84 protein-coding genes, 1 tRNA gene and 1 pseudogene (2 of these 86 only partly in view) are annotated in these 115343 nt (G+C 60.5%); 47 read left to right on the top strand and 39 right to left on the bottom strand.

What is annotated here, in order from left to right; translation table 11 throughout:
* Positions 1–1350, top strand: the 3' portion of a protein-coding gene (gene hrpB / locus J3R75_RS05360) for an ATP-dependent helicase HrpB (protein ID WP_307260341.1). Its footprint begins 1206 nt before the window's first position; 1350 of the gene's 2556 nt are visible here — the last part of the coding sequence; the start codon falls outside the window, past its left edge; its stop codon occupies positions 1348–1350.
* Positions 1351–1630: 280 nt separating this feature from the next.
* Here hrpB and J3R75_RS05365 read toward each other — a convergent pair whose 3' ends face one another.
* Positions 1631–3025, bottom strand: coding sequence for an SGNH/GDSL hydrolase family protein (locus J3R75_RS05365; protein WP_307260342.1), 1395 nt, complete (start codon positions 3023–3025; stop codon positions 1631–1633).
* A gap of 60 nt (positions 3026–3085) precedes the next feature.
* Positions 3086–4438: a Gfo/Idh/MocA family protein gene (locus J3R75_RS05370; RefSeq protein WP_307260343.1), complete on the bottom strand. Its 1353-nt coding sequence runs from the start codon at positions 4436–4438 to the stop codon at positions 3086–3088.
* A gap of 1382 nt (positions 4439–5820) precedes the next feature.
* On the opposite strand from J3R75_RS05370, the gene J3R75_RS05375 reads away from it, so the two are divergent.
* The gene (locus tag J3R75_RS05375) at positions 5821–8331 is read left to right on the top strand and encodes an HlyD family secretion protein (RefSeq protein ID WP_307260344.1); all 2511 of its coding nucleotides are present in this window, start codon (positions 5821–5823) and stop codon (positions 8329–8331) included.
* Positions 8332–8433: 102 nt separating this feature from the next.
* Here the strand turns inward: J3R75_RS05375 and J3R75_RS19975 are convergent, their stop codons facing one another.
* Positions 8434–8802, bottom strand: a complete 369-nt coding sequence (locus J3R75_RS19975; protein WP_464543952.1) for a hypothetical protein — start codon at positions 8800–8802, stop codon at positions 8434–8436.
* A gap of 579 nt (positions 8803–9381) precedes the next feature.
* Between J3R75_RS19975 and J3R75_RS19825 the strand changes: the two genes are divergently transcribed.
* Both J3R75_RS19825 and J3R75_RS05385 read left to right on the top strand, forming a co-directional pair.
* On the top strand, positions 9382–9879 hold the full coding sequence (locus tag J3R75_RS19825; protein WP_503167934.1) for an efflux RND transporter periplasmic adaptor subunit: 498 nt from the start codon (positions 9382–9384) through the stop codon (positions 9877–9879).
* Positions 9880–9889: 10 nt separating this feature from the next.
* Positions 9890–11923, top strand: a complete 2034-nt coding sequence (locus J3R75_RS05385) for an ABC transporter permease (protein ID WP_307260346.1) — start codon at positions 9890–9892, stop codon at positions 11921–11923.
* Positions 11924–12069: 146 nt separating this feature from the next.
* On the opposite strand, the gene J3R75_RS05390 is transcribed toward J3R75_RS05385, so the two are convergent.
* The 3 genes from J3R75_RS05390 to J3R75_RS05400 form a co-directional block, all read right to left on the bottom strand.
* Entirely contained in the window at positions 12070–13026 is a 957-nt protein-coding gene (locus tag J3R75_RS05390; protein ID WP_307265497.1) for a D-2-hydroxyacid dehydrogenase, read from the bottom strand.
* Positions 13027–13074: 48 nt separating this feature from the next.
* Complete coding sequence (locus J3R75_RS05395) at positions 13075–13350, bottom strand: DUF493 family protein (protein ID WP_307260347.1); 276 nt, start codon at positions 13348–13350, stop codon at positions 13075–13077.
* A gap of 107 nt (positions 13351–13457) precedes the next feature.
* Complete coding sequence (locus J3R75_RS05400; RefSeq protein WP_307260348.1) at positions 13458–14228, bottom strand: hypothetical protein; 771 nt, start codon at positions 14226–14228, stop codon at positions 13458–13460.
* Between the two features lie 347 nt (positions 14229–14575).
* Here J3R75_RS05400 and gcvH point away from each other — a divergent pair, with 347 nt between their 5' ends.
* The 11 genes from gcvH to J3R75_RS05455 all read left to right on the top strand — a co-directional run bounded on the left by gcvH (position 14576) and on the right by J3R75_RS05455 (position 28011).
* Positions 14576–14938 carry a glycine cleavage system protein GcvH gene (gene gcvH / locus J3R75_RS05405; RefSeq protein WP_307260349.1) on the top strand — a complete coding sequence of 121 codons (363 nt, stop codon included), beginning with the start codon at positions 14576–14578 and terminating at the stop codon, positions 14936–14938.
* Positions 14939–15064: 126 nt separating this feature from the next.
* Positions 15065–16432 (top strand): TolC family protein, encoded by a 1368-nt coding sequence (locus J3R75_RS05410; RefSeq protein ID WP_307260350.1) that lies wholly within the window; start codon positions 15065–15067, stop codon positions 16430–16432.
* Positions 16433–16516: 84 nt separating this feature from the next.
* On the top strand, positions 16517–17656 hold the full coding sequence (locus J3R75_RS05415; protein WP_307260351.1) for a DUF6807 domain-containing protein: 1140 nt from the start codon (positions 16517–16519) through the stop codon (positions 17654–17656).
* 105 nt (positions 17657–17761) lie between these two features.
* Positions 17762–18514, top strand: a complete 753-nt coding sequence (locus J3R75_RS05420; protein WP_307260353.1) for a sugar phosphate isomerase/epimerase family protein — start codon at positions 17762–17764, stop codon at positions 18512–18514.
* A 185-nt stretch (positions 18515–18699) separates the two neighbouring features.
* Positions 18700–20505 (top strand): glycosyltransferase family protein, encoded by a 1806-nt coding sequence (locus tag J3R75_RS05425; protein WP_307260355.1) that lies wholly within the window; start codon positions 18700–18702, stop codon positions 20503–20505.
* Between the two features lie 33 nt (positions 20506–20538).
* Positions 20539–21624 (top strand): dual-specificity RNA methyltransferase RlmN, encoded by a 1086-nt coding sequence (gene rlmN, locus J3R75_RS05430; protein WP_307260356.1) that lies wholly within the window; start codon positions 20539–20541, stop codon positions 21622–21624.
* Between the two features lie 24 nt (positions 21625–21648).
* Positions 21649–22752 (top strand): DUF362 domain-containing protein, encoded by a 1104-nt coding sequence (locus tag J3R75_RS05435; protein WP_307260357.1) that lies wholly within the window; start codon positions 21649–21651, stop codon positions 22750–22752.
* Between the two features lie 174 nt (positions 22753–22926).
* Positions 22927–23736, top strand: coding sequence for a hypothetical protein (locus J3R75_RS05440; RefSeq protein ID WP_307260358.1), 810 nt, complete (start codon positions 22927–22929; stop codon positions 23734–23736).
* Between the two features lie 230 nt (positions 23737–23966).
* Positions 23967–25382, top strand: coding sequence for a CDP-alcohol phosphatidyltransferase family protein (locus tag J3R75_RS05445; RefSeq protein ID WP_307260359.1), 1416 nt, complete (start codon positions 23967–23969; stop codon positions 25380–25382).
* Positions 25379–26623 carry a two-component system sensor histidine kinase NtrB gene (locus tag J3R75_RS05450; RefSeq protein WP_307260360.1) on the top strand — a complete coding sequence of 415 codons (1245 nt, stop codon included), beginning with the start codon at positions 25379–25381 and terminating at the stop codon, positions 26621–26623. The genes J3R75_RS05445 and J3R75_RS05450 overlap by 4 nt, the downstream gene beginning before the upstream one ends.
* Positions 26620–28011 carry a sigma-54-dependent transcriptional regulator gene (locus J3R75_RS05455; protein WP_307260361.1) on the top strand — a complete coding sequence of 464 codons (1392 nt, stop codon included), beginning with the start codon at positions 26620–26622 and terminating at the stop codon, positions 28009–28011. Before J3R75_RS05450 ends, J3R75_RS05455 begins: the two co-directional genes overlap by 4 nt.
* Positions 28012–28164: 153 nt before the next feature.
* Here J3R75_RS05455 and J3R75_RS05460 read toward each other — a convergent pair whose 3' ends face one another.
* Both J3R75_RS05460 and J3R75_RS05465 read right to left on the bottom strand, forming a co-directional pair.
* The gene (locus tag J3R75_RS05460) at positions 28165–28902 is read right to left on the bottom strand and encodes an SDR family NAD(P)-dependent oxidoreductase (RefSeq protein WP_307260362.1); all 738 of its coding nucleotides are present in this window, start codon (positions 28900–28902) and stop codon (positions 28165–28167) included.
* 1414 nt (positions 28903–30316) lie between these two features.
* Complete coding sequence (locus J3R75_RS05465) at positions 30317–31267, bottom strand: class II fructose-bisphosphate aldolase (protein ID WP_307260363.1); 951 nt, start codon at positions 31265–31267, stop codon at positions 30317–30319.
* A gap of 224 nt (positions 31268–31491) precedes the next feature.
* Here J3R75_RS05465 and J3R75_RS05470 point away from each other — a divergent pair, with 224 nt between their 5' ends.
* From J3R75_RS05470 to mutL, 5 genes are all read left to right on the top strand, one after another.
* Positions 31492–33873 carry a serine/threonine protein kinase gene (locus tag J3R75_RS05470; RefSeq protein ID WP_307260364.1) on the top strand — a complete coding sequence of 794 codons (2382 nt, stop codon included), beginning with the start codon at positions 31492–31494 and terminating at the stop codon, positions 33871–33873.
* Positions 33874–33926: 53 nt separating this feature from the next.
* The gene (locus tag J3R75_RS05475) at positions 33927–34748 is read left to right on the top strand and encodes a metallophosphoesterase family protein (protein WP_307260365.1); all 822 of its coding nucleotides are present in this window, start codon (positions 33927–33929) and stop codon (positions 34746–34748) included.
* A gap of 44 nt (positions 34749–34792) precedes the next feature.
* Positions 34793–36265 (top strand): rhamnulokinase, encoded by a 1473-nt coding sequence (locus J3R75_RS05480; protein ID WP_307260366.1) that lies wholly within the window; start codon positions 34793–34795, stop codon positions 36263–36265.
* 219 nt (positions 36266–36484) lie between these two features.
* Complete coding sequence (gene mnmG, locus J3R75_RS05485; RefSeq protein ID WP_307260367.1) at positions 36485–38356, top strand: tRNA uridine-5-carboxymethylaminomethyl(34) synthesis enzyme MnmG; 1872 nt, start codon at positions 36485–36487, stop codon at positions 38354–38356.
* The gene (gene mutL / locus J3R75_RS05490; protein WP_307260368.1) at positions 38353–40608 is read left to right on the top strand and encodes a DNA mismatch repair endonuclease MutL; all 2256 of its coding nucleotides are present in this window, start codon (positions 38353–38355) and stop codon (positions 40606–40608) included. Before mnmG ends, mutL begins: the two co-directional genes overlap by 4 nt.
* A 634-nt stretch (positions 40609–41242) precedes the next feature.
* Here mutL and J3R75_RS05495 read toward each other — a convergent pair.
* The 3 genes from J3R75_RS05495 to J3R75_RS05505 all read right to left on the bottom strand — a co-directional run bounded on the left by J3R75_RS05495 (position 41243) and on the right by J3R75_RS05505 (position 44026).
* Positions 41243–41914: an ABC transporter ATP-binding protein gene (locus J3R75_RS05495; RefSeq protein WP_307260369.1), complete on the bottom strand. Its 672-nt coding sequence runs from the start codon at positions 41912–41914 to the stop codon at positions 41243–41245.
* A gap of 18 nt (positions 41915–41932) precedes the next feature.
* Entirely contained in the window at positions 41933–43204 is a 1272-nt protein-coding gene (locus J3R75_RS05500) for an ABC transporter permease (protein WP_307260370.1), read from the bottom strand.
* A 75-nt stretch (positions 43205–43279) separates the two neighbouring features.
* The gene (locus J3R75_RS05505) at positions 43280–44026 is read right to left on the bottom strand and encodes a prepilin-type N-terminal cleavage/methylation domain-containing protein (RefSeq protein ID WP_307260371.1); all 747 of its coding nucleotides are present in this window, start codon (positions 44024–44026) and stop codon (positions 43280–43282) included.
* 518 nt (positions 44027–44544) lie between these two features.
* On the opposite strand from J3R75_RS05505, the gene J3R75_RS05510 reads away from it, so the two are divergent.
* Together J3R75_RS05510 and J3R75_RS05515 are read left to right on the top strand one after the other, a co-directional pair.
* Positions 44545–46203 (top strand): IS1634 family transposase, encoded by a 1659-nt coding sequence (locus J3R75_RS05510; RefSeq protein ID WP_307260373.1) that lies wholly within the window; start codon positions 44545–44547, stop codon positions 46201–46203.
* 161 nt (positions 46204–46364) lie between these two features.
* Positions 46365–46604: a hypothetical protein gene (locus tag J3R75_RS05515; protein ID WP_307260374.1), complete on the top strand. Its 240-nt coding sequence runs from the start codon at positions 46365–46367 to the stop codon at positions 46602–46604.
* Positions 46605–46819: 215 nt separating this feature from the next.
* Here J3R75_RS05515 and J3R75_RS05520 read toward each other — a convergent pair whose 3' ends face one another.
* Both J3R75_RS05520 and J3R75_RS05525 read right to left on the bottom strand, forming a co-directional pair.
* On the bottom strand, positions 46820–49369 hold the full coding sequence (locus J3R75_RS05520) for a hypothetical protein (protein WP_307260375.1): 2550 nt from the start codon (positions 49367–49369) through the stop codon (positions 46820–46822).
* A gap of 258 nt (positions 49370–49627) precedes the next feature.
* Positions 49628–49704, bottom strand: a tRNA-Arg gene (locus tag J3R75_RS05525).
* 634 nt (positions 49705–50338) lie between these two features.
* On the opposite strand from J3R75_RS05525, the gene J3R75_RS05530 reads away from it, so the two are divergent.
* The 3 genes from J3R75_RS05530 to J3R75_RS05540 are packed head-to-tail and all read left to right on the top strand — an operon-like array spanning position 50339 to position 53972.
* Positions 50339–50887, top strand: a complete 549-nt coding sequence (locus J3R75_RS05530; RefSeq protein ID WP_307260376.1) for a D-glycero-alpha-D-manno-heptose-1,7-bisphosphate 7-phosphatase — start codon at positions 50339–50341, stop codon at positions 50885–50887.
* Positions 50884–52224: a glycosyltransferase gene (locus J3R75_RS05535; protein WP_307260377.1), complete on the top strand. Its 1341-nt coding sequence runs from the start codon at positions 50884–50886 to the stop codon at positions 52222–52224. The genes J3R75_RS05530 and J3R75_RS05535 overlap by 4 nt, the downstream gene beginning before the upstream one ends.
* Positions 52221–53972: a hypothetical protein gene (locus tag J3R75_RS05540; RefSeq protein ID WP_307260378.1), complete on the top strand. Its 1752-nt coding sequence runs from the start codon at positions 52221–52223 to the stop codon at positions 53970–53972. The genes J3R75_RS05535 and J3R75_RS05540 overlap by 4 nt, the downstream gene beginning before the upstream one ends.
* 303 nt (positions 53973–54275) lie before the next feature.
* Here the strand turns inward: J3R75_RS05540 and J3R75_RS05545 are convergent, their stop codons facing one another.
* The 5 genes from J3R75_RS05545 to J3R75_RS05565 form a co-directional block, all read right to left on the bottom strand.
* The gene (locus tag J3R75_RS05545; RefSeq protein ID WP_307260379.1) at positions 54276–56894 is read right to left on the bottom strand and encodes a carbohydrate binding domain-containing protein; all 2619 of its coding nucleotides are present in this window, start codon (positions 56892–56894) and stop codon (positions 54276–54278) included.
* A gap of 233 nt (positions 56895–57127) precedes the next feature.
* Positions 57128–57406, bottom strand: coding sequence for a hypothetical protein (locus tag J3R75_RS05550; RefSeq protein ID WP_307260380.1), 279 nt, complete (start codon positions 57404–57406; stop codon positions 57128–57130).
* Positions 57407–57433: 27 nt separating this feature from the next.
* The gene (locus tag J3R75_RS05555; protein ID WP_307260381.1) at positions 57434–57559 is read right to left on the bottom strand and encodes a hypothetical protein; all 126 of its coding nucleotides are present in this window, start codon (positions 57557–57559) and stop codon (positions 57434–57436) included.
* A 290-nt stretch (positions 57560–57849) separates the two neighbouring features.
* Positions 57850–58032, bottom strand: a complete 183-nt coding sequence (locus J3R75_RS05560; RefSeq protein WP_307260382.1) for a hypothetical protein — start codon at positions 58030–58032, stop codon at positions 57850–57852.
* The gene (locus tag J3R75_RS05565; RefSeq protein ID WP_307260384.1) at positions 58029–58154 is read right to left on the bottom strand and encodes a hypothetical protein; all 126 of its coding nucleotides are present in this window, start codon (positions 58152–58154) and stop codon (positions 58029–58031) included. The genes J3R75_RS05560 and J3R75_RS05565 overlap by 4 nt, the downstream gene beginning before the upstream one ends.
* A gap of 604 nt (positions 58155–58758) precedes the next feature.
* Between J3R75_RS05565 and J3R75_RS05570 the strand changes: the two genes are divergently transcribed.
* The 4 genes from J3R75_RS05570 (at position 58759) to J3R75_RS05585 (ending at position 62485) form a co-directional block, all read left to right on the top strand.
* Complete coding sequence (locus tag J3R75_RS05570; RefSeq protein WP_307259701.1) at positions 58759–59895, top strand: IS110 family RNA-guided transposase; 1137 nt, start codon at positions 58759–58761, stop codon at positions 59893–59895.
* A gap of 138 nt (positions 59896–60033) precedes the next feature.
* Complete coding sequence (locus J3R75_RS05575) at positions 60034–60303, top strand: hypothetical protein (protein ID WP_307260385.1); 270 nt, start codon at positions 60034–60036, stop codon at positions 60301–60303.
* 35 nt (positions 60304–60338) lie between these two features.
* Positions 60339–61220: an amidohydrolase family protein gene (locus J3R75_RS05580; RefSeq protein ID WP_307260386.1), complete on the top strand. Its 882-nt coding sequence runs from the start codon at positions 60339–60341 to the stop codon at positions 61218–61220.
* A gap of 20 nt (positions 61221–61240) precedes the next feature.
* Positions 61241–62485: a DegT/DnrJ/EryC1/StrS family aminotransferase gene (locus tag J3R75_RS05585; protein ID WP_307260387.1), complete on the top strand. Its 1245-nt coding sequence runs from the start codon at positions 61241–61243 to the stop codon at positions 62483–62485.
* On the opposite strand, the gene J3R75_RS05590 is transcribed toward J3R75_RS05585, so the two are convergent.
* The 3 genes and pseudogenes from J3R75_RS05590 to J3R75_RS19830 form a co-directional block, all read right to left on the bottom strand.
* Positions 62466–63272 carry a hypothetical protein gene (locus tag J3R75_RS05590; protein ID WP_307260389.1) on the bottom strand — a complete coding sequence of 269 codons (807 nt, stop codon included), beginning with the start codon at positions 63270–63272 and terminating at the stop codon, positions 62466–62468. The two genes, J3R75_RS05585 and J3R75_RS05590, sit on opposite strands and share 20 nt — an antisense overlap.
* 341 nt (positions 63273–63613) lie before the next feature.
* Entirely contained in the window at positions 63614–63865 is a 252-nt protein-coding gene (locus J3R75_RS05595) for a hypothetical protein (protein WP_307259863.1), read from the bottom strand.
* A gap of 109 nt (positions 63866–63974) precedes the next feature.
* Positions 63975–64166, bottom strand: a pseudogene (locus J3R75_RS19830) (DUF6788 family protein); the annotation flags it as partial.
* 169 nt (positions 64167–64335) lie between these two features.
* Here J3R75_RS19830 and J3R75_RS05600 point away from each other — a divergent pair.
* The 3 genes from J3R75_RS05600 to J3R75_RS05610 are packed head-to-tail and all read left to right on the top strand — an operon-like array spanning position 64336 to position 67438.
* Positions 64336–65217 carry an amidohydrolase family protein gene (locus tag J3R75_RS05600; RefSeq protein ID WP_307260390.1) on the top strand — a complete coding sequence of 294 codons (882 nt, stop codon included), beginning with the start codon at positions 64336–64338 and terminating at the stop codon, positions 65215–65217.
* An 18-nt stretch (positions 65218–65235) separates the two neighbouring features.
* Positions 65236–66084 carry a M55 family metallopeptidase gene (locus J3R75_RS05605; RefSeq protein WP_307260391.1) on the top strand — a complete coding sequence of 283 codons (849 nt, stop codon included), beginning with the start codon at positions 65236–65238 and terminating at the stop codon, positions 66082–66084.
* Between the two features lie 28 nt (positions 66085–66112).
* Complete coding sequence (locus J3R75_RS05610; protein ID WP_307260393.1) at positions 66113–67438, top strand: DegT/DnrJ/EryC1/StrS family aminotransferase; 1326 nt, start codon at positions 66113–66115, stop codon at positions 67436–67438.
* On the opposite strand, the gene J3R75_RS05615 is transcribed toward J3R75_RS05610, so the two are convergent.
* Entirely contained in the window at positions 67435–68793 is a 1359-nt protein-coding gene (locus J3R75_RS05615) for a glycoside hydrolase family 140 protein (protein ID WP_307260395.1), read from the bottom strand. The genes J3R75_RS05610 and J3R75_RS05615 overlap by 4 nt on opposite strands.
* A gap of 521 nt (positions 68794–69314) precedes the next feature.
* Here J3R75_RS05615 and J3R75_RS05620 point away from each other — a divergent pair.
* The gene (locus J3R75_RS05620; protein WP_307260396.1) at positions 69315–70034 is read left to right on the top strand and encodes a DUF1559 family PulG-like putative transporter; all 720 of its coding nucleotides are present in this window, start codon (positions 69315–69317) and stop codon (positions 70032–70034) included.
* A gap of 277 nt (positions 70035–70311) precedes the next feature.
* On the opposite strand, the gene J3R75_RS05625 is transcribed toward J3R75_RS05620, so the two are convergent.
* The 3 genes from J3R75_RS05625 to J3R75_RS05635 all read right to left on the bottom strand — a co-directional run bounded on the left by J3R75_RS05625 (position 70312) and on the right by J3R75_RS05635 (position 74437).
* Positions 70312–71355, bottom strand: a complete 1044-nt coding sequence (locus tag J3R75_RS05625; RefSeq protein WP_307260397.1) for a Gfo/Idh/MocA family protein — start codon at positions 71353–71355, stop codon at positions 70312–70314.
* 57 nt (positions 71356–71412) lie between these two features.
* A complete protein-coding gene (locus tag J3R75_RS05630) occupies positions 71413–72684 on the bottom strand; it encodes a DegT/DnrJ/EryC1/StrS family aminotransferase (RefSeq protein WP_307260398.1) in 1272 nt (423 codons plus the stop codon).
* 217 nt (positions 72685–72901) lie between these two features.
* A complete protein-coding gene (locus J3R75_RS05635; protein WP_307260400.1) occupies positions 72902–74437 on the bottom strand; it encodes a glycoside hydrolase family 5 protein in 1536 nt (511 codons plus the stop codon).
* Positions 74438–75418: 981 nt separating this feature from the next.
* On the opposite strand from J3R75_RS05635, the gene J3R75_RS05640 reads away from it, so the two are divergent.
* The 10 genes from J3R75_RS05640 to J3R75_RS05685 all read left to right on the top strand — a co-directional run bounded on the left by J3R75_RS05640 (position 75419) and on the right by J3R75_RS05685 (position 89293).
* Complete coding sequence (locus tag J3R75_RS05640; RefSeq protein ID WP_307260401.1) at positions 75419–78556, top strand: FG-GAP repeat domain-containing protein; 3138 nt, start codon at positions 75419–75421, stop codon at positions 78554–78556.
* Between the two features lie 578 nt (positions 78557–79134).
* Positions 79135–79845 (top strand): DUF1559 family PulG-like putative transporter, encoded by a 711-nt coding sequence (locus tag J3R75_RS05645; protein ID WP_307260402.1) that lies wholly within the window; start codon positions 79135–79137, stop codon positions 79843–79845.
* A 193-nt stretch (positions 79846–80038) separates the two neighbouring features.
* Entirely contained in the window at positions 80039–80284 is a 246-nt protein-coding gene (locus J3R75_RS05650) for a type II toxin-antitoxin system Phd/YefM family antitoxin (protein WP_307260403.1), read from the top strand.
* Positions 80284–80673, top strand: coding sequence for a type II toxin-antitoxin system VapC family toxin (locus tag J3R75_RS05655; RefSeq protein WP_307260404.1), 390 nt, complete (start codon positions 80284–80286; stop codon positions 80671–80673). The genes J3R75_RS05650 and J3R75_RS05655 overlap by 1 nt, the downstream gene beginning before the upstream one ends.
* Before the next feature lie 234 nt (positions 80674–80907).
* Positions 80908–81321 carry a hypothetical protein gene (locus tag J3R75_RS05660; protein WP_307260405.1) on the top strand — a complete coding sequence of 138 codons (414 nt, stop codon included), beginning with the start codon at positions 80908–80910 and terminating at the stop codon, positions 81319–81321.
* An 8-nt stretch (positions 81322–81329) separates the two neighbouring features.
* Positions 81330–82457 (top strand): Gfo/Idh/MocA family protein, encoded by a 1128-nt coding sequence (locus J3R75_RS05665; RefSeq protein ID WP_307260406.1) that lies wholly within the window; start codon positions 81330–81332, stop codon positions 82455–82457.
* Between the two features lie 373 nt (positions 82458–82830).
* On the top strand, positions 82831–87063 hold the full coding sequence (locus J3R75_RS05670; protein WP_307260407.1) for a glycoside hydrolase: 4233 nt from the start codon (positions 82831–82833) through the stop codon (positions 87061–87063).
* Positions 87064–87076: 13 nt separating this feature from the next.
* On the top strand, positions 87077–87454 hold the full coding sequence (locus J3R75_RS05675) for a hypothetical protein (protein WP_307260408.1): 378 nt from the start codon (positions 87077–87079) through the stop codon (positions 87452–87454).
* A gap of 672 nt (positions 87455–88126) precedes the next feature.
* A complete protein-coding gene (locus J3R75_RS05680; RefSeq protein ID WP_307260409.1) occupies positions 88127–88810 on the top strand; it encodes a hypothetical protein in 684 nt (227 codons plus the stop codon).
* Positions 88811–88855: 45 nt separating this feature from the next.
* Positions 88856–89293, top strand: coding sequence for a DOMON domain-containing protein (locus J3R75_RS05685; protein ID WP_307260410.1), 438 nt, complete (start codon positions 88856–88858; stop codon positions 89291–89293).
* Between the two features lie 36 nt (positions 89294–89329).
* Here J3R75_RS05685 and J3R75_RS05690 read toward each other — a convergent pair whose 3' ends face one another.
* On the bottom strand, positions 89330–91771 hold the full coding sequence (locus J3R75_RS05690) for a hypothetical protein (RefSeq protein ID WP_307260411.1): 2442 nt from the start codon (positions 91769–91771) through the stop codon (positions 89330–89332).
* 398 nt (positions 91772–92169) lie between these two features.
* Here J3R75_RS05690 and J3R75_RS05695 point away from each other — a divergent pair, with 398 nt between their 5' ends.
* Together J3R75_RS05695 and J3R75_RS05700 are read left to right on the top strand one after the other, a co-directional pair.
* Positions 92170–93087, top strand: a complete 918-nt coding sequence (locus J3R75_RS05695; protein WP_307260412.1) for a transposase — start codon at positions 92170–92172, stop codon at positions 93085–93087.
* A gap of 60 nt (positions 93088–93147) precedes the next feature.
* Complete coding sequence (locus J3R75_RS05700) at positions 93148–93594, top strand: UPF0158 family protein (protein WP_307260413.1); 447 nt, start codon at positions 93148–93150, stop codon at positions 93592–93594.
* A gap of 394 nt (positions 93595–93988) precedes the next feature.
* Here the strand turns inward: J3R75_RS05700 and J3R75_RS05705 are convergent, their stop codons facing one another.
* The 6 genes from J3R75_RS05705 to J3R75_RS05730 form a co-directional block, all read right to left on the bottom strand.
* Positions 93989–94237: a hypothetical protein gene (locus J3R75_RS05705; RefSeq protein WP_307260414.1), complete on the bottom strand. Its 249-nt coding sequence runs from the start codon at positions 94235–94237 to the stop codon at positions 93989–93991.
* A 140-nt stretch (positions 94238–94377) separates the two neighbouring features.
* Positions 94378–95604, bottom strand: coding sequence for a hypothetical protein (locus J3R75_RS05710; protein ID WP_307260415.1), 1227 nt, complete (start codon positions 95602–95604; stop codon positions 94378–94380).
* A gap of 469 nt (positions 95605–96073) precedes the next feature.
* The gene (locus tag J3R75_RS05715; RefSeq protein WP_307260416.1) at positions 96074–97597 is read right to left on the bottom strand and encodes a vWA domain-containing protein; all 1524 of its coding nucleotides are present in this window, start codon (positions 97595–97597) and stop codon (positions 96074–96076) included.
* Positions 97598–97616: 19 nt separating this feature from the next.
* Positions 97617–98789 (bottom strand): P-loop NTPase family protein, encoded by a 1173-nt coding sequence (locus J3R75_RS05720; protein ID WP_307260418.1) that lies wholly within the window; start codon positions 98787–98789, stop codon positions 97617–97619.
* A gap of 127 nt (positions 98790–98916) precedes the next feature.
* Entirely contained in the window at positions 98917–101286 is a 2370-nt protein-coding gene (locus tag J3R75_RS05725; RefSeq protein ID WP_307260419.1) for an AAA family ATPase, read from the bottom strand.
* A 16-nt stretch (positions 101287–101302) separates the two neighbouring features.
* Entirely contained in the window at positions 101303–101887 is a 585-nt protein-coding gene (locus J3R75_RS05730; protein ID WP_307260420.1) for an ATP-dependent Clp protease proteolytic subunit, read from the bottom strand.
* Positions 101888–102569: 682 nt separating this feature from the next.
* On the opposite strand from J3R75_RS05730, the gene J3R75_RS05735 reads away from it, so the two are divergent.
* Positions 102570–103571, top strand: a complete 1002-nt coding sequence (locus J3R75_RS05735; RefSeq protein WP_307260421.1) for a helix-turn-helix transcriptional regulator — start codon at positions 102570–102572, stop codon at positions 103569–103571.
* A gap of 24 nt (positions 103572–103595) precedes the next feature.
* Here J3R75_RS05735 and J3R75_RS05740 read toward each other — a convergent pair whose 3' ends face one another.
* The 7 genes from J3R75_RS05740 to J3R75_RS05775 form a co-directional block, all read right to left on the bottom strand.
* Positions 103596–104864 (bottom strand): hypothetical protein, encoded by a 1269-nt coding sequence (locus J3R75_RS05740; RefSeq protein ID WP_307260422.1) that lies wholly within the window; start codon positions 104862–104864, stop codon positions 103596–103598.
* A 934-nt stretch (positions 104865–105798) separates the two neighbouring features.
* Positions 105799–107118: an RNA/DNA-binding domain-containing protein gene (locus J3R75_RS05745; protein ID WP_307260423.1), complete on the bottom strand. Its 1320-nt coding sequence runs from the start codon at positions 107116–107118 to the stop codon at positions 105799–105801.
* Positions 107119–108501: 1383 nt separating this feature from the next.
* Positions 108502–110367, bottom strand: a complete 1866-nt coding sequence (locus J3R75_RS05750; RefSeq protein WP_442418872.1) for an IS1634 family transposase — start codon at positions 110365–110367, stop codon at positions 108502–108504.
* Positions 110368–110584: 217 nt separating this feature from the next.
* Positions 110585–110707 carry a hypothetical protein gene (locus tag J3R75_RS05760; RefSeq protein WP_307260425.1) on the bottom strand — a complete coding sequence of 41 codons (123 nt, stop codon included), beginning with the start codon at positions 110705–110707 and terminating at the stop codon, positions 110585–110587.
* Positions 110708–110821: 114 nt separating this feature from the next.
* Complete coding sequence (locus tag J3R75_RS05765; protein ID WP_307260426.1) at positions 110822–111589, bottom strand: formylglycine-generating enzyme family protein; 768 nt, start codon at positions 111587–111589, stop codon at positions 110822–110824.
* Between the two features lie 212 nt (positions 111590–111801).
* The gene (locus J3R75_RS05770) at positions 111802–111975 is read right to left on the bottom strand and encodes a hypothetical protein (RefSeq protein WP_307260427.1); all 174 of its coding nucleotides are present in this window, start codon (positions 111973–111975) and stop codon (positions 111802–111804) included.
* A gap of 230 nt (positions 111976–112205) precedes the next feature.
* Positions 112206–114287, bottom strand: a complete 2082-nt coding sequence (locus J3R75_RS05775; protein WP_307260428.1) for a hypothetical protein — start codon at positions 114285–114287, stop codon at positions 112206–112208.
* A 637-nt stretch (positions 114288–114924) separates the two neighbouring features.
* On the opposite strand from J3R75_RS05775, the gene J3R75_RS05780 reads away from it, so the two are divergent.
* Positions 114925–115343 carry the 5' portion of a PD-(D/E)XK nuclease-like domain-containing protein gene (locus tag J3R75_RS05780; RefSeq protein WP_307265502.1) on the top strand. The gene runs 265 nt beyond the window's last position, so 419 of the gene's 684 nt are visible here — the first part of the coding sequence; the start codon lies at positions 114925–114927; its stop codon lies beyond the right edge, outside the window.

A 115343-nucleotide genomic window follows, 5' to 3' on the forward strand; every position in this document is an offset into this window, starting at 1 on the left:
CACGGCGGCCTCAGCGATCTCGGTCGCCAGCTGCTGCCCTTCCCCGCCCACCCGCGATTGTCCATGCTGATGTGGCTGGGCGCACAGGCCGGCTGCTTCGGCCACTGCGCCCTGGCGGCGGCCATCATCGCCGGCCGACCACTGATCACCGGCCGCAGCGGCGGCGGCGAGCAACGCCGCCAGCGCCGGCAGGACGCTCGCCAACTCAGCCGCGCCGAGGCCCTGCCACAATCCGATTTCTTCACCCTCTTTGGACTCCTTGACGCCGCGCGCGACGGCCGCTTCGACCTGGAGACCTGCCAGTCACTGGGCATCCATGCCGGCGCCGCCCGCGATGTCTGGCGCGATGCCGGCGAGTACAGCCGCCTGGCGCAGCGGGCATCGTGGCCGACTCGCGACGAAGAAGGCCGCGAAATCGCCTTCCTGCAGTGTCTCCTCCGCGCTTTCCCAGACCGCATCGCCAAACGCCGCGACGCTGGCACCCTGCTCTGCCTCCTTGCCGATGGCCGCTACGCCGAGCTCAGCAAGGACAGCGTCGCCAGGGACGAGCCGTTACTCATCGTCGCCGAAATCCGCGAAGGCATCGCCAGCAGCGGCCTGCAAAGCAGCAAGCTCAGCATCGGCCTGGCCTCAGGCTGCCGTGAAGAGTGGCTGTGGGAATTCTTCCCCGACGAGTGGGTGGACAGCGATGACATCAGCTGGGACGAAAAGCTCCAGCAGGTTGTCAGCCGCCGCACACTGTCCTGCCTGGGGCTGCTCATGGAGGAAAGCATCCGCCAGCAGCCCGACGTCACCGTCGCCGCCGAGGTCATCGCCCAGCGCCTGGACGAAGGCAAACTCGCCCTCCCCGGCTGGGACGACGACGTCGAAGCCTGGATTGCCCGCGTCCGCTGGCTGGCCGAAATCTTCCCGGAACGCCAACTGCCAACCTACAGTGAGCAGGACCGCCAGGCCATCCACCGCCGCCTCTGCGCAGGCGAATACTCCTTCCGCGCCGTCAAAGCCAAGAGCTGCCTGGAAGCCGCCCGCCAGCAACTCAGCCCGCAGGACCGGCAATTCGTAGACCAAATGGCGCCCGCCCAGATCATGCTCCCCAAGGGGCGCCGCATGCGTATCGAATATCGCCCCGGACTGCCCGCAAAAGGCCGCGCCCGCATCCAGGACCTCTACGACCTCAAAAGCGAGGCGCTGAACATCGCCGGCGGTCGCGCCAAACTCCTGCTGGATATCCTCGCGCCAAATATGCGTACCGTGCAGATCACTGACGACTTGCCGCGCTTCTGGGAAGTGCACTACCCGCGTCTGCGCTCAGAACTCTCACGGCGCTACCCCAAACACGAATGGCGATGACGTGGCCGATTGCGGTCGATTGCGGTCGATTGCGGTCGAATGCCCTCGATTGCGGTCGATTGCGGGCGGTTGCGGTCGATTGCGGTCGATTGCGGTCGAATGCCCTCGATTGCGGTCGATTGCTGCCGAGTGCGGTCGATTGCTGCCGAGTGCTGTCGATTGCGGTCGATTGCCGTCGATTGCGGTCGATTGCCGTCGATTGCGGTCGATTGCGGTCGAGTGCGGTCGAATGCCTCCGGGGCCGTCAAATCCTTTTCGGCCCCTGTCGCCTACCTCGTCGTCACTTCTTGTCGTCGGCTTGCGCGGGACGCAGGAGCATGCGTCGGGGCAATGGTTTGGCTTTCGCCCACATCTCGTCGGTCAGCTCCTGCGACTGCTTGATGTATTCGGCCTCGCGGGGCTTGTGTTCGGCATAGACTTTGGCCATGGCATTGTGATAGCCCTGGTTGCTGGTGCGGGCGGCATTCTTGGCGGTGATGCGTTCCAGCATGGCGTCGTAGTCGTTGAAATCGAGGTCTTTTTCCCGGCTGAGGCCGTGGCGCCACATCGCGAAATTCCGCAGGTAGCGGCTGCTGATAGAATGGCGTTTATCATTGAGCTTCATGACTTCGCCGGCTTGTTGCAGCATGGGCGACTTTTCCAGCTGGCCGAGATTGACGCCGGCGGCCCAGGCCGCGTGATCCGCCGTCACCACGACGGCGTCGTCAATCAGCAGGGTGAATTCGCCTACCGGCAGTCCCTTGATGACCAGCAGTTCTTCGCACAGATCATTCCAGAGCTCCGGCAGCCAGGCCAATGCCTGCTGGGTGCCCGGGGGCATCGGGAAAGGCAGCGACTTGGCCAAGTAATTGAATTTCATTTCGCCGCCGATGTAACTCAGGCCATCCGCCTGGCAGTTCAGCGTGCTGCGCACGGCACTGGCCGCGGCGTCAATCTCCACGCGCGTCACCGCCTTGGGCGCGCCGCAATCCTTGAGGAAATAATAGGCCATGACCAGATGGCCGGCCGCACCGGGATGCACGCGATCGCCGCCGACAATCGTCGCCGCAGGATCGCCTTGCTGGACTTTGGCATTAAGGGCGCTCATGGCGCCATGGAAATCCACCACGCGACCGTCGTGCTTGGCGGCCAGCTCGCGAGCCTTCTGTCCACAGATACCCAGGGCGTCATTGACCCCGAAGTTATTGGGCTTGTCCATGGTCGACGTCTGGTCGAAAATGGACGGCGTGATGAAAATCAGCCGGCACTGGTCGTCGCGCAGTTTTTGTGCCAGCGTGGCCATGGACGCCGCGTGCCGGTCGATGGCGCCTTTTTTGCGCTCGGCCATTTCCGGCGTATCGGGCTTGTCGCTGTACTGGCCGCGACCGACGTCATTCATGCCAAGCATAATGCTAGCCACGGTCGGCGCGAAGGGTTTGATGTCCCAATCATAGCGACCGACCGCACCAGCGGCGGAATCACCGGAAATGCCGGCGTTGGTCATGGTGAATTTCTGCTCTGGATAGCGGGTGACATAGTAGAGATAGACGTAGGAATGATAGCCACCGCCATGCGTGATGCTGTCGCCAACAGCCGCCCAGCGATCGCCCGCACGAAAAATCGGCTCCGGCAAGGTCTGCGCAAACAACCAGGACGTGGCAAGTAACGACAATAAGCAAAGTCGGCGAAATATCATTGTTGTTCTCCCGATGAAAGTTAAACATTCTATCACGACAAACGATCGAATCATGCGTTGTTAAACGCGGGGAATTTTTTCCAGTTCCCAGCCTGCACGATAGGGCTCGCCGTTGATGATGGCGTCGGCTTCTGGCAGGCCCTTGGCGCACATGCTCTTGGCGTCCCAGTGGATTTTCTTGCCGCTGCGGATAGCCAGTACGCCGAGCAGGGCGAGCTCCGTCAAACGGGCCGCGTAGCCGAATTCGGTACCGCTGGGCGCGCCGCCTTTGCAAGCGTCTATCCACTCGCGGTGATGCCCCGGCGAGCGCGGCAGGGTTGGCGCCGGTTGCTTGTAGCTCTTGGCGAGCTTGTCCGGCAGCAGGAACGGCGTCTGCCCCAGACCCGGACATACCAACATGCCCTTTGGACCGACAAAATAACAGCCACGCCGCGGCCATTCCATGCCGGCCGGCCAGCTGGCCGGTGTCGGCGGCCGCATGCCGCCGTCATACCAGGTCACCTTCACCGGCGGCTTGCGACCACGCCGACCAAACTCGTAGTGGCAGATTTCGCTGTGCGGCGTGAGCTCGGGCGACGTAAAACCGCCCTGGAATGCCTCGACCGTGGTCGGCGCGACGAGGTCCAGCGCCCAGCATATCACGTCCATGTCGTGACAGACAAAATCGCCGATGGCGCCCAGCCCGAAGGTCCAGAAATCCCGCCAGCGCACCGGCGTGTACACCGGGTGATACGGTCGTGGCTGCCGGGGACCAATCCAGAGGTCCCAGTTGACGCCGTCAGGCATGGCCGGCTCGTCCTGCGGTGGCGTGACCATCCACTTGTGCCAGCGAGCGGCGGGCACCCACGCATGCGCCTCGGACACCGGGCCAATGGCGCCGTCCCAAAGCCACTCGCAGGCTTGACGCATGCCCTCGCGAGCATGCCCGAGATTGCCCATCTGCGTGGCCACGCCCATCTCCGCAGCCACCTGCGCCATCAGCCGCGCCTCGCGAATGTTGTGCGTCAGCGGCTTCTCACAATAGACGTGCTTGCCCTGACGCATGGCATAAATCGATACATACGCGTGGGAAAAATCCGGCGTGGCACACACGACCGCGTCAATTTCCGGATGCTCAGCCAGCATGACGCGAAAATCCTCGTAGTCCGCACAGCTGTAGCCCGGGTCTTTCTCGCGATAGAACTTCTCTACCGCCGCTTTGACATTGAGCCGGCCTAGCGGCTTTTTGTAGAAAAAGTCGTCCTGATACTGCGCAATGGGATCGGCGATGGCGACGACCTTCACGTCCGCAAAAGGCATGAGGTTGTTGAGCACGCCCATGCCCATGCCGCCGGCGCCTACCAACGCCACATTGACGACACCGCGAGTCACTGGCCGACTGGTCTTTTTGGAAGCTGATTTCCTGGGGCTCATGTCCGCATTCACTCCTTCACTGATAGGATCACCGCATATCCACGCCCGTTTGCACCCGGCAATGCTGCCGCCCGCAGAGCCACTGCCTGCTCGGACTCATAAGAAATTGCCGCCATCAACCCGCATACCGAATACCAAGTCGAGTGGGCAATCATTCTTGTCGGCCGAAAAACTACCCCGACTCGCGAGCGTTTGCAACCGCCGGGGTGAAAATGCCTAAGGGAACATGTAATCGGTCAGCTAGTGATAATAGATGCCAGACATGCCGCCAATGTCAATCCCAGGTAAGCAAGTGAGTTCCATTGCCCCTTTGGCCCCAGTCAGCTTCGCCGACTGGGGCCAAAGGGGCCGAGGAACACGAACATAGTCGCCGTTGTACCCAGGGCTGCGCACGCCTTCAGAGTGCTTGCCCTGGGCTGGAATGTTTCGCGCTTTCAGCGCTTCTGCCGCTTCGCGGCCAGAAAAACGGGCACGTTTGGCTTAGCCAGAAGCTCTATGGCTCAATTATCAATGGCTCCTATGTTACATGACCGGATAACCTCGGACAAATCACGTCGTCAGGTCGGCCAAGTTCGGCCCGGAGGGCCGCACCATGCATAACCCCAGGTGAGGCGCCCGGAGGGCGCCGCAACCCGGGGTGTGACAGCAACTTGGAATTGCGCCCGGAGGGCGCCACATTGGCCTAGCGCGTCGCGTCCCACGCGCCAGAAAGAGGAATTACTGGCATCCAATATCAATGACTCCTATGTTACATGACCGGATAACCGGGGAATGGGGAGCAGGCTAAAGCCTGAACTACATACGCCGCCGCCTACCCAAGGAGCATGTAACCTGCAAATTGTCCCCGGTGTTTTCCCCACCGGGGTGGTTACTTACCGATTACGTCTCGCGGCCGTGGAGTGGGCGTCTCGCCCACTCCGACAAGACGGCTCATTAAACCGTCCTCGTCATCCACGCCGACCGTACCCGGCCCGTCTCCCCCGCCACACGAGCCGTGCGCACAGCGGCTGAAAGCCGCTACTACTCTGGGCCCGCTATGACTCCGCTGCCGCAAAGGTCGGCGGAAATCAAGGTCGGATGGTTGGGCGGCGGCGGGCCGTGGGTTTCCTGCAAATTGTCTCCGGTGTTTTCCCCGCTGGGGTGATGGCTGACCGATTACGTGAACGTAGCGGTCGCAAAAAGACTATAGACAGGCTTATTCGCCAATAAAGGGCGCAAACCTTTCGTTAGTCATAGTCATGCTTGCCAGTTGCTCCCGAGCTGTCGTCATCATTATCTTGATTGTTGTTCCACCATTTCTCATGCGCTCTCGTCTTCATCACTTTACTTTTCTCGCCTTGCTTGCCTGTTTGGCCACCGTCTGGGCGGCCGACGACGCGCCGTTGGCAGACAGCATAGTGGTCTCTGAGCAAAGTCTGCCCTTCACCTACAGCATCCGCATTCGGGCGTTCACGGAGAAATCCGAGAAGATCAACAACCCTGTGCGCTGGTTGCCGCTGGAGACGGTGATCGCCGACGGCACCTACGTGCAGGCCGGTGATGTCGTGGCAACCTTCAGCAGCGAAGAGACCGCGAACGACCTTATCGCTCTGAAACTGCAGCAGGCGGTGATTGACGCCAATGTGGATCGGCGACTGGCCGAGATCGACAACAACGCCGTCGATCTGACGGACCAGATGGGCACCCTCCAGGACAAGCTGTCCGCGCTTGAAGCCAAACTCGAACGCCTGCGCAGCGAGCCCAATCCGGACGACGTGCGCATTGCCGAGGGGCGCTTGCGGGTGGCGACCCTCAACGTCAATGCCAGCCAAAAAGACTTCACCAAAGCCGAAGACCGCTTCAAACGCGCCATGATCTCACGCGCCGAATTGGACAGCTACGAGAAAGACCTGCGCGAAAAAGAGGCACGGGCCCGCTTCGCCACCCAGGAACTCGAAGTCACCAAAAATCCACCGACGGTGCCCAACGACATCAAACGCACCGAAATCGACATTGAAAACACCAAACTGGAAGTCGAGAAGCTGGCCTTTGAGATGTCCGAACAGGAAAAAATTTCCGTCATCCAGAAGGACGCCGCCAGGATTCACCAGCGCCGCAATCAGAAAGAGATCGCCGACAAGGAGAAGGACCTGCAGCACACCAGCGTGAAGGCGCCGATTGCCGGCTTTGTCAGCCACAACCGCGTCTTCAACAGCGAGCTCATTCCCGGCCTGAAGATGTGGGACAACTACGCCTTCATGGAGATACCGGAGATAGCGACGATCGGTTTTCGCGGCGTGCTGCACGAGTCGGTGCGCAAACATTTCAAAGAAGGGGACGAGGTACGCATCCGCGTGAATGGCCGCTATGCCGATGCCATCTCGGGCCGCCTCAAATCCATCAGCACGCTATCGCATGACCTGGCCGAGAAGGAGGAGTCCGGCGGCGGCGATGTCAAGACCTTCGGCGTAAAAGTGTTTGACGTGGTTATCACGACGACCGAACCGCTGTCCTGGCTGCGCCCCGGCATGCGCGGCGAGGCTGATCTCCTGGCGAGCACGCCGATTGTCGGCCCGGCCCTGCCTCTGCAATATGTGCTGCAGCAGGACGGCAAGTCATTCGTCGCCGAAAACGGCTTGTACCGCGAAGTGAGCGGCACGGTCGTGGGCAGCTTTTTCATCCTCGACAACCCGTCCTGGCTGGACAAACGGGTCACCGCCCGTGGCACTTTTCCCGTGCGCAAAGACGACGACGGCAAGGAGGAAAAACGCCTGAGCGCCTCCGGCGAACTCCTGCCTGTACGGTCGACAGACATTCTGGTGCCAGACATCGGCCGCTGGCCCTGGCCCAAAATCACCTGGCTCATCCCGGAAGAGAGCATGGTCAAAGCCGGCGACGTCGTCGCCAAGCTCGATCCCGAAGAGCGCGAAAAGCGCATCAGCAACATCAGCGCCAACTACACCGAAGTCGAAAGCCGCTGCAACGAGCTGGAAAAAAAGATAGAAATCACCCGCCGCAACGGCGAATTCCGCCAGACCAACGCCAGCAACAACCTGGCGACGGTGCGCATCAGCAGCGGCGAAACGCTGAATTATGTCTCGCCATTGCCAGTCTTTCGCGGTGAAATGACGCTCAAACTAGCCAAAATCCAGCTGGCGGCCACGCAGCGGCGGCTGGACCGCGAGTTAGGCAAAAAGAATCCAACGATGTCCCCGGTGGAGCTGGCGAAACTCAAACGGACCTTGCGGCGGCACACGCTGAAAGTAGAACAGGCCGAGCTCAATTTAAGCAAGGACCGCGAGGGCGCCACCCGCATCGCCAAGAGCCGCGCGGCGCTGAATTTGGCTGACGCCGAGGCGAATCTGGAGAGCACCGCCAAGTCGGTGCATTTTGACAACTTGAGCATCCGTCGCGAATATGATCGCAACAAACAACAGCTTGGGAATATCGACCGGCGCCTGCAGCGGGAGATCCGGCGACGGGACAACCACGTGATCACGTCGCCAGCGGACGGCTTGATCTGTTACAACAAAGTCTTCAATGGCAACAATATGGCGAAGGTTTCGCTGGGCAACACCGTCGGTCCGCGCTTCAACATTCTATCCATTCCTGATGTCAGCGAGATGGAAATCAAGGTCGAGGTACCGGAGAAGTATTACGGCGACGTCCATTCGGGCCTGGAGGTGGAGGTGCGCATACCCTCTTTAGGCGAGGCGCGCCTGGCCGGCACCGTCAGCAAAGTGGACCTGCTGTTTTCCAATCGCGGCAAGAAGGACAGCCAGCTTGGGCTGTACTCGTCGCACGAGCCTTTGGGCGAAGTAACCTTCGCAGTGCGCATTACCGTCAAGACTGACCACGATCGCCTCAAACCCGGACTGATCAGCGAGGTCTTCTTCCCCTTCCAGAAACGCTAGCCAGAAAGAACCGCCAACGCCGACAGACGCCGGCAATGCCATCCAGACAGCATGAAACGCCGCTCCCTCATCATCCTATTCCTCCTTGTTACCCTGCCACCGCTAATACTGGCCGGGTGGTTTTTCTGGCGCAGCATGATCAAGCCACCGGAAAAGCAGTTGCAGCGCTACACCGTCGTACCCGTCAGCGCGGAACGCCTGGTGCTCTGTCGCGGCGTCCTCCAGAGTGCCATCGAAGTGCCAGTGACGATTCGCACCCGCGGCCGCATTACGCAGATGCTCAGCCAGGGCAGCGCCGTCAAAAAAGGCGAGCTGATCCTGCAAGTCGATGACAGCTCCGCCCGCGAAGAAATCGAGAATCAGGAAACCGACCTCCAGAACACCGAATTGAACGTGGAACGCCTCAACGCCCAATACGAACTGGTGGACTTCCAGGAAAGCAAGAATGTCAGCCTCCGCCAAGCCCAGCATGAACACGCCCTGTTGGAGGAAGCCGAAGAGCTCGCCATCCCCGATGAACGCGCCAGGCGCCTAATGGCTATCGAGGAAGAACTTGCCGAGCTGGACGTCGCTGACGCCCAGGACACCTACAACCGCGAAAAACGCCTCTTCGACAAAGAGTACATCAGCTTTTCGGCCCTCGAACCCTATGCCCGTACCCTCGAAAACGCCAAGGCGGCACTGGAAGAAGTCCGCATCAAAAATGAACTGGAACGCAAAGGCATTACGGACGAACGCCGCGTCGAGCTGCGCAAAGGCCTTGAGCGTGCCAAAGCCAACCTCGACCGCGTCAGCATGAAACGCCAGCGGCGCCTCGCGGATATTAGCGGCCAGATTGAGGCCGAAAAACGCCGCTTGGAGGAAATCCGCCACCGCATTGCCCGTGCGCAGAGCGAAATCGACCGCGCCAATGTCTATGCGGATAACGACGGCGTTTTTAAGATTCGCACCTACCGCGACTGGCGCAGCGGCGGCCAGACCCGCGAGTACAGCGTTGGCGAAGAACGCCACCCGGGCGACGTCGTCGCCGACGTGATCGACCCGTCACGCATGAAAGTCAAGCTGGTGGTGCATGAGGCGGACTACCACGAGCTGCAGGACGGCATGACGGTCGAGATCAGCCTGCCGGCCTACCCCGGACACGTCTTCACCGGCAAGCTGCGCCAGCTCGGCGCCATTGGCCGCGACCGCAACCGCGTGGATCCGACCAGCGAAGGCGGCCGCGATTCCGAAATCGCCATGTTCAACGCAGAAATCGACATGGACAGCGATGGGCGCAATTTCCACCCCGGCATGTCGGCAATCATCAAGATCCGAGTGCACAGCCCCCGCGAGCGCCTGCTCATCCCACGCTCGGCCATCGTGCGGCTGGACGACGGCCGCAACGCGGTGCGCCTGGTCGGCGAAGCAGAGCCAAAGGTCGTCAACAGCCAGTATTTCAACGACCTCTACGTGGAAATCCCAGCCGGCCTGCAGGCCGGTGACGAGATACTTCTGAGCTACCCGCTGCCAGTGGACGACGATGGCGGCGCGGTGGCCAAACCCTGAACGGCGTCTTATGCCCAACAACACCATTATTCATATCACCGGCCTGAAACGCCACTACCAGATGGGCGACAGCATTGTCGCCGCCCTGGATGGGGTGCAGCTCGACGTCCATCAGGGCGATTTTCTGATGGTCGTCGGCAGTTCTGGTTCCGGCAAATCGACGCTGATGCACCTGCTGGGCCTGCTGGACGTCGCCAGTGACGGCGTGATGGAGATCAACGGCCGCAGCATGCTCAACGGTGACGACGCGCAGCTATCCGGCCTGCGCAATGAGCACATCGGCTTTGTCTTCCAGCAATTCAATCTGCTGCAGGATCTCAACGTGGTTGAGAACATCGCCCTGCCCCTGGTCTACCGCGGCGTTCCCCGGGCGCAGCGCCAGGCGCGCGCCATTGAGATGGCGGAGAAGCTTGGCTTGGGCCATCGCCTGGATCACAAGCCCAGGGAGCTTTCAGGCGGCCAGCTGCAGCGCATCGCCATCGCCCGCGCTCTGGTCAGCGAGCCGGACATTCTGCTGGCGGACGAGCCCACCGGTAACCTCGACAGCAGCACCAGCGCCGAAATCATGAACATTCTCTACTCCCTGAATGCCCAGGGGCACACCATCATCATGGTCACCCACGATCCCGAGTTGGCGCTTCAGGGCACCCGCAAGATCACTCTGCGCGACGGCAAGATCATTGAGGACTGCCCCGGCAAACGCCAGCCAGCGGCGCCGGTGCAACGTCCCGTAGACCCCCGAGCGCTGCAGCACAAGCGCCGCCTGAGTGTCCTCGACCTGCTGCACATCGGTGTGCAGGAAGGCCTGCTGGCACACCAGATGCGCACGTTCCTGACCATGCTCGGCATTATCATCGGCGTGTCGTCAGTCATCGCCATGTCGTCCTTTTCATTGGGCAGCAAGAAAAAACAGGCCGACCAAATCCGGGCGCTGGGCGCGAACCTCGTGCGCGTGGTCGACAAGCAGTTTGAGAATGAACGCCTGGTGGAGGCGCGGGTGAAGGGCTCGCTGGGATTGACCCGGCGCGACCTGGCGGCCATGCGCCAAGGCATCCCTGAGATCAGTCGCTCGGCAGCCCTGCGCGAAGTCAAGATCAACGTCCTGCACGATCACGGGACACTCAATCCACGCGTGCTGGGCGTGCATGGCGATTACTTGACCGTCAACAACCTCAGCATCCTCGGCGGCCGTTTTTTCGACCATTTTGACGAAGACCGCAGCGCGCGGGTGGTCGTCCTGGGCAGTGGCGTGGCGCGGGCCATGCTGGTCGCCAGGAATGAAAGCCAGGGCAGCAAAGAACCGGTGAGCGACCTCACCAAGTTACTCAACCAAACCCTTTTTCTCGGTGGCACGCCCTATAGCATTGTCGGTATTCTGGCTGACAAAGACATCGATCTGGCGGAGCTGGAAGCGACGAGCGTCAGCGACCCCAATCACGACCTGCTCATGCCGCTGCAGACCCTGCTGACGCGCACGGCCTACCACGATCTGCGCAGCGAAATTGATGAACTGCAGCTGCAGCTGCGCACAGAAGACGACCTCAGCACCGTCGGCCGCGCAGTCAAGGCCATTCTTGGCATCACCCACGCCGGCGTCAGCGACTTCGACCTGGTCATTCCCATGGACCTCCTCAAGCAGAAGCAGCAGTCGCAGCGCCTGCTCGACATCCTGACCATCTGCATTTCGTCCATCTCCATCATCGTCGGCGGCATCGGCATCATGAACATCATGCTGGCGTCGGTGACGGAACGCGTACGGGAAATCGGCATCCGCCGCGCCGTCGGTGCAACCCGGCAGGACATCCTGCGGCAGTTCCTCTCGGAAGCCATGATCATCTCGGTGACCGGCGGCATCTTCGGCGTCATCCTGGCGGCCGTGGTGGTGATCATCACCTGCCAATTCCTCCACCTGCCTATCGTCTTCAGCCTCACCCTGCTGCTGACCGCCGTCGTCGCTTCCACCGCCACCGGACTGATCTTCGGCATCTACCCCGCATACCAGGCCGCTAACAAAAACCCCGTCGACGCCCTCCGCAGCGAGTAGGGACAGGGCCGCACTGATCGCCTGTCTTTTTCGCAGACTGCTCTTCTGTCTTCTGATCGGACTGATCGGACCGATCGGACTGATCAAGTCACCGGATCCGTCGGATCCGTCGGATCCGTCGGATCCGTCCGCGAAAAACACCTCGCCTACGACACCACGTTTTGAGGCTTGCCCTCAAGGAAAGCCCTGATATTGCCGACGGCGACGCGATAGAGCCGTCCCCGTGCCTCGTGGGTCGCCCACGCGTAATGGGGGGTCACGAGGCAATTCGGCGCCGTCAGCAGTGGGCAGTCGGCCGCTGGCGGTTCCTGGGTCAGCACGTCCAGACCGGCCCCGGCCAGACGGCCGGCGTGAAGCGCCGTGGCGAGAGCGTCTTCGTCAATCACGCCGCCGCGGCTGGTATTGACCAGAAATGCCGTCGGGCGCAGCAACGCCAGCGTCTTGGCGTTGATCAGCTTGGCGGTGTCGTCAGTCAGGGGGCAGTGCAGACTGATGAAGTCCGAACTGCTCAGCAGAGTGTTCAGATCGCACTGTTTCAGCCATGCCGGTGCGTCGGCTTTGGGCGAACGCGAGCGGGCCAGGACATTCATGCCGAAGGCGTGTCCCACCTCCGCCACGGCCATGCCGATGCGCCCCATGCCAACGATGCCCAGGGTCTTGCCGGCCAGTTCCGTCAATGGCGCCAGCCAGAAGGCAAAGTCGCGCGACCGACACCATTGCCCCGCCCGCACCGCAGCGGCATGACGCGCGAGCTGCTGACAATGCTCAAGAATGAAGGCAAAAACCGTCTGCACCACCGATGGCGTGCTGTAAGCCGGCACGTTGGTGACGATAATGCCGCGCTCACGCGCCGCATCGAGATCGACAACGTTATAGCCCGTGGCCAACACGCCGATATAGCGCAGACACGGCAGCTGGCTGATCTCACCCCGCTTCAGCGCGGCCTTGTTGGTGAGGACGATCTCTGCGTCGGCGGCCCGCAGCGGCACATCCGCCTGCGAACTACGCTCGTAGATCTCGCAATCCACCCCGAGCGCACGCAGCTCCTGCCAATCCAGATCACCAGGATTCATGGTGTAGCCATCAAGCACGACTATTTTCATCTTCACTACCCTCTTTCATGCGTTGACCGCCGAATGCCGCACACGGCTTCACAGCAGCATCTTGACGCCGGGAATAGCCTCCAAAGCCGTGAACAACGCCAGCATGGTGGCGCGATCCGGCAGCTGGGCCTGCAATTCCCACGACTGGTATTTACCGCTGCTGGACAGCTGCCCGCGTTTGACCACGCCGGCGCCGAGTTGCATGCCGGCGTAGATTTGCTCCACGGCCATGGGGACGCCATCGCCGGGCGCCACGGTTAGCAGCCGTCCATGCCATAACAGGGGAAACTGCAGTTGTTGCTCAGTATGCAGCTGATGCACCACCGGGAACCTCCATAACCATGCCGGGCCCGGCCCGGCTATAATAAAAAATGGCCCACCGGCACGTTTGCCGATGGGCCAAGAATCAACAGAAGCCGCTTAATTTCAGCTTAGTTCTGTTTGAAGAGCTCGGCGTACTTGCTAGCGACTTCCTTGATGTTGTCAGTGGAGATCAGCACGTAGCGCTTGTCAAAGGCTTCCTGCAGATTGCTCGGGACGGGCTTGTCGTCGTAGATGGCGTCGGGCTTGTAGGTGACAGCGGCGACGACCAGGCCACCAGCGATGGCTGCGGCGTACTCGTAGGGGCTGCCGCCGGCGAAGACGACCTTCTTGCCTTTGAGATGAAGCAGACCGCCAGCGGGCAGGCCGATGCAGGTGATGACCATGTCGTAATCGGCATTGGCGTTCTTCAGAATGTCCTGCATGACTTTGGCGGTGTACCAGGTCTCCATCGGAGCCATCATTTCGCCTTCGCCGCCTTCATTGTAACCGGCGGGCAGGGGCGGGAAAACTTCAGCAACGATCTGAATCGCTGAGCCCATGCCTTCTTTCAAGCCATCAAGCAGGGGATTGGGGCGGGTCGCGTCGGTGTTGAAGGGGTCTTTGATGACAATGGCCTTGGCGCCGGAGTACTTCTCAGCCAAGTGCGCGCCAAGAACGCGGGTCTGCACCTTCTGGAATTCAATTTCGCGTTCGCCGGCCTGTTTGCCAGGAGCGCCAGACATCGTGCCAATCGCGCTCCACAAAGCGGCGACGATAGCAACTATAGCGCAAACAATGGCCAAAGGCTGTCCCCAAGTCTTGCCTTCCTTCTGTTTGCTCATGCCAATGAAGGCACCGATACCGGCAATGATCATAACGACGATTTGTGCAATGCTCATTTCTTACTCCCGTTGTTGTGTTGTTTACCCTCGGCCAAGTACTAAAAAACTACTCAACCAAAATCACTAGAAAACTTATCCTTTTCTCTCGAGTCAAAAGCTAACCCGTAACTACTCCTGTATCTTGGTCAGATTGTTTATAGTCCCTCCGCATTTTTACATCATACCGGTTGGCAGAGCACTTGTCAAGCGCCCTAAACTTAAAAAACACCACCGAGTTTCTGGCGTTTTGAACTATTTTCCTGCTGTCAGTTTGCAAATATGACCACGTTCGGTGAATTTACAAGGTCGCCACAGCTCGGGGTGACAGCCTGCTCACACTAGCCATGGACCAGCGGAGAAATAGGATGAAACGCTACAGCAATGAACACCAGTGGGTCGAATGCCAGGGCCGTGAGGCCACTGTGGGCATTACGGCCTTTGCTGCCGAAGAGCTCGGCGAGCTCAATTACGTCGAACTGCCGGCCATTGGCGCGGTCATTGCCGCCAACGCGCCACTCTGCGTGGTCGAGTCGGTCAAAGCCGCGTCGGACGTCTTCCTCCCCGTGACCGGACGGGTCATCGCGGTTAACAGCCGCCTGGAAAAAGAGCCTGGGCTGATCAACAGCAGCCCTGAGGGCGATGGCTGGATCTGCCGCATCGACCAGTTTTCGCCAAGCGAAGTCGAGGCGCTCATGGACGCAGCAGCCTATAAAGCCTTCACGGCCTGATACTCGCTTGAGCCGCCACCGGGTGTGGCAACAAGCTGCCCCACCACGACCACAACTGCATCAGGCCCATGACCGCACCAGCGTACGCACGGCGTGTCGGGGCCGCCACTTTTTGAGATTGAGGACATGACAGCTAAGCTTTCCCGCTTCCCACTTGCCTTCGCGCCGCTACTCCGCAGCCTCTGCCTGGCACAGCTTTTGTTCACGCCATTTCTGCTCACGGCGGCTGATGCGCCGCAGCGTTTTTCGCTGCAGGACTGCATTGACTATGCGCTAGCGCATTCGCCGGTGTTAGCCAAGCAGGACGTAACCGTGAAGAACCAGAAACTCCAGACCGTCATTGAAGAGGCCCGTTTCGCCTTCAACCTCAGCGCTCGTGACAGCCAGGCCTTTCAGGCCGGCGTCAACAGCAGCGAGATCAGCCTGGACAAGGAGTTCCAATCCGGCGTCTCCCTGCGCAGCTGGCTGACGGCGGAACGGGAAAATGGCCGTGGCTTCAGTGACTCGACCTTCGCCGTGCAAGTATCCAAACAACTCCTGGGCGGTCGCACGGCACTGGAAACCAGCTACGACTTAAAGGCAAGCATGGTCGATGAGCTCAGCACCCTGAACAACCTCAATCAGACTCGCCGGCGCCTGGCGCTGGACGTGAAGCTGGCATACTACAACATCATTCAGGCCCAGCAGTCCCTGATGGTCAAGCAGCGGGCGCTGGAGAACGCCCGCCGCAACCTCATGCTGACCCGCGAGCGGGAAAATCCGCTGGACATCCTCACCGCCGAAATCCGCGTGCCAGAAAATGAGCAGGCCGTCAACTCCGCCCAGCGCACCATTGACAACGGACTGGACAGCCTTAAGGAGCGCATGGGCTTCCCAGTTCAGGACGAGCTGGCGATCACCGGCGATTTCAGCTTCGAGCTGCACAGCGTCAACTTGGCCGACGACCTCCACTACGCCTTCGAAAACATCGAGTCAATGCTCAACAACCGCCTGGAAAACCGCAAGCTGTACTGGCTGCTCGACATCCGTGACAGCCAGCGGCTGCCGGACCTCAGCGTCGCGGCAACGCACCGTCAACAGGGCAATGGCGACGGCTTCAATTTCAATGGGCCGGACGAACAGACCGTCACCCTCAATCTCAATTGGGAAATTGGCCGCCGCGCCGACGCCGCCCGCTGGCAGCAGGCCCAGAACCGCATCGCCAACAACCAGCACGACTACTTTATCATCTCCCAGGAAATCACCACCAGCCTCAGCAATTACCTGCGCCGGCTGGATGAAAGCGCCCGGGCCGTGGCTCTGCAGGAAAACCTCTGCAAGCTCCTTCAGCGCAAGGAAGAACTCTACCGCGACCGCTGGGAAAATGGCGAAATCGACATCCTCGAGCTGGTCCGAACCCAGACCGACTTGGAAAACAGCTTTGTCGATCTGATCAACCGCAAGATTGAATATCTGCAACTCGTGGGATATTATGAATTTACCGCCGGCCGTTAAACCCGGTCCTGCCAAAGCCGAATCTCCGACCGTCATTGCGACGGCCGGCACCAGCCCCCCCCATAGCCAGAGGAATTATCCAGCATGACCACGAAGATCACCGTCAAGACCGGTCTGCACGCCCGTGCGCATTGTCCTGTCAGCGTCGCCTGCCCCCTGCCCGTGGGCCAGGCCGTATCGCTCAAAGCCGCCGATGGCACGGTGCTGCCGGCGCAGGTTTTCGAGCAGAATGGCGCCAGCGCCCTGGCCTTCGTCATCGACTCATTACCGGCGAAAACCGAAGTGAGCTACGAGCTTTGTGATGGTGCCGCACCAGTGGCTGGCGTGACGCTCAAGCAGCACGACGAGCAGATTGATGTCCTCTGCGGCGGCGCGCTATTCACCACCCTGCACTACGGCAGCAAATGGGCCAAGCCCTTTCTCTTTCCCGTGATCGGCCCCTATGGCAGCACCATGACCCGTTCCTACCCGATGATTCCTGACGTCGCGGGCGAGCCCAAAGACCACCCGCACCAGAAGAGTTTCTGGACAGCTTGGGGCGACGTCAATGGCACCAACAGCTGGGAAGAGAAGACAGCCTTCGGCACCATCGTCTGCAAAGATGCCCGCATCCTTGAGAACGGCCCGGTGCGGGCGCGCATTGCCCTCAGCTGCGACTGGTTGTCTGAAAACGGCAGTAAGCTCATGGAAGAAGAGCGCGAGTACGTCTTCTACATGCTTCCTGCCAGCGCCCGCGCGGTCGACATGAGCGTGCGTTTCATGGCCACCAATTGCCCGGTGACCTTCGGTGACACCAAGGAAGGCGGCATCTGCTCCATCCGCGTCGCCAGCTCCATGGACGCGTCCGGCGCCGGCACCATCGTCAATTCCTATGGCGCCGTCGGCGAAAGCGAAACCTGGGGCAAGCGCGCCGAATGGTGCGACTACTACGGGCCCGTCCCCGGCGGCACCGTCGGCATCTGCATCATGGACAACCCGACGAACTACTGCTACCCCACCTACTGGCACGTGCGCAATTACGGCCTAATGACCGCCAATCCCTTCGGACTGTCCTACTTCCTGAACGACAAAAAAGCCAACGGCAGCCTCAGCATCGCCCAAGGCACCGGCGTGGACTTCCGCTACCGCGTCCTTTTCCATGCCGGCTGCTGCCAACATGCCGGCGTCGCCACCAAGTACCACGACTACGTCAATCCGCCAAAAGTCACCATCGCCGAAGCTTGATCCCCACAACCGGCCGGCTAGCCGCCGACCGGCAGTACCACCACCGGGCACCAAAACCCCCACCAGCCCGGTGCCCAGCCACCAATCATCAGCAAAGGACCACACATGGCTTACATTCCCATCGCGCTTGAGATGTACTCCGTCCGCAAAGAATTCACCGAGAACCCGCTGGCGACCATGAAAGCCGTCAAAGCCATGGGCTACGAGGGCGTCGAATTCGCCGGCGACCCCCAGTTCACGCCGGAATTCTACGCTGGGCTGCTCAAAGAAACCGGCCTCGTCTGCTGCGGCTGGCACACCCCCTGGGCGCGCGTGCAGCCGGATAAACTGGCCGACACCATCCGTCTCAACCAGGCCGTCGGCAACAAGTACATCATCATTCCCTGGCTCAAGGCCGAGAGCCACCAGGACTGGCTTACCAAAGCCGCCGAAATGAACGCCCTGGCGGACAAACTCGCCCCCTACGGCTTCCGTTGCGGCTATCACAACCACGCCCATGAATTCCAGCTCCTTGACGGCAAGGCGCCGTGGGACAGCTACATGGGCAATACCTACAAACGTGTCGTCATGCAGCTCGACACCGGCAACGCCCTCTCCGGCGGCGCCGACATCATGGGCACCCTCAATAAATACCCGGGACGCTGCCAGACCATTCACCTCAAGCCCTTCAGCAAAGACCCCGACAAACGCTTCAAGCCCATCATCGGCGACGATGACTGCCCCTGGCAAGACATTTTCGCCTTCTGTCAAGACAAGGGCGACACCGAATGGTATATTATCGAATACGAATGCCCGGAGATTCCTGCGCTGGAAGCGGTTGAGAAATGCCTCAAGGCCGCTCAGGCCCTACGTGGCTGAACCGCTGCCGAACTTCCTTGATTCCACCGTTCTGCGCCGGTGCCGGTCTCCCAACCGCACCGGCGCAGTGCATTGATGGCCTCACTTTCTTGCCTCGCCTCACTTTCTTGCCTCGCCTCACTTTCTTGCCTTGCCTCACTGTACCGGCCTCTGCCAGCGGCAGCCGCCCCAACCGACCATGCTCTATGCTCTATATTGAACGCCAGCCATCAACCCGCAGCGTGGTGCTACTCATCGTCCTGACGCTGGTGATGTACCTCGGCTGTCTGACCATCCACGAGCTGCGGGCCAGCGACGAGGCTCTCCACGCCGCCTTCGCTCAGGACATGGTCGCCAGCGGGCGCTTTCTGCAGACCCACCTGCAAGGCCGCCCCGTCCGGGCATTTCCGCTGTATTCCTGGCTGGTCGTGCTCTGTTCCGGATTTCAGACGCCGACCACGCTGAGCGTCCGCCTGCCGGCGGTACTGGCGCTGTTGGGCCTGTCGCTGCTCTGCGGGCTGATTGCGCGGCGCCTCCAAAGCGCCTTTGCCGGCGCCGTAGCTGCCGCAGTGGTATTGACCTCCCTCGCCAGTTTCCGTATTGGCTGCCGTGCCCAGAGCGAAATTTTACACGCGCTGCTGCTCACCGCGGCCTGGGCGGCCTGGTATTACTACGGCCAGCAAGGGAAAAAATGGTACAGGGCTTGGGGCATCGCCCTCGGGCTGGTCTTCGTCGCTGTGCTGGCTGTAGGCGCCAAGGCGCTCTTTTTCTTTTATTTTCCCCTGCTGTTTCTTCATCGTCCCTTCAACATCTTCCATCGTCTGCAGGGGCCGGCGCACGTTTTTACCTTCACTCTCCTGCTGTTGCTGCTTGGCACCTGGCTCTACGTCATCCCAGGCCAGCCCTTCCTGAGCTGGAACACCATCATGGCTGGCGCCAGCGAAAGTGAAAGCGGCACCCGCTTTTTCAGCCATCTGGTCAGTTTCCCCATCAAGAGCATCGTTTATCTACTGCCCTGGGCCTTCTTTTTCTGGTCACCCTTCTGCCTGGCCCTGCGGCAGTTTGAGAATGACAGCAACGCCTGCAACTACATGCGTACGATCATTTTCTGCAACGTCTTCGCACTGTGGCTATTGCCCGGCGCTTCGCCACTGCTGCTGTTGCCGGTGTTCGGGGCCATGGCCATCCTCATCGGAGTGCATTTCGAGATCGTCATCCGCCGTTATCAGCATGTTCTCATCGGCATCCTCCACGCTGGTGCCTGGCTGGCCTTCGCGCTGGCTGCCGCCGGCACCGCCTTCTGGTGCCTGGTCACCACCGGTTTGATCAGCATTGACGATTTTTCGCGACGCTGGCCCGTCTTCTTCGCGGTGGCGCTGCTAATTACCATGTTGCTACTTTGGACTCAGATCCTGGCTCCCGGCAGCAAGCGGACTTTTCGTAGCAGCATTCTCTGGTGTGTCTTCGCCTTCCGACTCGTCGTCATGTTCCTGTATTATCCCCTGGACAACTGGCTCCACGACAGCCGTCGCGCCACCGGCCTGGCACTTGCCGGGCTAGGTCAGCCCCTGCTGGAGCCGGTAACCGGCGTCGATCCCGATACAGCCCTGCCGCCCGAGCCGCCGCCGGCAACGACCTTCCATCAGCTGCGACGGGACATTCCGCGCATTTATCTGCACTCCAACGACTTTTATCAGGTCGAGACCTTCTATCTGCACAAGCCTATCGTCAATATCAGCAATCCCGTGCACGAGCTTCCCACGGATGAAGCGACACTCTACGTGCTAAGTGCCCGCAGTCCGGCCGTGCCCACGCACAACTGGGAGCCCATCAGCCCGGCAGTTGACCCGAAGTTGCGTTATCGCCTGCAGCTGTGCTTCCGGCCGGGCTCCACCCACACACAACAGCCATCGGGGCGTCAGTCCCTCCTGGCCATCCAGCGCGTTCCGGAACGACGCCATCCCGACGCCCCCCCCGCCCGCCTGCAGCTGTTTCGCGGCAGCCGACGATAAGCCCCCTCCCCGCCCCGAGCCAAGGATCATCCCATGCTTCCCTCCATCAAAGACCTCAGCTACGCCGATCTCCGCCAGTGGCTCGCCGAACGGCAACAGCCCGCTTTCCGCGCCAAGCAAATCCAGGACTGGCTGTTCAAAAAACATGCCGTGGACTTCAACGACATGGCCAATCTGCCGCTGGCGCTCCGCCAGTCCCTCGCCGAGCATTTCCGGGCCTTCACGCTAACGCCGCTCAAGACCCAGGAAGCGACGGACGAGACCATCAAGTGGCTGTCGCAACTCGGCGATGGCGAAACCATTGAGACGGTGCTGATTCGTGCTCCCGAACGCGACACGGTATGCATCAGCTCCCAGGTCGGCTGCGCCGTCCGCTGCATCTTCTGCGCCAGCGGCAAACAGGGCCTGGTGCGCAATCTCAGCTCCGCCGAGATTCTTGACCAAGTCATCCTGGCCAGCCGCGCCGTCGGCCGCCTGGTCAACAACGTGGTCGTAATGGGCATGGGCGAGCCCCTGCACAACGTCGACCAGCTGGTCGCAGCCCTGAAGCTGCTGTGTTCAGCTGACGGCCTGGGCCTCGGCGCCCGGCACGTCACTATCTCCACCAGCGGCGTGCCCGCCGCCATCCGGCGCCTGGCCGAGCTGCAGACACCCTGGAATCTCGCACTGTCCCTGCATGCCGTCAACGACGAGGCCCGCGCCAAAATCATCCCGCCGGCTAAGCGCAACCCGCTGGAAGACATATTCGCCGCCTGCGAGTACTACATGCAGAAGACCAACCGCATGATGACCCTCGAGTACATCCTCCTCGATGGCCGCAACTGCCAGCCCGAAGACGCTTCGCGCCTGGTGGACATCGCCCACCGCCTCCACGCCAAAGTCAACCTCATTCCCTGCAACAACGACAGCGGGCCATGCCGCGCGCCCGACGACGAGCTCTGCGAGCGCTTCCTCCGGCTGCTGCTCAGCCGCAAGGTCCACGCCACCCTCCGCCGCCGCAAAGGCAAGGACATCCAGGCCGCCTGCGGCCAGCTGCGCTCACAAGCGCCGGCCGCCGGCAAGGGCTCTGCAGACACTGCCAGCGCAGCGCCGCCCTCACCCGCTAGCAACCGCGAGTAAGCCCCGTTCACCCTTGGAGAATACATGAAAAAGACCGCCGATATTTTCTTTACCGCCTACGGCAGCCAGAATCTCGAACCCCAGAACAGCATCGGCGCCAAGTGGGAACGCCTGCTGGCAGCACTGCCATTGGCCAATATCGCCACTCAGCGCCGCGTCGCTGTCAAGATGCACCTCGGTGGCGGCTACGGCTTTTCCACTGTCCATCCCTACCTGGTGCGCAAGCTCGTCCAGGCGTTGTACGGCGCCGGCGCCGGCGAGGTCTTTGTCTGCGACAGCCCCAGCGCCGTGCGCCATGCCGCCGAACGGGGTTACACCACCGAAACCATCGGCTGCCAGATCGTCCCCGTCGCCGGCACCGCTGACAAATACTTCTACAGCCGGAAAATAACGCCGCCCTACCTGAGCCTGGAAGAGATCGAACTGGCCGGCGAAATCGTCGACGCCGATGCCATGGTGGACTTCGCGCACATCAAAGGCCATGGCTGCTGCGGCTTCGGCGGCGCCTCCAAGAACCTCTCCATGGGCGCCGTCGTCGGCTCCACCCGCCGCAAGCTCCACGCGCTGGAAGGCGGCCTGGACTGGGACGCGGCCCTCTGCAGCCACTGCGGCAAATGCGCCAAGCACTGCCCCAACCACGCCCTGACCTTCGCTGACGACGGCAATTTCTGCGTCGATTACCACGCCTGCAAATTCTGCCAACACTGTATCCTCATCTGCCCGCAGAAGGCCATCACCATGTCTGGCAACGGCTACCAGGCATTCCAGGAGGGCATGGCCCGCGCCAGCGCGGAAATACTCAAGACCTTCGCTGCCGGACGCACGCTCTTCATCAGCCTGCTGCAGAATATCACCGTCTTCTGCGACTGCTGGGGTATGACCACGCCCAGCCTCGTCCCCGACATCGGCATCATCGCCGGCACCGACATCGTCGCCATCGAAAAGGCCGCACTCGATCTTATCCGCAGCGAACATTTCATCCCCGGCAGCCTGCCGCCAGGCATGTCGCTCAACGGCGAGGGCCATCTTTTCGAGCAGATCCACGGCAAAAATCCCTACGTCATCGTCGACGCCCTGGAAGCACTCGGCTGCGGCACCCAAAAATACCGCCTGAAGGAAATTTCCTGACCGGCCAGGTACGCCGCGCCCCACCGCGCCCGCTCGCAGACCACTCGTCGTGGCCCGCGAGGGTCGCAAAAACAATTTTTGCGCGTTTCGCCGTTATATGACTGCGCCCCTCTTTCGACCCGTCGCCACCCTGGCGAAGCCCCTGCGTACAACCGCAACGACGAGGTACATGTCATGGACAAGCAGAAAATCGTTATTGCCCTTATCGCCCTGAATCTATGTTTTGCCGCCTCGGCGCTGTTCTTTTATCTGGACAACAGCAGCTTGCAAGACCAGCTCGCCACCCTCAGCCAAGAACGCGACGACGCCCTCGCCAAGATAACTGCCGCAGACGAGGACCGAAAACTCCTCCAGGCCCGCCTCAACGCCATCGCCAACAACGGCGATACGGAAAACGACGAGAGCAACGAAAAGCTCATGAAACTCCTGGAACAGAAGGACAAGGACATCGTTGCCCTCAAAGACGCCCTCGCCAGCGCCGACCAGCAACGCCCAGATCAACCCGAACGCCGCCGCCCCGACCGCGGCAACGACCGCCGCGGCAACATGCAGGAACGCATGGAACGATTGCGCGAAGAAGACCCCGAACGCTATGAACAAATCATGGCCTGGCGAGACAATGCCCGCAAACAAGCCGAAGAGCAACAACGCAAACGCGAAGACTACCTCGACAAAATTAACACCGCCCGCCTCAACGACGCCCAGCGCGAAGCCGTCAATGACTACCGCGCCCTTCTCCAAACCAACCACGAACTGGCACTCAATGCCATGAATGGCGATATGGAAAGCGGCCGCGAAATCTGGGAAAACCAGCGCGCCATCACCGAGCTCTCCCAATCCGTCCGCGACATCCTCATCGAACAGGCCGCCGGCAGTAAAGCAGCCGATGAAATCAAGGCCATCCTCGACATCACCAACACCGCCCCCGCCGGCTTCGGCGGCCGCGGCGGCTTCGGTGGCGGGCCCGGCGGCGGGCGCCGCTGAACTACCCGAACCGCGCCGCGCCACCCAGCCCCGATCCGCGCCGCGGGCGATCGTCCTCCTCCCCTCCGGCAGCCCGGCATCACCGCCCCCCCCGCGACGCCGGGCCTTGTCTTGCCCGCCGGCAGTACTGTCATCCCTGCCTCTCAGCTGGAAAATTGGCCCTCCGGGTATTATATAAATGCTTTTGACGCCGCGCCTAATTCAGCTCCAGCCCGAAAGCATTTTCCGTTATGACGACATTCTGGCTCATTACCGCTATTGTCCTCCTCATGCTCGCTCTGGAGCGAATAACCGTCATTGGCGTCACGCGCAATCCCCGCGGCCGCGCCTGGGTGCGGCGTTTTCCCCTCCTGCACCCGAACGCCATTTCACTCATGCGCATTCCCATGGGGCTGATCAGCATCTGGCTGGCCTACCGCGGCAACTGGCCCGGCGCCATCCTCTGGTTCGCCTTCTGGATGATCACCGACCTCAGCGACGGCACCATCGCCCGCAACTGCAGCCTCATGACCGAATCCGGTAAGTGGCTCGACCCCCTGAGCGACAAGTGCATGTACTTCCCGCCGCTTATCTACTTCTCCGTCGGCAGCACCATTTCCACGCCCATCAATCCCTGGCTGGTCGGCACTTTCCTGATCATCGACACCCTCGGCCAGGCATCGCGCCTCATCTCGCAGAAAAAAGCCGCCAATTCCTTCGGCAAGGCCAAGACCGCGCTGACAACCATCCTGCTCTCTGCCATCGCGCTTAATCAGATCGACCCCTTCTGGCTCATCACCCCGCCATTCGTCAACGCCCTCGCCTGCGCCTGCGTGATCCTGGCCTTTCTGTCCTGCTACTGCAAGGTCATCCCGGACATCTGGTACGCCAATTCATTCACCTTGGCCAATTTCCTCTGCGGCATCGCCGCCATCATCCTGGCCTGGCAGCACAAATTCATCCTCAGCCTGGTCTTGATCTTCCTCGGCCAGTTCTTCGATCTCTTTGATGGCCGCATGGCCCGCAAATACGGCTCGACCAAACGCGGACCGGTCTTTGACGACCTCGCCGACGCCACCAGCTTCGGCCTCGCCGTCGGCTGCATCATCTTCTTCTGCCTGGCCAACTACGAAGAACTGGTGCCGCCATGGGCCGCCCTCACCCTCGCTGTCTTCTTCGTCGCCTGCCTCATCTACCGCCTCTACCGCTTTCTCCATCCCACCAAAGATATGCCTGGCGGCATCTTCCAGGGCCTGCCCTCGCCCGCCGGCGCCATGCTGGCCGGATCGGCCGTGCTCATCGCCCGTAACCTCGAACACCCCTATTTCGGCCTGGGTGCCGCTGCCGTCGTCCTCCTCACCAGCGTGCTCATGATCTCAAGCGTCCCCTACCGCCATTTCGCCCGCAGCATCTGGCCATGCATCCCCCGCGGCGCCAAGCTGCTGCTCTGCATCCTCATGCTGGTCTTGACCCTTATCGCCATCACCCACAAAATCTATCGCAGCTCATTCATCTGGCTCTGCCTCGTCTCAACTGTCATCTACACCGTCGCCGGCGTCGACCGCCGAAAACCCGAGGATATCGCCGCTCAAGATCAACTCGCCAACTGCTGCGACGACGGCAGCGGCAGCGACAGCACCGCCAACGCCGGCAATCAGCGCCCATGAGCAACCCGCAACCGGCCTTCGCCATGGACCACAAAAGCAAAAATTTCTACGACCGCCTCGTGGAGCGCATGGACCGCCTGGACCCGTCCAGTCTCCAGACCTACCTGCTGCGCCTGATCAACGAAAAGGGCTTTTTCGAAGGCATTTTCAACACGATCCGCGAGGGCATCATTGTCATTGACAACAAGCTCAAGATCCGCTTCGTCAACAGCGCCTGCGAGACGCTCTTGGGCATCGGTCCCAGCGATGTCGATCAGTACATCGGCCGCTTCATCAAACATCTCGACTGGGATGAAATGCTCAGCGCCGACCCCAATGCCTGGGGCAACTTCTCCCGCCGGGAAATGGAAGTGTTCTACCCCGAACACCGCTTCTTGACCTTTTACATCATGCCGGTCGCCGAACGGCCCGACATGGCTAAAAGCGGCCTGCCACTGGCCACGCTCATCTTCCACGATGTCACCGACGTCTGCCTGGCCAACGAGAAGCACGTCGAAACCCAGAAGGTCAAGGCCATCACCCAACTGGCAGCCGGCGTCGCCCACGAGCTGGGAAATCCCCTCAATAGCCTCGGCATACACCTCCAACTCCTTCAGCGCGCCCTCAGCAAAAACTCCTCAACCGCACCTGAGTTAGCCAGCGCCGCCGAACACCTCGCTATCGCCAGCCAGGAAGTCCGCCGCCTCGACGGCATCGTCAAGAACTTCCTCAACGCGGTGCGCCCCGTCCCCCCCCAGCTACGGCCACTGGACCTCCACCAACTCCTGGCCACCGCCATCGGCTTCATGCGCCAGGAAATCGAAGACAAGAACATCCAAGTCGATATCAGTTTTCCCGATAGCATTCCCAGCCTGCTTGGCGATCGCGACCAGCTCACCCAGGCGTTCTTCAATATCGTCAAAAACGCCATCCAGGCCATGCCCGACGGCGGCCAGCTGCATATCGCCTGCAGCGTCAATGACCTCTACGTCAACCTCAAATTCGTGGACAGCGGCCGCGGCATCAGCGAACAGGAACTCAGCCGCATTCTCGAGCCCTACTACAGCACCAAGAACAGCGGTACCGGCCTCGGCCTGATCATCGTCGACCGCATCGTCCGCGCCCACGGCGGCGAACTGGCCATCGAAAGCCAATCGGGCCGCGGCGCGGCCTTCACCATCAGCCTGCCACGGCAGGCCCGCGTCACCCGCCAGCTCCAACAAAGCCCGCCCCCTCAGCCCGAAGACAATCCGCAGCCATGAGCCTCGAAAAACCCCTTATCCTCATCATTGACGACGAACGCAATACCCGCGAAGGCCTGCGTGGCGCCCTCGCCGACCAATACGAGGTGCTCCTCGCCGAAGATGGCCTCCGCGGTCTCGCACTGCTCAAAGAACACGCCGTCGACATCGTCCTCACCGACCTCCGCATGCCCGGCCTCGACGGCATGGACTTCACCCGCAAGGCCGCCAGCATGGAAAACCCGCCCCTCATCATCATGCTGACGGCGTATGGCTCCGTGCAGACCGCCGTCGAAGCCATGAAAATCGGCGCCTACGACTACCTCACCAAGCCCGTCAATCTCGACAATCTCGAAATGATGATCGCCCGCGGCCTGGACACGCTCCGCCAACGCGCCAATGCCAGCGATGAACGCAACAGCCTCGGCAACCGCGATGGCCTCGACGCCATCATCGGCAGCTCCAAACGCATCACCACGGTGTTCGCCGCCGTCCGCCAAGTTGCCGATTCACGCTCCACCGTGCTGCTCTCCGGCGAAAGCGGCACCGGCAAGGAACTCTTCGCCCAGGCTATTCACCGGCTCAGCTCCCGCGCCGACAAACCGTTCATCGCCATCCACTGCGCCGCCCTCAATGAAAACCTCCTGGAAAGCGAGCTCTTCGGACACGAAAAAGGGGCCTTCACCGGCGCCAATGAACGCGTCATCGGCCGCTTCGAAAAAGCCGACGGCGGCACGCTGTTCCTGGACGAAATCGGCGAAATCACCCCGGCAACACAGGTGAAACTCCTGCGCGTACTCGAAAGCCGCAACTTCGAACGCGTCGGCGGCGGCAGCACGATCACGGTAGACGTGCGACTCATCGCCGCCACCAACCGCGACCTGAAAGCCATGGTCGACGCCGGCACCTTCCGCGAAGATCTGTTCTACCGTCTGAATGTGGTGAATATCGCTCTGCCCCCCCTGCGCGAACGGCACGAAGACATCCCGCTCCTACTGGATTTCTACCTCAAACGAACTGCCCGTGAAAACAACAAGGCCATCGACGGCTTCAGCCCCGAAGCCGTCAAAGTCCTCGACACCTACGACTGGCCCGGCAATGTCCGCGAACTACGCAACTGCGTCGAACGCATGGTCGTTTTCGCCCGCGGCAGCACCCTCACCCTCAACGATGTCCCCGAAGACATCCGCCAGGCCGTTGGCGAACAGCTTTCTGGCACCAACGACCATCACGGCGATGCGCCCGCAACAACCACGACCGCCGATCCGCTGGACATCAAGGCCAATGAAAAAAACCTGATCATCCAGGCCCTCGCCGAATGCGGCGGCAACCGCTCACAGGCGGCCATCAAACTCAATATTAGCCGCCGCACCCTACACCGGAAACTCAACGAATACGGCATCCAGTGAGCCGATAACCGACAACTACATAATGTCGATCGGACCGATCGGACCGATCGGACCGATCGGACCGATCAAGTCGACGATCCGTCCGATCCGTCCGATCCGTCCGATCCGTCTGATCCGTCCGCGAAAAAAGACCGTCCGTCCGCTCGTTCTTCCTCAGCGCATGCGTGGGCCGATGACCCGCCCACCGTCAATGAGGTAGTCCACGCCGGTGATATAGGACGCATTCTCCGACACCAGAAAGAGGATCAGATCTGCGACTTCGCTGGGCATGCCCCAGCGTTCCAGGTAATTGCCCTCGGTTTTGCCCTTGCTTTCTTCACTGGCGATCAGCCCGGGCGAGATGCAATTGACATTGATATTGCTGCTGCCCAGCTCCATGGCCAGCGCCTTGGTAAACGACGTGATCGCTCCCTTACTGGCCGAATACACCGCCAGCCCTGGCAGACCGACATTGCCGGCAATGGACCCCAGATTCACGATCTTGCCGTACTGCCGTTCCACCATATTCCCGAGCACCGCCTGGGTCAGGAACATCGTGCCTTTCACATTCAAATCCAAGATCCACTCCCAGGAGCCATCGGGAAGGTCTTTGAAACGGACATTCTTGTGCCAACCCGCGCCGGCACAGTTCACTAGGATGTCGATTTGGCCAAAAGCCACCAAAATATCGGCAACCGCGCTTTTGACCTCAGTCTGCGCCTTTAGGTCGACCACTTTGGACAGGGCCGTGCCGCCGGCCGACCGGATGCTCTCAGCAACCGCATCAAGCCCCTCGGCATTGATATCCAACAGCGCGACCTTTGCGCCCTCTGCCGCCAGTTTCAACGCTGTCGCCCGACCAATGCCTCTGGCCGCACCACTGATCACCGCGCACTTGCCTGCAAACTTCATAGCATCATTCCCTTGCTTGGAGATTTTTACTTCGCGATAAAGCGACCATGTATGACGGAGCATCGGCGCCCGCTTACCATGCAAACTTGATTAACCCACAAAAGAATACCAACCCCAAATTGCGCACCACGACCAGTAGGGGATTTTGCACTCGCCCCTCCTCGCACCCCCGTTCATCCCTTCCCGCATTCTTCTTTACCTTATTGGGAGGGGGTCCCCCCAGGTTGGGTGGGCCGGCCTTAATGACGGGCGAAAAACTACCTCGAAACCCGCATCTTTTCAACCATTTTTTTGAAATTGCATGGAGAAACATAAACGTTCCCGACTGGCCGCTAACAACTGCCAGCGAATCACAAGACACGAAAGGGCACCCAAACAACACCAAACGCTTTCCGCGGCACGGCATTCCGTGCCGCTACAGACCCCGCACATCCGCGCAAACTGCCCATTCATTGCGTCTTGCCATCGGCGGCGTGTCTTGCCGCACATCCGCGCAAACTGCCCATTCATTGCGTCTTGCCATCGGCGGCGTGTCTTGCCGCACATCCGCGCAAACTGCCCATTCATTGCGTCTTGCCATCGGCGGCGTGACTTGCCGCACAGCGGCAAGACACGCCGCCCGTATTTGCCTTCTTCGCGCCTTCGCGCCTTCGCGTGAGAACAAAAAGACGTCGTGCCTTGGCGTAAACGGCCCATTCATTGCGTCTTGCCATCGGCGGCGGGACTTGCCGCACAGCGGCAAGACACGCCGCCCGTATTTGCCTTCTTCGCGCCTTCGCGCCTTCGCGTGAGAACAAAAAGACGTCGTGCCTTGGCGCAAACGGCCCATTCATTGCGTCTTGCCATCGGCGGCGGGACTTGCCGCACAGCGGCAAGACACGCCGCCCGTATTTGCCTTCTTCGCGCCTTCGCGCCTTCGCGTGAGAACAAAAAAACGTCGCGCCTTCGCGTAAACGGCCCATTCATTGCGTCTTGCCATCGGCGGCGGGACTTGCCGCACAGCGGCAAGACACGCCGCCCGTATTTGCCTTCTTCGCGCCTTCGCGCCTTCGCGTGAGAACAAAAAGACGTCGTGCCTTCGCGTAAACGGCCCATTCTTTGCGTCTTGCCATCGGCGGCGGGACTTGCCGCACAGCGGCAAGACACGCCGCCCGTATTTGCCTTCTTCGCGCCTTCGCGCCTTCGCGTGAGAACAAAAAGACGTCGTGCCTTCGCGCCTTCGCGTCTTCGCGTGAGAACAAAAAGACGTCGTGCCTTCGCGCCTTCGCGCCTTCGCGTGAGAACAAAAAGACTTCGCGCCTTCGCGTGAGAAAAAAGAAACCGCGGCGGTCACAGCTTATCAGCCGTAACCGCCGCGGTTATTCATCAGACCGTCAACAGGTAAGTTCCCGGTGGCGGCGCTATTGCCTGATCATCAGATACCGAGCATCTGGCGGACGTTGGGGAGCTGTCCGGCACTACCGAGTTTGACGTTTTTGGCGGCGATGAATTTGGCATATTCGGTCATGAAGATCTTGCCGGCGGGGCGCAGATCGAAGTCCTTCGGGTCGTCGCGGAAATGCTCGCGATGGACGCGGCACCAGACCAGACGGCCGTCGGTGTCGATGTTGATCTTGGTGACGCCGAGTTTCGCGGCCTGGGCGAACTGGTTGTCGTCAACGCCCTTGGCGCCGGCGATTTGGCCGCCAGCGGCATTAATGCGGGCGACTTCCTCCTGCGGGACGGAGCTGGAGCCGTGCATGACCAGCGGGAAGTTGGGCAGCTGGCGTTGGATTTCTGCCAGGACGTCAAAGTGCAGGCCCTGCGTGCCGGTGAATTTGAAGGCGCCGTGGCTGGTGCCGATAGCGCAGGCGAGGCTGTCCACGCCGGTGCGGGTGACGAATTCCTTCGCCTGGGCGGGGTCCGTCAGCTTTGCGTCGGCTTCGCTGACCGACACGTGTTCTTCCACGCCGCCGAGCTGGCCGAGTTCGGCTTCGACGACCAGGCCCTTGGCATGGGCGGCGTCGACCACGCGCTTGGTGATCTCGATATTTTTGTCAAAAGACTCACTGCTAGCGTCAATCATCACCGAGCTATAGAAGCCGCTCTGGATGCAATCCATGCAGGTGGCCTCGTCGCCGTGGTCCAGGTGCACAGCAAAAACGGCTTCGGGAAAGACCTTGTCAGCGCTGCGGATGATGCCTTCCAGCATCAATTTGTTGGTGTAGGAACGGGAGCCTTTGCTGATCTGGATGATGAAGGGCGCCTTGCTGTCAATATTGCCCCGGAACAGGCCCATGCACTGCTCGAGATTGTTGATGTTATACGCGCCAATCGCGTACTTGCCATAGGCGGCTTTGAACAGATCTTTGGTGGTGACAATCATCGTGATTCCCCTTGCTTCTTGGTTTTCCAGAACGACAACCACGCCCAAAACTGCGTACGGGAGTTGCCATACAGACGAAACTTGGCTAATATAATACACGAACTCTATTTTGTGCGCCCGTTCGCCGCCGGCGACGGTATATTCGTTCCCTCCGAGCCTGTTTTTTCATCCCGACCAAAGCGCTCGCACCTGTCGACGCCGGTCAGGCAGAAAGGTCCTCAGCCGTGCGATTTCAATGCAGCCACTGCCAAGCCATCCTGGACATTGAAGATTGTGACCCCGGCGAGCTAGTGCAATGCGGGCAGTGTGAAAGCGCAGTTACGGCGCCGCTGTCAACAACGTCGCCCGGCGCACTGATCGGCGATTTCATTATCAAGCGCGAACTCGGCGTCGGCGGCATGGGCACGGTCTACCTGGCCCACCAGGCGACCCTGGACCGGGACGTCGCCATCAAAGTCCTCCTGCCCAGTTTTGCCGCGGACGCAGCTTTCATCGAGTCATTTATTCGCGAGGCCCGGGCCGCCGCCGCCGTCAATCACCCGAACATCGTCCAGGCCTATGCCGTCAACAGCGAAAACGGCCTGTTTTATTTTGCCATGGAGTATATCGACGGCAAGACCCTCAAGCAGTCTCTTGCCGAGGAAGGCCGGCTGCCAGCAGAGCGGGTCATCGACATCGCCACCGACGTCGTCGCCGCCTTGGGTTTCGCCTGGAAAGAGCGCAAGATTGTCCATCGCGACATCAAGCCGGACAACATCATGATGGCCAACACCGGCCACGCCAAGCTGGCCGACCTCGGTCTGGCCCGCAAGATCACCGAAACCAATCCCGATGGCAGTTCCGAACTGTTCGGCACGCCCCAGTACATTGCGCCAGAGCTTCTGTTCGGCTATTCGCCTGACGCGCGCAGCGACATCTACAGCCTCGGCTGCACCCTCTATCACCTCGTCAGTGGCCAATCTCCAGTGGAAGGACAAACACCCGAAGAGATCGTCAATCAGCATATCTTCAAGCCAATGACGCCACTGCTTGAGGTCGCGCCGGACGCTCCCCCCGGCCTGGCCGCAATGATTGAACTGATGATGGCCAAACGACCCGCACAGCGCTACCCGGACTACGACCTCATCGCCGCTGACCTCAAGCTGGTCAAAGCCGGCAGAATGCCCGCCCATAACGCGGCCCCCGATGCCCAACTGCCCATCGACGGCGACAGCGACAACCCATTCGCCGTCCCCAATGGCTCCGAATCAATCATAAGCCACAGCCACGCGACACCGCCGACACCCAAAAAGAAAATGACCTTCAGCGCCACGCCCAAAGCCCCCGGTGCCACTGACAGCACGCCACCCAGCACTACCAACAGCACGCCTGCTGACGACGCCGACAGCGGCAGTTCGCAGAGCATTGCGCCGGTCACCGACAAGCCCAGAAGCAAAATGCCCATGCTGATTGGCGCCGTCGTGCTCCTCCTCGCCCTGGGCGGCGGCGGCGCCTGGTTCGCCATGTCCCGCGCCAGCGGCGATAGCGGCGAGGCCGGTGGCGCGGCGACAGACGGCGGCACCAAGGACGGCGTCGCCATCGTCAAGGCGATGATCAGCAGCCAGAAGCCCGAAAATGAGATTTTTGCCGAACTCAATCGCCTGGCGACAAGCATGGCTCCCGACAAAGCTGGCTACAACGACTTCCTCGCCGTCGCGGCGCCGTACGTCGAAAAAGCCCTCGCGCAGGCCCGCGAGGCCGACATCACCGCCGAAAAGGAGCGCTGGCAGGCGCTGGCGCTGGCCGCCAAGGCTGAAACCGAGCGCATCGCCGCCGAAGAAGCCAAGAGGGCCGAGGAGGCCAAAAAAGCCGAGGAGGAGGCCCAGCGCCAGGCCGAAGCCGAAGCCGAAACCCAGCGCCAGCTTGAGCGGCTCAACGAGCAGAAAGCCGCCCTGCGCGACCAGATGCTGCAGAAAACCAACGCAATGGACTTCAGCGGCGCCCGAATTCTCTTCTCGCCCATGCTTGCCAGCAATGACCCCGCCACCAGGAACTGGGCCGAGCTGTGGACGAAGGTCCTCAACGATGCCGACAAGTACTACAAGCTGATCCGCAACTCCAAAGAAAAACTCGCCGGAATCAAAATGCCCGTTCTGGGCGATAAAATCAAATGGCAGATCGACAGCGTCGTATACGACAAAGTCAACATCAAACGCGTCCGCCAGGTCGTCGACAAAGACGGCAATGACCGCATTGAAGAATTGACAGGCAGTCTTGAAATCGACCAGCTACTCTTCCCGCAGCTTGAGGCTATCAACCACAAGCTGGCCGAGACCGAGAGTCTCTCGCCGATTGAGGTCGGCCAACTCAGCGCCAATTTCCTGCTGGCTCGCGGCGCCTACCTCGCCCCTATCACGGGCTTCCTGCAAAAACTCGGCGCGCCACAGGAACTCCAGGACGAAGTCGCCAATCTTAGCGGCCAGTACTACATGCAAAACCAACTCGAATTCCTCCGCAAACTCAACAAAACACAAGCAACCGAACTTGCTGGACTGCTCAAAAACAGCGACCCGACCGCATTTGCCACTGTCGCCGACGAGGTCCAGCAGATCATCGGCGACAAATAGCCCACGGCCGAAAACGGATCCCCTTTCCGCCCCTGGCGCTGCCGGATATCACCATGCGAATCGTCCATTTCTCCGACATCCACGCCGGGCTTTTCCCGCGCAGCGCCGCGGCACTGACTGACAAACGGCTCCTCGGCGCGCTCAATTACCTGCTGCGCCGGCGCCATGCCTGCCGGCCCGAGCGCGTAGAGCGCCTGGCCTCGCGCCTTGAGCAACTCCGCCCCGACTGGGTGGTTTGCAGTGGTGACCTCAGCAGCATTGGTTCGCCGGAGGAATTTGCTCTTGCCTGCGACTGGCTCCGGCCCATTCGCGAGCTCGCTGGCGATCGCTTTATCTACGTGCCGGGCAACCACGACGTCTATGTGCGCGACCAGGCCTGCCGTCGCGCCCTGGCGGCGTCTTTCCACGAGCTCAACAGCCACCGCTGGCAGCTCGCCGACCTGCCGCTGGCCATGACCAGCACAGACGCCCAGCTGGTGATGATCCCAGGCGCCGTACCCGTCGGCATGCTCCGCTCCTCCGGCCGCCTCAGTGACAACGAGGAGGCGCGCCTGGCGGCCATCCTCAGCGAGCCGCGCCCCGCCGGGGCCATCCGCGTCGGCATCGGCCATTTCCCGCCCTGCCACGCCGACGGCCGGCCCCTTGGCGCACGGCGCGCGCTCGCCGGTGCCGACGCCATTCTCGAGCATCTGACCGCCGGTCGGTTGGACGTCCTCCTCTGCGGACACATCCACGACCCATTCGCTTACGCCCTGCCCAATCGCTCGGCAGTTCTCTGTGCTGGCTCGCTCACATTGACGGGCTCGTTCCTGGTCTTAGATTATGAGCCCGGCCAACATTGGTCCTCGCAGTTCCACCACGTTGACACGGACTGAGCCCCGCCGGCCAGCCGCAAACGTCCACCCAAGGGAGACTTATCATGAAGCACTATCTGGCCTTTGATCTCGGCGCCTCCAGTGGCCGCGCCATACTCGGCAGCATCGACCAGGGCAAAGTCACCCTGAAAGAACTGCATCGCTTCGAAAATGGCGGCATCGCCATCAACGGCGGTCTCTTCTGGAACTTCCTCGGCCTCTTCAATGAACTCAAGATCGGCCTCAAAAAAGCCGTGGACAGCGGCGTCGAGCTCGCCGGCATCGCCGTCGACACCTGGGGCGTCGATTACGCCCTGATCGACAAAAACGGCTTCTTCGCGGGCATGCCCCGCCATTATCGCGACAGCCGCACCGACGACGTCATGCCATGGGCCTTCGCCAAGATCTCCCGCGACGACATCTACCGCCAGACCGGCATTCAGTTCATGAGCCTCAACTCCGTCTTCCAGCTGGCCGCGTCCGTCCGCGATGGCGATTGCAGCCTCGGCATTGCCGAAAAGCTGCTCTTCATGCCGAACGCGCTGACCTACCTGTTCTGCGGTGACGCCACGGCCGAGTACAGCATCGCCACGACCTCCCAGTTCTACAACCCCACCACGCGCGACTGGGCCTGGCCCATCATTGACGCCCTTGGCGTCAAACGCAGTCTTTTCCCGGCCATCACGCCGGCCTGCACCCGCGTGGGCACCCTCCTGCCGGCCTTGCAGGAAGAACTCAAATGCGGCCCCATCCCCGTGATCCTTGTCGGCTCCCACGACACCGCGTCGGCCGTAGCGGCCGTGCCGGCCACTGGCGACAAATCCTGGGCCTACCTGAGCAGCGGCACCTGGAGCCTCCTCGGTATCGAACTCGACCAGCCACTGATCAGCGACAAGGGCCTCCAAGCCAACTACACCAACGAAGGCGGCGTCGGCGGCAAAATTCGCTTCCTCAAAAATATCATGGGCCTGTGGCTGATCCAGGAATGCCGCACGGAATGGAAGCGCCGCGGCCTCAAATACACCTTCGATGAGCTCGACGCCATGGCTTCTGACGCCGCGCCATTCCGCTCCTTCATCGACCCCAACGACCAGCGCTTCATCGCTCCCGGCGACATGCCCGCGCGCATCGCCGAGTACTGCGTCGCCACTGGTCAGCCCAAGCCCGAGACGCCCGGACAGATTCTCCGCACCGCGTTGGAGTCGCTGGCCATGCGTTACCGCCAGTCGCTGGAAGAAATCGAGGCCATCAGCGGCAAGCCCATTGAGCTGCTGCACCTCGTCGGTGGCGGCTGCAAGAACATCATTCTCAACCAATTCACGGCCAATGCCATCCAGCGGCCGCTGCTGACCGGCCCCGTCGAAGCCACCGCGCTGGGCAATATCATCGGCCAGGCCATCGCCACCGGCGACATCGCCAGCCTCCAGCAGGGCCGCGACATCATCCGCGCCAGCACCGATGCCGTTAGCTACCAGCCGCAGGACAAAGACGCCTGGAACGGCGCCTACCAGCGTTTCCTCAAGGTCACCAAAGCATAAGCAGCCGTCACGGCAGCGGCAAGAGCAGGCCGGCGCAGTAGCCGCCAGCACCCGCCGCCGCTTGCCGCCAAGAGTTATCAACCCGGCCACGCAGCAGCAGGCCACCCCATCGTCATTCCTGCCGCAGCGTGGCCGCTGCCCGGAACGCCAGCGCCACGCCGCACCCCGCGACGCACGCCATCCCAACCCTTCACGTCCGCCTCGCCACGTCAGGAATCCATGCCAAGCACCCTGCCTCATTTTGATGTCATCGTCATCGGCGGCGGCCACGCCGGTTGCGAAGCCGCGCTTGCCGCCGCCCGCCTCGGCGCGCGCACGCTGCTGCTGACGATGAACAACGACCACATCGCCCAGATGTCCTGCAACCCCGCCATCGGCGGCATCGCCAAAGGCCAGGTCGTACGCGAAATCGATGCCCTCGGCGGCGAAATGGCCGCCAACACCGACGCGACTTCCATTCAGTTCCGTATGCTCAACGACACCAAGGGCGCCGCCGCGCTCTCCCCACGCGCACAATGCGACCGCATGCTCTACCAGAAGCGCATGAAATTCGTCCTCGAACGACAGGACAATTTGAGCATCCACCAAGCCGAAGTCGTCGGCCTGGAAACCGCCAACGGCCGCGTCTGCGGCGTCAAGACGGTCTTTGGCGACTGCTGGCCCTGCGCCGCCGCCGTGATCTGCACGGGGACCTTCCTGGGCGGCAAACTCCACTACGGCCTCAGTTCCTGGCCGGGCGGCCGCGCCGGCGACGCCGCGGCCCTGGCCTTCGCCAAGGACCTCCACGACGGCCTCGGGCTGGAAATGGGTCGCCTGAAAACCGGCACGCCAGTGCGCGTCCTCGGCCGCAGCATCGACTTCAGCGCCATGACGCAGCAGGGGCCCGACCCAGCTCGCCGGCGCTTCTCTTTCCGGCCGGCGGCCAGCGCGCCCGTACCCGTCTTCGACGCCCTGTCGCTCGCCCAGCGCCCCTGCTACATCACCTACACCAACGACGCGACCGCCCAAGCCGTGCGCGACAACCTCGACCGCTCGCCGCTCTACTCCGGCCGCATCGACGGCGTCGGCACCCGCTACTGCCCGTCCTTCGAAGACAAGGTCGTGCGTTTCGCCGATCGCCCCCGCCACCACGTGTACCTCGAACCCGAAGGCGACAGCACCGACGAGTATTACCTCAACGGCATTTCCACCAGTCTGCCCGTAGACGTGCAGTGGCTGATGGTCCGCTCGCTCCCCGGGCTGGAAAACGCCCAGATCAGCCGCTACGCCTACGCCATCGAATACGACTTCGTCTTCCCGCATCAGCTCGACCTCAGCCTGGCCTTGCGCCGCTGGCCCAATCTCTTCCTCGCCGGCCAGATCAACGGCACCAGCGGTTACGAAGAAGCCGCCGCGCAGGGCCTGGTCGCCGGCGTTAACGCCGCCCGCTGCGTCGCCGACCAAAGTGGCCCGCTGACCTTGCGCCGCGACCAAGCATACATCGGCGTCATGATCGACGATCTGATCAGCAAGGACATCGCCGAGCCGTACCGACTCTTCACCAGCCGCGCTGAGTACCGCCTCAGTCTCAGGCAGGACAATGCCGACCGGCGCCTCACCGCCATCGGCTACCAATTCGGCCTGGCCAGCGCCAGCGAGCACCAGCGCGTACAGACCCTCGAAAAGGACATCGCCGAAGCCCGCCAGGTCATCCAGGGCATCCGCTGCGGCGGCAAGAATCTCTGGGAGCTGATGAAGCAGCCCGACTTCATTTACGCCGATCACCCCGACCTGCCGCAATTCAGCCCGCGCGTCCACGAACAGCTCACCATCGAAGCGCGCTACGCCGGCTATATTGCCCACCAGGACATGCAGGCTCAGGCGCTGCGCAAACTCGACAACTGGAAAATCCCCCCAGACTTCGATTTTCATCTCCCCGGGCTGAGCGCCGAGGCCGTCAGCAAACTCTGCAAACGTCAGCCAGCGACCCTCGGCCTAGCCTCGCGTATTGACGGCGTCACCCCCGCCGAAGTCGCCCTCCTGCAAGTCCGCCTGAAGGCCTTCAGCGCCGCTCACAGTCACGACCAGCACGAGGAGCCGCCAGCACCATGAGCATCATCCGCGTCCTGCCAGCCGAAATCGTCGGCCGCATCGCTGCCGGCGAAGTCATCGAACGGCCGGCGTCCGTCGTCAAGGAGCTGGTGGAAAACGCCATCGATGCCGGCGCCACCCGCATCCGCGTCAACGCCGAACAAGGCGGTCAGCGCATGATCCAAGTGATCGACAACGGCTGCGGCATGGACCGCGACGACGCGTTGCTCTGCCTGGAAACCCACGCGACCAGCAAGATCACGCGCGATGGCGACGTCGGCCAGATCAGCACCCTGGGCTTTCGCGGCGAAGCACTCCCCAGCATCGCCTCGGTCAGCCGCTTCCTGCTGCAAACCCGCCAGGCCGACAGCGTCACCGGCACCGAGGTCAGTGTGGACTTCGGGACCATCCGCGATGTCCGCGAATGCGGCTGTGCGCCAGGCACGAACATTCGCGTCGGCCAGCTCTTCGCCAATCTCCCCGCCCGCCGGCGCTTCCTGAAAGGGCCGGACACCGAAGACGGCCACATCGAAGAGATGCTGCTCATGCTGGCGCTGTCCCGCCCGGAACTGTCGCTTACCCTCACCCTCAATGGCCGCGAACAGCTGCGTGCCAACGCCTGCACCCAACTCGGCGAACGCGTCGCCATGCTGCTCGGTCAGGAGTCTTTCGCCGCCATGCTGCCCGTGGACTACGAGGAAAACGGCGTCTTCGTCCGTGGCTTCGTCAGCCGTCCCGGCTTCACCCGCTCATCGCGCCGCGAACAACGTGTCTTCATCAACGGTCGCGCCGCCGCCGCCGAAACGGTCTTCTTCGCCATTCGCGACGCCTTCGACACTCTGGTCATGAAAGGCCGCTATCCCGGCGCCGTACTCTATATCGACCTCGCTCCCGAACGCGTGGACGTCAACATCCACCCCGCCAAACGCGAAGTGCGCTTCCGCGATCCGCGCGAAACCGGCAACATCATCGCTGCCGCCATCCGCCGCGCTCTGCGCAGTATGCCCGGCGGCAGCGAAGAAGTCATCGACCTCAGCAGCTCACCCGGCGCCGCCCTGCCGCCGGCGATGCCCATCAACGCCCCACGACAGGTCAGCCTGCCCATGGCCACCACCGGCATCGGCACCGCCAATCACCACGCGTTCCCGCCAGACGGCAATGCGCATGACACCGGCAATGAGAACGATGAGCCAGATATGACCGCTGCCGCCCCATTCCCGCCGCCACCGCCCACGACGGCCGCAACGCCATATCCCGCAGCTCCAACCGCGGCCGCGACATCATTACCGCCGCCCACGCCCGCAGCGCCGTTCCCCCCAGTGTCCGCTTTTCACCCCGCGCCGCCCACGCCGACGCCATTCCCGGACCCTGCGCCTGCCAACCAACTTGCCGGCCAGCCAACTTTCCCAGATACGCGCCCTCCCGCCCGGCCCGGCGTCCTGGCCAATCCCGCCCATGCGGTCTCGCCAATGCCGGGAACCGCGCCAGCCATACTCGGAACGCCCGCAACGGCCACGCCGGAGGCATCACCAACTGCATTTGGACCAACCACGCCCACCGCGCCCGGCCCCCAGACGGATGCCACCGGCGCAGCCACTCCGACGCAGGGAACAATGCCTACCGCACCCGGCCCCCAGGCGAATGCCACCGGCACACCCGGCGCGCCCAACGCCGGCCTGCGTCCTGCACCGCCGGTGAACAAAGACCTCGCGCAGCTGCGGCTTTGCGGCCGTTTGGGCCGACGCTATGTACTGGCCGAAGCGCCCACGGGGCTGGTCGTGGTCGATCTCCAGGCCGCCCATCAGCGCATTCTTTTCGAGAGGCTCCTCGCGGCAATGAACGACCAACGCCAGACCCGCCAGCAGCTGCTCTTGCCCGTCACCCTCAATCTCAGCCTGGAAGAAACGCGCTTCCTCCGCCGAGAAATCGGCCACTTCGACACCCTCGGCTTCACCATCGAGCCCTTCGGCGGCACCACCTTCCTCATCACCGCCGTGCCCCCCGCCTATCCCAACCAGGACATCGCCAAGGCCCTGCGTGATATCCTCGACGACCTCCGCCAAAGCTCGGTCACCAACCGCCAGAGTGCCATCCACATCGCCCAGGCGGCATGCCGCCATGCCCACCGCGGCAAAGAAGAACTCAGCGAGCTGGAAATCCGCGCCCTCCTCGACGGCCTCGCCCGCAGCACCATGCCATACGCATGCCCCAATGGCCACCCAACCATGGTGCACATCACCTACAGCGAACTCGACAAACGCTTCCAGGGGTGATCCCAGGCCAATCTTCCGACGGATCCGACGGATCCGACGGATCAGACGGATCGGACGGATCTAGTCATCGGATCCGCCCGATCCGTCCGATCCGTCCGCGACATCACGAAAAAATGATCGGTCCGATCCGTCCGATCCGTCCGCGATAACACGAAAAAATGATCCGTCCAATCAGACCGATCCGTCCGCGATAACACGAAAATACGATCCGTCCGCGACAAAGACCATTGGTTCACCCAGGGCATTTCATTGCCGCGAAGCGGCAGAAGCGCTGAAAGCGCGAAACATACCAGCCCAGGGCAAGCACGCTGAAAGCGCGCGCCGCCCTGGGTAAAACGGCGACTCTATTCGTGTTCCTCGGCCTCTTTGGCCTCAGTCGGCGAAGCTGACTGAGGCCAAAGAGGCAATGGAACTCATGCCCAGCAGATGCATTTGGCTATATTGCGCATAGTCATCGGCTTGTGGGTCGCCCACCGAAGGCTCGTCCCTCCCTCCCCGGCGCGAGCGGCAGCCGCGCAGCGGCGACGCACGCGCCGAAAGAGATGGGATAGAGAGGGGAGCGCGAGGGGGGAGAAAGGGGCAATGCCCCTTTCTCCCCCCCTCGCATTACCACCCCTCGCAAAATCTCCCCCTCTTACTGCTTCATCAGGCTTACAACCGCATCCGCGCGGGCGGCGAGTGCCTGGTCGTGGGTGACCATCACCAGTGTTTTGTTGCCAGTGGCGCGAAGTTCGGCGAGAATGGCCATGATATCGGCGGCGGCGGCGGCATCGAGATTGCCGGTGGGCTCATCGGCCAGGATGACATCCGGGTCATTGATCAGCGCCCTGGCGATGGCCACCCGTTGTTGTTCTCCGCCGGAGAGTTCCTGCGGCCGGTGTTCCAGGCGTTCGCCCAGGCCAAATCGTTCCAGCCACTGCCGTGCCTTGGCGAAGGCGTCGTCGCGCGCCTCGCCCCAATGCAGCGCCGGCAGCGCGGCATTTTCCCACGCGCTCAGCTCGGGAAAAAGATGGTACGCCTGAAAGACAAAGCCGATGCGCCGCCGGCGCAACGCCGTCAAGCGCCTGGCCGACAGCGTCGCCAGGTCCACGCCTTCGAGCATCACCGCGCCGCTGGTTGGCCGGTCCAGCCCCCCCAGCAGATGGAGCAGCGTCGTCTTGCCCGACCCCGACGGCCCCACCAGCGCGGTCCACTGTCCGCGCTGTACCGTGAAATTCAGTCCGCAAAGGACCTTCACCACCCCGCCGGCAAGCCGGAAGTCCTTGTGGAGGTCCTTGACATCGTATAAAGATTCGCCTGCTGTCATGCTATGGTCCTTGTGCGCTCAGACGTCATCCTGCAGGGCCTTTGCCGGCGCCATGGCCGACGCATAGAGCGCGGGCACCAGCGCCGCCAGGACGCAGATGCTCAACGACAGCGCGACGATCCGGCCAAGGTCTGCCGCCGTCGTCAGCGCGGGTATTTGCGTTAAGTGGTAGAGTTCGGCCGGGAAGACATCGTGGCCCATGATGGCGCTGAGCAACGCCGCGATCTGGTTGCGGCAGGCCATCACCAGCAGCCCCAGCCCTGTGCCCAAGCTCGTGCCGATCACGCCGATCACCGCGCCCTGCAGCAAGAAAATGCGCGCGATCAGCCAGCGGGACATCCCCACGGCCTTCAACACGCCGATCTCCCGCGTCTTCTGCACCACCACCGTGATCAGCGTCGCCGCAATGCTGAACGATGCCACCAGCACAATGAAGGCCATCAGGAAGGACATGAGATTCTTCTCGACCCGCAGCGTCCCGAACAGCAGCTGATTGCGTTCCTGCCAGGTCACCACGTCGGCCGGCAGCAGCGCCTCGCGCAGCGTCTGCACCAGCGCGTCCATGCGCATCGGGTCAGCTACCTTGCCCTGTACGCAAGTCGCCGCGCCCCACTCGTAGCCGAACAACTCCGCGGCCTGATCAAGAGTCACGAAAATCACATTGTCGTCAAAATCCGCCACGCCCGTGCTGAAGAGCCCGACGACGTGCACTTCCTCAGGCAGGTAAATTACGTCAGGCTGGCTGATATCGACCTGCCCGTCGTCTTTCCAGGTGACATTCTGGGTGAGGCGCGCCGGCGAGTGGATGAGCATCTGGTCGCCGATGCGCAGGCCGAGCTGCATGGCCAAGCGCTGGCCAATGATCGCCTCGCCGTCGCGAATGTCAAAGCGGCCAATAAAGCCCTTCGCCGCCACATTGCTGACTTCTTTTTCCAGCGCCGGCACAATTCCCCGCAGCATCTTCGGCTGGATGCTCTGCCGCAGCTGGATCAGCGCCGACCCCTCAATCAGCGGTGAGCATTGCACGCCGTGCTCGCGCAAGGCCGCCATCATGGCCGCCGGATCGCCAATCACGGCTTCATAGCGCGGATAGACCTGCAGGTGCGCCTGCATGTTCATGATGCCACGACGGATGTCGCGGTCAAAACCAGCCATCACCGAGCTGACAATTAGCAGGATGGCCACGCCCAGGGTCGGCCCCAGTATGGACAACAGCGTGATGACCGACACAAAAGTGCGCTTCGGCCGCAAATAGCGAAACGCCAGAAAAAAATCAGCAGGCAGACGCATTCGTTCCCTTTATGCCACCAACGCCAATACAGTCATCCTCACCCCAATGCGTCTTGCCCGTAACGCCTGCGCCGCTCATTTATACGGCACTACCGTCAGATAGCTGTTGAAGGTATAGACGGTCTTCTTAGCCTCGCCATTGGTGACGTACTCCTGGTTGAACAGGTCCGCAAACTGCCCCGGGCTGCCAATCGCCGCCACATGCCCGTCGATAAAGGCAAAATTGCCCGACGAGCCATGCGCGCCAACCCAGAAGTAGCGGCTGCGCCCAGACTCCAACGGGAAAACCGGCCCCCACTGATAGCCATTGGCCTCGGTCAATTGCGAAGCAGACCCCTCCAGTCCATGCGAGTCGCCAATCCACACATACGACGACGGGCCCTGGATCTTGCCGGTAAAAAGAAAACCATCTCTCTGGGCAGAATTATAGGCCGAGGGAGGAGTCGTAAAATAGCCGGTCGGATTGAAGTCCCGACGGTTGCCGTAGATGTTATAGGAGCCCTTGTACACAAAGGGCTTGCGGCCGGGGCAGACCGTCTCGTCCGGCGTCGTGTCAGATAAATACTTGCTGCCCGTGTTGTAGCCGCCCGTTAGTGACGTCACCCAGTTCGATGACCAGTTGGTGTTATAGATCAACGCACCACCAAAATCGTCCGTATAGAGCATGATCGACTGCATGCACTGCTTCAAATTGTTCACGCAATTGACCGCCCGCGCCTTTTCCCGCGCCTTCGCCAAGGCCGGCAGCAGCATCGCCGCCAATATCGCAATGATCGCAATCACCACCAACAGCTCAATCAGGGTAAATCGCAACAATTTCATCGTGATGTCCTCCTTGGGTGACGGCAAAAGGCCCCAAAAACCAAATTAACCGGCGGAACCCGGAACTCGCCCTAACTATAGCAAAATAATATCCCCGACGCAATAGCAAAACACAGAAAAGACGAATCAACGGCAATGCCTCACTTTTTGATACCAGCCGGTCCCAAGGACCACCAGGGACCGTGGGGACTGATTGGCGCTGCGCTGGGGCGAGGACTCACGACTCATAAGGCATGGTCCCATGGATTGGACCGTGGGGACTTTCGGGACCATGGGGAATGACGCATTGGACTCCTGGGAGCGTGGGGACCACCGGTGGCGCTGCGCTGGGGCGAGGACTCACGACTCATAACCTGGATTCCCGGGAAATATAACAAGGCGCGCCTCGCGCCTTTCATTTTGAGCTAAAAAAAACGTCTGCCGGGCTCTTGCCCGGCTTGTTTTTTGCTCTTCATTGTTATATTATATAACTAGTTCCATCTTGTTGTTGTCTATCACTGGTTCACGGAGGCAAGACCATGGCAGATTCTGAAGGCGCTTCGCCGAAACGGCGGGTTCAGGTGATCAATGGCGTTCCGCGGGTCTACGAGGACTACCCTTACTGGGACACGGAAAAAAAGCAATGCCGTCATCGGCGCACCTACATCGGCCGTCTGGACGAGCAAGGCGCCTTCATTCCCAGCAAGTCCTACTTGGCCGGCCAGGCCTTGTCGGCTGTAGATGTGGTCAAATCGGCGGACCGTCGTTTTTACGGTGCCGGCTATTTGTTGGATCATATCGGCAAAGTGACTGGCGTTGAGGCGGATATCGCCCAGAGCTTCCCGTCCATGAAAGATCAGATCATCTCTTTGGCCTACTTTCTGGTACAGGAGGGAGAAAGCGCCGTCTATCGTTTTCCGCGCTGGATGCTTTCCCACTGGCATCGCCTCACCCACGCATTGGGGTCACAGGGCATCAGTCGCCTGTTCGGCAGCATCCCCGAGGAAGCCAAGCTGGACTTTTTCCGCCTGCAGGCCAAGCGCCGCCTGGAACGGGAATACCTTGCCTATGACACGACCAGCATCTCGTCGTACTCCGAACTGATCAAGCAGGTCAAGTACGGTCACAACAAGGATCGCGAGCGCCTGCCGCAGATCAATCTGGCCATGGTGTTTGGGGAGGAGTCGGGACTCCCCGTTTACTACCGCTTGCTGCCGGGTAACATCAGTGACATCAGCACCATGGAAAACATGATTGCCGACGCGGCGTTCCTTGAGTTCGCCAAGGTGAAACTGGTCTGGGATATGGGCTTCTTCAGCGCGAAGAATGTCAACGCCCTGTATCACGCGCACTATAAATTCATCGGCGGCCTGCATCCGGACACGACCCTGGCCTGCAGCAGCGTGAAAGCGGTTAGGGACGGGCTGGTTCACTACGCCAACTATATTGAGGCTGACGATGTCTATTGCATCAGCACCATGATCAATTGGGACTATGCCTGGAGCATGCGCAATGGCGGTGAAGAACGGGGGAAGCGCCGCATGTACGTCCACGTGTACTATAATGAGCAGCGCGCGGCGGCGGAAAGGGCCCAGTTCAACCACGACCTGAAGGAACTCAAGACCGCCGTGCAAAGTGGCAAAGCCACGGACGCGCAGCTGAAGAGGGCGCAACGGCTGCTGACCATCAAAACCACACCGGTCAAGGGAACTCGAGTCGAGTACAATGATGAGGCTATCAAGCAGCACACGAACGATTTTGGCTACTTCGTGCTGTTGTCCAATGACGTGAAAGAAGGAGACAAGGCTCTGGAGTGCTACCGGAACAAGGACCTGGTGGAAAAGACCTTCAACAATCTGAAGAACCGCCTGGATTTCAACCGCACGCTGGTCAGTTCGGTTGAAAACCTCGAAGGCAAGCTGTTCGTGGAATTTGTCGCTCTGATCTACATCTCCTACATCCACAAGGTCATGAAAAGCAGGAATCTGTACCGCAACTATTCCATCCAGAGCCTGCTGGATGAACTCGACGTCATTGAGCGTTTCGACTATCAGGGGCAACGCGCACGATACAGCGAAATCACTGAAAGACAACGGCAAATCTATGAGGCCTTCGGCATCCTGGCCCCCGATGGCAAGCCGTCCAAGACCTACAAGCCGGAGGCGGCGGCCGCCGCCACCCCCGCCCCGGAGGCATAGTTATATTTCCCGGGAATCCAGGTCATAAGGCATGGTCCCATGGATTGGACCGTGGGGACTTTCGGGACCATGGGGAATGACGCATTGGACTCCTGGGAGCGTGGGGACCACCGGTGGCGCTGCGCTGGGGCGAGGACTCACGACTCATAAGGCATGGTCCCATGGATTGGACCGTGGGGACTTTCGGGACCCTGGGGAATGACGCATTGGACTCCTGGGAGCGCCGCCGTCCCGGCGGCATCATTCCTGGGAGCGCCGCCGTCCCGGCGGCATCATTCCTGGGACCGCCGCCGTCCCGGCGGCATCATTCCTGGGACCGCCGCCGTCCCGGCGGCATCCATCCTGGGACCGCCGCCGTCCCGGCGCTTTTCGGCCCGGAGCGGCCAGATTACGTCGTCTGATTGGCCAAGTTCGGCCCGGAGGGCCGTACCATGCATAGCCCCGGGTGAGGCGCCCGGAGGGCGCCGCAACCCGGGGTATGGCAGCAAGTTAGAATTGCGCCTGTAGGGCGCCACATTGACCTGGCACGTCACGTCCCAACGCGCAAAAAAGAGGAATGCCTGGCATAGCGAACAACGCCCTATATGCATATGCCTTCCTCTCTCCGCGCCTCCTACTAGAAGTAGGGCTTGAGCATGATGTAGTTCAGTGCCAGTTCTTCGCCAGGGGCGGCGCCGGCATCACTGAAGGCCACCGTGACGGTATCGCCCGTGGCGCGGAAACGCAGGTGATGAAGATTGATCCGGGCCATCCCGTCGTCTTTTTTGCGGGCGCTGTTGCGCCGGTCGACGAAGACATACGACTGCTCCGGCAGCAGCTCGGCCCCCTCGCCAAGGGTCGCCGCCAAGCCATGCTGGCGGGGCTGGAAGCGCTTCTGTTGCATGTCCTGATAATCAGCAGTAATGAACTGCAGGGTATAGATCGCCCCAGGCACGAGCCCAGTGGCCGTCTGGCTGATGCTATTGGCCTGGCCTTCCTGGCGTTTGAAGAGGCAGAACGTGTCGCCAACGCCGCCGGAAGCACCCCAGCGCCCCTGGCTGTTCTTGCCATAGCCTGGGAAAGACGCCGGCTGAATGGCACCCTCCGCCGCAGGGCTCAGTGCCCACGCCTCCATGCCTCGGTTGAAATCGCCGTTGCGCAGGTGCCCGGGCATGTAGCGGTAGCCAAACTGCTCCGACAGCATGCCAGTATTGCCTTCGACGCAGTAATGGCGCATAATCGCGAAGGACCAGCGGTAGAGCTCCTCGTCGTCGTAGTAGCTGCCCCAGTAGCCGGTCGTGGCCAAGTCGCGGAAGGACGGATGATTGGCAATCAGATTGACCTGCATGTCGAGGTAATACTTGTAATCAACCTCGGGATTGACGTCCAGCGAGATAATCGGTATCTGATTGAAATTGCCCAGGATCATGCCCGTGCCAGCAGCGGCATTGGGGAAGAACTGCTTGAAGCTGTCCATGGTGTCGACGAGGCGGTTCAGGAGATAATCGCTGGCGTCCTTTTCATCGGGCCGGCTGTGGCAGTAGGCTTCGAAGAGCAGCCGGCCACGGCCGCGAGAGGCATTCAGAGCCGCGCTCATGAAGTCGTTATGCGCGCCAACCAGCCCGGGCTTGCCCACTATCCACGTGTAAAGCAAGCGCTGGCTGGGGTTATCATAGGCCCAAAGAGCCTCGGTATAATGGCTCAAATTGGCCTGGCCGAAAAATTGCTCGTCGCAGGTGACGCCGTCGTACATCGGGTTGCTAAAGCCAGGCGATTTTGCCATGCGCGCCAGCAGGTCGTCCGCGTCTTTGGGGTTGACCGTACCCAGGTTGGCCAGCCACAGCAGCCCGCGCTCTTTGAGCTCAGGCAGATGCTCATCCGGCACGCGCCCGCCATTCAGGGTCGTCACTGCCGGAAAAATATGCTTCTCGTGAAAATCCCAATCGTATTTGCCGTTTTGCGGCACCTGGCTGTGCGCGCAGGCGGGGTAATTGAAGATTTCGGCAATGGCGCGCACCAGCAGCCGGCCGCCGCCCGTCGCGCCCTTCACCGTCACCCCGTGGCTCCCCCGCGGCAACAGCCGGAAGGCCTCCCGCCGCTCATTGGCGGTTGTGATCACCACGCCCTGCCCCGCAAGTTCCACCGCGAGCCCCGTGGCGTCCTGGCTGCCCTGCAGGGCGACAAAGACCCAGCCGTCCCTGGGATTGACGAAGGAAAAGGTCTGCGCCTCGGCCTGCACCGCCAACTCGCTGCTGAGCACCTCGGTCACCAGATTGTTGAGCCGACGATGACTGCTGGTGTCCAACGCCGGCAGATCCACCAGCGTAATCACCAACGAACGCGCGAAGAGCTCCTCGCCGGTGTCGCGCTGCCGAATAGCACAATGCAGGCGGTGCTCGCCGGCCGCAACGCCAGTAAGATCGAGGACGTTGATTTTCGGCTGCAGCGCGGTCTTCTGCTTTTCCTGGCCATCCAGCGCGAAAACGGCATCGTAGTGCCCCCAGTCCTTGCCCTCACCCGGCCGACCGTACGCATAGAAGCTCAGGCGCGGTTCGCTCAGCGGAATGGCGTTCAGCAGCGGCGACCACGCCACCAGCCGGAGGCGATGCTGCTCGCCCAGTATCGGCGATGGCTGGCTCTTGGCCAGCGCGCCCGCACTGATCGCCTCCAATTTCACTTTGGCAATCTGTATCTCGCCATGGAAATTCTGAGCGAAAAGCGCCACGCCGTAGCTGTCGTCCTTCGACGCCTCTAGCACGAAGGTGCTTTCCAGGTACTGCCAGCCGTCGCTGGTCGCCGGAAACTCCCGCACGCCCTGCGAGCTGATCCAGCCAGTGTTGTGCACGATGACGCCGCAATGCCCGCTGGCAAAATTGCTGGTTTTCACCCACGCACTCATCTTGTAGGTCTCGCCAGCAACCAGCTGCAGACCATATTGCCGCACCGCGGCCACGCCGCTCACGCCCTCGGGATTGCTCAAAATCACCGCGCCGACCGCCTCCGGCCCACCCGCCGCATTAAAGCTCACCAGCCGCGGCGGACTCGCCGTCCAAAAATGCGGAAAGTCCGCCTGCTCTGCCTCAAAAGTGCCGTTGAGCACCAGGTTCTCCCCCGGCGCCACCGCCGCCGATAAGGTCACCGCTCCACATAACGCTAGGGCCATCAGCAGACTCGACGTCGTTCTCATTCGTGTGCTTCTCCTGAACAGACGGGTGATCAAGGCATCAATATCAGAACGTGGCAACACCGCAGCCCCGCAAAGATACTACCCCATACCGCACTTTTCACTGCGCACGGGCAGGTTTTCGTGTTAGGTTACTTGTTAAGCTATCGTTAGTGAATGAGCACAAAAACAGGTTCTAACAGACATAAAATGAGTGTACAGAGCGGGGGCCTTTCCGGGCAAAAAAAACCGCCTAACTCACGATGAGTCAGGCGGTTGACATGGTGTACCCGGCGAGGTTCGAACTCACGACCTACTGCTCCGGAGGCAGTCGCTCTATCCAACTGAGCTACGGGTACCCAAAAAGTGTTGCATAAGATACCCGATTTTTCCCTCCTTGCAACCGCGCCTGGCCAAAATCGCCGCCGGTTCCGTAATCGGTCAGTGATTGAGAATAGCCGGCTGCCAGCACCGCCTTTTTACTGGCGGGACACTGGACGTTTTTATGGACACCATGGACGCTATGGACACCGCCAGTCAGTCTGCGGCGTCCAAGCAGTCCACAACCGGTCCCCAGTGTCCAAGGCGTCCTTCCCCATGGTCCAGAAATTCCCCACGGTCCAATCCATGGGACCATGCCTCATGAGTCCGTGAGTCCTCGCCCCAGTGCGCGCAATCGCCAAGTAGTCCCCATGGTCCCAGTCGTCCTCTGAGACCAGCTATTATCAATCGCTGACCGATTACCCGGTTCCAGCAGCAAAGTCGATGACGCGGCAGCTGAGTAGCAGCGGCCGTCGGTCGCAGCTTCTTTCTTGTTATCGCGGACCGATCGGACGGATCGGACGGATCCGGCTGCTGATCGGTCGGATCGGTCTGATCAGCTGGATCGTGTTTTCCGCGTCGTAGTTTTGGGGCATTATGGTATGGGCTTGTTGATCGGGCCGGACGGCGGCGCGATCGGTTATTACGGCATACCTGCACCCCGGAGCGACGATGAAGGACATTCCCGTGCTGTTTTTGGACCGCGATGGCACGCTGATCGTGGACAAGAATTACCTGTCGCATCCCGCTGGCATTGAGTTTATGCCGGACGCGTTAGCGGGCCTGCGGCGCTTCCGCGCCATGGGCTATGCGCTGGTAATGATCACCAACCAGTCGGGGATTGGCCGGGGCTATTTCAGCGACGAGCAACTGCAAGCCGTGCATCGACGCTTGCAGGAGCTGCTGGCCGCCGAGGGCCTGGCACTGGACGCAATTTACTACTGCCCGCATGCGCCAGAAGCGCAATGTCGCTGCCGTAAACCCGCCACTGGCATGCTCGAACAAGCCTGCGCCGAACACGGCATCGACCGCAGCCGCGCGCTGATGGTCGGCGACAGCCAGGCCGATATGCTACTGGCGCGCAATTTCGGCATCACCGCGCTACAGATCTGCCGCGATGGCGCGACGCCAGACCCGCTTGCGCAGTGGTCGGGGCCGTCGCTGCTGGCCGCTGCGAAGTGGGTCGCCACGCAGAAAAACCACGCCGGGGAGGCGCCGTGAGGATCCTGCAGGTCAATACGGCTGATCGCGGCGGCGGCGCCGAGGGGTCGGCGTGGAATCTCTTCGACCGCTATCGCGCAGCGGGGCAGCAGTCATGGCTGGCCGTCGGCCGCAAATACAGCAATGACCCCGATGTGCTGGAAATACCGCGCGGGCGCGCCCCCAGCGCCGTGGGACGGCTCCTGCAGCATGGCGCGGACGCAGCCAGGAGCCAGGAAGGCCGGCTGCCCGGCATGCGCTGTCTGGCGCGCGGCCTCGACCGGCTCGCCTGGCCAGAGCGCCTCGCCGACTGGTGGCATGGCCGCGACGAAACGCAGTTCCCCGGCTGCGCGGACCTGCCGGGACTCTGCCCGGCGCCGCCGGACATCATCCACTGCCACAATCTCCACGGCTGGTATTTCGATCTCGGCGTCCTGCCAGGACTGAGCCAGCGCCAGCCGCTCATCCTGAATCTGCGAGACAGCTGGGCCATCACGGGCCACTGCGCGTATTTTGTCGACTGCGAACGCTGGCGGCAGGGCTGCGGGAACTGTCCGCACCTCGATGTCTATCCGGCCTGCCGACGGGATGCAACGGCGGCAAACTGGCAGCGCAAGGCGGCGATTTACGCGCAATCGCGGCTCTACGTGACCGCGCCATCGCAATGGCTGCTGGCGCAAGCGCAACAGTCCATGCTGCCAGCGGCGGAATACCGGGTGATTGCCAACGGCATCGATACGGCGTGCTTCCGGCCCGGCGACCGCGCCGCCGCTCGTGCGGCGCTGGGCCTGTCAGCGGACGCGCCGACTGTGCTTTTCGCGAGCGCGTCGAGCAAGAACATCTACAAGGACCCGGCGACCATGGCCCAGGCCATTCTGGCCATGACCGAGCGCGTACCGAGTCTGCAGGTGCTGTGCGTCGGCGCGGCGCTGCCTGATCGCGCGCTGCGGCACCTGGCCATACGGCAGCTGCCATACGTGCGCGACCCGCAGAAGATGGCGCAGCTCTACCGCGCAGCGGACCTCTTCGTGCACACGGCCAAAGCCGAGGCTTTCGGCAAGACTGTCACCGAGGCCATGGCCTGCGGCACGCCAGTGGTCGCGTCGGCCGTCGGCGGCATCGTCGAACAAATCATCGCGGGCGAAACCGGCTTCCTCTGCCCCGCCGGTGATGCGGCAGGCATGGCCGACGCCGCAGTTGATTTTTTCGCTGCCGACGACGCCCGGCGAGATGCCATGCGCGCATCGGCGGCGCGGCGCGGCGCCGAGTTCAGCCTTGACCGGCAAGTGCGGGCATTCCTCGGTTGGTACGAGGAAATCCTCGCGCAGGAGCCATGGCGCGGGAGGACGGGCGGATGAACGCGGATGATCGGCAACCCCAATGGCAACGCCCCTACTGGCTGTTCTGCGCGGCGGCGACAGCGCTGTTTCTGCTTGGGGCGCTTCTGCGCAGCAATCAGATCATGGGCCAGGACGAGATCAGCCACTACTACAAGCTCGTGGGGCTGCTCTATCACCAGGGCTACGTCGATCCCGCCGGGCTCATCACCTTCTCGCCCCACCTCTATCCACTGAGCGCCTGGGCACTGTGCGAAGCACTGGGGCGCTTCACGCCTTTCGTGCTGCGTCTGTGCGGCATCCTCTACTGGCTGGGGACCATCGGCCTGCTCGCCTGGCTCTGCCGGCCGCGACATAACCTAGCCGGCGACACGCAAAGCATCTCGCCACTCTGGCGCGCGCTGCCGATTGTGTTGATCGCTTGCATGCCCATGGCGATGCAAGCGGCAGTAATCATAGAAATCGACCAGACTGCCCTGCCCTTTTTCACGCTGCTGCTCTGCTGCGCAGTGCGGTCATACGCAGACCGCCCCGGGTGGCGCCGCGCGGCGCTGACGGCGCTGGTCCTGGCGGCGGCGCTGTGGTGCCGGCTAAGCACGCCGCTGCTACTCCTGCCGCTGTTCATGGCCTACGCACTGCTGCTGCGCTGGCGCTGGCAACGCGTCGCCGGCCTGGCGCTGGCTTTGGTCGCCGGCTGGGCGATCTTCCACCTGAGCTGGCTGCTATACGGACGCCTGAGCGGCGTCAATGCCGCCGGCGTCTTCGACTACCTGCGGCGGTCCTTCGGCGAAACCACGGTCGGCGCCCGGGCTGCATCCCGTGGGCAACACAGCGTGCTGACCGCGCTCTATCTGTCCTTCTGGGGACTGAATCCCTACGTGCTGCTAGCGCTGGCATGGGCCCTGTGGCAACTCCTGCGGGAACTCTGGCGCAATCGCCGTCTGCGGACGGACGACCTTTTTCTGCTGGCGGGCCTGTGGTTGCTGGCGGGCTATGTCGTCGTCGGCGGCGCATTGTTCGGCTTCCCGAAATACCACTGCCCGGCGCTGCCATTGCTCGCGCTGGGGCTGATCATGACCGGCGGCAAGGCGTGGCAACGCGGTGAGGCGAGTGTCGCCGCCAGGCAATGGCCAACGCTGGCAGCCTGCGCGCTAGCGACATGCGTACTGGCGCTGGCAGCCATGGGCGACCCGCTGCATGTCCTACGTAGCGACCTGCGCATTGCGCAGGCCGTCGCCGAGCCACTGCGGCCCATGTTGTTCGAGCTGGCGCTGCGTCTGGCAGCGACCTACGGCGGCGCCGCACTAATCCTGGCATGGGCGTGGCGCTGGCAACGCGCGGCGCTGCTGCCGGCGCTCATCGCCACGGCATTGGGCATAAACACGGCTATGGTCATCCGGCAGGCCACGGCGCCCTACGCGACGGGGTATATCTACGGCGATTGCGGCGAGACGCTGATGGTCGCGGATATGATCAAAGACAACGGCTGGTCGGCACATGACGTGATTGTGCCCATCGAGGTATCGCAAGGCCTGCCGTGGGCCCCCGAGCTATACGTGGCGCCGCAAAATTGGGCCGAAAGCACCGCCATGGCGCAACGCATATCGACCGAGCAACCAGAGATGATCGCGGTGTCGCCACTGATCAACCCCGTCACGCAATTGCGCGTACTCGCCGAAGACCCGGCGCTGCAAATGGCCCTCGGCGACTACTGCCAAAGCCGCATCGGCGGGCGATACTGGCTATGGCTCCGCCGCTGCCCAAAATAGGGCGGGGGGCTCTGCGGGGGGAGGGGCGGTTTCTGCGGGGGGAGGGGAAGGGCTGTCAGCCCTTCCCCTCCCCCCGCGCCCCCCTCTCTATCCCATCTCAGGCGGCGTGTCTTGCCGCTGCGCGGCAAGACACGCCGCCGATAGGTAGGAGCGAGAGCACGAAGGTGTGGTCTCACGCGAAAGCCAGAAACCCGGCGTTCCGTGGCCGCACGCTTGCGTGCGGCGAGCGAGAAGACGCATGTAGGCCGGCGTTCCGTGGCCGCACGCTTGCGTGCGGCATTAGAAAGGCGCTATGCCGCGTGCTCAGTCTTTTTCGAAGAGGTACCAGACGGTCTCGTGTTCAGGGGCGCTGTTGAGGGCGTTGCCCTGCATGGGCACTTTCGCCATAACCTGGCCCTTGCCGCTGAGGGTACTCGCGCGCCAGCCGCTGCCGGGGAGGGTAATGGTCAGGGGCACGGGCTCAGCCATGGTCGGGCCTTCGCTCCACTTGGGTCCGATGGTCGTGCGCTTTTCATCCCACTGCTGGTATTTATTTTCGACGCGGGACACGGCGGTAAGCAGCACCCGCCGGGATGCGGCGATGGGCTTTTCGTCCAAGGCGACCAGCGCGATATTCGCGTAATTGCGGTGGGTGCCGGTCTTGACGCTCAGGGCGACATCGCCGATGGTGAAATCCCGCCCGCCGACATAGCCGATGAGCAGTCGCGCGGCCGGCGCGTTCACCTGCAGGAATTCCTCGCCGTCGTTACGGCGGTCGAAGAGAATCTCGCCCGTGTCACTAACGATGTGCGACGCGTCCTTGCCGCTGCTGCCGACGATGCTGCTTTCGGCCGCGCCTTCCACCAGGCGGCTGCTGACGCGGCGGCGCCAAACATCGGAGTTCTCGCCTGCGAGCCGACCGAAAATCCGTTTCAGGTCATACCACGGATTGGCGATAAACTCGCCGGCCAGTTCGGCGTCGGCCCAGCGCAATTCGAGCGGCTCTTTGGCTTCCTTGACCAGCCCCTGGCGGTAAAGCAGTGCCATGGCGGGCACGAAGGCCATCTGGCCGGCATGGCCGGTGGTGGCGTAGTGGCTGCGGATGCGGTCGTGGCCGTGCTTGTTGTCCTGAAAATTATACCACGAGTACTCGGCGAAGCCCGACCAGCCCTGGTAAGCCGCCATCAACGCCAGCAACGGGAAGTTCTCCGACGCGTGGTCATTGGGTGGATTGACGTCGAACTCGGTCATCACAAAGGGCATGCCCGGCACCCGCCAGAGTGCGGCATTTTCAAATCTGCCAAAGGCCTTGGCGACCAGCGACTCGTTGTGCACGCGATGGATGCGCCGGCCCTGTTCGTCGGTGGCGACAGACGGATGACAGGGGTAGTTGTGCATATCAATGAGATCGCTGTGGCGGCTCTCCCGCAGGTAGCCCGCTAGGCCGCCGTAGCTGGCCTGGCTACAATGGACCATGCCCGGGTAGCCGAGTTCGTCCTTGAGCACTCGGCGCATGGTCTGGACGTATTCGCCCTCGGCGTCAATAAGAAACGTGAGAAAGTCGAGGGTACGCGGCACGCAGGCGCTGTCGCCAACCAGCGGCACATTGGCCGCTTCGAGAGTCTCGCCATCATACAGGCCTTTGACAGCGTAGGTGCCTTCGCGCAGCGATACGTCGGCAATCTCAAAAGTCGCCAGCTGGTTATTGGCGGAGAAATTCAGGCGGAGGGGAATGGCGTCGGGATTGTCGATGGTGCTATTCAGGCTGTATTCGCGCCAGGTGTTGCCGATGAGAAAGGTGGCGCTGCCGCCGGCGTCCTTCCACGGATCGCGTTGCATCATCATACGAATGGCGAGTTTTTTGGGCGTGGCGTCAGTGCAGCGGGCCTTGAAGGTCAGTGCGTACTTCTTGCCATGCTCCACCGGGAGGTTGCTGTTGTAGAACTGCAGATGCCAGTCGGCGCCGCCCTGCTTGGTGACCGTCCAGCGCAGGTAGCGGTCCAACTCGGCGTCTTCGACGACTGCGGCCGTGGCCTCGCCGGGCTTGACGTGTTCAAAATGCCAGACGTCAGTGCCCTGGCTGAAATCGCCATTGGGGAGGAGTGCGGGGCCGAGCTCGCCTTGAGTTTCGCTGTTCCATGCCTGGCGCAGCTTGTCAGTCGTGCCGTATTTCTTGACGAGCCAATGGTTCCAGCGTTCCTGGATGGGCTTGCTGAATTCCTCCGGCAGAGCGGCCAGGCGGGTCCAGATGGAAAACACCGTGTTTTCGTTGTTGATTTCGATGATGGCGATGGCCGGGTCTTCCGCATAGGTCAAGCCGGTGTAGGGATTGCGGTGGCCAATGAGGTCGCGCGCATAGCGCTTCTGCGACTCAATGTAGGGCTCGTGGATGAAGTCAATGCCCTTGCCGAAGCGGTGCGTGCCCTCGGGCATATTCGGGTAGGGCCGGCACACGTGCAGATTGATATCGACGTAAATGCCATTTTCCTTCAGGTTGGCGATCAGCCAGTCGAACTGATCGAGCTTCTCGGGATTGAGCGTCTGCATATCGGCATTAAGAATGCCCGCCGGCGCCTTGGCAAAATCAAAATAATGCAGGCGGATGAAGTTGATGCCGAACTGCTTCAGACGGCGGGCGACCTGCGGCGCGTCCTCTTTCGGCGGCATGGGATGATAGTCGCAGATGTTTGTGCCGTAGAGCCGCACAGTCTGACCGCGACCGTCTACCACGCGCTCGCCATCAGCCCGCAAATAACCATGAGCCCCAGCCGGCTGGGGATTGAGATGGGACAGATCAATGGGCGTGCCGGCCGTCTCGTCGTCAGCCACATCCGTGATGACAAACGTGAACCAGCTGTCGCGATAGGCATCCTGAGCAGAAGCCAGACAGCCAAGAAGAGTGGCGAGAAGAAACGCGCAACGGGCAAAACGCCAGTGGATCATTATGCACCTCAACTGAAAAAGGAAATCGAAACGGTTTCGGGACGAAATAGCAAGCAGAAACTGTAAGCGCGCAGTACCGCAATGTCAATGGCGAAAGTAATACGCGCAGGATGAGATTACGCCCCGTGGTAATCGCTCAGCCATCAATTCCGTGTGGTCCCCAGCTCGAGCAACCCCCGTTTCGCGCGCGCGACTTTATAGGATGGGGGCCCCCTTCGGTGGGGGGGCTGATTTCAAGAACCGCAGGAAAAATAGCCAAAAATTCGCCCTCTGACAAGCAAAAAAACACTGAATAACAGCAAATTGTGGGTCAAGATGATTTCAGCTGCCTTGTTCGTGTGATTTGGGTATTCATCGTTGTGAGTTCCGACGAGCCGATCTCGGCGCTTTGCTGCCCACTTCTTCGCAGCTGTGAGCGAAAAGCCGCCATCGTCATGTCCCACTCGGATGTAAGTGGGCGGCGCCGGCGAAAACGGCGTAACAATGGCTCCTATGAAACCGATGCTCTGCATTTAACGGTATCCATGGCACTTGTTGTTTCAACCAAGCAGCCTTTTCTCGTCGTGCATTTCCGCCGCGAAGCGGCAGAAGCGCTGAAAGCGCGAAATATGATAGCCCAGGGCAAGCGGCGCCGAAGGCGCGCGCCGCCCTGGGTAGCGCGCCATATTGGTCCGTGTTCCTCAGCCTCTTTGACTTCAGTCGGCGAAGCTGACTGGAGCCAAAGAGGCAATGGAACTCATTGATTGCTGCGACAATTTTGCGCTGTGACCCTTCGTCGCAGGTCTTTTAGGCCGCCCCTTCAGGGCTCTTTTGGGATGGGGCACCTTACCCAGGGCGACGCGCCCTGCGGGCGCTTGCCCTGGGCTATCTTAGGGCGCACCTTCGGTGCTCAAAACCTCGGCGAATGATCTTGTGCATGGTTACCAATCAACTCATCGCCGGCGCTTCCCGCATGCTAGGTGAAGAGCATTGCCCCTATGAAATCCGCGGCCTGGTTAGCCACCCATGGGTAATGGCTGGGCGGCGACTGGCCGTGGGTTTCCGGCAACTTGTCCCCGGTGTTTTCCCCACCGGGGTGGTTACTCCTATGAAACCGCTGCTCGTCATTTAACGGTATCCATGGCACTTGTTGTTTCAACCAAGCAGCCTTTTCTCGTCGTGCATTTCCGCCGCGAAGCGGCAGAAGCGCTGAAAGCGCGAAACATACCAGCCCAGGGCAAGCGGCGCCGAAGGCGCGCGCCGCCCTGGGTAGCGCGCCATATTGGTCCGTGTTCCTCGGCCTCTTTGGCTTCTGTCGGCGAAGCTGACTGAAGCCAAAGAGGCAATGGAACTCATTGATTGCGGCGGCAATTTTGCGCTGTGACCCTTCGTCGCAGGTCTTTTAGGCCGCCCCTTGTATAGTGGCGTCATTGACACCTGTGTGTCGATAGCCACTGCGATTTTCCCCGTAATTCTCTTGGGAGAACCAAGTAACAAGGAGCGGCAAATGGCTACGTATAAGTATCAAAGAGGTTATCCACGAGGCGCCCTATGCATAGTCTCTATGCGTCCTGAAGGTTGTGGTACCTCTTTCTTTTTTCCGGTGTATGTTGTCTTCTCTTCTCTTCTCTTCTCTTCTGTTCCGCCTTTGGAGTCGTGTTATCAGGCGCTTTTTTGTGTTTCGCACACAAAAAAGCACGGCCGTGCCTGCCTGTGGCCCATGAGTAACTATTCAGTTCCTCAGCCTGAAGATTAGGCGGCACGACCGTTACCGTGCAGTGCAATAATGGCCGTATTCACCATCTTTGGGGAAACTCCCCGCATAGACAAGGTTGGCCTTGCACGCACACTTCCAACACTATAGCAGCAAGCGGAGAAGTAAGCCATGCTTAGCGAACATATAATCTGGGTCGGTCTTGATGTCGGCAAAAAAGATACCGTCTGCGCCATAGACTGGCTTGACGATAACCAGGAATTGAACAGGAACAAGGGGTTGACCTCCCTGGCGGTCAAGCACATCACCAACACGCGTGAAGGCGTGAAAGATTTCTTCACCTGGTTGAAGGCGAATCGAAAGCATATTGAGGAACGGTTGCATCCGCAGCGCAAGGTTGTGTACCGGCTGGTGATGGAATCGACGGGATGTTATTCATACCGTCTGATCAAACAGTTAAAGGCGGCGAAGCCCGATAGTTATATTGCGCTCATCAATCCAGCCAAAGTGCCTGCCTTCAAGAAGTTCAACGATATCGAAAGCAAGACGGACAAGCTGGACGCCCAATGCCTGGCGAGGTTGGGTACCACGCAAAAGCCGGACGCCATGTATGAAATGCCGGCAGACTACGCGGGGCTCAAGCGTTTAACCAGAATGAATGCCAGTTTGACCAAAATAAGCACGATACTCAAGAATCAGCTGACGAACCTGGATGATCCGGGCGAACGTCAGATCTTTCAAAATCTTTTGAAGAGCGTGGAAGAACAACTGGACTGTCTCGTGGTGAAAATAAGGGAATACCTGCGGAGCCACGCCGCCCTGCAGGAACGCGTCACCAAGCTGGATTCGATTCCCGGGATAGGAATGATCATAGCGGCTACTCTCATCGCCGAATACGGGCCGGAAGACCGTTTCCAAAACATCCGGCAGGTCGTGAGCTTTGCCGGCATGAACCCGAAGAACAAGTGTTCCGGCACGTCTGTGAAATCCACCCGCTTGTCCAAGCAAGGAGCGCCGGTCATTAGGCAGATGCTCTACATGGCCACCCTCACCGCCCAGGCGAGAATACCCATCTTGGATGCATTGTCCAAGCGTTTGACGAATCTTACCCCCATGCAGAAGCGCTGCGCCGTCATGCGCAAGTTGCTGATGATCTGCTGGTCGGTGCTATGCGGCACGGAAAATTACATGGAGTATCAGCCTTCAAGCAAGAAGTTGGTTCCCTATGAAGCACCGGCAGCAACCAAACGTCGGATTAAGCGGGAAAGAAAAAAAAGGAGTTTTTCACCCGAAAATGACGCTGATTGAGTTGACAAAAGCATACCATCTTCAGGGCTCTTTTGGGATGGGGCACCTTACCCAGGGCGACGCGCCCTGCGGGCGCTTGCCCTGGGCTATCTTAGGGCGCGCCTTCGGTGCTCAAAACCTCGGCGAATGATCTTGTGCATGGTTACCAAACAACTCATCGCCGGCGCTTGCCGCATGCTATGTGAAGAGCATTGCCCCTATGAAATCCGCGGCCTGGTTAGCCACCCATGGGTAATGGCTGGGCGGCGACTGGCCGTGGGTTTCCGGCAACTTGTCCCCGGTGTTTTCCCCACCGGGGTGGTTACTGACCGATTACGATCGATTGTAGTCGGCCCGTGGTGCTCAATTCAACATATGGGCGTTGATTTCCGCTGTTGCCGTAATACACTCTTTGTATTCATGGCGTAGGCACGCGTGATTCATCCTTCAACGGAGGCTTGGCGATGGCGGTCATTGACGCACACAACCACCCAGACTGGCACGGCCACGACCTGGAGCGTTTTTTGGCGAACATGGACGCCAATGGCATTGATCGTTGCTGGTTGTTGAGTTGGGAATGTCCGGCGCACGAATACAGTCCGCATTATCAGCAGGTGCTGCCGGCGGCACTGCTGGGCAGCACGACAGGGCCGGTTCCCTTTACGCGTTGCCTGAGCTATGTCGAGCGCTGCCCGGAGCGCTTTGTGCTGGGCTATTGTCCCGACCCCCGGCGACCAGACGCCTGCGCGGCCCTGCGCGCCGCGCACGACATCTACGGCGCGCGAGTCTGCGGCGAACTCAAATGCCGCATGCTCTACGACAATCCCGACGCGCTGCTACTGTTCCGCTGCGCGGGCGACCTGGGCATGCCGGTGACCTTCCACCTCGAATACAATCGCCGACAGAGCCACGGCGACCCGTGGACCGAATGGTGGGGCGGCGGCATCGACAACATTGAGCGCGTCCTGCAAGCCTGCCCGAATACCAATTTCCTCGGCCACGCACCGGGTTTCTGGCTGCATATCTCCAATGACGATCTCTATCAGCGCGTCAACTACCCACCGGCCGACGCACCGGTGGTGCCTGGCGGGCGTCTTGAGCTGCTCATGCGCAAGTACTCCAATCTCCACTGCGACATATCCGCCGGCTCGGGCTTTCTCGCCCTCAACCGCGACCACGATTACACCCGGCGCTTTTTGGCGGAATTTCAGGACCGCGTGCTCTTCGCCAGAGACTACTTCGATTCCCGGCACGCCGACCTCATCCGAACGCTGGCACTGCCCGCTGCCGTCAGCGCCAAGATTCTTGGCGGCAATGCCGAACGGCTACTTGCAGATACGCATTGATCAGAGGAGGGAAATCAGCCATGCCCATCACCACCTGGACTTTTCCGGCCCGCCACAGCCTCGGCGAGGAAGAAAAAGCCGCGTTGCTGCATCTTTGCGATCAAGCCATCGCCAGTGGCAACACGCCAGGCTATAACGGCCCCGAAGAGGACGCCTTCGGCAAGGAGTTCGCGGCGCTGCTTGGCGGCGGCTATGCCGACGGCGTCAACTCGGGCACCAACGCGCTATACGTGGTCCTGCGCGCGCTGAACCTGCCGGCCTATTCCGAGGTCGCAGTGAGCGCCGTCACCGACCCGGGCGGCATGATGCCCATCGCCGCCCTAAGCTGCATACCCGTGCCGGTGGACAGCATGCCCGGCTCGTACAACATCGGCCCAAACCAGCTCGAAGAGCGCATCAGCACACGCACTCGCGCGGTGGTCGTCGCCCACATCGGCGGCGAAGCCGCGCCCATGCCGGCCATCATGGCCGTCGCCCGAAAACACGGCCTGCCGGTGATTGAGGACTGCTCGCAGACGCCCTTGGCGAGCGTCGCCGGCCAGCCCGTCGGTACCTTCGGCGTGGCTGCGGCCTTCTCGCTCATGTTTGGCAAACTCGCCTGCACCGGCGGCCAGGGCGGCGTGGTCTACACCCGCGACGAAGACCTGTACTGGCGCATCCGCCGCGCCGCCGACCGCGGCAAGCCCTTCAATCGCCCGCCCGGCGCCAACAACGAATTGGTCGCGCTCAACTGCAATTTGGACGAATTTCACGCCGCCATCGGCCGCGTGCAGCTCAGGAAGCTGGCGGACATCGCCCACCGCCGCCAGGCCGTGGTGGCGATGTTCCGCGAACGCGGCTTGGGCGACTTGCGCGCGGTGGCGATCCCGCTGGACGCGTCGTCAGACAGCTGCTACTGGTTCTGGCGCCTGCGTTTCCGGCAGGAGTCCATGCCCTGCCGCAAGGCCGAGTTCTGCGCGGCGCTGGCCAAGCGCGGCCTGCCCATCAATCCCGAGTACAGCGGCGCATTACCGGCCCGGCAGGACTGGTACCGCTTCCGCGCCAAAAGCCACCCGTGGAGTTCCGCGCCAGGCATGGCTTATGCCGATCGCGACTACCCGACGCCCAATGCCGACGCGGCCATCGCCAGCCATTTCAATTTCATGATCAACGAGGCCTTCACCGCCGAGGACGCCGATCAGGCCATAGCGATCTTCCGCGAGGCCGAGCACGAGTTCGGGTGCAATTCCCAAAAGTGGGTAACGCCTATGCAGCCAGGCCATTGAGTAAATCGGCGTAGAACATGCTCCAGTTGTTGGTTTTAAGCTGACACCTCAGGTGGAGTGCCGCCTCCGCGTTCTCCTGCTTCCAGAACATGCCCGCACCTTTGATTCTCAGGTTCACGATTCTGCGCACGGCGCTTTCAATCGCTCCTGAGCCAATCGGCTGCTTCTCTCTGCTGAGCTTGGCATAGTCAATTGCCGACATGTTGGTTTTGAAATACGCATATTCTCGCCTGATGACCGCGTTGCCACGCCGTCTTGATTTGGCCAGTTCAGCCAGGAACACTGCGGGAGGAGCCTTCTTGAGCAGTTTTTTCATGTTGTCGAGCCACGCGCGCTTCTCGATCAGGCTTGCAAACGTCTTAGCCTCCGCGACGCTTGCAAGATGCTCGACCGCGTGGTAGTAGTCAAGGCACGTTGACACGCGCGCCCTGTCGATGCCGACTTCTTCGATAATCTGGTCAATCCTGTTCCATATCCATTTTGCGCCGTCGCCCAGGAACGTGATTGATTTCGCGTTCTGCGCGCCCATCGCCCTGAGCTCCGCTACCAGCAGCCGAGTGATGTCCTCCGGGCCGCCGATGGTGCCGTCGCAGCGTTCAAGTCCCTTGCGCATTTTCCGGCCCTCGGCGTCCAGTTCGTAGATGATGAACAGCTTCGGTTCACGCCAGTCGGCGACATAGGTATGATAGCCCTTGGCGGTCTTGCGCCCGCGCTTGTTCGTGCGTATGAGGACGCGTCCCCCGTCCATGGCGACCGCGAGTCTTTTTCCCTCGGCCTCGTTGCTCACACGAAGACAAGCGAGCCGTCGTTCCCTCGCTTTCAGGGAAGCATGACCGACAGCCCGGCTGATCGTGCCGACGCGCTTGGCCGAAATGTCCCGGCCCCGTAAGCGCAACGCATTGGACGCCTCTTCGTAGGAGTCTCGCAGCCCTTCCAGCGTGACATCCTCGCACAAAGCAGGCGAAGCGCCGGCAAGGACGCCTAACAAAAGCAAAGCGGGAAACCTGCCTGTGCCCGCCACGCCGCGTCTACCCGTGCCGCGCTTGCGCCCGCGACGCTTCTCTTTTACGGGCAGATAGTAGGCCCCGGTAATCGAGGTATACTTCCCATGCTTGAGCTGAATGCTGGTCAGCCTTTGCCCGTGGTACCGGAGTTTTTTTTAGCGGGCCTTTCTATTCGGACGTCTCCCACCGTCTTTTGCAGCACCTCCGCCACGATGTCGTCCATCGCCTGTCCCAACAGGCGATCCGGTGTGTTTTCCGCTTCCTTGAAGGTCTTCGCCGACGGGCTCCGGTTGAATGTTTTCAGCGCCTGGACGATCTCGGCTTTGCGTTCGAGAAGCTTTTTTTCCACCAGGGCGTTCAGTTCTTCGTCCGTCATTCCCATTTTCCTTGATCTCCTTGATGTTGAGTTCAGTCAGTTCCTCGATGATTGCCCATGCGCGCTCATACATGGCCACGGCACGCTCAAACGCTTTTTCCTCGGACGGCTTCACATACTGGATCTTGTTTTTCGAACCAGCTGAAGACCGCGACAGGTAGCAGAACGGATGCTGCTTGCCTTTCGCGCATTCGCATTGTGCGCGCCCGCACTTGCGCGTCGTATGGACAATCGATCCGCGCACCAGACCACACAGCTTCACCAGTTCCTTTGCCAAATCGCGTTGCTTTTCCATCGCCATCGTCGCAACTCCTTTAATATATGCGGTTTAGCATACCATACAACGACAACAAAAAAAGCAAGTCGAGTACTTGCAAAAAAAATGGGGGGGGTAATGTTTACCCCATCGCGCAATGACCCACTTTTGGGAATTGCACCCCACGAGTTCTGTCAGTAAGGAGCAAGCAGTCATGTTCATCGATATCCACGTCCACACGCGTCGCCACAAGGGCTTTCCGCGGCTTGCCGACCAGCAGACCTACGCGTCGCCGCAGGAGCTCGTCGCCGCCTATGACCGCATCGGCATTGAGCGCGGCGTTATTCTGCCGGGCGCGTCGCCCGAATGCTGCACCCAGCCGCAGAGCAACGAAGAAGTGCTGGAGATCGCCGCCAACCACCCCGGGCGCTTCATCCCTTTCTGCAACATTGATCCCCGCGCGCTGAGCAATTCGCCGTACGCCCCTTTGGAGCGCATGCTCTGCTACTACCGCGACCTCGGCTGCAAAGGCATCGGCGAAGTCACGGCGAACCTGCGCATCATCGACCCGCTGGTGCAGAATCTCTTCCGCGGCGCAGAAATCGCCGGCATACCGCTGACCTTCCATCTCTCACCCTACGTCGGCTATTCCTACGGCTTGGTGGACGAAGCCGGCTTACCCGGCCTGGAAGAATCCCTCAAGCGCTTCCCCAAACTCAAATTCTTCGGCCATTCACAGGCTTTCTGGGCCGAGATGGGCGCCCGACCGACGCTCAGCGAGCGCATGAACTACCCGAAAGGGCCCGTCCAGGAAGGGCGCGTGCCGCAACTCATGCGGCAATACCCGAATCTCTACGGCGATCTCTCCGCCCACAGCGGCGCCAACTCCCTGATCCGCGACCGCGACTACGCCGTGCGCTTCCTCACCGAATTCCAAGACCGCCTTTTCTTCGGCACGGACATTTGCCAGCCGACCATGCCCACCCTCCGGACTCTCGCGGATTTCCTCCTCGACCTGCGCCAACAGGGCGACCTCGCCGAAGAGGTCTTCCAGAAAATCGCCCGTGACAATGCTATTCGCGTCCTCGGCCTCTGAACAAGAAAAGTGCCCGCTATGAAGATCAATGTCATGACCGATCTCGAAGGCGTCAGCGGCGTCAATGGCGCCAGCGACAACATCGGCAACAAGATTGTCAATCTGCCCATTGCCCTGGCCATGCTGGTGGGCGAAGTCAACGCCCTCGCCCAGGGGCTGGTCAAGGGCGGCGCGAGCGAAGTCGTCGTCGCCGATGGCCATGGCGGCGGCAACAACCTCGACATCGGCCAGTTGCACCCAGCCGTCACCCTAGTCAACATCATGGGCATTCTCGCCCCGATCGGCAACGGCATGGACAGTAGCTGCGCGGCCGCTATCCAGATCGGCGCGCACGCCATGGCCGGCGTCGCCGACGGCTATCTCAACCACAGCTACAACAGCCACGGCATCGTCGCCATGGCGCTCAATGGCGAGCCCATTGGCGAGATCGGCATCGGCATCCTCAAAGCCGCGTATTTCGGCGTGCCGACCATTCTCATCGCCGGCGACGAAGCGGCCTGCCGCGAGGCGCGGGCCTTTGTGGGCGGGCGGCCATTGACCACGGTGGTGACCAAGACCGGCCTCGCGCGCTACAGCGCCGTCAACCGCCACCCCACGGCCGTGCGCGCCGAACTGAGCGCCGCCGCCGAGCAGGCGCTACGCGATCTCCCGCGCTACCAGGCCATGCCCATGCTAGGGCAGTTTTCCCTCGACGTGCGCTACATGGACTGCAATATGGCCGACACGCGGGAGAAGATCGGCGCCGAACGCGTGGACGCCCAGACTGTCCGGCACCGCGGCTGCGATTTTCTCGACGTCTATTCACAATTCCTCGGCTGGGCACCTGGCGTGTACCAGCGCCGTTTTCCCACGACCGCAAAGCAGTGACCGCGTCATACGAGGAGGCACGAACAGCATGAGCACCCTGGCATTACTTGGCGGCAGCCCAGCTGTCAGCAAACACGACGACGGCATCTTCCGCTGGCCCATCATCACCCCGGCCATTGAGGAGGCGGTGCTGTCCTGCCTGCGCGCGGGCAATATGTCCGGCATTGACATCACCCGACGTTTCGAGGCAGCCTACGCGGCATGGAACGGCCGCCAGTACGCGTTGGCGAACAGCAGCGGCACGGCGGCCTTGCACTGCGCCATGTATGGTCTGGGGCTCGGCCCGGGCGACGAAATGATCTGCCCGTCCATCACCTACTGGGCGTCCGCCGTGCAGGCGCTGTCTCTGGGCGCCAGGGTTATTTTCGCCGATGTCGATCCCGACACGCTCTGCCTCGACCCAGAGAGTTTCGCGGCGCGCATTACCCCGCGCACCAAAGTCGTCATGGTCGTACATTATCTCTCTCACCCGGCCGATATGGACGCCATCATGTCCATCGCCCGCAAGCACGGCATCAAGGTGATTGAGGACGTGTCCCACGCGCAGGGCGGCCTCTACCGGGACCGCATGCTCGGCACCTTCGGCGATGTCGCCGCCTTCTCACTCATGACCGGCAAATCCTTCGCCATCGGTGAGGGCGGCATGCTCCTCTGTGACGACGAGGAGATCTTCAAGCGCGCTGTGCGCTTCGCCCACTACGAGCGGCAGCAGGCCGTGCTCGGCAAAGACCTCGATCCCGCCATCGGGCCCATTCCCTGGGGCGGCTACAAATACCGCATTCATCAGCTGTCATCCGCCGTCGGCGTCGAACAGCTCAAAAAATACCCTGGAGAAATCGCCGAGATTGACCGCGCCATGCGCTATTTCACAGACGCCATCGGCAAGCTGCCGGGCATTCGCGCCCACTACCCGCGCGACCCCGGCAGCAGCAAGGCCGGCTGGTACGCGTCTGTCGTCTTCTATGACCGCGACAAGCTCGGCGGGCTATCGCTACCGCGTTTCATAGAGGCGCTGCAGGCCGAGGGCGTGCGCAATGTCCACGCCGGCTGCAATCGGCCGCTGCACCAGTCGAAGCTCTTCTACGACGTGGACATCTACGGGCACGGCCAGCCCACCGCGCGGGTGAACTGGCCGCCGGCGAGCGATCCGCTAGCGCTCACCGGCGATCTGCCGGTGTCGGCGGGCGTCAATGCCCGAGTGATCACCGTGCCGTGGTTCAAGCACTTCCAGCCGGCGATCATCGACCAGTACATTGACGCCTTCCGCAAGGTCACCGCGCAGCACCAGGAACTGCTGGCCGCCGACGCGCAAAGCGAGGTCAGCGGCATCTGGTTCAAACCGGTTAAGGACTAGGGCCGCGCCATGATATACAGCAGCCAGTCCCGTCCGCCATCAAAGGACTCGGGCGGGGTAATGGTCTGCGCACCCCCACCAGCAACTTCACCCTTGGCGACGACCTCGCCACTGCGCGGATTGATGATCTCGAAAGACACCTGCGCGCCCTTGATAAGCGCCAGGTCCAGCGTCGCCCGCTGCCCTTCTGGCAGATAGACCAGCGCCTGCGTGCGCTCGGGATTCCAGCAGGCCTGCGCCGGAAACACCGACTGTTTTTCGGGCTTGACAATCAGCTCACCGGCGGGCTCGCGCCGCCAGAGGTTCTTATCGCGCAGCAGCGCGGTGGCGATCTTGAGCTGTGAGCTTCCCGGCAAGGCCAGCGCTTCCTGCCAAGTCAGGCGCGGGCCATTCACCGGCGCCCGGCCCCGGTCGTAGAACTGCCAGATCGGATGCGCGCCGTAGGTATAGCCCGCCCCGCCGCTGCAGATCGTCACATAGAGTTCCCTGCGGACGTCGTGCTGGTCGAGCCAGCCGTCGTCCCCCTTGCGGAAGTGATTGGGGTGCGCCTCGTAAGCCGGCTCGCCGTTGACCACGGGCCGCGTCGGCGTCAGCGACCAATCCTTGGCCAGCAGGCGCACTATGGTGTCGCCGCGGCCGTGGCCGGACTGTATCATGTTGAAATCCAGCCATGACGCGTCCTGCACGAAGCTTGATGAACTTTGGCCGCCGGACGGGTGGTAGCTGATCAGATGCGCGCCGCCATCGCCTTCGCGCAGGCCCGCAGCCATGGCGTGGATGATGTCGCGTTGCGCATCGCTTTCGATATTGCGGTCGCCGCCCATGATCCAGATCACCCCGGCCTCGCGGTAGCGCCGGCCCAGCCAGCGGCCGTAGACACGGGCATTTTCGACCGTGAAGATTTCGGGGCCGACGCCCCAGCGTTTGTTCCATTTGTCGCCCCAAGTCGGCAGCAGGCCGATGTAGAGCCCCATGGCGTTGGCACGGGCGACAGCCCAGTCGACATGCTGCCAGTATGGCTCGTTCGGTCGCAACGGGTCCATCTCCAGCAGCGGGCAGTCGCCCTGGCGATTGGGCACGCGCAAGCCGTCGAGCTCCGCCAGCGCCACGGCCTGAATGACGGTAAAGCCTTTCGCCGCGCGATCCGCAAAATACTGCTCAGTCTCGGCGCGATCCAAGCGATGAAACAACTCCCAGGCAGTGTCGCCCAGGTAGAAAAATGGCTCACCCGCCACCGTGCACAGCCCCCGCTGATCCGCCGTCACTCGCAAGGCCGGCAGACCACCACCCTGGACGCACTGGACACCCACCAGACCAACCAGACTACATAACGCCATACACCGCATGCTGTCCATCGTGAGTACGCTCCTTGCTGTGGGGGGATTATTCGAACTGTCTTATTTCGCGGACGGATCGGACTGATCGGACCGATCGGACTGATCAACTGTCTTTTTTCGCGGACCGATCGGACTGATCAACTGTCTTTTTTCGCGGACGGATCGGACTGATCGGACCGATCGGACTGATCAACTGTCTTTTTTCGCGGACGGATCGGACCGATCGGACCGATCGGACGGATCGTCGATTTGATCCGTCCGATCCGTCGGATCCGTCGGATCAAGTCGACGATCAGTCCACGAAGAAGGCTCGTTTAATGTATTTCGCCGGCCGGGCAGTACACAATGGCCGCAAAGGAATTTTGTCAACGTGTCCCTTCCATAAAACCGCGTGGCTGTCCAGCGACTGCAATCACTACTTGCGCAAATTTGCTTTTGCATGAATTCGGCAGTACAATTTTTCATGCCGATTGCACCGTAAAGCACACCTTGTTTTTATCATCCCATATAGCCACGGAAACAGTAACAAGGAGGCAGCCATGTCCAGCACACGTCACATCATTCGTTTCACGCTGATTGAGCTCCTGGTGGTGATTGCGATCATTGCGATCTTGGCCGCAATGTTATTGCCGGCCTTGAGCAAGGCGCGGGAGAAAGCGCGGGCCATTGCCTGCGTGTCGAATCTCAAGCAGTTCGGCCTCTGCCTCACCCAGTACATGGACGATTATGACGGCGTGACGCCCCATGGCATGTATGCGATCACGGCCACAAAATACTGGTATAACTATCTCGGTGAATACTGCGGGGGCTATTCCGCCGAGAACAAGATGTTCCGTTGTCCGAGCAAAGGCGAGTACACGCGCGGCTACGGTTGCAATGGCTACGTCATGCCGTGGAATGCCGCCGCCGGCGGTACCTGCTACACCATGTCTCGCTACCGCACGCCGTCTTACACGTCGGCACTCATGGATGCCGCAAACCTCAGCTCCGAGGGCACCGGCAACATCAACCCCGAGACGTGGATTGCAATACAGACCGGGCCGTCGTCCTACCAGGCGACCATGCCCGGCGGCACCAACTACACCGTCACTGACCAGTGGAACAACCAGCTGCGCCGCCCCGTCCCCCGCCACAATGGCAACGTCAATACCCTCATGCTCGACGGCCATGTCGAATCCCTCAACTGGCGCCAATTCTTCGGGCCACTGCCAGCCGGTTGGCCGTCACAGCACAACCAAAACCACTGGGATACGTATTGAGCAAGAAACCGGGCGGACACGCAGGGCCGCCCCTACCCCACGCATTCTTTATCGCCGCACGCACGCGTGCGGCCACTGAACGACGGCCTTCGCGTGAGACAACGCCTTCGCGCCTTTCCACCGGCGGCGTGAATTGCCGCGCAGCGGCAAGACACGACGCCATAATCTGCCTTGATTTTCCTTAATCTGCGTAATCTGCGGATAAAAAAGCCTTCTTCGCGCCTTCGCGCCTTCGCGTGAGAAAAAAAAAAGCCATGGGCGGACACGCAGGTCCGCCCTACTTGATGACGTGCACGCAGCCGTCCTTAGCCGAGGTGTAGGCCGCCTCAGTGATCTTCATGATGCGGATGGCGTTGTCGCCGTTGTTGACCTGCGGCGGCCGCTTGTTGAGGATGCAGTCGGCAAAGGCCGCGCATTCGGCCGTATAGGGATTGAGCTCCGCGAATGGCACTGGCGCGAAGCTGCGCGCGACATCCTTGGTCTGCGCGGCGTCATAGCCGCCGGCGCCGATGCCGAAAATGCCCTCGACGGTGCCGCCCTGGCTTTGGCCGATGGTCCCTTCCGCGAAGATACTGCCTTGCGAACCATAGATTTCCAGGCGGGTGCGGGACGCCTCGTCAGGAATGCAGAAGAAGGCATCGACGGTGCCGTGAGCGCCACCGGCGAATTCGAGCAGCGTGGTCGAAGAGTCTTCCGACTGGTAGCCCTGAACCTGCCGGCCGGTGAAGGCCACCACGCGGTTGATCGGGCCGGCAAAAAATGCCAGCAGGTCATAGAGGTGGGTCGCCATGTCGATCAGCGCGCCACCACCGCCTTGTGCCGGGTCCTGCCGCCAGGCGCCCGGTATCGGCGGATACCAGCAGGACAGCTGTGCGCGCATATAGACGACCTTGCCGATCTTGCCAGCGGCGATCAGCTGCCGAATGGCCTGGTGCGCGCCGTGGAAGGTCATCATGTAGCCCTCCTGCAGGTACACGCCGGCCTTCTTGCAGGCAGCCACCGCCACCGCCGCGTCCGCCGAATTCATCGTCAGCGGCTTTTCGCAGAGGATGTGCTTGCCGCAGGCGGCCGCGGCCATGATCTGCGTCAGGTGGCGATTCACGGGAGTGGCGATGTACACTGCGTCGATCTCGGGATCTGCCAGCAGCGCATTGAGGCTGTTATAGGCGCGCGGCACCTTGAATTCGTCGGCGATCTCCTGCGCATTGACGATGTCCATCACCGCGCGGACCTCAATGTTCTCGGCCTGGAGCATGCCAGGAATGGTGCGGCGGCGGGCGATACCGCCGGCGCCGATAATGCCAAAACGGACTTTTTCCATTGTGCCTCCTTTGCTGACGCAACGCGGGCCGCGCTGTGCGACCCGCCGGGCCAGCGCTTAGCGCGAATAGGCTTTGATGACCTTCACCAGTGCGGCGGCGATCTGTTCCATATCGTCGGCACTGTACGTCGGATACGCGAAGCAGGTAAAGGTGTGTGTTTCATGCCAGCGGGCATTGGGGACCTCGACTTTGCTGTAGTCGACGCTGGCGGCGTCCGTGTATTCCTTGGAATTGAAGGGGAAACCCGTGCGGCCGAAGCCGTTCTGCTTCATGTAGGCCTTTTCGGTGTGGCACTGCGGCCAGAAGACCTTCCAGCAGGGCGCGCCCTCGGCACCGGCGGCTTTGACGAACTGTGCGATGTCGCAGTTCATCTGCTCAATATTCAGCGAGAAAGCCATCACGAACCAGCCATTGCGGCGCTCCGGCGTGTCGATAGGCATATACTTGACCTGCGGTAGATCGCGCAGGGCGTCCATGACGATATGGGCATTGCGGCGGCGGTTGGGCATATTCCAGTCATCCAGACGCTGCAACTCGGCCAGGCCGATGGCGGACTGCAGCTCAGTCATGCGGTAATTCCAGCCCACCCGATTATGGATGTAAGGCAACTTCTGTTCGAGCTCCAGCAGATTCAGCCGTTCCTTGACGTCGTAGCCGTGGTCACGGAAGCTCCGCGCGGCCCAGACGAGGTCTTCGTCATCGGTGGTGACCATGCCGCCTTCGCCGCCGGTAGTGAAGGTCTTGTTCTGGCAGAAACTACAGGCGTTGATATGGCCAAGCGTGCCGGTCTTGCGGCCCTTGTACTCGCCGCCAATAGCCTCGGCGTTGTCCTCAATGATAAACAAATTGTACTTCTTGGCAAAAGCAAACAGCGGGTCCATGTCGCAGACGTTGCCATAGAGATGCACCGGGATGATCGCCTTGGTCCGCGCCGTCACCAGCTTTTCCGCCGAGGCAATGCTGATGCAGTGGTCGTCGAGATTCACGTCCGCAAAACGCGGAATGGCGCCGGCCTGCACCACCGAGAAGCCCGTGGCAATGAAGGTGTAGCTGGGCACGATCACTTCGTCGCCGGGGCCAATGCCCAACGCCGCCATGGCGACATGCAAGGCCGACGTGCCCGAATTGACGCTGATCGCGTATTTGCTGCCCTGCCAGGCCGCAAACTTCTTCTCGAACTCCATGCCCTTCGGGCCCGTCCAATAATTCACTTTGCCGGAGCGCATGACGGCCTCGACAGCCGCAATCGCCTCTTCACTGAATTTCGGCCAGCCAGTCAATTTGTTGGTCACGGTCTTGGGGCCACCATCGATCGCCAATGTCGCCATAGGTCCTTCTCCTTGATTCGTGTTGGAACCACCGGCCGGCGGGCAGCGCCTGAAAACCGCTCCGCCAGTCATTTGCTTTCACTGCCAATAGCAGTCGCAGTCAGCCATACAGTACACAGCACCCGGCCCTTGTGCACACCACCAAAAGCCGCTGCGCGATGATTTTGCGCGCGGCGCTGTGAATTTTTCACATCGACCCGGCGGGGCCGCCGCAGCTTCAGCGCTGATTGTTCTTGAAGCCCTCCAGCAGCACGCGTTTGCGAGGCGTGTCTGCCGTTGCCGGCACGGCTTTATCCACGGTGCCGGTCATTTCCACGCTCCAGATAGGCGATTCACGGAAGGCGTGATAGGTCCAGTCCCAGCCGTATTCTTCAAAGATCGCAATGCAGTCGGCCAAGTAGTGTTCGGCGCCCTCGGCGTAACGCGCGGCCGAGAATTCGCCGATGAGAATGCGCGCGCCGTGTTTGAGCTGGAAATCGCGCACGGGCTGGAGGTGCCGGCGCAGCGCCTCCTTGTCCCAGTTGCGTTCGGGATCGGGGTACTTCAGGCCCACGTTCCGATTGTTCACGCCCTGGTGGGTGTATTCGCCGGGGAAATACATATGCGCCTGGTAGATGACGTCCTTCATGGGTATGGGGCTCAGGTAGGAGAAGGCCGTCGCCGAATCCCACTCGTTTGACTCAATGATGATCGGCGTCTGTGGATCAATGGCGCGAACGACCTTTGCGGCCTCGTGCTGCAGGCTGAGGTAATCGACGGCAAAAGCCACCCCCAACTGCTGCGGCTCGTTGATCAAGTCGTAGCCATAGAGCGCCGGATGGCCCTTCACGGCGGTGGCGAAGCGCCGCCAGACCTCAACGAAGGCGTCGGCGTACTCGCGGTTGTCGAACATGTTCATGCGCCCGTCGAGATTCCGCCCGCCCGGAGCGACGTGCAGGTCCAGAATCACCCGCAACCCGAGTTCGTGGCAGCGATCCAGGCCCTGTTTCGCCTGGGCGATCTTCTCGTCGATCCAGCGGAAATACTCCGGCAGGTCCTGGTTGTCATTGCGCTTGTGCCAGTTGCGGGACATCTGCCAGCGCACGACATTCGCGCCCCACGACGCCAGCACCGGCAGGTCCTTCGCCAGCGTGTTCGGACCAAAATGCGGCGACATCATGCCGCGCCGCACCGGATCCTTGCTGACCCGCTCGCTGTATTCGATGCGATAGTCCTCGGGCACCAGTCGCGGATAGACATTGGCCATATCAATGAGAGTGATAACCACATCCTTGAACCACACCTTGCCACTGCAGTCCTGCAGACCCAGCTGAAACTGGCCACTGCTGGCGCCCTCATCGACCCGAAAGAATCGCGAGGCCTGTTGCCAGTCGCTGCTGCCGTGCTGGCCCGTAGAGTGATTCCAGCTGGTCTTGCCGTCGCCTTTCACGTATGTCAGCATGAATTTCGTGCCATTCCAGCTATCGGCCGGCTGGGTGACATCCTCAAAGCGTATGCGGCAGGTCATATTCAGCCACTTGCCGCGATACTGCTCAATGGGAAAGGGCCTGGACGCAAAATAGGTCCCGGCCTTGCCAGCAGGGATGCTCACTTCCAGCGCACGGACACCAGCGACCTCGACGACTCGGGCCAGGTCGCCAAGCTGCCACTCGGCCATCTCCTCCGGGCTGAACTGGCACCTATAGACCTCCTGCCCCACGGCCAGCGTTCCCACCGCCAACAACAACGTCATCGCACTCGTCAATTTCATCATCGTCTTCTCCCTGTGTTCTTTGGCTGCATCTTCACGGCGTCGCAACTGCTTGCGGACCATCACCCGCATACAGTAGCCCCGGTTTTCCGTTCAGCCACGAAAACGCACCCGTCCCGCCGGCATACATCATGGGACCGCCGCCGTCCCGGCGGCATACATCCTGGGACCGCCGCCGTCCCGGCGCTCCTATCCCGGCCGTGGTGCGGGCGTCTCGCCCGCACCGTCGCATGGGGTCAGCTACTCGCACGACGTTCGAGCGGCTACCCGCAACCGTTCCCCGGCCCCCGTCCCGGCGCTCCTATCCCGGCCGTGGTGCGGGCGTCTCGCCCGCACCGTCGCATGGGGTCAGCTACTCGCACGACGTTCGAGCGGCTACCCGCAACCGTTCCCCGGCCCCCGTCCCGGCGCTCCTATCCCGGCCGTGGTGCGGGCGTCTCGCCCGCACCGTCGCATGGGGTCAGCTACTCGCACGACGTTCGAGCGGCTACCCGCAACCGTTCCCCGGCCCCCGTCCCGGCGCTCCTATCCCGGCCGTGGTGCGGGCGTCTCGCCCGCACCGTCGCATGGGGTCAGCTACTCGCACGACGTTCGAGCGGCTACCCGCAACCGTTCCCCGGTCCGCCGTCCCGGCGGCATTGCCCCCGGGACCGCCGCACTGGGTAGAGCGCCTGTATTGTTCGTCTTCCATTGCCTGCTCGGTCGCGCCCTTGGCAGTGAAAGCACAAGACGGCGAAAAAAATCTGGTGCCAATGACTGAAGCCTTGCACAAATAGGCCGAACGTCATACCATCTGCCCTTTGTCGTTGTCTTCGCCGCAAGTATATTGCATCTCGCTGTTCGCTAGTCCCCGTAAAACCAGAAAACACTGTCGGGGGGATTCCATGGCCAGCAGGACGGCTTCAGCTTCGCCGAAAACGACGCCCGCCGCGCCAAGGAAACGCTGTCTATCACACCCGTCACTGACCTATTCGGAGAACCACCATGACCCGCCGTCGCCTGTGCTTCATCGTCGTGCTCATCGCCGCCGGCGCCATCCACGCCCAACTGGGCCCAAACAGTGTCCAGCCCTACGAGCAACAGCTGGCACAGCCCACCCCACTCGCCCGCGCCCTCAACCGGCGCTACGCCAGACACCTTCCCAGCCTGCGCCAGGAAATTGCCGCCCAACCACGACTCACGCCGCCGCGTCTCACCTGGCTGGACGAACAACTCGCGCCCCTCGCCAAAACCGAACTGGTGGACAGCGGCAGCGCTGCCGGCGCAAGCGGCACCGCTGGCTGCTGCATCGTCATTCGCTGTGCGGGCGACGACATCCAGCCTGGCCAGATCGCCCAGTACACCATCGACTTCATCGTTCTCGAAGAACTCGCCGGCAAATCCCTTGATCGCATGGGCATCACTATCGCCGCCTTACATGACGATGACAGCGGCAACAACGCCGCCGCTAACGCTCCCGCCGCTCTCGTCTGCCAGGTCACGCCGCTCACGCCCGACCGCGTCCGCGTAGCCTGGCCCATCGCCGGCGCCGCACGGCGCTTTCGCATCGACATCGCGCCTGCCAGTGACCATGGTGGCGCCCTGCCCCTGCAGCGCCTCCTCGGCATGGGCGATCAGCTTATGCTCAACGCCCGTGAAACCACCGGCCTACCCGGAAATATCTGGTCGGCCAAATTTGCGCCCATCTTCGGCGATGGCAAACCCGCCCTCATTGCCGGCCGCTGGACGGACTTCGCCCACATCTTCCAGAACCTCGGCGCCCCCGGCCCCTTCAAAACCGCCGAGGCTCATCACTTCCTCGCCAGAGACAGCATGGACGAAGCCATCGGCACCGACGAACACCACGGCCTGGCCTTCTCCGTCGTCGATCCCGCCGATGTCGATGGCGATGGCAAAATCGACCTCTTTCTCTGCCGCTACTACAACACTGCGCCGCTCTTCGCACGCAACATCAGCCAACGCCCTGGTCAACTCGATTTCGCCGATCCCTGCACCGTGGCCGAGCTCCCCCGCGGCTGGCGCTACGCCTACGGCGATCTCGACGGCGATGGCCTCGCCGACGCCGTCGCCATCCAGCTCAAACAAGCCGTCCCGAGCATCATCTTCCGCAAAGGCTTGGGCCTGGACGCCAAGGGCGTCCTCCACTTCGGGCCGGCCAAGCCAATCAAACTCGTCATCCCGGACTCACTGGAAACCGCCCGCGGCAGCAGCGTCTGCACGCCGTCTTTGTCCCTGGACGATCTCAATGGCGACGGACTCCTGGACCTGTCCGTCCTCGTGCCGGTATTCCTCTACGTGTCCTTCAACGAGGGCACGGCCAAGGAATTCGCCTTCAACAAAGCCGAAGTCGTCAAGACCGACGCCGGTGCGCCCATCGAATGCCGGCGCTACTACCCGTTCTTCGCCTGGCATGACATCAACCAAGACGGCACCCACGATCTCTTCCTGCGCTCTGTCCGCGGCGCCCGCCTGGCCAAAGGCAGCGTGCTGAGCGTCGCCGCCACCGAGACACCTCTGCGCTGCCTGGAACGACAGGCGCCGTTGAATTACGCCGGCCTGGCGAACTTCGCCATCACCGATCTCCATAACGACGGCCAGCTCATCTTCTGCCAAATCGCCGCCGCCATGAAACTCGCGCGCTTCAGCTACCAAGACGGCCTCTTCACTCGCCTGGAGCCCATCGCCCTCGAAGCACCCGACGCGCAGCGCTACGGCTGCCCCGACAGCACTGAATACGGCGCCCTCTACGCCCAAATCCGCTGCTTTGACGCCGATGGCGATGGCCGCCTGGACGTCCTCTGCAACACCGAACACAACTGGCGCCTGGGTTACTTCTCACTCTACCGCCAACTCGAAAACGGTCAGTTCGCCCCCGAAGAGCAGCTCGCCCCCAAGCCATGCACGGACTACGCAGACATCGTCAAGACCAAACGTGGCAAGGGCCTGCGCATCACTCCGCGCAGCTCCCTCGACTATCTCTCTTGGGAATGCCGCGACCAGCTCACGCCCGCCGGCGGCGCCATCCGCCTCACTTTCACCCCCAATGACAGCGCCATACCACCCACGGGCCGCGTCTTTTTCAGTAGTGTCTTCTGGGACAGCAAACAGCTCGACGCCAGCGCCCTGCATAATCTCTACTACCAAACCAAAACCCTCGCCGACCTCATGGCAGCCCTGCCCGGCTTCACCCTCGCCCAACTGCCCGACGGCCGACTCTGCTGCCAACTGGGCAGCGAATCCATGACCACCCGCCTGCCCGTCGTCCTCCAACGTGATGCCTTCTACCGCATTGAGCTGACCTGGGATCGCCAAGGTAGCGCCCTGACCGTCAATAACCAGCTGCTCTGCCGCAGCCAGCACTGCCCACCACCCTTCGCCGAGCGCCTCCACCTCGGCTCCTATACATGGATGGCCGTGCAGCATTTCCGCGAATACCCAGACCGCCGCAAGGCACACCCCACCGATTTCAGCTGCCCCGCCGAAGGCGTCTTCACCGAATTCATCTGCGAAGACCCGCTGGGCAAGACCACTTACGCACTGGACCTCAAAAGGGATCTCCAGAGCCTCCCCCCACGCAGTGCCATCGCCTATCGCTGCACACCCGGCGTCACCACCTACAACGGCCAGCCCGCTCTCATCGCCCATTTTGACGATAACCGCCGCACTGAAATGCCCGGCGCCAAAGCACGCCTCCATGTCGTGCCTTTTACCCAAACGCCAGGCCAGGCACCCAAATTTACCGAACCGATTCCCCTCCGGCTCCAGAACGGCAACCCATTCTACGCCCACACCCGCACCGAAGTCGTCCCCGTCGACTGGAATGACGACGGCGCCACCGACATCATCCTCGCCACTGAAAACTACCGCAATAACTACAATATCGGCGTCGAACTCTTCCTCAATGACGGCCAATGGCACTTCACCCGCACCCCCGACCCCGATCTCGCCCGCCTCAACGACCTCATGACCGCGCACCACGATATCAAACTGGCCTTTGCGCCTCTCACCAACGCCGCCGAACCCGATATCGTCACCTGGACCGACCCAGGCATCCGCGCCTACAGCCGAGCCTTCCTCCGACAACTGCCCATCGCTATCCGCGTCGAGCAAATCCGCAAATAGCACCCCGACTGGCCGCGCACCGCCTCACGGCAGGCCGCCGAACCCTCGTAGCCTCACGGCAGGCCGCCGAACCCTCGTAGCCTCGCGGCAGGCCGTGATGCTACTGAAGGCCGCTACTCCACGACACGCCGCTACTCCACGACACGCCGCGGTTCCCTCGTAGCCTCACGGCATGCCGTGAGGCCGCCATGCCGTGAGGCTACATCATTCCCGTAAAATGTACTCCCCGACTCAGCGATATTTTTGCGCCGTAGGCGCTTAACCATGCTTAACCCCAGGCTTTTGCCTGGGGTGAGAAGGCCCACCAAGAGCCTGTGCCTCGTAGAGGCACCACAGTTTTGGTTATCAATGGCTGACCGATTACCAGAAAAGATCATTATTCTCCGATATTTCCCGTGAAGTTTCTGCTCATGGAATTATATTACTATCGCTATCATTCTTTATAGGAACAACTACTAATTATCTTCGTCTAAATCCACAGACGCATATCCATCCTTGCCTTCCAGCGTTCACCCCATATATCGGTCAAGTCGTTCCGCGAGATAATACCTCCCCAAAAATAAGTCAGGAGTACAACCATGAATATCCTCCGCCGCTCATTTACCCTCATTGAACTGCTGGTCGTCATTGCGATCATCGCCATTCTGGCGGCCATGCTCTTACCGGCCCTCTCCAAAGCCCGCGAGAAAGCCCGCGCCATTTCCTGCACGAGCAACCTCAAGCAGCTGGGCACCGCCATGCGCATGTATCTCGACGACTATGACGACCAGCACACGCCAGGCGCCGGCTGGAGCAACAACGGCGGCAATCGCTGGTATAACCACAGCCTGAATCAAAACTACTACGGCGACGCCAAAACCCTCAAATGCCCCTCGGCGGCGTCCTTAAGCCGCGGCTATGCAGTGGCCTACTCATTCAGCTGGTGGAACGGCTCCTACAGCGCCAAACAAATCGCCGACCCGTCTAACACCGCCTATTTCATTGACTGCGCCCAGCTGCCCACGTCAACCAACACCTCCAGCGGCAGCCCCGAAGCCTGGAACAGCCAAACCCAAGGTACTGCAGACTGGCAGTGGATGACGCCCACCAATTATTCCGGCACGACCACCTACTACGGCAACAATGCCCAAAGTGATTACACCCGCCTGCCCATCGGCCGCCATAACGGCCAGCTCAACATCCAATACCAAGACGGCCACGTTGGCACCATGAAGCTCATCAACTTCATCGGCCCGCTGCCCAAAGGCCATGCCTACGGCAGTGTCGAAAACTCCTGGGACAACAAGTAAATCCCGGACGCCATCCCAAGCACCTCTACAGGCGGGCGCAGTGACCACACTGCCCCGCCTGTTTTTTACCCAGGCCAAACCAGTAGGGACACTGCTCGCTGCAGCCAAAAATTTGCTTCAGGGAGCAATTCACAGCTTGCATCCGCGCCTGCGAAGTGCACAGTATAACTGTACACTTAAAGGAGGTATAGTTATGGAAGCAAGCGTACTTGATCTCAGAAAAAAAATGAAAGACGTCATGTCTGCCATCGACCGTCACGAGCGGGTAATTCTTACCCATCGTGGACGGCAGCGAGCAGTGATCCTGCCCTTGGGCGAGGCGACCAAATCTACAGTCAAGGTCGCCGATCTGCCTGCATTTGGAATGTGGGCGAAACGCACAGAGATAGCCGATGCCGTGGCCTTCGTCAAAAAACTCCGCGAACCGCGAGGCAACTGATGTTGTTCGATACGGATGTCTTAATCTGGGCACTGCAAGGCTCCCCCAACGCTGCCAGCGAAATTGATGCAGATGACCAGCGCTTCATTTCTGCCATCAACTACATGGAGCTCATGCAGGGCGCCCGCGACAAACGGGAGCAGATGCTCATTAAGCAGTTCCTCAACGCGCTCAATTTTCACATGCTGCCAGTCACGGAAGCCATCTCCCACCGCGCCATTATCTTCATGGAAGAATATGCTTTGAAATCCGGTCTTCGACTCGCGGATGCCCTCGTCTTCGCCACGGCCTGCGAACATTCACTACGCCTCTGCAGCGCCAATCAAAAACATTTCCGGCAAGTCGCTTCGCTGGATGCCAAGGTCTTCAAGCCTGACAACCACCCGTAAGCGCAGGCTTTCATCTCGCCTGTTTTCCCGGCCCTTCCCGCCGGCTTGCAGCCCGCACCGCCAGATATAATCATCAAGACGCCTCGCCGGCCCCGCTAAGCGTAGCGCTCCCACACCAATCCCGGTAGTGCCGTCAAACAAAGTGAATCGGGTGTATACTACCCGTAGACAGCTGCTGCCAGCAGCTGGACACCGCCGCCGCATTCGGGGAACTGAAAACAGGGAGGACACATCATGCGCAACATTCTAATTGTCATCACCGCACTTTGGGCCGGCACCGCACTTTTTGCCGCCGAACGGCAGGTCTTTCGCGACGCCCAGGGCCGAAACCAAGGCAGCGCCGTCACCACCGGCAAGCGCACGGTCTATCGCGACGCCCAGGGCCGCACGACCATGACCGCGACCCAACAGGGCAACCGCACGGTCTATCGCGATGCCCAAGGCCGCAGCCTCGGCACGGGCACCACCCAGGGCAAGCGCACGGTCTATCGCGATGCCCAAGGGCGCACCGCCGTCACCGCCACCCAGCAGGGCAAGCGCAGCGTCTTCCGCGACGCCCAAGGCCGTCAACTCGGCACCGCCACAGATAACTCGGGCCGCACAGTCTTCCGCGATGCCCAAGGCCGAAACCAAGGCAGCAAACGCTGACTAACACCATGAGCATCGGAGCAACCATGCCCACGCCCAGCAACGGCAGCATGTCCTGCCACACCGCGCCCGCAGCATCACCCCGGCATGAATTCCAGGCCGGCGGCAAAATGGTCCGCTGGCTGCTGGTCGGCCCCGGCGACATCGCTCACAATCGGGTCGCACCAGCGCTCTGTGCCGCGCGGAATTCGCAGCTGGTGGCCGTCTGCGGTCGTTCGCCCAAACGCGCCGAGTCGCTGGCCCGCGCCAACAACGTCTCGACTATTTATTACGACTACGACCAGGCCCTGGCCGAGGCCGACGTCGATGCGGTGTATATCGCCACGCCGCATCACCTCCATGTCGACATGTGCCTGAAAGCCCTGGCCGCCAACAAGCACATTCTCTGCGAAAAACCCCTGGGCATCCATAGCGCCGAATGTCTGCGGCTGCTCGACGCGGTCAAGAAAAGCGACCGCGTCACCTGCTGCTCCAATTACCGTCTCTTCACCAATCAGTTCAAAACCACCTACCGCTTGATTCAAGACGGCACAATCGGCGACCTCGTCGGCGGCTGGGCCCACGACGAAGAAAACTACTACAACCCCAGCAACGCACCCCTCCGCAAGGAACTCGGCATGTCGCCGATCCTGGGCTTCGGCTTCTACCTGCTCAATCTGTCGCTGGTGCTCTTCGGCATGCCCTCAGAAGTCTTCGCCTGCATGAGCTCCTGCAACTGCGACCACCAGCCGGACTACGACATCGACGACCTCGAAAACATCATCCTGCGCTACCCCAATGGCGCGCAGTTTTCGATCATTCTCAACATGACCGCCAAGGCGCCGCTGCGCCACGCCTACCAATTCTACGGCTCCAAAGGCCGCATCTACTGGCCAGAATGCCCGCCCCATTTCAACTCGCCCATATACAAAGTAGCCCACCCCAATGGCTACGAGGAAATCCCCGAGTCCTTTTCCGGCGACACCAGAGGCGTCAGGCCCAATTGGCATCTGCCGATGATCGAGGACTTCGTCCGCGCTGTGCAAACCAACACGTCGCCGCTCTGCACCATCGAAAGCGCCGTGAAAACCGCCGTCATCACCGACGCGATCATCAAATCCGCCGCCAGCGGCCGCGCCGAAAAGGTCACGGCGTAATACTGCGCGACGACAACGATTTGGCATGTACAACCAGCGCCGGCGCGGGTTCACCAGGCGCTTCTTGCCCCTGGCCCAAGCGCCGTTGTCACTCGCACAACAGGCGGACGTTGCGCACCCAGTAAGTCACTTTCATGCCCTTGGGATTGCCGCCAATGTGGCATTTAGGTCTGGTTGCGTGTGCAAGCTACCGCCCTTAAGCGCCTTCGGCGCTGACAAAGGCTTCAGAACGACTGCGTCAAGTCTCTCTTTTTATCACAAAATTGCGCACATTACCAACATTTTTTGTCCTTGCCCCCGTGGCTACTATATTTGCCGGGTCGCCTTTCTTCCCCCTTTTCACCCATTGCGTCCCCGTCAACCAGGAGCAGCCATGACCATCAAGCTATTTGCGGGTGCCATCCTCTGCGGTTTTATCCTCGCGGCCGAGCCATTGAGCTTCCGTAATCGCCATTTAGAGGCGACGGTCGATCCTTTCACCGGCCACTGGCAGCTGCGCGACAGCCGCAACGGCCGGACGTGGACGCAGCCCGCGCCCGGGAACGTGGCGATCGCCAGTGTCGCCATGGACATCGCGCCGGCCAGCGCCGCGACCATCCGACAATCCACGCCCTACCCCATCAGTCACCGCATGACCGGCGACGCCAGCGCCATCAGCGGCCCCGCCGACTGTTCCGCCACCCTCTGGCTTGGCTGGGAGGGCGACGCACTGCTGGTCAGCATGGACATCACCGATGAAGCGTTTCTCCCTGCCACCACCACCGATAATTGGTGGCACCAGGACTCCATTGAATTCTGGCTGGACAGCCGCCAGTACGCCGTCCTGCCCACGCCCGGCAAAGCCCGCGTCCTGATCAACAACGGGCAGGATATCGCCACCGCCAAGGCCGATGTCAGCAGCGCCGCCACCGGTTACCGCCTGGACCTGCGGCTACCCCTGCCGGCCTTCCAGCTCTCAGCGGCCAAGCCCTTCCGTTTTGCCATCGGCGTCAACGACGCGGACAACCCATCGAAGCGCGAAGGCCAGATCTACTTTCCGCAGACCTGGCGGCATTCCAGCCCCGACACCTTTGCCCAGCTGACTCTGCGCAGCGCCGACAAGGCCGCCCCCAGCATCAAGGAGAAGGCCCCCGAACCCGCCTATCGCGACTGCCGCCTGCTGAGCAACGGCCGCGGCGTCAGCTACCGTCGTGAGAAACCCGGCTGCACCCCCCTGCTGGTCCGCGCCGAACTCCATGCCAGCAAACCGGAGCTCATCTTCACGGTCACGCCCGAGGACGGCGCCGCGCCCATGACGGGCAGCGTCAGTGAAATCATCGGCTTCATCGTCCCGGATCAGGAAGGGTCGCTCATCGCCGCAGATTATTCCGCCGGTCATCTCTACCAGCTCAATCAAGAGCCATTCCTGCGCACCACCATGAGCACGGCCAGCGAGCTGCCCTTCATTTGCATGCTTGACATGGCCAGCGGCAACGGCTACGGCCTCATTGTCGATACCCCCGAAGACGGCTCCTACTCCTTCATCAAAGTCCCCCACGGCGAAGGAACCACGCGCGTTCCCGAGCTCAAATGGCTGCCGACCATGAAGACCTTCGGCGCCCGCCAGCGCCAGTACCGCTTTGTCTTCGTCGCCGCCGGCGGCTATGTCAGCATCGCCAAGACCTGGCGGGAATGGGCCCAGGAGCACGGCTATGTCGTCACCCTCAAGGAAAAAGCCCGCCACAACCCCAATGTCCATCGCCTCATGGGCGCGGCCGACATCTGGGCAGGCAACAACGCCACCTTTCCCCCCTCCGCCAAGAGCTACGGCATCAACAAGCTGCTCATCAACGGCCAGTGCGCACCCGAGCACATGCAGAAAATGGTCGATTTGGGATACCTCCCCGGCAAATATGACATCTACACCGACGTCTATAACGACAAGCCCGAAGACCAGATCGACGCCCTCAGTGCGCCCATCCCCGGCCACATCGTCCAAAAGGAAAATGGCGAAAAAATGGTCGCCTGGATACCCTTTGACAAGTCCCGTACGTCCTACAAGCGCTGCCCCGCGCTCATCCTCGACGCCGCCAAGCGCGTGATTCCACCCGACCTCGAACGCTACCCCTACCTGGCCCGCTTCCTCGACGTCACCTCCGCGGAGGGCCTCTACGAATGCTACCACCCTGATCACCCCATATCCCGCATGGAAAAGCGCCAGCATTCCGAAAACATCTTCGCCTACTTCGGCAACTGGGAGCCCGGCAATCTCAATCTGGTCGCCGGCGGCGAGCAAGGCAAGTGGTGGTGCGCCCGCGATCTGCATTATCTGGAAGGCATGCAGTCCGGCGGCAACTACTCATGGCCGGCCGGCCATCTGCGCCGCCCCAAAACCAAGGAAGACGACACTCGCGGCACCGGCGTGCCCACCGATCGTTTCTACACCCGTTACGAAGTGTACGGCATCGGCACCCGCCGCGTGCCGCTGTGGGACCTGGTCTTTCATGACTGCATCAGCTCGACCTGGTACTGGGGCGACACCACCGATTTCCTCATCGAAGCCGCCCCGGAAGTCACTCCCCGCAAAGACGCCCTCAATGTCCTCCTGGCCTCCATGTCCACCTTCTGGATCAACAAGGGCACCTGGACACACGACCGCGGCTCCTTCCTCCGCAGCTATTTCCACACCACGAAGGTCCATGAAGTCCTCGGTATGGAAGAAATGCTCAGCCATCGCTTCCTCAGCCCCGACCGCTATCTCCAACAGACTGATTTCGCCGACGGCAGCAGCATCGTCGTCAATATCGCCAACGAGCCCCGCGACATCGTCCTCAAGGGCCGCCAGTACCGCCTCTGCCCCAACGGCTTTGCCGTCGACGGCCCCCGGCTCCAGCAGCAGCTCGTTCTCGGTGACGACGGCTTGATCCACGCCGAAATCCACGCGCCCAATTTCTTCTACCAGGCCGTGATGAAAGATACCCTGCCGCGCATGGACGGCACGACCAGCCTCCTGGCCATGACCATCGTCAACCAAGAAGCCAACGACCACCTCAAAATCGCCATTGTCCAGGACAACAGCCTGCCTATTCCAACTGAGGCCCTCAAGAAGCTCACTCGCGGGGCCACTCTGATCTATCGCCTGGACGAACAGGGAAAGCGCAGTGAGCGCATCAGCGCCACCGTCGGGACCAGTGGCCTGCAACTACCCGGCACCGGCAATTACGAGGTCTTCTCAGGCAGCATGGCCAAACAGCCCGACCTCCAGCTCTTCCTCAAAGGACTCGACCTCACTCCTCCCGCGACCGGTCCGTATGTTTTCACTCTGCCTGCGATTGTCGCCAATCACTCCCGCGCCGCCCAACGCGCCGACGTCAAGCTCTACCTCAATGAAATCAGCGACGAGCGGCTCCTGCAAAGCCTTCCCACTGGCCGCATCGCCGCCGGCAAAACCACCACGGTCGCCTTCAAGCTCAGGCCCGACAGATTTTGCGGCGACTATACCTTCATCGCAGTCGTCACGCCCCGCAAAGGCAGTGACCTCACCCCCGATGATAATATATCAACCCGCACAGATCTTATTGAGTCGGAGCGGCCCGAGTGGCCCCTGCGTGCCTCCTTCGCCCTGCGCACTGACGGCCCAGCCGCAAGACGGACGCCCTTGTCTTTCCCGGTGGACTTCTCCAGCCAGCTGCCCGCCGGCAGCGGCCTCAAGCCCAACGACGTCCGTGTTTACCTGCGCCAGATTAATCCACAATTGGACACTGATATCGAGCAGCTTCTTCCCCACGCGCAGTTCACGCCCGACGCAGCCGACGCTCGCCGCGGTCAGATCAGCCTGGCTTTCAGCGAGCTATTTGCCCACAGCGATATCGTTTTCACGGTTGCCGCCAAGCCAGGCCTGAGCATGTATCCCAGCGGCCGACCGCTGCTGCAGCTTGGCGATCAGCCCGGCATGGCTACGGTCAGCACCGACACGTATCAGCTCGCTTTCCGGGACGGCGTCCTCATGGACCTCGCACCGGGACGCGCCTTCACCACCCATGCGCCTTTCCTCCGCCACTTTATCGTGTCTTCCGCCCCGACCGGTTGGAGCAGCGAAGATCAGGGCGTCATTAAGCGTTTCGACGTGCTGGAAAACGGCCCCGCCAAGAGCACCCTGGTTGTGGCTAAAACACTGAAGAACGGCAGCACCTACACCAAGACCTACACCTTCCTGCCCGACCGCTTTGAACTCACCATCGACCTTGACGGACCCGCCGGCAGCACCTACAACCGCGGCTTCTACCGCCTCAGTGCCGATTACCTCGACAACGCCGGCACCAAGGGCCCCATGGACAACAGTGTCAGCGAAACCGGCGGTATCAGCGGCCGCAACCCCAAGCCACAGTGGTTCGCCCTGCGCGGCGACGGCTGGGCGCATAGCTGCGTGGCGCTCTCCCCCTTCTCCAGTATCATCTTCTGGAACGACAAGGCGCCAAACCTCGGACAGCTCGGCTTCAGCTCCAAATCGCGCACCGGCAACCGCATGGTCTATTTCGTCCACGGCCAGCAGGACGACTTCAGCTTTGCGGAAAGCGACGCCCGCCGCGCCAAGGAAACACTCACCGTCACGCCCCTCACGGATTAATTCGCCCCTCCCCATGACCAGCCTGTGTTTCTTCTTGGCCCTGCTCACCGCCGGCGCCATCCTCGCCCAAATCGGCCCGGACAGCGTTCAGACCTACGAGCAACAACTGGCACAGCCCACCCCCATCGCCCGCGCCCTCAACCAACGCTACGCCAAACACCTCGCAAGCATCCGCCACGACATTGCCGCCCAACCACGACGCACGCCACCGCGTCTCAGCTGGCTGGACGATCATCTCGCACCTCTCGCCAAAACCGAGCTGGTGGACACCAGCAGCACAGCTCGTGCAGGCAGCCCCACTGGCTGCAGCCTCGTCATCCGCTGCACCGGCGACGACATCCAGACCGGCCAGCCCAGTACACCATCGACTCTTGCCTGCCACGAAAAATGACCGCGTTTCTGCCAACTACGATGGCCGGAAAAACGTTCTTTCGGACCTCGCCACCGACCACCATGTCCCTCGCCGCGAAGCGGCCGAAGCGGCCGAAGCGCTGAAAGCGCAAAACATACCAGCCCAGTGCAAGCAGCGCTGAAAGCGCGCGCCGCCCTGGGTAAAGCGCCAACCAAGGTCGTGTTCCTCGGCCCATTCGGTCCCAATCGGCGCAGCTGACTGGGCCAAAGAGGCAATGGAACCTCACAGCGTTTTCACCGCTATGTACCTTGCCCATCCGCAGAGTTTTTTTTAGGTCGCCCTTGCAGGGCTCTTTTGGGATGGGGGCTCTACCCAGGGCGGCGCGTCCTGCGGGCGCTTGCCCAGGGCTATCTTAGGCTGCGCCGTTGGCGCTGAAAACAAAAGACCGCATGACCAGCGGTTATCAATCACTGACCGATTTCTTCGGCGAAACCAGCCGACGTCGTTTTTCCATTGCTGATAATTGGCCCCTCGCTATATTAGCCGTCCATTTCATCGCGGTTAACGCCCCCTCCCCTCGAACACCAGGCATGACCATACGAAAACGAACACAACTTCGGCCTGATCACCAAAGACTTCTACCCCAAAGCCGCGTACGCTGCCTACAACACCCTGGCCACCTACTACCGCGGCGCGACCTTCGTCCTCCAGTTGGTCGCCGACAAGGAATTCCAGGCCTATCTCTTCAAAGCCGCCAACGGCGATTACCTGCTGGCATGCTGGAACATCCGCCTTAATCAACCCGCGCGCATCCTGACCATCGACTCTATCACCGGCTCGTTCAACCTGGTTGATTTGTTCGGCAATGAAACGCCCGTACCTGTCGCGCAGAATGTCGACTTCATCGAAGCCGGCCGCCACCCCGTCACGCTGCGGATATCCGGGCAAAGCCAGGAGCCCCGCCTGGCGCCGGCCATCACCAGTCTCCCCAGCGACATCGTCCTCACGCCCGGCGTTGAGAGCTCCTTCGCCATCGCCTGCCGCAACCCACTGAACCGCGCGTTGAATCTGTCCCTCTCCCTGGCCACGCCGGCCGGACTTGCTGTCGCCCCCGCAAGCGCCGAACTCACCCTGCCGGCAGAAGCAAGCCAGCAGCTGCCCTTCGTGCTCAAGGCCTTGCCCGACTTCCAGGCGTCACCGCGCGAACAGCCTTTGCTCAACGTCAGCATCGCCGTCGGCAGCAATGTCACCCGCTCTATCTCCGCGCCCATACGCCCGGTGCGCAAAATGGCCGGTATTGGCGGCACGCCGGACTTTATCCTTGACTCCGCCGCCCAAGTTAACTCCTGCGTCATCAACGAGCCGGGCACGACTCACCTGTTCTGGACCGGTTAGGATGACTTATCCGCCGAACTGCGGCTGGGCAAGGCGGATGGCGCCATGATCGTCGATGTCATGGTACGTGACGACAAGCACGAACAGCCATTCACCGGCCAGGATGTCTGGAAAGCGGACAATGTTCAGCTAGCGTTCCAGCTGCCCGGCCAGTCGTCCTGCTGGGAACTGGGGCTTTCCCTTCTGGCGGACGGCACCGCGCAGGCCTGCTGCTGGGCGGCCCCCAAAGGGCAGGACGCCGCCCGCGCCTGCAAACAAATCACCCTGCAAACCAGCCGCGACGACAGCGCCAAAATCACCCGCTACCACGCCGTCATCCCCGCCACCGCCATTGGCCTCGCGGCCGACGCACAAATACCCATCCCCTTCAACCTGTTCGTCAACGACTCGGACGCCGGCACCCGCGAAAGCTTCATCGCCATCGCCCCCGGCTTCGGCTTCGGCAAGCACGAAACCGCGCTCTTCCCACTCATCAGCTTCTAAAGGCCACCGCTATCTGAGCAAAAGCGTCCCCCCGGATCACTCGCACAACAGGCGGACGTTGCGCACCCAGTAGGACACTTTCATGCCCTTGGGATTACCGCCAATGTGGAAGGTCCGCACATTGTCCCAGTCAATACCAGCGGCATGCAGGTCAACACGCCGAAGCTCCCAGTTGGCGTTCGGGGCCTGAAAAAGACAGCGGTAGCTCTTTTTGCCGCCGCCAGGCTGCGGCACCGTCGCAAACGAACACATGCTGTGGGTGTAGGCGTTCACGGGGTCGTCCTGGACCGACTTCACCTCGAATTCCAGGAAGCGCGCCCGCTTGAGCGTCTCCACAGGCATCGTCAACGCGTGGCGCGGATAGAACCAGCGGTCGGTCTGGGGATCATCCCAGCCCAGGTCAAAACGCACACCGCCCTCATCCGCCGTGATCGCAACCGTGTCGCTGGAACCAAATTCCACCCAGCCGTCATGCTGGCTCAGATCCCAGGCAATCGCCTCGCTGGTCTTGGCAAATTTCCAGAATGCCACATAGGGCATGACCAGACGCGAGGTCACGCGGCCATTGAAACGCCCACTGAGAACCAGCCGGGAATCAATCGGCTCCGCCGTGGTATCCAAGGTGACAGCGATCTCGGCCTTGCCCTGCGCGGGCAAGATGATCTCAGCAGGCAAGCCCGCAAGCAGGCCGCCCTCGCTCAGCAACACTCCGCGCTTCTCCTCAGACGAAAAATTCCACACGACGACGTTCATCCGCGCGGCTTCCGCACGCACTTCCGCCTTGGTCTTGTTGCCGATAATCACAAAGTCATCCGGGTGCAAATCCACGCGAATCACCACCGACAGGTCCTCGTCCGCCCCGGGCTGATAGCGCTCAATCTCGCCACGGGGAACGGCGGGCACATCCACCGCAAGGCCCCGTAAGCCCGACAGATAGCTGGGAAAACGGGACGTCTGCAGCGCGAGCTTGCCATCCGCAGCCGTGACCTCCCGCGTCGCGCCCAGCGTGTCTGTCAGGCGATAGCTCCCCGCCGGAACGCTCAACTCAATGTCCACCAGGTTTTGCGTCGTCAAGCCAACCGGCTTCGTGGATGTCTCCAGCGTTGATACCGACCAGAACACCAGCGTCTGGGTGTCTGCCTGCTGGAAAACGAAGGCGCGCACGCCCTCCTGCAGCTTCACTTCACCCAGCAGCCGCGCCTGCATCAGCTCGCCAGTCATCGCCGAACAAGCGCAGAGTATCGCCTTCGCTGAGCCATCACTGCGCATAAAACTCAAGTTCATCTTGGGATTTTTACACCGATACGCCGGAAACACAAAATAAAAACTCTTGGCGACGCCATGCATCATCTGCAAGACCATCGCCTTGACGTAATACTCCGCCATCAGCAATTCCTGGTCAAAGGAATGCTCCTTGCGCCCTGCGTAAAGCGGGTCGTCGGGACCGCTGGATTCGCCGTGAACAAAGGAATTCCATTCCGTTACCCACAATGCTCGATTCGCCAATCCGTGCCTGGCCATGTGCTGCCGCATGTCACCATAATGCTCCCCATACCTGGCCAGCGGCACGTAGCTGTGCAGATTCACCACCTCGGAGTATTTGGCCATGTCGTTTTCATACATCAGCTCGTCATAGTCATCGCGCTGGTCGCGAGTCACCGCCCCCGGCAGGACGATTTTGGCGGGATTGGCCGACTTGAAGCCCAGGTAGGCCGCCTTCTGGCATGCCACGTAGTCCCACACGGGCTCCGGCGCAAAATGGATATCCTGCTCGTTCCAGAATTCCCAATTGCCCATGGTGTCGCCAAAATCACTGGCGGCCTTGGCGCAAAAATCATGCAGCAGCTTCAGGTCCCTCGGCAGCTTGGCCAGCGGCTGCGCGACCTCGGGCGCGTCATGAAACATGCCCGACACCGTCAGGCCATGCTCCGCCTGCAACCGCGCATTCTTCATGTAGCTGCCAAAATTGATCGCAGCCGGATCCTTGCCACAAACGCGCCAGCTCAGGCGATCGCGAACGTAGGGCACGCCGGCGCGCTTCAGTAACTCGCAGGTCAGGCGATAGCCATCGCCATCGTACCAGGGCGAGGTAAGATTTTTCGCCCCGCAGAGCCAACTCAACGCCACGTCCATGGCAAAGACCGACGACGCATCCCAATCACGCTTCTCCTGCTCCATGACCACCGAAAACGTGTAGTCGGCGAGCAGCTCCTGCCCGCCCGCAGCAACCGTGCGCAAGACATAATAGCCGGGTTGCAGCAGCGCCAACTGTAAATCGCCACTCTGCCACGCGCCAGCAGCCAACGTCTCGCCACGCCAAGACCGCAATTCCCAACGACTGCCCCCCGCCCCGCCAGCCAACGCAAAGGTCGGCCGCTCATTCGCATACCAAACCCGACCCGGCGCCACAGTGCTCACCTGCAACTGCCCAAACACACTCACCCCCGCTAACACGCATAAGCTCAATAATAGTTTCATCCAAGACTCTCCAATTGTACCCGCTCGTTCTATACCCGGCATTCTATACCCGCCCGTTCTGTGCCCGGCCGCTGTCCTGTGGCCGCCCGCCCGTCCTGTACCCGGCCGCCCGTTCTGTGCCCGCCCGCCGTTCTCTGCCCGGCCGCCCGTTCTGTGCCCGCCCGCCCGTTCTGTGGCCGGCCGCCGTTCTCTGCCCGGCCGCCGTTCTCTGCCCGGCCGCCGTTCTGTGGCCGGCCGCTTGCGGCCGGCATTCCCCCCGCCGGCATTCCCCGCCGGCATTCCCAGCCGGCATTCCCCGCCGGCATTTCCCCCGCCGCAAGAATATACCGCTGCTTTGCTCGCCTTCACCAATTTTCAATCGCGAAGATCGTCTCCGTAAAAAAGCAACGAGGTACCACATGATCAACAACCACATGCTCAAACGCAAGCTGGATTGGGACTACCGGCAACGCTGCATTTACATGACCACGGTCACCGTGGAAAAACGCCGGCCTCTCCTGGGACAGCTAACTGGTGGGCTAGGCAACCCCACCGTCGAATTGAGCGACGTGGGCATCATGGTAGCCCAATGCTGGCAGGAAATTCCAACGCACGTCCCCGGTGTCTCCCTCCTCGAATGGCAGGTGATGCCCGACCACTTCCACGGCATCATTTTCGTGCAAGCGCCTCAAGAAAAACCGCTGGGGGCGATTGTCGGCGCCTTCAAAGCCCACAGCACCTCCCTTTACCGCGCGGGAGCCCGCCAGGAAGCGCATCTTTGGTCACCTGGCTACCAAGACACGATCCTCCTCCACCGCGGGCAACTGGCCAATATGCGGGCGTATATTCAAGACAACCCCCGGCGTCTGGCAGTCAAGCGGGCGCATCCCGAGCTGTTTCGGATCATCCGCAACATATCGGCCTGCGGCCATATCTTCGCGGCCATCGGCAATCATTTCCTGCTTGATGCCCCGGTCAAGCGCCAGGTCCAAATCTCGCGTTCGGTGCCTCCCGATGCCCTAGCCGCAGCCGAGGCCGACCTGCTGGCCGCGGCCCTGCACGGTGCCGTGCTGGTGTCGCCCTGCATCAGCCCCGGCGAAAAGCAAATAGCCCGCGCGGCGCTGCAAGCCGCCCTGCCGCTGATCGTCATTCTGGAAAATGGCTTCCCGCCGTTGTACAAACCGCCAAAATCATATTTTGACGCGTGCGCCGCCGGCCGGCTGCTCATGCTGGCGCCATGGCCGCATCATACCGACCGCCGCTCACTAACACGCGAGCAATGCCTGGCTCTGAACCGCTTCGCAACACAAATCGCCCAAGAGGACCACACGCCATAAACCCCGGTGCCTCCCGTAAAAGATCAATGACACAAACAAGGCAAATGAAAGGAAGCGAACATGATTGATCTAGAAAAGGTCTTTTGTCTCTTCTGCGATGTCGGCATGTCTGAACCGAGGCTTTTCATCCCGTTTATCAACCCCGTAACCAACGAGGCCGACTTTCTTCCGGCGGAAGATTCTGATGCGGCAGATGGGTACGACGCGGAGGAACTGGAAGAACTGCAAGCACGCATCCACAATGATCCAAACTGGCTCGAATTGCCAGACAGACACGAGCTCGGATTAGACAGCCGGCTGCCATTGCGATTTGCCGATGAATACCTGCGACCGGCAGACTGCGATTTGGTCTATAATTTCTTCCGCCATCGCGGGGCTTACAGTAAATTCCGCGCCCTCCTGGACCGCTTGGAGATGACCGACAAATGGTACCAGTTCCAAAACGATGCTATCCGCAACGCACTCAAAGAGTGGCTACAAGATAACGATATCGAATTTACTGAATGACCTTCTTTCCTTAACCCGGTTTCGCAAAAAAAAGCCGCAGCCCGCGCCTACCCCGGCCGCCGCAGCCTGCGCATCCCCCGCCGTCCTGTGGGCGGCCGCTTGCGGCCGCCAAGAAGCCTCTGCTTTGCTCGCCCGCGCCTACCCCGGCCGCCGCAGCCTGCGCATCCCCCGCCGTCCTGTGGGCGGCCGCTTGCGGCCGCCAAAAAGCCCCCGCTTTACTAGCCCGCGCCTACCCCGGCCGCCGCAGCCTGCGCATCCCCCGCCGTCCTGTGGGCGGCCGCTTGCGGCCGCCAAAAAGCCCCCGCTTTACTCGCCCGCGCCGCAGCTTTGCCCGCCGCTTCCCCGCGGGCGTTCCGCGTATTTATGCACACTTCCCACCCGGGTTGGGATAGTACTATTTATTCTCGTGATGTACCTCCTGGGAGCTTTTCCCCTGTTTTTGCTCCCGCAAGCTTCTGCCCATTGCTCCGAATCTGCCACCCGGCGGTGGTGGGTGACGCAGACATTGTGCTTCATAGCGTATCATTTCCCCCCACCGTATGAAGAGGTGAATTGGTGCCAGAAAAAGCCATGCCATCGCTTTGAGTAGAATCACGATTATGGCCAGTACCAGAAACCAGATAGTAATGAGTATTTCTTTCATTGTCTTTCCTCCATTTCAAAACCCAAGTTGGTGGACATTGTAGCGCTTCAATTGAAAGTGGCGGTACAATCGCCCGCGCCCGTTCTAATCGCCGACCTGCAGCAGACACTCACCGCGTTGCACGGCAGCCGACACACACATCACTGTTCTTTCTGCGGGTCGAGCCCCCAGTACACCGCATCGTCAAAACCCGGCGTGTTCTGACGCAGACGGGTGAAGGCCCCGCGTTGCCCGATCAGCCGTGCGAAGTCGTCCAGATCGCGGAAAGTGACGCCGACCTCGTTGGCCTCGAGTGGCGACACCCCGTAGCGGATCAGCATTGCCAGCAGCTTGCTGTTGTCGGCGTTGCTGGCGGCAAATACGCCGTGCTCTTTGGCGTACGCGTCCCAGGATTTATTCGCCCGCCCGAGCATCGATGGATCGCGAGGCTGACCGCATTCGGTGTAGGGATGGGCAAAGGGGCTGCGCAACTGCCAGCAACAAGCGGCGTACCAGAGGAGATTGTGCCCGCGACGATCCCGATAGCTCACGCAGATGCCTGGCGAGAGTTCTTCCAAACGCCGTATCAGCTGCAACGCCACTTCGCCATGGATGTTCGCCACCACATACAGGAGAATATCCCGATAGCTCATCCCGAGATCGGCCTCGCCATGGTTTTCGAGCAGATAGGCGACCAGCTCCGGGCGTTGTCGGTCCAAAGCGCAGGTCAGCCAGTCTTTCAGCTCCGTCGCAGTCATGTCCATCGCCAACATCACCTTGTTGAACTGTTTTTTATACAGCGCCTCCAAGCCGAAGCCGACCAAATTATCCCAGCGGGTCTTCTGCGTGGCGTCAAACTGCACATGATCAAGGCGCTCAAAGGCGGCCTGCGGGAAGCGACTGCCCTTGTAGCTCTTCGGGGCCATGGTCAGATAATACATCCAGGCCGCCACCCGCACCTGAGCGGGAATATGCGGCGATGTGGAGTCCAAGACCCGTTGCCACAGCAATGGCGGGCGCCACTTTGCAGCCTGGGCCAAATGCAGGAATTCGAGCCAGAAAGCATCGTCGCCGATAGCGACCAAGGTGCCCAAGTCCTTGGGACGACGGCTCTGCAGTGTCCAAAACAGCGCCAACAGCAGTCTGCGCATATCGACCGTGCTCAACAACTCGTCCCGGCTCTTGGCGACATAATCGCGAGAGCGCCAAGACGCTTTTTTCCCGTCCTTATAGACTCGCCACTCATAGACTCGCCACTCATGGTCACAGTAAGTACCCAGCCCGAGCATGTCGCAGATCACCTGCCGCTGCAGCTGCTTGGTCATAAAAGCCTGGTCACCCCGCAGCGCGGTCAACTCAGCATCCAATATTTGTGTCGCGTCCATCATGGTCACCGTCCTTTCTTTATGTTGTCGCCCCACCCACGTTAAACAGCCCCTGCCAAACCCATTTCCGGCGCCAGTACTTAGCCTAGACCACGGCTGCGGACACCTATTGTCCGCCCCTCAGGGCAGTCACCAAAATTGTCGCAGTGTAATCAATACCCCCCCCGTGGGGAAAACACCGGGGTGGTTACTGACCAATTACTGTCGCAGTGCGTACCCGCTTCCCAGCGTTCTTGCGCTTTTTGCTGACTTAGCTACGGTAGCGGCTCCTACTCACGCGATGCGAGACTGAGGCCATCCGAAAAGGAACGTCAAGCGATTTCAGCCTGTCGTAAGCGTGTTTTTCAACCATTCTTTAGCCATAAAATAGACATGACTGCCGCAAGAAACTGAGATGAAGAGGGATAGGTGGGGGAGCGCTAGGGAGAGGAAAGGGCTGGCTCAGCCCTTTTCTTCCCCTCGCAAAACCCAACTATGCATTTCGAACAAGCGCGAGCTTGACCACGGTGCCCCAACGCACAGGCGGCGTGCAGCCTGCGCACAGCAGCCACAGCACCGGGTTTGGCGGCGCATTCACCGGCGCGGCGCCGCAGCCGTCGGTGAAGAAAATCACCGGGGCTTCCGCCAGTTCCTGATGTTTGTCGATGTATTTGAACACCGGTCGGAAGTCGGTCCCGCCGAAGCCCTTCGGTTCCCACTTGCGGTTGGGGTCGAAGGGCTCATTGTTGCTGAAGGTGTCGACTTTTTGGACTTTTGCGTCGCACTGAATGACCGTCAGCTCGTAATCGCCAAAGCTAGCGAGCAGCGAGTTGAGTTCGCCAAAGAACTGCGGCAGGTCGTTTTGGGTGCTGCCGGACGTATCGACCGCCACCACCGCCTTCAGCTTCTGGTCACGCATTGACGGCAGATACAAGCCCTGGTGGACATGGCGCCGAGAGGGCGGCAGCCAACGGCGCTTGCCGCCATAACAGGCAGTCACAAACTGCGCCAGCAACTCCTGCCAGGGCAACTGCGGATCCAGGAGGTCCTCAAGAATCTTCTCGGCGCCCAGCGGCAGCTTTCCGCGCATGCGTTCAACCTGGCGGGCAACGCTGACCACCCGACTGCGAATGCGCTCGCTAATGTCCGGCGCGAAGTACGGCGAGTAATCCGGATCAATGACCGTGTCCTGCCCCCCAGCAGTCTGCTCCTGATCAGCCGCCGCAGGGCTCCCCTTGCCCTTCCCCTTGCCCTTGCCCTTGCCTTTGCCTTTGCCAGCCTGCGCTGCCGGCGCTGCAGTGTCGCCCTGCTCAGCACCATCTTCCCCGGCCGCCTGCTCGCCGCGGCTGTCTTTGCCCGACGCAGTGCCCGCGGCGGCTTCATCCTTGCCAGCCTGCTCGCCGCGGCTGCCGTTGTCCTTGTCGTCATCCGGCTTGTCGCCGCCGCTGCCGTCCTCCTCGCCCGGCTCCTCCAGCTTGGGGCCGGAGATTCCGGGTTGCTTACGGGGATCGCCGATGCAGTCGTCGCTATCCTTGTCCAGATGCTTGTCGATGGCCTTGCTGCGGGTGGTCCTTTTCGGCAGCCGGTCGTAGATTTCCTCGGCGTTATAGCCTTCCCAGCCGGGCTTGCAGGGCAGCGGGCAGGGATTCTTCATGTCCTCATGCGCCAGAATGAACTGTATTTCGAGATCGGCAGCGATATTCCACAGCTCATGCACGCGATTAAACTTGCGATTGAAATGCAGGAGGACGCAATGCCACACCTCGTGGGCGAGCAGAAAGATACGTTCATCGGGCTTCAGCCCCAGGTAGAAGTCGCAGTCCAGGAAGATATCGCTGCCATCGGTGGCGGCCGTCGTCAGCCGCGAATCACAGACGGGTATGATATCCATACGCATCACCATGGCGCCGATGAATGGCTGACGCAGCAGGAGGAGGGTGCGATCGGCCTCGGCCATTTCCCGTACCTTGACCTTCTTGGCCATCTCCCGCACGTTTGGTTGACGAAAAGTACTCATCGTTCACCTCCTTTGCTGTTTATTGAGCGACGCTGGCGACGGCATCAGCATCGGCGGCCGAATCGTCGTCGCAGCGCTCGTTCCTCATGCGCTTTTTTAATGCCGTGCCGTGGCGTTCAGCCCAGGCTTTATACTGCGGATGCATATAGAGCTTGCCGGCGCGTTGTTCGTCGTCGCCCATGGCGTCAATCATGCTCATGGCCGCGTAGCTGCTGGGCAGGGCGAGAGCGATGCGGTAGAAGCCATCCAGCAACGCCGCACGCTCTTTCTCGTCCTTCCCGCGCCAGAGATGATAGACCATGGCGGAACACAGCGCGTAGATGCGGTCGGCCTTGACCGGAATCTGCACCTTGGCCTTGGGGTTCAGCATCATCGCCAGCGTGTCCTCCATACTGTCGTTGACTTCAACGAACGCCAGGAATTCCACCCCGACACGATTGCCGACCAGGCCAAAGACGGCGCTGCCGAGCTGCCGCAGATTGCCCGTACCGATGATGCTCAGCATCGAGCTGACCCGCTCCCACGAACGCGGCGACGGCCAGCCCCGCTCGAGATTCTCATCCTTCTGCGCAAACAGCAGCTCCGGCCGGTAGCGCAAAAAGCCGATGACGGCCGGGTGCACATCGTGTGCAATCGCCCACTTCGCCCAGCATTCCATGTCACTCTGCAACTCGACGTGCAGGAAGCGGTTGGCCAACGCGCTGGACATGGTGGTCGACACCGCGCGGTCCTCGACGCGATTGCCAGCCGCACAGATGTACCAGCCATCCGGCACGCTGTAAAGATCGCCAAGCCGACGGTCGAGGATGAGCTCGTAGGCGGCCACCTGCAAGGAACGGTCTGCGGCAGTCAGCTCGTCAAAGAGTATGATGCCGCGACTCTTGGGATCACGCGGCCACTCGGCGGACACCAGCCACTTGACACCGTCCTTGTCAGGCACGGGCAGGCCGCGAATGTCCACCGGCTCGCGCTGAGCCAGGCGGATATCCAGAAAACCGACGCCGTACTCCCTCGCCAACTCGCGGATGATGCTGGATTTGCCCAGCCCCGGCGCCCCCCAGGCCATCAGCGGCGGCAGCTTGTCCGCCGGGCACTTGCCCTCCCAGAGCGCATTGAGCTGCAGACGCAGCATGCTCTCGAAATCCCGGGCAGTGATCGCGTTGTGATTGTTGATTTGGATGCTCTTACCCATGATGACACTCTCCTCTCTACGTTGCGGTTGTGGGAACTCCTGAAAACAGCCTTTTCTGGCCACGTGATTACTCTGCCACCGGGCCCCGGACACCTATTGTCCGAGGCCGGTTTCGACCACGATTTTTTTACGCCTCGAAGCCGATTTTGCGCTGATTGGCGAAAGCGACCGCCATGCTCAGCTGGTCTTTGTTGGCCGCTTCGTCGGCAAGCGCCTTGATGATCTCGGCGTTGCTGACTTTCGCATTGGCCAGGTAGAAGAACTGCTGGCGAACGTTGCGGAAGTCGCCCGGCGTCAGGCAGGGCACGGCTTCCAGCGCCTCGCGGTCCGCCGCGCTCAGCTTAGGCAGGCCCAGGCGTTTGAAGAAGCACCCGTAGAAGTGCAGCTTGCCCCGCATGTCCAGGTAGTCGAACTGCAGCTTGAAGGTGAAGCGGCGGATGGCGGCCGGATCAAGATTCTGGGCAAAGTTCGTCGCCATCACGAAGATGCCGGCGAAGTTCTCCATCTGGTTCAAGAGCGTCGTCACCATGCTCGTTTCCCAGGAACGAACGGCCTTGGCACGCGACCCGAGCATGGCATCGCCCTCGTCAATAAAGAGAATACTGCCCTCGGCGGCGGCTTCCCGGAAGGCGTTGGCGATGCGCTGCTCCGTGCCGCCAACATAGCAGTCGAGCAGATCACTGGCCATCTTGATGTTGAGCGGCCGCCCCAGCTTTTCCGCCAGGTACTTGACGAATTCGGTCTTGCCGGTGCCCGGCGCACCTGACAACAGTAGATTCAGCCGCGGCGTGTCGCTGGCCACGCCCGGCCGATTGCCCTGATCCAGGTACTTGTCACAGGCGGCGACAATGCGCTCCAGCTTCGGGCCGCTCTTGATGTTCAAACCCTCCAGGCTATAATCGCGCGCCGGCTTGTTGCCATCCAGGCTGTCCGCAATATTCAGGATATTGCAGTGCGAGCGCAGATAGAGCATCACCGTCGCCGTGAAATCGGCCTCGGGTTTGCTGCTGCAGATCGCCGCGGCGTTCCGGACGGCGACATCAATGCCGCCGGCGTTGACCGGGTAACGGCAGCTGAGCTCCGCCAGCGCGTCCTCGCTCAGACGGCCGGTCACCCCGTAGCGCGTGAGGGCGTTGTCCCAGATAAAGCGCCGGGCTGTCGGGCTGAGCGCGTCGAAATAGACATTGAAGTCAAAACGACGCCGGCTGGAGGGGTCAATGGCGTTCTGACGCGTGTTGGCGATCCAGATGACCGTCAGCTTAAGGCTGTCCAGCACCGCGTTGAGCTGGCCCTTGCCCTCGCCATCGCGATCAACCGGCATGCCGAACATCTGGAAGAAGGGCGCGCCCAGGCCCACATTGGCGAGCATCTTGTCGCATTCGTCCACGCAGACAATCACCTTCTCGGCGTCCAGGCGGAGATTAGCCACTTCCAGCCCCGCAAAGCGGAAGTTGGTGCCGCCGTTACGCAGACGCCCGTCGCAGCTGTCGGTCTGGTTGATGAAGTAGAGCTCCTTGCCAAGTTTGGCCGCGAGACTCTGCGCGAAGGCGGTCTTGCCGGTGCCGGCCAAACCGTAAAGCAGGATGTTCTGGCCTTTGCCGGGCTTGCGGGCCCGAATCAGGTCGCTCAGCACCGCGCCGTCCTGCTCGGCGAGTTTGCCATGCATCTCCCAGGGCAATACCTCGCCGGCAAAACGACTGTAATAACGATCGCTCAAAGGCGTGTCGTTGGCACCGCTGAGGAAGTCCCTGACATAGTCGTCAATGTCCAGGCCACGCTCATCCAGCAAGCCGAAACGACGCAAATTGCCGTCCTTGCCCAGCAGCCTGCTCGCCTGCGCCTGGGTGCAGCCCAGAGCCATCGCCAGGTTGGCCACCTTCTTGCCCTCGCCGCCCATGCGCCTGGAACTGAAGACGTCATCAAGACTCCAGATGTCACCGCCGCTGAGGTAGAGGAACAACAGCACCAGGCATTCCTGGTCATCCAGCTGGAACAGCGTCTTGGCCTCCTGAAACTTCGCCGCCAGGGCCGACGGCTCCGCGCCCTCGCCGGCCAAGGCCGCGCGCAACTCGTCCTGCCGCCGCCCGAGAAGCTCGCCAAGAGCCGCGACAAAGCGCGTGCGCGTCAAGACGTTCTTGTAAAGGAAATCAAAGACGTCCCGGCTGCAATCGCCCTCGGCAAACTCCGGCGGACGATTGCGGTAGTTCTCGCGCGCCGCCATTTTCTGCCGGACACTGCGCGACAACAGCCCGTCGTAGAGCGCCGACACTTCGCTGTGACGCAATACCACCCCGGGGAACTGCCACCAGCCGCTGTCGTCAATGTCCTCGCGCTGCTTGACCAGCAAATTGCGGTAAAAACCCGTGGCATGCATTTTGCACCAGAGGTCGCCGGAGAAAATCCGGGCGTCGTCCAACGCCTGCAGCTGAGCAGCCTCGGTCGCAGTGGTCGTCGCGGTCGTCGTGACTTTCGTCGTGTTCTTTTTCGTCGTCGTCATGATAAGCCTCCCTTTCTTATTGTTTCTTGCTTAAGACCTGATCAATCAAACCGTAGCGGACAGCTTCCGACGCGGACAAGAAGAAATCGCGGTCCATATCCGCCTTGATTTGCTTCAGGCTCCGGCCGGTGCTGGCGGCGAGTTTTTCGGCGAGGAGGTCGTTCAGCCGTTCGGCCTCCTTGACGCTGCGGCGCATGTCCTCCACCGGCCCCTGCGTGCGGGCTGCCACCTGATGGAGCATCATGCGACTGCTGGGCAGAGCGTGACGCTTGCCGGCACAGCCGGCGGCCAGGACGACGCAGCCCATGGACGCGCACTGGCCAACTGCGTAGGTGTTCACCGCGCAGCTGGACAGTTCCATGCTGTCCACAATCGCCAGGCCGTCCACCACCGACCCACCCGGCGAATTCACATACAGGTGGATGTCGGCCTTGGGGTTCTCCGCCTGGAGAAACAACAGCTGACTGACCACCAACGAGGCGACCTGCTCGTCAATCTCACCAGAAAGCATGACAATGCGGTCGCGGAGCAACCGGCTGTACAGGTCGTAACTGCGCTCGCCGTTGCTGCCATTGACTAAGACCATCGGTACCAGATTCATGCGGGACCCCCTTCCTCTTGGGTTGCTGTTTGCCGGACACGGACAAGACACTTTTTTTGTCACGGCTATAGCATAAGCCCCACCCCCAGACACCTATTGTCCGCCCCCCCAAATCGCCACGTGTTTTTGTGCAAAAACAAAGGCGGCCCTACCAGGAATCACCAGCGTCCAAGCGGTACCCAATCAGTCCCCGAGGTCCAAGCGGGCCCCAGTCAGTCCCCGAAGTCCAAGCGGGCCCCAGTCAGTCCCCAGCGCCGCCGCCTAATGGCATTTCATCGCCGCGAAGCGGCAGAAGCGCTGAAGGCGCGAAACATTCCAGCCCAGGGCAAGCGGCGCCGAAGGCGCGCGCCGCCCTGGGTACAACGCCAACTCTGGCCGTGTCCCTTAGCCTCTTTGTCCCCAGTCGGCGCAGCTGACTGGGGACAAAGAGACAATGGAACTCACTTTTCTTGCTTGCACTGTCGCACGCTTACAGGGTGCCTTCTGCAGCTAGCATTAACGTCGGTGGCATGCCTGTGGCATCCAATATCAATAACAGACCCCTTACGCCGCAGCTCCGGCCATCACGGGCGCTATTTGCACTTCATCCCGCCGGGGTTATTGTTCGCCCGGTCTTGCCACGCGCGTCCCCACAGGCAGCGGCGAGCAATTCTGACACCAGAGTCTTGGGAGGTCTCCAACCATGCCAGCAAATAAAAATCAGCTGTTGCGCCTGCAGGTCATTCTTGAGCTTTTGCGCAAGAACACGTACCCCAATTACAGCCGTTTCATGGCTGAAATGAAACGGCGAGACCTTGCTGGAGCATATTCGCTAGCGGACAAGACCTTTCGGCGCGACATGGAAGTCCTGCGCTCTGAATTCGGAGCGCCAGTAGAGTACGAGCCGACAGAACACGGCTTTTTTCTATCAGACCCGGAGTGGTTCTCAAAGGATCTCCTGGTCGAGCCCTTTAAGATAAAAAGCGCCGTACTCGGCCAAATGGCCGCACAGTCCCTCATGCCCGAGCCCCTGCGCGGAGAAATTAACAAGGCCGTACAGGCACTGCTGACCCAACATGAAACGGGTTTCAGCGCCTTGGCTGAGCTGGACATGATGCAGGTCATCAATCCAGTACAACTGCCGCTCTCGCCCGACATCTTTTGCACCGTGTTCAAAGCCTGGGAACAACGGCATCGGCTGCGCCTGAGTTACAGCACGGCCAAAGGCAAGGAAAGTGACAAGATATTTGAACCACATGTGATCGCCTGGCAGGCTGGCGTCTGGTACCTCAAAGGACGACTGGTCGGCACGCCAAAGTATAGCTACGGCAAGCCCTACAACACCATTCTCGCCCTGCATCGCATCAGCGCCGCCGAGATGACTGACATGTCCTTCGCCAGTGACCGGCAGCTTCTGAACGGCATCAACGACGGCAAGCTGTTCGACTTCCCACGCATGCCGGAAGTCTGTCTGTTCATCCAGCCCGACTTCGCCAAGCCCGTCCGCGAACGCTACGCCAACAAGCCGGAATGCCTAGAGGCACAGAAAGACGGCTCGCTCCGGCTGACACTGCACGATGTCGCCGAACACGAAGCCGTCGATCTGATCTTCTGGGCCCGCGGCCAAGTCAAAGTCATCAGCCCCGACTCGCTCCGCCAGACGATTATCGACATCGCCGAAACCGTCCTGCGCCTGCAAAGCTGAGCTCAACTCCTGCCACCGCCTCGCTCACGCCGTCAGACACCGCGGCCGTTTCCACGTCTTACAGTCGGCAAAGTCCGGCAGCCGCGTATGAATGCGCATGATCTGCCAGCGCTTCCCCACCATGCTGGCGTAGTCATCGAGATCCCGGAAGGAAAATCCCAGTGCATTGGGCTTCTGCGGCGACACGCCCAGCGCACAAAGCAATTTCAACAGATTGCGATTGCCCTCGCGCTCCTTTGCCAGATGGGTATAATTCTGGGCCACTTCCTCCCATGGGGCCTGCCTGGATACCACCCACTTTGCCGGCGGCAGCGGCGACTTCCCGCTCTGCTGGTACAGCTGCTGTACTTGCGCCGTGGTTAATCCCTTCGACCTCTTTTGCCGTGGCTGCCAGCACGTCGCCGTGTACCAAAGCAGATTGTTGCCGTGGCGGTCACAAAAGCCCGCGCAAAGCCCCGGCCGCAACTCCTCAAGCTTATTGACCAGGATGGCCGCGTCAACACCGCGATAATGCCCGACGGCGTATATGAGTACCTCGCGATAAGTCATGCCCAGCTCGGCCTCGCTGAAGGTCTCCAGCCACATGCAAACAACCTCCAGGCAGTGTTTCACCAAGGCAAAAGAAAACCAGTCCGCCTTCTTCAACGGCGACAGGTCAGCCGCAAAACTGGCCTGATAACAACGCTTTTCGAACATCGCCTCGACACCCATCACCGTCAGTTCACGCCAGCGCTTCTCATGCCTGGCGCTGAAGTCGACCTGTTCCAACTCAAAGCCCTCTGCATCAAGACCGGCACGACTCAGAGCACGCGGGCTTCTGTCCAACAGATATAACCACGACGCAAGCCGAATACGAGTCGGCACCACCGCCGCCGTGCTCACCAGCGCCAAATGCACTTTCTGCCCCTGCCACTTGGCCTCACGGGCGACACGAAGAAACTCCACCCAGAAGGACGACGGCGCAATCTCGGCCATTGCGGCCTTTTTCAAGGGGCCACGCCCCAGCATGAGCCAATACACGGCCACCACCAGCTTCCGCATGTCAACACTGCGAAAAACCTCCTCGCGTGACAGGTATTCCGGCTGCCACCGGCTCTTGCCGTCAACCATGATTTTCGTAGAGCGTATCCATATGGCGCCATTGTTGCTACCAAAGCCGAGGGCGCGGCTGATGGTCCCTTTTTTCAAGTGCGCAAGCATGAATTCCTCATCCCGACGCAGCTCTTCCAATTCCTGTTGCAATTCCTGTTCCTGTTGCAGTTCCTGTTCCTGTTGCTCGCTTGTAGACGTCATGGCAGTGTCCCTTTCTGGCGATGTGCTACCCCAAGACAAGTGGCCGGAAAAATCCCCGACACACTCTGTTCACTGCCATTACAATCGCCACCACCCCCGGACACCTATTGTCCGAGGCCCAATGCCGCCACCAGCCGTTCTCATTAGTCCCCTGCGTTCTCTAGCGTCTTAAGCGTCCAAACCGCTCTTCTGTGGAGATGCGGCCTGCGGCCTCGCAGCCAAATGCCCGCGTGAATCCTTGAATCCACTGATAATTCGTTAGTTTTTGTCCTTGACTTGGGGTCCACTTCAGCGCCGCCGGTCCCTAAATGTATGGCCCGAATCGCGAATAAATCATGTCGTCTGAGCGGCCAAGTTCGGCCCGGAGGGCCGCACCATGCGTAACCCCGGGTGAGGCGCCCGGAGGGCGACGCAACCCGGGGGGTGACTGCAACTTGGAATTGCGCCCGGGGGGCGCCACATTGGCTTGACACGCTACGTCTCACCGCAGCAGAGTAAGGCAGACGGACCGACATTATCAATCACTCCTATGAAACCAATGTTCTTCACTTAACAAATTTCATAGTGCCTTAAGCTTCGGCAAAACAGTCTGTTATGATCGCGGCATTTATTGCCGCGAAGCGGCAGAAGCGCTGAAAGCGCGAAATATGATAGCCCAGGGCAAGCGCGCTGAAAGCGTGCGCCGCCCTGGGTAGCGCGCCCTCTACGCTCGTGTTCCTCGGCCCCTTTGGCCCCAGTCGGCGCAGCTGACTGGGGCCAAAGGGGCAATGGAACTCACTTTTCTTGCATGCACTGTCGCACCCTTGCAAGCTGCTTTCGCGAGGATGGACGCCTTCAGCGGGCCAGGTTATAGTTGTATATCTAATTATCGAACAGCCCCTTAGACGTGACCAAATAGTGTAAGTGTTTGCCGATTTTTAGGATGCATCGCTCTTCAGTCTTTACTGCGGTAAGCGGTGTTTTTACCCAGGCCGACCTTAACTATCATTCGCTTGTCCAGCATCGCGCGCAGCAGATTGACCGCCGTGCCCACGGCTATGTCACATTCGGACTCGACGTCTTTTCTGGTAACGCGGCCTTTTCGGGCAATGAGCCTCAGCACGGCCTGCTCGCGTTCACTGGCCAGACGAGGCGCCGCCGGCGCTGCCGCCTGATTGTCGGCAGCGAGCCGATTACGATTATACAAAGTCAGCTTGAAGGCGTTGTCCGACACAGCCAAAACGGGCTGCTGTGGTGCACCTCGGTAGCATTCGCGGATTTTCAGCAGTCCAGTGCCATAGGCTTCAATCAGGCGTAGGCGATAGAATACATCGGCCAGATTTCGATTGCGCAAAACGGAAACGCCCAGTTCAATATCGGACAATTGTATGCCTGGCAACAACCCGCCAACGCTGATCATTTCCAGCCGATCTTCGAACAGGCTGATCAAACTCGCTGCGGAAAAGGAATAATCGCGGTGGACAACCAGATTCAACAGGCCCTCGCGGATGGCCTCGGGCGGGTAATCACGGCTATCCACGCGGTCGAGCCCCTGGAAGTCCGAACGAGTGCGATTCAGCCTGTCGATGAACTCATAGGCGTCTGCAACCTGTTTCAGAAGCGAACCGCTTAATTCACGGCGGTCGCGAAAGACGCTCTTCTCTGCGCCTTCGAAAACGGCCAACTTGATGGAATGCACGCATTGATCGGACAGCATCCAGGCCAAATTGCTATACATGCCGTCATTCCCGATGAAATGCAAGGTCTGCATCTGGGCTTTGCCAAATGCGAGTCCCCTCTTGCGGAAAAACGCGGCAGTCTGCGTGAAAGTCAAATCCTGGTTGAAGGACCGCGCTTCCTCGTACCGTCCTTCTCCCGATTCACCAATCATCTGCAGAATGGCCGCCGGCGACGCGGGCACCGACGATGCTCCCTGGCGGACAAAGACGCCCTCGGGACGTATACCTTTCTCCTTCCAGTAGTATGGACGTGCCGTTCCCCGCTGGACATCAATGCGGATGACCTTTTTACCATCCATTATCTCCGGGTCACAGCGGGTGAACAGCGTCACGTCAGGCAAAATGCTGTCACGAATGGTGCTGGCAATGCGTGACAACGTCACATCCACGTCAGCGACGCCATACACCTCACCGTCATCAGCGATGCCCACGATGATGCAACCGCCGTCGCTATTGGCGAAGGCAATGACCGAGCGGCGGATCGTGTCGCTGTACTCCCGCTTGAACTCAACCTTGCTGCTCTCGTGCTGCACCATATCGTACCTCCATCAACGGGTTCCATGTCTGGCTATGGTTCTAACAATTCTAACAATTATTATAACCATTCTAACAAGCAGAACAAGCAGAACAAGCAGAACAAGCAGAAAGGCAAATATCGCACCCCCCAAATAATTGGACAGGGCTTGATGTGTAGAAGGCTTTATCCGTTGTCCATCCCCGAGGAGCTATCACAGCTTGACGTCTGGGACTCCTGGAAACACCGCTGTAGGTCGCGCTTGTGGCGCTCAAATACAGCACCCGGCAGCACTCGACGGCACTCGACTGCACTCAACGGCAATCGCCCGTAATCGTTGGCGCGCGTCACCTTGGCTATCATAGATCGCGTGTTCGGGTCCTCGCGCCATGCCAGACAACAAAGTCCGCCGTCGGCCCATCGGCCAGCGGCGCTTGTGTTTTCTCCTTGAGTTTGTCTCTAGCCGTGGTCGCCCAGTTATACGAAACAATGCAGGCAGTTCTCCGTGAACGATAAATTTCGTGACCTGAACGTCCGCCTCAAAATGGCCAAATAGAGACCGGCGACAGGCACGCCCGGCGCCAAAAGAGACGCATTTATACGCCGACACCCCCCCAGGCATATAAACCTCATAAACCCGAGGACTTCTGACTTCAGCTACAGAGACAAGTGCCGAGATTGCCGGCCAACGAGCGGCAAAAACGCCCCGCCAGGCGGTCTCTGCGGCGCCGGCCGGCGCCACGGGCAAACGCCGCAACACCCTGCGTTTACGCCACTTGCAGGGAAGACAAAAACGCCATCGAGTAGCTGGACTCGATGGCATTCATAAACGTAATGGTGGAGCAAAACCTCGCGAACGAGCCGGCAGTCTCTGTTTTCTTTTATGCGCCGCCAAAGCAGCAGCACCTGACCACTGCTTTTTTAGCCGACCACCGCCCTACCCGCCGAGAACCATTCCCTGCCTGAATACCCCAAAAGCTGAAGGCCTAAAACGCCAAAAAGTTATCGTCCGCAGACATAAGCCTACCATAGAAAAGCCCAAGAAATCGACCAAGACCAGAAAGGCCGGCGGACCTGCGTCAAGCACAACTTTGTTAGCCGACTGCCGTCCTGCCCGCCGCAAGCCATTCCCTGCCTAAAAACCCAAAAAGCTGAAGGCCGATAACGCCGATAAGTTATCCACCGCGAGGAGAAACCTACCATGGAAAAACCGTGCTACACGACCAAAATGCAAAAGCCCGCCCAGTACAGAGAGCAACAATGCTTTTGACCTTACCCCTGCGCCACTGGGCGGCGACGATATTGTCGGCTAGCCCATCTTTCTCACTTTTGCCCCCTTTTTGAGGCTGGGAAGGCACAACAAAATTTTCACATCTCCCCCTTGAGTCATGAATGAACGGGGCGTTTAGGCCTCACCAGCCGGCGACGACTCCACGACCACTTTCCGTACTGGCAGCGCGCTCACGTCTATGCCGAGAGCGCTGTAGATCATTTTCTGCCTTTCGTCGGGCTTTCCTGGGCGCCGGACGTGATATTTCCTTCCATTGCGGCAAGGAAGGTTGATGGTCGTGTAGCAATGGGTCTGCAGCAGCCTGCGGACTTCCTGGTACGTGCAGTCCACGCCAGCCAGCTTCAGGGAATACTCTATCCAACGCAATAGGTGATAGGCGAGCACGGTGATCCAGATGTGTGCATCGCACCGGTCTTCTTTCCAGTGATAAAACGGACGTAACCCCAGTTCCCCCTTGAGGAGGTGGAAGGCCGTTTCAACCCGCGTCAGCATGATGTAGATGAGCCATATTTCGTCATTTGACAGGTCTTTGCGGCTTGTCCTCAGGTGATAGCATCCATGCAGGCTGGCGTCCTCCTGGTATTTATCCTCGTCCCTGGTCCAGGATAGAAGCTGCTGGTCCTCATTGTATCTGACGGTATAAAACTTGGAGGCCCTGGTATATCGCGACGCTATTTTCCCAATGCACCTGTCCACGTTTGCCCGCCCTCCGCTGCTGTCCAAGTGCAGTTTCCCGTCCTTCTTCTCAATTCTTCCGGCCAGCTTTCGCAGCGCCTCAAGGTATCGTTCTTCCGTCTTGCTGACTATCGCGTCTTCTTTTGCCTTTCGGTCTTCGCTTCGGCAAAGCAGGACAACCTCCCCCTCGCCCCATATGCGCTTCACGAAGACCGGCTTTTTGTCGTCGCGCCCCTTGACGGTTTGGAAGGCCTCCCGCCGCTTGAAGTCCTCGGCAAAATTCTGGCGTGTCGTTCGTTTGCCATTCACCACATAGTCGTAGTTGTTCTCCAGCAGGGTCTTGAGGTTGGCTTGAGTGGCAATGCCGCCATCCAACACCACGGTCGGACGTCTTGTGTCACCAGTCTCCCTTTGCAGCGAAGACACGATGTCCAGAATGGTCTTGCTATCACTGGTGTTTCCGGGAAAGACCTTGTGCACGACAGGAAAACCCTCCGCGTTGAGGACAAGACCAACCGAAAGCAAGGGACAGTCCGTTCGCTTCTCCTTGCTGTTGGCACTTCGCTTGGCCTTGGGATTTTCCGTGCAGCCGCCCTCAAAATAGCTATTGGTCAGGTCATACAGAAAAATTGTGTTTCCCAAGTTGAACAGGTTTTCCTCGCGCGCCCGCAAGTGCCTGGTGAGCTCAACACTATGCTCAAGCAGATCATCGCCAGCTCTGTAGAAAATTTCCTTGCCGTAAAAGCCAAACGTGTCATTGAGAAGTTCGTCCATGGCCACGGTCTGCAGCCACGACGGAAGTTCGTGCTCGCTGCATGGCTCGACAAGGCGGTTGAAAACGCATGCCTGCGCGGCGTGTATGCGTCGGGCTGGCATGCCTCGCGACGCAAGGAAGTCCGACAGGCCAAGGCTTTCCCACGCCCGCTTGAGCGGCAGCAGAACGCCAATCTGCCTGGTGTCCTCGTGGCTGACCTCATCAAGAAGTACGCCGTCGGCGATGCCGCCGACCGGTACATTCCTTGTGACGCTGCTCCTGACAAGATCAAGCTTGCCTTCGGATTTCATCTTGTCAATGATCAGGTCCGACCAGGACGCCACTTCTGGCTTCATGGGCAGAAGCGACTGCTGACCGGAAACAATGGCTTCGATGTTATGGGCGATCTCGCGACGGAACACGTCGGGTATGACGCATCCCCCAAGAGACAAGAGAACCTGCTGGCGCACCTTGCCGTCAAGTCCGCGACTACCGCGGACCAACTGAAGAAGGAGAGTGCCGTTGGTGCTTGTCTTTTCGCGAAAATACATTTTGTGCCTTTGCAGTGAAGGTTTCTAGTATGTATTCGCAAATAGACTAGCAATAAGATTAAAAAGTTCAAGCTATAACAGCACATTGAAAAGGCACAACAAAAGCGCTTCCGCCCACCCCTACGCACAGCGTCAGCGGGCCGGGGGCCGGTCTCACGCAGGAAAACTTTTTTTGAATAAAATCAAGTGAGAAAGATGGGCTAGGTGCCGCTCTGCATTACGCTTCTGCGGCCTTCTGTGCCTGCTTCTCCTTCATGCGCCGGAGAACGCTGGCGGCAATCAGAAGGGCTTGCTGCAAGTGAATCGGCAGGTCGGGTTTCGGTAGTTTCGGGGCGTTCATGGTACTCTCCTGGTTCAAACGGTGGCAGTACGCCGGCACCTCCGGCGTTGTCATTTGAATTGCCCACTGAAACCAGGAAAGCAAGACGATAGGCGGGGAATAAGACGGCGAGGACTAGGGGACCTCCCTCACGAGGCGGAAGCCCAGAAGAATGTCCCGATGCAACGGCGAAACCGGGAAGGGGTAGCGGTACGCCGAACGACAGTCGTCTGCATCGTAGTACAAGCTGCCGCCCCGGATAACACGGCCAGCCCCGTCAGTAGCGCCTTTGGGATCGGTCTGCTTGTCCTGGCTGTAATCGCCATACCAGTCCTGGCACCATTCAAACACATTCCCGTGCATGTCATACAACCCCCAAGGGTTTGCCTTCTTCATACCCACTGGTTGCTTCCTGAATTCGTTCATCTTACCGTACCACGCCATTTCATCAATCTTCCCGGCATGATCACCTGTTGTTCCCGCCCGGCAGGCGTACTCCCACTCCGCTTCCGTCGGCAATCTGAACGTGCCAACTCCCTTGCAGTTGAGCTTCTTGATGAAGTTCTGGCAATCCTCCCATGAGACACATTCCACCGGCAGATATATTCCCTTGCTTTCACTCGGGTTGGAACCCATAACCGCCTCCCATTGCGCCTGAGTCACTTCGTACTTGCCAAGATAGAACGGCTGTGAGATCGTCACCTCGTGAACTGGCTTCTCATTTCTTTCACCATTTTCGGACCCCATCATAAACTTGCCAGGCCGTATGAGTACAAGATCAAGCATAACACCACCACCAAGGTCCAGGCTGACGGCATCGGCAACCTTAGAATCCTTCAACTTGACACAAGAGCAAAATAACAGGCTTGCCATGCCCATCAACAATACAGCTAACTTCTTCATCGTTCCGTCCCCATGTTTTTGAGTGCATTATGACGACAGCTGCCTTCTCCGGCAATCCCCTCAATTTTCTGATGCAACGTCTTACCCGGTAAAGACAATGTCCTGCTTGGGCTGAATCGACCGCGCGCCTGCCGATTCGCGACCAGGCGCTGGCTCCTCCGACCACCTTCGCGGGCTCCGGCCGGTACTCAGCATACCGGCCGGAAATGGCCCTACTGAACTGGCGGCACGGAGCGCGCCACGCGGAGGCCGAAGATGCTGATGCGGCCGTCCGGCCAGTAACTGCCGCGGGACGCGGAGCGGCAGCCCCGGGCGAAGTCACCCCAGCCGCCGCCATCGTCGTCTTGCTCCTTGCTCAGGCCCTGCTGTTCGTGGACACACAACACTCCTTCGTCAATATCTACCGCGAATAACTCGTGCGCCGACCTCACGCGCTGACAAACTCAGCGAACGTATTCACCTCCTTGAGCCCGACCATGGCCACCTTGGCTTTGTACTCGGGCGTGAAATGACGCTTCTTCATGTTCATCTGGGAGACTCTGGGTTGGACAAAGAATAATGTTTTCGCCACGTATAGCCTTGTCCACTTTATGGTGGCTACTATATGAAAACCTTATCATTCAAGCCGAATGAAAAAACAGATGTCGTCATAATCCTTAGCCAAATTTACACCCGGACTAAAGACGCGTACCATGTTTACATTTGCCTTTGTCATTTTCCACCTCGGGTTAACCCAGGCTTTTCCGCTTTCACATTCCTCCGTTGTGAGACTACCCTCATTGCCTTCCTCGGACGCGCCGTCGTAAACGGTCTGAATTTCAAACTCAAATGTCCCTACGTCATATTGTAGTGGCTTTTGAGTATAGGGATCCACTGGGAGGGACGGCATCGTTATCGGGTAACTGCCAGTTTGCTGTTTAATCTTTTCCACTTCAAAGAGCATCTTCGCGCAGAAGACTTGAACTTTGGCACGCTTGCTCTGATTGCTGATGCGGCCAATTGCTCTTTCAGAAATCATCTCAGGAGAATTGGCTAGAGGTGTTTTTCCCGTAGTTAGATAATCCTCAAAAGCCCGTAGTACTGCGTTGGCTTTTTCCGCAGCCGGCCACCAGGCTTGGGGAAAGAACCAGCGCAATTGGCTCAAGTCGGCTCCTTGGGCGACTGATTCACCCAGCCTATGGGAAATTCCATCTAAAATTGCACAAAAACGAACCGCCTCAAAAAACTGTATTCGCTCCTCCAGTGAAAAAAAATCTGCTTCATGCTTACTAAAAAAATCAAATTGCGAATCAATCCATTGCCTATCAGCTAACTCGTACTCAATAAATCGACATAGCGCTAACAGGTATTTTTTCTGCGCGGCCAGATAGGACGGCAACCCTTTATCATACAAATATGAACATATTTTTTGCATACGTGTAAAAAGAACATGCGCAGTGTTTATATCCTGATGTTCCATCGCAAATCGCAACTGCCACAACTGCGCATCAAAGCAATTAGCAAGCATCCTGATGTCAGGACAATCCAAACCGTCTAATTCAATTAATGCCACATCGCAATATTGACGCGGAATCGGCGGTATTTCACCATCAAGAAAGTCGTTTATGCATTCAATTTCCTTTTGACGCAAATAAAATATCTCCCATTTTCTGTAGAGTTCATTTTCCCATTTGCTTAGCAAGGGATCTATACGCATACTATCAATTAAGCAGAAATTCTCTTTATAATAAGGAGTCATATTATCCAAGACATGCTCCAATTCCAGCCAAGTTTGTCCAGTATCCTTCCCGACGCAACAACATTTATTTTCTAGAGTCGGCGGAACGATAGATTTGCCAAAATGATGTTCTAATTTTCGTCGCGAATGCTTGTATTTTTCCTCGGCGAATAATGCAAATGGCAACGATACGAGATAAATAAACAGGCATAGAATCATCACAAAAATCGCGCGCTTACTAAGTAATTGTCTATAGGAAATCTTCAAGAATAGACATAAAGCTTGCGCTTGCAGAACATAACCGGCAAAAAAGCATACAAAGCTAGTGATTGCCAGCCATTTCCATCCCACTCCAGAAATCATAAAAAACTCCCGAATTGCAGTTAACCACTGATAATCGTGATACTGGACAATGGGAGGGGGACCCGAAGGAAGTTTATCGTAGAAAACGAAAAATGGCAGTACTCCATAGGCAAATATTAGACTTAGTCCGATAAATCCTATGGGCCATAAAAATATGATGGCCAGTTTTTTCCACACTGCGCCGCACGAAGGCAAAAGAAAAGCGCTTCCGAACAGGAAAAGAAGAATGCAAAAAGTAAATATTGCATAACTTTCAGATGAAAGAAAAAAATCAAGTTTTGCCAAGAATTCAATAGCAAAGACAAGTGGTAACAGGAAAAGTACGTAAATACAAGCCCATCGGCACAAGCGCTTTGCCCTGCTAGTTAGGGGCGAAATGGTCTGTCCTAACGATTTTGCATAGACGAATAGCGTGTATAAGGGAATTCCTACAATAATGATAGGAATAAGCACGCCAAGTCTTCCATGTAATATCCATTTCGTCAAACCTTCATTGCCCAGCAGAACACAAATAAGGGATAAATACAACCACGGAAGAGTCATAAGCATAGTCATGCCGAAAAATGCCCCCGGGCCAGGCTTATCGAAGAAAAATAATCTTGCGAGAAATTTCTTCATTGTCATCCCTCGGGAAAGACATACTATGTCAGAGACAATAGCCAGCCTATGCGAAAACTCATTGTGGGGTTAGTTACCATGTTGAATAATGAAGTGCCCCCAAGTCAAGAACAAAAAACCACCGAATTATCAGAGGCTCCATGGGCTCACGCCGGCATTTGGCTGCGAAGCCGCAGGCCGCATCTCCGCAGAAGAGCGGCTCAGCAGCTTCGCCGTCACGCATCGACGCGTGGTTTTACCCATAATCCCTCTTCCTCGCCTGCATCCAATGTATCCGGCGCTCATCGCACCCTTCCTTTGACATAGCTCATTGCATCCCCGGCAATTGTCAAGCGCCCTCTTATATAGCCTGTTAAGCATTGCTAGACAAGCCCAACAAGCCCTCCCCCCAGCCCTGACAACGGCCCGTGCCGTCGTCGGGGCTTTTTTTATTGCGTGGCGGATTAATGAATTCCCTTTTTTTTGCGGGAAAGGTGGTTCAACCGGCACCTTTTTGTTGAATAACGTCAGTGACAGGCAATCCGGCCTGCGGATACCCATCCAGAAGCCAAGGACACTGACGATGACCACACCCACCACATGCCTTCTCACGCTGCCGGCAGAAGAGTAGCACGCCGCGAGCCGGCGCGGCCACGTGATGTCGAGCCACCTGCTGGCCCACTTCCGCGAATCCCCGGCCTTGTACCACAAGGAGGTATCGGGGGAGGTGCCCGACGCCGAGTCGCCCGCCCTGGCGCTTGGCCGCGCATACCCGTCGTCGCATCGCTCCTCGGGCCGCGCTGCGCGCTATCAGACTATCCGCTGCGCTCCCCTTGCGTCTGCATCACACTGCCTCATTCTGGAGGGCCGCCAGGCCTTTGCCGACGAATACCTCGTTGCCGACGGCCCGGTCAATGCCCGCACGGGTGAAGCCTATGGCCGTTCCACCAAGGCCTACGCCGAATGGCTGGCATCGCAGGACCGCGACGTCCTTTCGGGCAGGGACTACGGCTTCCTCCTCAAGCTGCAGACGGGCGTCTGGCAGCACGCGTTCGCCTCCGACCTTCTCAGCGAAGG

Origin of the sequence: Oligosphaera ethanolica, from assembly GCF_030814695.1 — a bacterium.
In the GTDB taxonomy this organism is placed as follows: domain Bacteria; phylum Verrucomicrobiota; class Lentisphaeria; order Oligosphaerales; family Oligosphaeraceae; genus Oligosphaera; species Oligosphaera ethanolica.

Bases quoted from the DNA above. Each gene is read 5' to 3' on its own strand.
- rlmN (WP_307260356.1), top strand. From the start codon at position 20,539: ATGCTTCCCTCCATCAAAGACCTCAGCTACGCCGATCTCCGCCAGTGG.
- J3R75_RS05450 (WP_307260360.1), top strand. From the start codon at position 25,379: ATGAGCAACCCGCAACCGGCCTTCGCCATGGACCACAAAAGCAAAAAT.
- J3R75_RS05530 (WP_307260376.1), top strand. From the start codon at position 50,339: ATGAAGGACATTCCCGTGCTGTTTTTGGACCGCGATGGCACGCTGATC.
- J3R75_RS05415 (WP_307260351.1), top strand. From the start codon at position 16,517: ATGACCACGAAGATCACCGTCAAGACCGGTCTGCACGCCCGTGCGCAT.
- J3R75_RS05720 (WP_307260418.1), bottom strand. From the start codon at position 98,789: ATGGGTAAGAGCATCCAAATCAACAATCACAACGCGATCACTGCCCGG.
- J3R75_RS05695 (WP_307260412.1), top strand. From the start codon at position 92,170: ATGATCAACAACCACATGCTCAAACGCAAGCTGGATTGGGACTACCGG.
- J3R75_RS05550 (WP_307260380.1), bottom strand. From the start codon at position 57,406: ATGCAGAGCATCGGTTTCATAGGAGCCATTGTTACGCCGTTTTCGCCG.
- J3R75_RS05515 (WP_307260374.1), top strand. From the start codon at position 46,365: ATGGATTGGACCGTGGGGACTTTCGGGACCCTGGGGAATGACGCATTG.
- J3R75_RS05510 (WP_307260373.1), top strand. From the start codon at position 44,545: ATGGCAGATTCTGAAGGCGCTTCGCCGAAACGGCGGGTTCAGGTGATC.
- J3R75_RS05610 (WP_307260393.1), top strand. From the start codon at position 66,113: ATGAGCACCCTGGCATTACTTGGCGGCAGCCCAGCTGTCAGCAAACAC.
- J3R75_RS05765 (WP_307260426.1), bottom strand. From the start codon at position 111,589: ATGAAGAAGTTAGCTGTATTGTTGATGGGCATGGCAAGCCTGTTATTT.
- J3R75_RS05615 (WP_307260395.1), bottom strand. From the start codon at position 68,793: ATGGACAGCATGCGGTGTATGGCGTTATGTAGTCTGGTTGGTCTGGTG.
- J3R75_RS05540 (WP_307260378.1), top strand. From the start codon at position 52,221: ATGAACGCGGATGATCGGCAACCCCAATGGCAACGCCCCTACTGGCTG.
- J3R75_RS05685 (WP_307260410.1), top strand. From the start codon at position 88,856: ATGATCGTCGATGTCATGGTACGTGACGACAAGCACGAACAGCCATTC.
- J3R75_RS05390 (WP_307265497.1), bottom strand. From the start codon at position 13,026: ATGAAAATAGTCGTGCTTGATGGCTACACCATGAATCCTGGTGATCTG.
- J3R75_RS05690 (WP_307260411.1), bottom strand. From the start codon at position 91,771: ATGAAACTATTATTGAGCTTATGCGTGTTAGCGGGGGTGAGTGTGTTT.
- mnmG (WP_307260367.1), top strand. From the start codon at position 36,485: ATGCCAAGCACCCTGCCTCATTTTGATGTCATCGTCATCGGCGGCGGC.
- J3R75_RS05630 (WP_307260398.1), bottom strand. From the start codon at position 72,684: ATGGCGACATTGGCGATCGATGGTGGCCCCAAGACCGTGACCAACAAA.
- J3R75_RS05700 (WP_307260413.1), top strand. From the start codon at position 93,148: ATGATTGATCTAGAAAAGGTCTTTTGTCTCTTCTGCGATGTCGGCATG.
- J3R75_RS05480 (WP_307260366.1), top strand. From the start codon at position 34,793: ATGAAGCACTATCTGGCCTTTGATCTCGGCGCCTCCAGTGGCCGCGCC.
- J3R75_RS05715 (WP_307260416.1), bottom strand. From the start codon at position 97,597: ATGAGTACTTTTCGTCAACCAAACGTGCGGGAGATGGCCAAGAAGGTC.
- J3R75_RS05555 (WP_307260381.1), bottom strand. From the start codon at position 57,559: ATGGCGCGCTACCCAGGGCGGCGCGCGCCTTCGGCGCCGCTTGCCCTG.
- J3R75_RS05650 (WP_307260403.1), top strand. From the start codon at position 80,039: ATGGAAGCAAGCGTACTTGATCTCAGAAAAAAAATGAAAGACGTCATG.
- J3R75_RS05605 (WP_307260391.1), top strand. From the start codon at position 65,236: ATGAAGATCAATGTCATGACCGATCTCGAAGGCGTCAGCGGCGTCAAT.
- J3R75_RS05760 (WP_307260425.1), bottom strand. From the start codon at position 110,707: ATGAACGCCCCGAAACTACCGAAACCCGACCTGCCGATTCACTTGCAG.
- J3R75_RS05725 (WP_307260419.1), bottom strand. From the start codon at position 101,286: ATGACGACGACGAAAAAGAACACGACGAAAGTCACGACGACCGCGACG.
- J3R75_RS05570 (WP_307259701.1), top strand. From the start codon at position 58,759: ATGCTTAGCGAACATATAATCTGGGTCGGTCTTGATGTCGGCAAAAAA.
- J3R75_RS05775 (WP_307260428.1), bottom strand. From the start codon at position 114,287: ATGAAGAAATTTCTCGCAAGATTATTTTTCTTCGATAAGCCTGGCCCG.
- J3R75_RS05620 (WP_307260396.1), top strand. From the start codon at position 69,315: ATGTCCAGCACACGTCACATCATTCGTTTCACGCTGATTGAGCTCCTG.
- J3R75_RS05520 (WP_307260375.1), bottom strand. From the start codon at position 49,369: ATGAGAACGACGTCGAGTCTGCTGATGGCCCTAGCGTTATGTGGAGCG.
- J3R75_RS05655 (WP_307260404.1), top strand. From the start codon at position 80,284: ATGTTGTTCGATACGGATGTCTTAATCTGGGCACTGCAAGGCTCCCCC.
- gcvH (WP_307260349.1), top strand. From the start codon at position 14,576: ATGAAACGCTACAGCAATGAACACCAGTGGGTCGAATGCCAGGGCCGT.
- J3R75_RS05575 (WP_307260385.1), top strand. From the start codon at position 60,034: ATGGTTACCAAACAACTCATCGCCGGCGCTTGCCGCATGCTATGTGAA.
- J3R75_RS05435 (WP_307260357.1), top strand. From the start codon at position 21,649: ATGAAAAAGACCGCCGATATTTTCTTTACCGCCTACGGCAGCCAGAAT.
- J3R75_RS05705 (WP_307260414.1), bottom strand. From the start codon at position 94,237: ATGAAAGAAATACTCATTACTATCTGGTTTCTGGTACTGGCCATAATC.
- mutL (WP_307260368.1), top strand. From the start codon at position 38,353: ATGAGCATCATCCGCGTCCTGCCAGCCGAAATCGTCGGCCGCATCGCT.
- J3R75_RS05455 (WP_307260361.1), top strand. From the start codon at position 26,620: ATGAGCCTCGAAAAACCCCTTATCCTCATCATTGACGACGAACGCAAT.
- J3R75_RS05365 (WP_307260342.1), bottom strand. From the start codon at position 3,025: ATGATATTTCGCCGACTTTGCTTATTGTCGTTACTTGCCACGTCCTGG.
- J3R75_RS05400 (WP_307260348.1), bottom strand. From the start codon at position 14,228: ATGAGCATTGCACAAATCGTCGTTATGATCATTGCCGGTATCGGTGCC.
- J3R75_RS05425 (WP_307260355.1), top strand. From the start codon at position 18,700: ATGCTCTATATTGAACGCCAGCCATCAACCCGCAGCGTGGTGCTACTC.
- J3R75_RS05410 (WP_307260350.1), top strand. From the start codon at position 15,065: ATGACAGCTAAGCTTTCCCGCTTCCCACTTGCCTTCGCGCCGCTACTC.
- J3R75_RS05745 (WP_307260423.1), bottom strand. From the start codon at position 107,118: ATGGTGCAGCACGAGAGCAGCAAGGTTGAGTTCAAGCGGGAGTACAGC.
- J3R75_RS05505 (WP_307260371.1), bottom strand. From the start codon at position 44,026: ATGAAATTGTTGCGATTTACCCTGATTGAGCTGTTGGTGGTGATTGCG.
- J3R75_RS05445 (WP_307260359.1), top strand. From the start codon at position 23,967: ATGACGACATTCTGGCTCATTACCGCTATTGTCCTCCTCATGCTCGCT.
- J3R75_RS05625 (WP_307260397.1), bottom strand. From the start codon at position 71,355: ATGGAAAAAGTCCGTTTTGGCATTATCGGCGCCGGCGGTATCGCCCGC.
- J3R75_RS05420 (WP_307260353.1), top strand. From the start codon at position 17,762: ATGGCTTACATTCCCATCGCGCTTGAGATGTACTCCGTCCGCAAAGAA.
- J3R75_RS05600 (WP_307260390.1), top strand. From the start codon at position 64,336: ATGTTCATCGATATCCACGTCCACACGCGTCGCCACAAGGGCTTTCCG.
- J3R75_RS05750 (WP_442418872.1), bottom strand. From the start codon at position 110,367: ATGTATTTTCGCGAAAAGACAAGCACCAACGGCACTCTCCTTCTTCAG.
- J3R75_RS05645 (WP_307260402.1), top strand. From the start codon at position 79,135: ATGAATATCCTCCGCCGCTCATTTACCCTCATTGAACTGCTGGTCGTC.
- J3R75_RS05440 (WP_307260358.1), top strand. From the start codon at position 22,927: ATGGACAAGCAGAAAATCGTTATTGCCCTTATCGCCCTGAATCTATGT.
- J3R75_RS19825 (WP_503167934.1), top strand. From the start codon at position 9,382: ATGAAAGTCAAGCTGGTGGTGCATGAGGCGGACTACCACGAGCTGCAG.
- J3R75_RS05500 (WP_307260370.1), bottom strand. From the start codon at position 43,204: ATGCGTCTGCCTGCTGATTTTTTTCTGGCGTTTCGCTATTTGCGGCCG.
- J3R75_RS05465 (WP_307260363.1), bottom strand. From the start codon at position 31,267: ATGATTGTCACCACCAAAGATCTGTTCAAAGCCGCCTATGGCAAGTAC.
- J3R75_RS05545 (WP_307260379.1), bottom strand. From the start codon at position 56,894: ATGATCCACTGGCGTTTTGCCCGTTGCGCGTTTCTTCTCGCCACTCTT.
- J3R75_RS05635 (WP_307260400.1), bottom strand. From the start codon at position 74,437: ATGATGAAATTGACGAGTGCGATGACGTTGTTGTTGGCGGTGGGAACG.
- J3R75_RS05735 (WP_307260421.1), top strand. From the start codon at position 102,570: ATGCCAGCAAATAAAAATCAGCTGTTGCGCCTGCAGGTCATTCTTGAG.
- J3R75_RS05730 (WP_307260420.1), bottom strand. From the start codon at position 101,887: ATGAATCTGGTACCGATGGTCTTAGTCAATGGCAGCAACGGCGAGCGC.
- J3R75_RS05585 (WP_307260387.1), top strand. From the start codon at position 61,241: ATGCCCATCACCACCTGGACTTTTCCGGCCCGCCACAGCCTCGGCGAG.
- J3R75_RS05665 (WP_307260406.1), top strand. From the start codon at position 81,330: ATGAGCATCGGAGCAACCATGCCCACGCCCAGCAACGGCAGCATGTCC.
- J3R75_RS05710 (WP_307260415.1), bottom strand. From the start codon at position 95,604: ATGATGGACGCGACACAAATATTGGATGCTGAGTTGACCGCGCTGCGG.
- J3R75_RS05595 (WP_307259863.1), bottom strand. From the start codon at position 63,865: ATGACGGACGAAGAACTGAACGCCCTGGTGGAAAAAAAGCTTCTCGAA.
- J3R75_RS05475 (WP_307260365.1), top strand. From the start codon at position 33,927: ATGCGAATCGTCCATTTCTCCGACATCCACGCCGGGCTTTTCCCGCGC.
- J3R75_RS05565 (WP_307260384.1), bottom strand. From the start codon at position 58,154: ATGGCGCGCTACCCAGGGCGGCGCGCGCCTTCGGCGCCGCTTGCCCTG.
- J3R75_RS19975 (WP_464543952.1), bottom strand. From the start codon at position 8,802: ATGCTGGGCTTGGCGGAGGCTGACATTCTTGCTTTCCTGGAAGTCCAC.
- J3R75_RS05460 (WP_307260362.1), bottom strand. From the start codon at position 28,902: ATGAAGTTTGCAGGCAAGTGCGCGGTGATCAGTGGTGCGGCCAGAGGC.
- J3R75_RS05370 (WP_307260343.1), bottom strand. From the start codon at position 4,438: ATGAGCCCCAGGAAATCAGCTTCCAAAAAGACCAGTCGGCCAGTGACT.
- J3R75_RS05670 (WP_307260407.1), top strand. From the start codon at position 82,831: ATGACCATCAAGCTATTTGCGGGTGCCATCCTCTGCGGTTTTATCCTC.
- J3R75_RS05495 (WP_307260369.1), bottom strand. From the start codon at position 41,914: ATGACAGCAGGCGAATCTTTATACGATGTCAAGGACCTCCACAAGGAC.
- J3R75_RS05385 (WP_307260346.1), top strand. From the start codon at position 9,890: ATGCCCAACAACACCATTATTCATATCACCGGCCTGAAACGCCACTAC.
- J3R75_RS05640 (WP_307260401.1), top strand. From the start codon at position 75,419: ATGACCCGCCGTCGCCTGTGCTTCATCGTCGTGCTCATCGCCGCCGGC.
- J3R75_RS05580 (WP_307260386.1), top strand. From the start codon at position 60,339: ATGGCGGTCATTGACGCACACAACCACCCAGACTGGCACGGCCACGAC.
- J3R75_RS05675 (WP_307260408.1), top strand. From the start codon at position 87,077: ATGACCAGCCTGTGTTTCTTCTTGGCCCTGCTCACCGCCGGCGCCATC.
- J3R75_RS05660 (WP_307260405.1), top strand. From the start codon at position 80,908: ATGCGCAACATTCTAATTGTCATCACCGCACTTTGGGCCGGCACCGCA.
- J3R75_RS05740 (WP_307260422.1), bottom strand. From the start codon at position 104,864: ATGACGTCTACAAGCGAGCAACAGGAACAGGAACTGCAACAGGAACAG.